The organism is Streptomyces sp. TE5632 (genome assembly GCF_054061295.1).
This window is the reverse complement of sequence record NZ_JBSSEA010000002.1, coordinates 515,157-629,918: the sequence shown is the minus strand read 5'-3', so window position 1 is coordinate 629,918 and position 114,762 is coordinate 515,157. Positions and strand designations below refer to the sequence as shown.

The 114,762-nt window shown below is 70.4% G+C and carries 99 protein-coding genes and 3 pseudogenes (2 of these 102 running past the window's edge); 50 read left to right on the top strand and 52 right to left on the bottom strand.

The annotated features are described in order from the left end of the window. Positions 1–4,667 carry the 5' portion of a helicase-related protein gene (locus ACVW19_RS04915; RefSeq protein WP_457456905.1) on the bottom strand. It extends 40 nt beyond the left edge of the window, so the window shows 4,667 of its 4,707 coding nt (coding positions 1–4,667); the start codon lies at positions 4,665–4,667; the stop codon falls past the left edge of the window. 780 nt (positions 4,668–5,447) lie between these two features. Between ACVW19_RS04915 and ACVW19_RS04910 the strand changes: the two genes are divergently transcribed. After that, entirely contained in the window at positions 5,448–5,663 is a 216-nt protein-coding gene (locus ACVW19_RS04910; protein WP_457456903.1) for a hypothetical protein, read from the top strand. A gap of 874 nt (positions 5,664–6,537) precedes the next feature. Here the strand turns inward: ACVW19_RS04910 and ACVW19_RS04905 are convergent. The 3 genes from ACVW19_RS04905 to ACVW19_RS04895 all read right to left on the bottom strand — a co-directional run bounded on the left by ACVW19_RS04905 (position 6,538) and on the right by ACVW19_RS04895 (position 9,000). Further along, complete coding sequence (locus tag ACVW19_RS04905; protein ID WP_457456901.1) at positions 6,538–7,014, bottom strand: SRPBCC domain-containing protein; 477 nt, start codon at positions 7,012–7,014, stop codon at positions 6,538–6,540. Between the two features lie 63 nt (positions 7,015–7,077). Then, complete coding sequence (locus tag ACVW19_RS04900) at positions 7,078–7,914, bottom strand: universal stress protein (protein ID WP_457456899.1); 837 nt, start codon at positions 7,912–7,914, stop codon at positions 7,078–7,080. A gap of 144 nt (positions 7,915–8,058) precedes the next feature. Next, positions 8,059–9,000 carry a universal stress protein gene (locus ACVW19_RS04895; protein ID WP_457456898.1) on the bottom strand — a complete coding sequence of 314 codons (942 nt, stop codon included), beginning with the start codon at positions 8,998–9,000 and terminating at the stop codon, positions 8,059–8,061. Between the two features lie 296 nt (positions 9,001–9,296). Between ACVW19_RS04895 and ACVW19_RS04890 the strand changes: the two genes are divergently transcribed. Continuing rightward, positions 9,297–9,767 (top strand): cation:proton antiporter regulatory subunit, encoded by a 471-nt coding sequence (locus ACVW19_RS04890; protein ID WP_457456896.1) that lies wholly within the window; start codon positions 9,297–9,299, stop codon positions 9,765–9,767. 132 nt (positions 9,768–9,899) lie between these two features. On the opposite strand, the gene ACVW19_RS04885 is transcribed toward ACVW19_RS04890, so the two are convergent. The 3 genes from ACVW19_RS04885 to ACVW19_RS04875 form a co-directional block, all read right to left on the bottom strand. Then, positions 9,900–11,192: an MFS transporter gene (locus ACVW19_RS04885; RefSeq protein ID WP_457456894.1), complete on the bottom strand. Its 1,293-nt coding sequence runs from the start codon at positions 11,190–11,192 to the stop codon at positions 9,900–9,902. A gap of 147 nt (positions 11,193–11,339) precedes the next feature. Further along, positions 11,340–12,431, bottom strand: coding sequence for a DNA polymerase III subunit beta family protein (locus tag ACVW19_RS04880; protein ID WP_457456892.1), 1,092 nt, complete (start codon positions 12,429–12,431; stop codon positions 11,340–11,342). A 97-nt stretch (positions 12,432–12,528) separates the two neighbouring features. Then, a complete protein-coding gene (locus ACVW19_RS04875) occupies positions 12,529–14,523 on the bottom strand; it encodes an N-6 DNA methylase (RefSeq protein WP_457456890.1) in 1,995 nt (664 codons plus the stop codon). 151 nt (positions 14,524–14,674) lie between these two features. Between ACVW19_RS04875 and ACVW19_RS04870 the strand changes: the two genes are divergently transcribed. The 5 genes from ACVW19_RS04870 (at position 14,675) to ACVW19_RS04850 (ending at position 19,377) form a co-directional block, all read left to right on the top strand. After that, positions 14,675–15,616: a serine/threonine-protein kinase gene (locus ACVW19_RS04870; RefSeq protein ID WP_457456888.1), complete on the top strand. Its 942-nt coding sequence runs from the start codon at positions 14,675–14,677 to the stop codon at positions 15,614–15,616. Positions 15,617–15,714: 98 nt separating this feature from the next. Next, on the top strand, positions 15,715–16,989 hold the full coding sequence (locus ACVW19_RS04865) for a protein kinase domain-containing protein (RefSeq protein ID WP_457456887.1): 1,275 nt from the start codon (positions 15,715–15,717) through the stop codon (positions 16,987–16,989). A 137-nt stretch (positions 16,990–17,126) separates the two neighbouring features. Then, positions 17,127–17,951, top strand: coding sequence for an SNF2-related protein (locus ACVW19_RS04860; RefSeq protein WP_457456885.1), 825 nt, complete (start codon positions 17,127–17,129; stop codon positions 17,949–17,951). A gap of 302 nt (positions 17,952–18,253) precedes the next feature. Then, positions 18,254–18,814, top strand: coding sequence for a hypothetical protein (locus ACVW19_RS04855; RefSeq protein ID WP_457456884.1), 561 nt, complete (start codon positions 18,254–18,256; stop codon positions 18,812–18,814). A gap of 50 nt (positions 18,815–18,864) precedes the next feature. Next, positions 18,865–19,377 carry a hypothetical protein gene (locus ACVW19_RS04850; protein WP_457456882.1) on the top strand — a complete coding sequence of 171 codons (513 nt, stop codon included), beginning with the start codon at positions 18,865–18,867 and terminating at the stop codon, positions 19,375–19,377. Between the two features lie 193 nt (positions 19,378–19,570). Here the strand turns inward: ACVW19_RS04850 and ACVW19_RS04845 are convergent, their stop codons facing one another. Both ACVW19_RS04845 and ACVW19_RS04840 read right to left on the bottom strand, forming a co-directional pair. After that, positions 19,571–19,777, bottom strand: a complete 207-nt coding sequence (locus tag ACVW19_RS04845) for a DUF397 domain-containing protein (protein WP_457456881.1) — start codon at positions 19,775–19,777, stop codon at positions 19,571–19,573. Next, positions 19,774–20,628, bottom strand: a complete 855-nt coding sequence (locus ACVW19_RS04840; protein WP_457456880.1) for a helix-turn-helix domain-containing protein — start codon at positions 20,626–20,628, stop codon at positions 19,774–19,776. The genes ACVW19_RS04845 and ACVW19_RS04840 overlap by 4 nt, the downstream gene beginning before the upstream one ends. Positions 20,629–20,845: 217 nt before the next feature. On the opposite strand from ACVW19_RS04840, the gene ACVW19_RS04835 reads away from it, so the two are divergent. From ACVW19_RS04835 to ACVW19_RS04825, 3 genes and pseudogenes are all read left to right on the top strand, one after another. Beyond that, a complete protein-coding gene (locus ACVW19_RS04835) occupies positions 20,846–21,274 on the top strand; it encodes an ATP-binding protein (RefSeq protein WP_457456979.1) in 429 nt (142 codons plus the stop codon). 86 nt (positions 21,275–21,360) lie between these two features. Then, positions 21,361–22,401, top strand: coding sequence for a hypothetical protein (locus ACVW19_RS04830; RefSeq protein WP_457456878.1), 1,041 nt, complete (start codon positions 21,361–21,363; stop codon positions 22,399–22,401). A 69-nt stretch (positions 22,402–22,470) separates the two neighbouring features. Beyond that, positions 22,471–22,879, top strand: a pseudogene (locus tag ACVW19_RS04825) (transposase); the annotation flags it as partial. A 47-nt stretch (positions 22,880–22,926) separates the two neighbouring features. Here ACVW19_RS04825 and ACVW19_RS04820 read toward each other — a convergent pair. The 6 genes and pseudogenes from ACVW19_RS04820 to ACVW19_RS04795 form a co-directional block, all read right to left on the bottom strand. Further along, the gene (locus tag ACVW19_RS04820; protein WP_457456876.1) at positions 22,927–23,499 is read right to left on the bottom strand and encodes an SUKH-4 family immunity protein; all 573 of its coding nucleotides are present in this window, start codon (positions 23,497–23,499) and stop codon (positions 22,927–22,929) included. A gap of 17 nt (positions 23,500–23,516) precedes the next feature. Next, positions 23,517–25,055: a WXG100-like domain-containing protein gene (locus tag ACVW19_RS04815; protein ID WP_457456875.1), complete on the bottom strand. Its 1,539-nt coding sequence runs from the start codon at positions 25,053–25,055 to the stop codon at positions 23,517–23,519. A 343-nt stretch (positions 25,056–25,398) separates the two neighbouring features. Next, a complete protein-coding gene (locus tag ACVW19_RS04810; RefSeq protein ID WP_457456874.1) occupies positions 25,399–25,686 on the bottom strand; it encodes a hypothetical protein in 288 nt (95 codons plus the stop codon). 13 nt (positions 25,687–25,699) lie between these two features. Further along, positions 25,700–27,382: a hypothetical protein gene (locus ACVW19_RS04805; RefSeq protein ID WP_457456873.1), complete on the bottom strand. Its 1,683-nt coding sequence runs from the start codon at positions 27,380–27,382 to the stop codon at positions 25,700–25,702. Then, complete coding sequence (locus ACVW19_RS04800; RefSeq protein ID WP_457456871.1) at positions 27,379–28,257, bottom strand: SUKH-4 family immunity protein; 879 nt, start codon at positions 28,255–28,257, stop codon at positions 27,379–27,381. Before ACVW19_RS04800 ends, ACVW19_RS04805 begins: the two co-directional genes overlap by 4 nt. Positions 28,258–28,345: 88 nt before the next feature. Next, positions 28,346–28,702: pseudogene (locus tag ACVW19_RS04795) on the bottom strand (hypothetical protein); the annotation flags it as partial. Positions 28,703–29,300: 598 nt separating this feature from the next. Between ACVW19_RS04795 and ACVW19_RS04790 the strand changes: the two are divergent. Beyond that, positions 29,301–29,708, top strand: a complete 408-nt coding sequence (locus tag ACVW19_RS04790; RefSeq protein WP_457456869.1) for a hypothetical protein — start codon at positions 29,301–29,303, stop codon at positions 29,706–29,708. 6 nt (positions 29,709–29,714) lie between these two features. Here the strand turns inward: ACVW19_RS04790 and ACVW19_RS04785 are convergent, their stop codons facing one another. Together ACVW19_RS04785 and ACVW19_RS04780 are read right to left on the bottom strand one after the other, a co-directional pair. Then, positions 29,715–33,020, bottom strand: a complete 3,306-nt coding sequence (locus ACVW19_RS04785) for a type ISP restriction/modification enzyme (RefSeq protein ID WP_457456867.1) — start codon at positions 33,018–33,020, stop codon at positions 29,715–29,717. A 346-nt stretch (positions 33,021–33,366) separates the two neighbouring features. Further along, complete coding sequence (locus ACVW19_RS04780; protein WP_457456865.1) at positions 33,367–34,032, bottom strand: hypothetical protein; 666 nt, start codon at positions 34,030–34,032, stop codon at positions 33,367–33,369. 144 nt (positions 34,033–34,176) lie between these two features. Here ACVW19_RS04780 and ACVW19_RS04775 point away from each other — a divergent pair, with 144 nt between their 5' ends. The 3 genes from ACVW19_RS04775 to ACVW19_RS04765 all read left to right on the top strand — a co-directional run bounded on the left by ACVW19_RS04775 (position 34,177) and on the right by ACVW19_RS04765 (position 36,922). Next, positions 34,177–34,509 (top strand): deoxyxylulose-5-phosphate synthase, encoded by a 333-nt coding sequence (locus tag ACVW19_RS04775; protein WP_457456863.1) that lies wholly within the window; start codon positions 34,177–34,179, stop codon positions 34,507–34,509. 173 nt (positions 34,510–34,682) lie between these two features. Continuing rightward, the gene (locus ACVW19_RS04770) at positions 34,683–35,879 is read left to right on the top strand and encodes an ATP-binding protein (protein ID WP_457456861.1); all 1,197 of its coding nucleotides are present in this window, start codon (positions 34,683–34,685) and stop codon (positions 35,877–35,879) included. Further along, positions 35,876–36,922 carry a ParA family protein gene (locus tag ACVW19_RS04765; RefSeq protein ID WP_457456858.1) on the top strand — a complete coding sequence of 349 codons (1,047 nt, stop codon included), beginning with the start codon at positions 35,876–35,878 and terminating at the stop codon, positions 36,920–36,922. Before ACVW19_RS04770 ends, ACVW19_RS04765 begins: the two co-directional genes overlap by 4 nt. 84 nt (positions 36,923–37,006) lie before the next feature. Here ACVW19_RS04765 and ACVW19_RS04760 read toward each other — a convergent pair whose 3' ends face one another. Both ACVW19_RS04760 and ACVW19_RS04755 read right to left on the bottom strand, forming a co-directional pair. Further along, a complete protein-coding gene (locus tag ACVW19_RS04760) occupies positions 37,007–39,022 on the bottom strand; it encodes a serine/threonine-protein kinase (protein WP_457456856.1) in 2,016 nt (671 codons plus the stop codon). 58 nt (positions 39,023–39,080) lie between these two features. Next, positions 39,081–39,449 (bottom strand): hypothetical protein, encoded by a 369-nt coding sequence (locus ACVW19_RS04755; RefSeq protein ID WP_457456854.1) that lies wholly within the window; start codon positions 39,447–39,449, stop codon positions 39,081–39,083. Between the two features lie 110 nt (positions 39,450–39,559). Here ACVW19_RS04755 and ACVW19_RS04750 point away from each other — a divergent pair, with 110 nt between their 5' ends. Both ACVW19_RS04750 and ACVW19_RS04745 read left to right on the top strand, forming a co-directional pair. Further along, complete coding sequence (locus ACVW19_RS04750; protein WP_457456852.1) at positions 39,560–40,822, top strand: IS701 family transposase; 1,263 nt, start codon at positions 39,560–39,562, stop codon at positions 40,820–40,822. Between the two features lie 340 nt (positions 40,823–41,162). Further along, positions 41,163–41,810, top strand: a complete 648-nt coding sequence (locus tag ACVW19_RS04745; protein WP_457456850.1) for a hypothetical protein — start codon at positions 41,163–41,165, stop codon at positions 41,808–41,810. Positions 41,811–42,055: 245 nt separating this feature from the next. Here ACVW19_RS04745 and ACVW19_RS04740 read toward each other — a convergent pair whose 3' ends face one another. Continuing rightward, positions 42,056–42,397: a hypothetical protein gene (locus tag ACVW19_RS04740; protein ID WP_457456848.1), complete on the bottom strand. Its 342-nt coding sequence runs from the start codon at positions 42,395–42,397 to the stop codon at positions 42,056–42,058. 338 nt (positions 42,398–42,735) lie between these two features. Further along, positions 42,736–43,575: a hypothetical protein gene (locus ACVW19_RS04735; protein WP_457456846.1), complete on the bottom strand. Its 840-nt coding sequence runs from the start codon at positions 43,573–43,575 to the stop codon at positions 42,736–42,738. A gap of 352 nt (positions 43,576–43,927) precedes the next feature. Here ACVW19_RS04735 and ACVW19_RS04730 point away from each other — a divergent pair, with 352 nt between their 5' ends. The 4 genes from ACVW19_RS04730 (at position 43,928) to drmC (ending at position 52,051) form a co-directional block, all read left to right on the top strand. Continuing rightward, entirely contained in the window at positions 43,928–46,252 is a 2,325-nt protein-coding gene (locus ACVW19_RS04730) for an AAA domain-containing protein (protein WP_457456844.1), read from the top strand. Positions 46,253–46,354: 102 nt separating this feature from the next. Continuing rightward, complete coding sequence (locus ACVW19_RS04725) at positions 46,355–49,828, top strand: AAA domain-containing protein (RefSeq protein ID WP_457456842.1); 3,474 nt, start codon at positions 46,355–46,357, stop codon at positions 49,826–49,828. 340 nt (positions 49,829–50,168) lie between these two features. After that, positions 50,169–51,293 (top strand): DrmB family protein, encoded by a 1,125-nt coding sequence (drmB, locus tag ACVW19_RS04720; protein ID WP_457456841.1) that lies wholly within the window; start codon positions 50,169–50,171, stop codon positions 51,291–51,293. Beyond that, complete coding sequence (gene drmC, locus ACVW19_RS04715) at positions 51,290–52,051, top strand: DISARM system phospholipase D-like protein DrmC (RefSeq protein ID WP_457456839.1); 762 nt, start codon at positions 51,290–51,292, stop codon at positions 52,049–52,051. The genes drmB and drmC overlap by 4 nt, the downstream gene beginning before the upstream one ends. 24 nt (positions 52,052–52,075) lie before the next feature. On the opposite strand, the gene ACVW19_RS04710 is transcribed toward drmC, so the two are convergent. Together ACVW19_RS04710 and ACVW19_RS04705 are read right to left on the bottom strand one after the other, a co-directional pair. After that, the gene (locus tag ACVW19_RS04710) at positions 52,076–52,564 is read right to left on the bottom strand and encodes a hypothetical protein (protein ID WP_457456838.1); all 489 of its coding nucleotides are present in this window, start codon (positions 52,562–52,564) and stop codon (positions 52,076–52,078) included. 284 nt (positions 52,565–52,848) lie between these two features. Continuing rightward, positions 52,849–53,241, bottom strand: coding sequence for a DUF5997 family protein (locus ACVW19_RS04705; protein ID WP_457456836.1), 393 nt, complete (start codon positions 53,239–53,241; stop codon positions 52,849–52,851). A 71-nt stretch (positions 53,242–53,312) separates the two neighbouring features. Here ACVW19_RS04705 and ACVW19_RS04700 point away from each other — a divergent pair, with 71 nt between their 5' ends. Further along, positions 53,313–54,104 carry a LysR family transcriptional regulator substrate-binding protein gene (locus tag ACVW19_RS04700; RefSeq protein WP_457456835.1) on the top strand — a complete coding sequence of 264 codons (792 nt, stop codon included), beginning with the start codon at positions 53,313–53,315 and terminating at the stop codon, positions 54,102–54,104. Positions 54,105–54,130: 26 nt separating this feature from the next. Here ACVW19_RS04700 and ACVW19_RS04695 read toward each other — a convergent pair whose 3' ends face one another. Further along, complete coding sequence (locus tag ACVW19_RS04695; RefSeq protein ID WP_457456833.1) at positions 54,131–54,880, bottom strand: DUF4142 domain-containing protein; 750 nt, start codon at positions 54,878–54,880, stop codon at positions 54,131–54,133. Positions 54,881–55,443: 563 nt separating this feature from the next. Between ACVW19_RS04695 and ACVW19_RS04690 the strand changes: the two genes are divergently transcribed. Next, positions 55,444–56,496: a lactonase family protein gene (locus ACVW19_RS04690; RefSeq protein WP_457456831.1), complete on the top strand. Its 1,053-nt coding sequence runs from the start codon at positions 55,444–55,446 to the stop codon at positions 56,494–56,496. 93 nt (positions 56,497–56,589) lie between these two features. On the opposite strand, the gene ACVW19_RS04685 is transcribed toward ACVW19_RS04690, so the two are convergent. After that, complete coding sequence (locus tag ACVW19_RS04685; protein ID WP_457456829.1) at positions 56,590–57,513, bottom strand: sirohydrochlorin chelatase; 924 nt, start codon at positions 57,511–57,513, stop codon at positions 56,590–56,592. 84 nt (positions 57,514–57,597) lie between these two features. Further along, positions 57,598–58,686, bottom strand: a complete 1,089-nt coding sequence (locus ACVW19_RS04680) for an N-acetylglucosamine kinase (RefSeq protein WP_457456827.1) — start codon at positions 58,684–58,686, stop codon at positions 57,598–57,600. 94 nt (positions 58,687–58,780) lie between these two features. Here ACVW19_RS04680 and ACVW19_RS04675 point away from each other — a divergent pair, with 94 nt between their 5' ends. After that, positions 58,781–59,497, top strand: a complete 717-nt coding sequence (locus ACVW19_RS04675) for a uracil-DNA glycosylase (protein ID WP_457456826.1) — start codon at positions 58,781–58,783, stop codon at positions 59,495–59,497. A 161-nt stretch (positions 59,498–59,658) separates the two neighbouring features. Here the strand turns inward: ACVW19_RS04675 and ACVW19_RS04670 are convergent, their stop codons facing one another. Next, positions 59,659–60,819 (bottom strand): WD40/YVTN/BNR-like repeat-containing protein, encoded by a 1,161-nt coding sequence (locus ACVW19_RS04670; protein ID WP_457456824.1) that lies wholly within the window; start codon positions 60,817–60,819, stop codon positions 59,659–59,661. A 52-nt stretch (positions 60,820–60,871) separates the two neighbouring features. Further along, positions 60,872–62,590, bottom strand: a complete 1,719-nt coding sequence (locus tag ACVW19_RS04665) for a DNA alkylation response protein (RefSeq protein WP_457456822.1) — start codon at positions 62,588–62,590, stop codon at positions 60,872–60,874. A 101-nt stretch (positions 62,591–62,691) separates the two neighbouring features. On the opposite strand from ACVW19_RS04665, the gene ACVW19_RS04660 reads away from it, so the two are divergent. Continuing rightward, positions 62,692–63,540 (top strand): PaaX family transcriptional regulator C-terminal domain-containing protein, encoded by an 849-nt coding sequence (locus ACVW19_RS04660; protein WP_457456821.1) that lies wholly within the window; start codon positions 62,692–62,694, stop codon positions 63,538–63,540. Between the two features lie 129 nt (positions 63,541–63,669). Here ACVW19_RS04660 and ACVW19_RS04655 read toward each other — a convergent pair whose 3' ends face one another. Then, complete coding sequence (locus ACVW19_RS04655) at positions 63,670–64,473, bottom strand: pectate lyase (protein WP_457456819.1); 804 nt, start codon at positions 64,471–64,473, stop codon at positions 63,670–63,672. 368 nt (positions 64,474–64,841) lie between these two features. Here ACVW19_RS04655 and ACVW19_RS04650 point away from each other — a divergent pair, with 368 nt between their 5' ends. After that, on the top strand, positions 64,842–65,306 hold the full coding sequence (locus ACVW19_RS04650; RefSeq protein ID WP_457456817.1) for a DUF6214 family protein: 465 nt from the start codon (positions 64,842–64,844) through the stop codon (positions 65,304–65,306). 21 nt (positions 65,307–65,327) lie between these two features. Here the strand turns inward: ACVW19_RS04650 and ACVW19_RS04645 are convergent, their stop codons facing one another. Beyond that, positions 65,328–65,990, bottom strand: a complete 663-nt coding sequence (locus ACVW19_RS04645; RefSeq protein WP_457456816.1) for a DUF305 domain-containing protein — start codon at positions 65,988–65,990, stop codon at positions 65,328–65,330. A gap of 208 nt (positions 65,991–66,198) precedes the next feature. On the opposite strand from ACVW19_RS04645, the gene ACVW19_RS04640 reads away from it, so the two are divergent. Continuing rightward, complete coding sequence (locus ACVW19_RS04640) at positions 66,199–67,710, top strand: LVIVD repeat-containing protein (protein ID WP_457456814.1); 1,512 nt, start codon at positions 66,199–66,201, stop codon at positions 67,708–67,710. Here ACVW19_RS04640 and ACVW19_RS04635 read toward each other — a convergent pair. The 4 genes from ACVW19_RS04635 to ACVW19_RS04620 form a co-directional block, all read right to left on the bottom strand. Further along, on the bottom strand, positions 67,707–68,447 hold the full coding sequence (locus ACVW19_RS04635) for a TetR/AcrR family transcriptional regulator (RefSeq protein ID WP_457456813.1): 741 nt from the start codon (positions 68,445–68,447) through the stop codon (positions 67,707–67,709). The two genes, ACVW19_RS04640 and ACVW19_RS04635, sit on opposite strands and share 4 nt — an antisense overlap. Before the next feature lie 262 nt (positions 68,448–68,709). Then, positions 68,710–69,387: a phosphatase PAP2 family protein gene (locus ACVW19_RS04630; protein ID WP_457456811.1), complete on the bottom strand. Its 678-nt coding sequence runs from the start codon at positions 69,385–69,387 to the stop codon at positions 68,710–68,712. 119 nt (positions 69,388–69,506) lie between these two features. Then, positions 69,507–70,442, bottom strand: coding sequence for a M56 family metallopeptidase (locus ACVW19_RS04625; protein ID WP_457456809.1), 936 nt, complete (start codon positions 70,440–70,442; stop codon positions 69,507–69,509). 101 nt (positions 70,443–70,543) lie between these two features. Continuing rightward, the gene (locus tag ACVW19_RS04620; protein WP_457456807.1) at positions 70,544–71,116 is read right to left on the bottom strand and encodes a DUF5134 domain-containing protein; all 573 of its coding nucleotides are present in this window, start codon (positions 71,114–71,116) and stop codon (positions 70,544–70,546) included. 155 nt (positions 71,117–71,271) lie between these two features. Here ACVW19_RS04620 and ACVW19_RS04615 point away from each other — a divergent pair, with 155 nt between their 5' ends. Together ACVW19_RS04615 and ACVW19_RS04610 are read left to right on the top strand one after the other, a co-directional pair. After that, a complete protein-coding gene (locus ACVW19_RS04615) occupies positions 71,272–73,017 on the top strand; it encodes an FUSC family protein (RefSeq protein WP_457456805.1) in 1,746 nt (581 codons plus the stop codon). Beyond that, positions 73,014–73,664: a MarR family winged helix-turn-helix transcriptional regulator gene (locus tag ACVW19_RS04610; RefSeq protein ID WP_457456803.1), complete on the top strand. Its 651-nt coding sequence runs from the start codon at positions 73,014–73,016 to the stop codon at positions 73,662–73,664. The genes ACVW19_RS04615 and ACVW19_RS04610 overlap by 4 nt, the downstream gene beginning before the upstream one ends. Before the next feature lie 37 nt (positions 73,665–73,701). Here ACVW19_RS04610 and ACVW19_RS04605 read toward each other — a convergent pair whose 3' ends face one another. Then, on the bottom strand, positions 73,702–74,103 hold the full coding sequence (locus ACVW19_RS04605) for a VOC family protein (RefSeq protein ID WP_457456801.1): 402 nt from the start codon (positions 74,101–74,103) through the stop codon (positions 73,702–73,704). Between the two features lie 93 nt (positions 74,104–74,196). Between ACVW19_RS04605 and ACVW19_RS04600 the strand changes: the two genes are divergently transcribed. Further along, a complete protein-coding gene (locus ACVW19_RS04600; RefSeq protein WP_457456799.1) occupies positions 74,197–74,739 on the top strand; it encodes a GNAT family N-acetyltransferase in 543 nt (180 codons plus the stop codon). Between the two features lie 6 nt (positions 74,740–74,745). Here the strand turns inward: ACVW19_RS04600 and ACVW19_RS04595 are convergent, their stop codons facing one another. Then, positions 74,746–75,429: a glycerophosphodiester phosphodiesterase gene (locus ACVW19_RS04595; protein ID WP_457456797.1), complete on the bottom strand. Its 684-nt coding sequence runs from the start codon at positions 75,427–75,429 to the stop codon at positions 74,746–74,748. Between the two features lie 252 nt (positions 75,430–75,681). Here ACVW19_RS04595 and ACVW19_RS04590 point away from each other — a divergent pair, with 252 nt between their 5' ends. The 3 genes from ACVW19_RS04590 to ACVW19_RS04580 are packed head-to-tail and all read left to right on the top strand — an operon-like array spanning position 75,682 to position 78,934. Beyond that, positions 75,682–77,079: a DUF6421 family protein gene (locus ACVW19_RS04590; protein WP_457456796.1), complete on the top strand. Its 1,398-nt coding sequence runs from the start codon at positions 75,682–75,684 to the stop codon at positions 77,077–77,079. A gap of 38 nt (positions 77,080–77,117) precedes the next feature. Next, entirely contained in the window at positions 77,118–77,864 is a 747-nt protein-coding gene (locus tag ACVW19_RS04585) for an SDR family NAD(P)-dependent oxidoreductase (protein WP_457456794.1), read from the top strand. After that, positions 77,861–78,934, top strand: a complete 1,074-nt coding sequence (locus ACVW19_RS04580) for a threonine aldolase family protein (RefSeq protein ID WP_457456792.1) — start codon at positions 77,861–77,863, stop codon at positions 78,932–78,934. The genes ACVW19_RS04585 and ACVW19_RS04580 overlap by 4 nt, the downstream gene beginning before the upstream one ends. Before the next feature lie 96 nt (positions 78,935–79,030). On the opposite strand, the gene ACVW19_RS04575 is transcribed toward ACVW19_RS04580, so the two are convergent. Next, the gene (locus tag ACVW19_RS04575) at positions 79,031–79,759 is read right to left on the bottom strand and encodes a lysophospholipid acyltransferase family protein (RefSeq protein ID WP_457456790.1); all 729 of its coding nucleotides are present in this window, start codon (positions 79,757–79,759) and stop codon (positions 79,031–79,033) included. A gap of 380 nt (positions 79,760–80,139) precedes the next feature. On the opposite strand from ACVW19_RS04575, the gene ACVW19_RS04570 reads away from it, so the two are divergent. The 4 genes from ACVW19_RS04570 (at position 80,140) to ACVW19_RS04555 (ending at position 83,171) form a co-directional block, all read left to right on the top strand. Further along, a complete protein-coding gene (locus ACVW19_RS04570) occupies positions 80,140–80,526 on the top strand; it encodes a thioredoxin family protein (protein ID WP_457456977.1) in 387 nt (128 codons plus the stop codon). A gap of 83 nt (positions 80,527–80,609) precedes the next feature. Beyond that, complete coding sequence (locus ACVW19_RS04565; protein WP_457456788.1) at positions 80,610–81,137, top strand: flavin reductase family protein; 528 nt, start codon at positions 80,610–80,612, stop codon at positions 81,135–81,137. Between the two features lie 220 nt (positions 81,138–81,357). Next, on the top strand, positions 81,358–82,146 hold the full coding sequence (locus tag ACVW19_RS04560) for an electron transfer flavoprotein subunit beta/FixA family protein (protein WP_457456787.1): 789 nt from the start codon (positions 81,358–81,360) through the stop codon (positions 82,144–82,146). Between the two features lie 62 nt (positions 82,147–82,208). Then, positions 82,209–83,171: an electron transfer flavoprotein subunit alpha/FixB family protein gene (locus tag ACVW19_RS04555; RefSeq protein WP_457456785.1), complete on the top strand. Its 963-nt coding sequence runs from the start codon at positions 82,209–82,211 to the stop codon at positions 83,169–83,171. A gap of 105 nt (positions 83,172–83,276) precedes the next feature. Here the strand turns inward: ACVW19_RS04555 and ACVW19_RS04550 are convergent. Beyond that, positions 83,277–84,178 (bottom strand): annotated as a pseudogene (locus ACVW19_RS04550) (endonuclease/exonuclease/phosphatase family protein); the annotation flags it as partial. Positions 84,179–84,395: 217 nt separating this feature from the next. Here ACVW19_RS04550 and ACVW19_RS04545 point away from each other — a divergent pair. Continuing rightward, entirely contained in the window at positions 84,396–85,700 is a 1,305-nt protein-coding gene (locus ACVW19_RS04545) for a DUF6986 family protein (protein WP_457456783.1), read from the top strand. 18 nt (positions 85,701–85,718) lie between these two features. On the opposite strand, the gene ACVW19_RS04540 is transcribed toward ACVW19_RS04545, so the two are convergent. Together ACVW19_RS04540 and ACVW19_RS04535 are read right to left on the bottom strand one after the other, a co-directional pair. Further along, a complete protein-coding gene (locus ACVW19_RS04540) occupies positions 85,719–86,546 on the bottom strand; it encodes a hypothetical protein (protein ID WP_457456781.1) in 828 nt (275 codons plus the stop codon). Positions 86,547–86,553: 7 nt separating this feature from the next. After that, complete coding sequence (locus ACVW19_RS04535; protein ID WP_457456780.1) at positions 86,554–87,630, bottom strand: LacI family DNA-binding transcriptional regulator; 1,077 nt, start codon at positions 87,628–87,630, stop codon at positions 86,554–86,556. 212 nt (positions 87,631–87,842) lie between these two features. On the opposite strand from ACVW19_RS04535, the gene ACVW19_RS04530 reads away from it, so the two are divergent. From ACVW19_RS04530 to ACVW19_RS04520, 3 genes are all read left to right on the top strand, one after another. Continuing rightward, on the top strand, positions 87,843–88,796 hold the full coding sequence (locus ACVW19_RS04530; RefSeq protein WP_457456778.1) for an ROK family protein: 954 nt from the start codon (positions 87,843–87,845) through the stop codon (positions 88,794–88,796). Positions 88,797–88,873: 77 nt separating this feature from the next. Continuing rightward, positions 88,874–89,065 carry a hypothetical protein gene (locus ACVW19_RS04525; protein ID WP_457456776.1) on the top strand — a complete coding sequence of 64 codons (192 nt, stop codon included), beginning with the start codon at positions 88,874–88,876 and terminating at the stop codon, positions 89,063–89,065. Positions 89,066–89,205: 140 nt separating this feature from the next. Further along, positions 89,206–90,246, top strand: coding sequence for an NUDIX hydrolase (locus tag ACVW19_RS04520; protein ID WP_457456774.1), 1,041 nt, complete (start codon positions 89,206–89,208; stop codon positions 90,244–90,246). Between the two features lie 134 nt (positions 90,247–90,380). Here the strand turns inward: ACVW19_RS04520 and ACVW19_RS04515 are convergent, their stop codons facing one another. After that, positions 90,381–91,742 (bottom strand): M20/M25/M40 family metallo-hydrolase, encoded by a 1,362-nt coding sequence (locus ACVW19_RS04515; RefSeq protein WP_457456772.1) that lies wholly within the window; start codon positions 91,740–91,742, stop codon positions 90,381–90,383. A 252-nt stretch (positions 91,743–91,994) separates the two neighbouring features. On the opposite strand from ACVW19_RS04515, the gene ACVW19_RS04510 reads away from it, so the two are divergent. Then, positions 91,995–93,248, top strand: a complete 1,254-nt coding sequence (locus ACVW19_RS04510) for a geranylgeranyl reductase family protein (RefSeq protein WP_457456770.1) — start codon at positions 91,995–91,997, stop codon at positions 93,246–93,248. Here ACVW19_RS04510 and ACVW19_RS04505 read toward each other — a convergent pair. Continuing rightward, positions 93,238–93,693, bottom strand: a complete 456-nt coding sequence (locus ACVW19_RS04505; protein WP_457456768.1) for a nitroreductase/quinone reductase family protein — start codon at positions 93,691–93,693, stop codon at positions 93,238–93,240. The genes ACVW19_RS04510 and ACVW19_RS04505 overlap by 11 nt on opposite strands. Positions 93,694–93,850: 157 nt before the next feature. Here ACVW19_RS04505 and ACVW19_RS04500 point away from each other — a divergent pair, with 157 nt between their 5' ends. The 3 genes from ACVW19_RS04500 to ACVW19_RS04490 all read left to right on the top strand — a co-directional run bounded on the left by ACVW19_RS04500 (position 93,851) and on the right by ACVW19_RS04490 (position 96,568). Further along, positions 93,851–94,549: a TetR/AcrR family transcriptional regulator gene (locus ACVW19_RS04500; protein WP_457456766.1), complete on the top strand. Its 699-nt coding sequence runs from the start codon at positions 93,851–93,853 to the stop codon at positions 94,547–94,549. Between the two features lie 103 nt (positions 94,550–94,652). After that, positions 94,653–95,906, top strand: a complete 1,254-nt coding sequence (locus ACVW19_RS04495) for a sensor histidine kinase (RefSeq protein WP_457456765.1) — start codon at positions 94,653–94,655, stop codon at positions 95,904–95,906. After that, positions 95,903–96,568 (top strand): response regulator, encoded by a 666-nt coding sequence (locus tag ACVW19_RS04490; RefSeq protein WP_457456763.1) that lies wholly within the window; start codon positions 95,903–95,905, stop codon positions 96,566–96,568. The genes ACVW19_RS04495 and ACVW19_RS04490 overlap by 4 nt, the downstream gene beginning before the upstream one ends. On the opposite strand, the gene ACVW19_RS04485 is transcribed toward ACVW19_RS04490, so the two are convergent. Further along, complete coding sequence (locus ACVW19_RS04485; RefSeq protein WP_457456761.1) at positions 96,486–96,701, bottom strand: DUF6332 family protein; 216 nt, start codon at positions 96,699–96,701, stop codon at positions 96,486–96,488. The genes ACVW19_RS04490 and ACVW19_RS04485 overlap by 83 nt on opposite strands. A gap of 215 nt (positions 96,702–96,916) precedes the next feature. On the opposite strand from ACVW19_RS04485, the gene ACVW19_RS04480 reads away from it, so the two are divergent. Both ACVW19_RS04480 and ACVW19_RS04475 read left to right on the top strand, forming a co-directional pair. Continuing rightward, positions 96,917–97,942, top strand: a complete 1,026-nt coding sequence (locus tag ACVW19_RS04480; RefSeq protein WP_457456759.1) for a hypothetical protein — start codon at positions 96,917–96,919, stop codon at positions 97,940–97,942. A 186-nt stretch (positions 97,943–98,128) separates the two neighbouring features. After that, complete coding sequence (locus tag ACVW19_RS04475) at positions 98,129–98,764, top strand: class F sortase (protein ID WP_457456757.1); 636 nt, start codon at positions 98,129–98,131, stop codon at positions 98,762–98,764. An 89-nt stretch (positions 98,765–98,853) separates the two neighbouring features. Here the strand turns inward: ACVW19_RS04475 and ACVW19_RS04470 are convergent, their stop codons facing one another. The 5 genes from ACVW19_RS04470 to ACVW19_RS04450 all read right to left on the bottom strand — a co-directional run bounded on the left by ACVW19_RS04470 (position 98,854) and on the right by ACVW19_RS04450 (position 104,896). Then, positions 98,854–100,512, bottom strand: coding sequence for a cellulase family glycosylhydrolase (locus ACVW19_RS04470; RefSeq protein ID WP_457456755.1), 1,659 nt, complete (start codon positions 100,510–100,512; stop codon positions 98,854–98,856). Between the two features lie 86 nt (positions 100,513–100,598). Then, entirely contained in the window at positions 100,599–101,699 is a 1,101-nt protein-coding gene (locus ACVW19_RS04465; protein WP_457456753.1) for a GDSL-type esterase/lipase family protein, read from the bottom strand. A 182-nt stretch (positions 101,700–101,881) separates the two neighbouring features. Further along, positions 101,882–103,375, bottom strand: coding sequence for a tripartite tricarboxylate transporter permease (locus ACVW19_RS04460; protein ID WP_457456751.1), 1,494 nt, complete (start codon positions 103,373–103,375; stop codon positions 101,882–101,884). A 1-nt stretch (position 103,376) separates the two neighbouring features. Next, positions 103,377–103,916, bottom strand: a complete 540-nt coding sequence (locus ACVW19_RS04455) for a tripartite tricarboxylate transporter TctB family protein (protein WP_457456749.1) — start codon at positions 103,914–103,916, stop codon at positions 103,377–103,379. Beyond that, on the bottom strand, positions 103,913–104,896 hold the full coding sequence (locus ACVW19_RS04450) for a Bug family tripartite tricarboxylate transporter substrate binding protein (RefSeq protein ID WP_457456975.1): 984 nt from the start codon (positions 104,894–104,896) through the stop codon (positions 103,913–103,915). Before ACVW19_RS04450 ends, ACVW19_RS04455 begins: the two co-directional genes overlap by 4 nt. 348 nt (positions 104,897–105,244) lie before the next feature. Here ACVW19_RS04450 and ACVW19_RS04445 point away from each other — a divergent pair, with 348 nt between their 5' ends. Next, positions 105,245–106,957 (top strand): ATP-binding protein, encoded by a 1,713-nt coding sequence (locus ACVW19_RS04445; protein ID WP_457456747.1) that lies wholly within the window; start codon positions 105,245–105,247, stop codon positions 106,955–106,957. Further along, positions 106,954–107,742 carry a response regulator gene (locus ACVW19_RS04440; RefSeq protein ID WP_457456745.1) on the top strand — a complete coding sequence of 263 codons (789 nt, stop codon included), beginning with the start codon at positions 106,954–106,956 and terminating at the stop codon, positions 107,740–107,742. The genes ACVW19_RS04445 and ACVW19_RS04440 overlap by 4 nt, the downstream gene beginning before the upstream one ends. A gap of 60 nt (positions 107,743–107,802) precedes the next feature. Here the strand turns inward: ACVW19_RS04440 and ACVW19_RS04435 are convergent, their stop codons facing one another. Further along, positions 107,803–108,474 (bottom strand): phosphatase PAP2 family protein, encoded by a 672-nt coding sequence (locus tag ACVW19_RS04435; protein ID WP_457456743.1) that lies wholly within the window; start codon positions 108,472–108,474, stop codon positions 107,803–107,805. 175 nt (positions 108,475–108,649) lie between these two features. Beyond that, entirely contained in the window at positions 108,650–110,941 is a 2,292-nt protein-coding gene (locus tag ACVW19_RS04430) for a heavy metal translocating P-type ATPase (RefSeq protein WP_457456742.1), read from the bottom strand. A gap of 216 nt (positions 110,942–111,157) precedes the next feature. Between ACVW19_RS04430 and ACVW19_RS04425 the strand changes: the two genes are divergently transcribed. Further along, a complete protein-coding gene (locus ACVW19_RS04425) occupies positions 111,158–111,340 on the top strand; it encodes a hypothetical protein (RefSeq protein ID WP_457456991.1) in 183 nt (60 codons plus the stop codon). Between the two features lie 3 nt (positions 111,341–111,343). Here the strand turns inward: ACVW19_RS04425 and ACVW19_RS04420 are convergent, their stop codons facing one another. Beyond that, positions 111,344–113,185, bottom strand: a complete 1,842-nt coding sequence (locus tag ACVW19_RS04420) for a glycoside hydrolase family 15 protein (protein ID WP_457456740.1) — start codon at positions 113,183–113,185, stop codon at positions 111,344–111,346. 82 nt (positions 113,186–113,267) lie between these two features. Next, entirely contained in the window at positions 113,268–114,047 is a 780-nt protein-coding gene (locus ACVW19_RS04415) for a DeoR/GlpR family DNA-binding transcription regulator (RefSeq protein WP_457456738.1), read from the bottom strand. A gap of 168 nt (positions 114,048–114,215) precedes the next feature. Between ACVW19_RS04415 and ACVW19_RS04410 the strand changes: the two genes are divergently transcribed. Then, a protein-coding gene (locus ACVW19_RS04410; RefSeq protein ID WP_457456736.1) for an SIS domain-containing protein crosses the window boundary here: on the top strand, positions 114,216–114,762 show its 5' portion. The gene runs 335 nt beyond the window's last position; only the first 547 of its 882 coding nucleotides appear in the window; the start codon lies at positions 114,216–114,218; the stop codon falls past the right edge of the window.

The following is a 114,762-nucleotide window of genomic DNA, read 5'->3' as shown; positions in this document are numbered from 1 at the left end:
TAGGCGAGCCCGCGACCGAAGTTCTCGATGTTGTCGGCCACGTTGAGGATCAGGCAGGACTCCTTGCCACCGTTGAGTTTGCCGCGCAAGCCCCGGCCGATCATCTGGATGTAGGTGTTCGGGCTGAACGTGGGGCGAGCCACCACGACGGCGCGGACAGCAGGAGCGTCGAATCCCTGAGTCAGTACCTTGTAGTTGGTCAGGACCCTGATCCTGTTCTCCTTGAACGCGGCAATGCGGCGTCGCCTGGTGCTCGGCGGTGTCCTTCCGTCGATCGAGGCCGCTGTGATGCCACGGTCCTGCAACAGTGCGGCAAGGACCTGAGCATGCTCCACAGAGGTGGCGAAGACCAGGACAGGCCAGTCGGGGGGCAATTCCTCGATCCTGTCCACGATGCGCCGGGTGCGTGGGACGTCCTGGGCGAGGCGCCTGACGGCGTCCGCAGGCAGGGCCATTGCATGGGTGCTCTGCATCTCGGCCACCTGCTTAGGGTCCAGCGCGTAGGAGCCGCCAAGCAACTCCTCGTGCTCGACCTCGGCCAGGACCCTCATGGACTGCAGGTGCTTGTAGGCGTCGTCGTCCTGGAACACGCCGAAGTCGAGGCGCTTGTGCCCGAAACGGGAGGCCAGAGTCCGCGTCTCGTCGTCGCTGTCGCCGCGGAAGGCTGTTGCTGTCAGACCGACCAGATGACGCGAGGTGCGGTACTGGTCGATACCGAGAGCGTCGAGGATGCGCGTGTAGGTCTTCGGTACGGCGAAGTGGGCCTCATCGACGATGACGAGGGCGCAGTCACGCAGCCAGGCGTAGTCCTCCTTCGGGAGCCTCAGCACCGCGGTGTCGTCGAGGGCGACGACCACCTGCGGCCCGTCGGAGACGGGAACGGCATCCGGCATTCCACCCCACAATCGGGTGATCCGTAGCGGTTTCCCCGACCCCTGCGTCTGCCAGACGTAGGCCCAGGTCTCGATGGCCTGCTCCGCCAGTTCCTGGCTCTGGGCGATCCAGAGGATCGGGCGGTCGAGGAGGCCGTCGCGTATCGCCCGGACCCCTGCCTCGACAGCGATCCGCGTCTTGCCCGATCCCGTGGGGATCTGCAGCATCGCCCGCTTCTCCTCGTCCTGGGCGAGATGGTCGTACATGCGCTGCACCAGTGTTTTCTGGTAGTCATGCAGCTCCAGAGGCTTGCGTGGGCCAGGGACGGTTTCGTAAGGAGAGGGGGAGCCGGAAGTCTGCGGGTCGCCGGCCCAGGACTCCGGAAAACCGAACGCACGGACGAAGCTCCGCGCAGCCGACCCACCCGTCCAGGTCTGCGGCACCTCGAAGCCCGCTTCGGTGAGCGCTGATGCGAGCACACGTAGGATGTCCTCTCCGTGAGCGGCGAGCAGTAGTTGCGCCGCGCGCATGCCGTCGATGCCGGTTCCGCGCAACTCCGCGTCGGCGAGCGCCAGCCCTGGAGGAAGCTCGGAGATCAGTCGACTCTCGCCGAGGGCGAGCAAGAGCTTGGTGGCCGGGTCGGTCTCCTGGCGGACCTTCAGCAACCTTCTGTCGTTCTGGTCCTGTTCCTGCTGGCGGAGGAGCGCTTCGCGCCCATCGACGCCGAGGCGCAACCCCAGGAGCCGATCCACCGCTTCCAGGCTCGACTTCTCGTCGTGCTCCCCACAGAGTAGAACGGTGAGCCCCTGGACAGCTTCGGTCAGTGCCTGCTCCCGTCGACCCTCCGGGCCACGGATGATCCTGACCAGGTCGGAGCAGTACGCCAGCTTCCAGGCCGACCCCCGAGGCAGAACCTGACGCAACCGTGGGAAGACGTCGGTCAGGGACACCGGCTCCGCCAGCGGGACGGAGTGGATCTCCTCGACCAGAAGGTCGGAGGAGATCCGGAAACGGAATCGGTCGACCAGGAAATGTGCGTCGGTGTCGGTGGGTACGAGGAGCGCGGGCACACGCTCACGGAGCAGGACGTCGTACTGGGCCTCGTCGAATGTGACGGCGATGCTCTCGCTCCGCTGCACCTCCCAGACGTCACCCACCCGGCAACGGAAAACATGCTCCTCGTGCTTCAGAGTGCCTGAGGGGGCTGATCGGGCCAGAAATGCGTAGGCCCTTCCGACGAACTCGGTATCCGTCCCCGAGTCCGCTCGTTGGACCAGTTCGGCCCACAAAGCAGCCGGTACGTCCTGGAAGTTGGAAGGCAACTCGAGTGCACGCGCATACGTGACGGAAAGATCGGCAACGGGGAGCAGGGTGCTGTCCACGTCCAGCTCGGGGCTCACCGCGGCAGTCGGCCGCCTCACTCCAAGCGAGGTACCGAGCATGCCCTGCTGACGGAGCAGCCAGACCAGGGGCGACACGACACGGAGGTCCCCACCCTGTCCGGAAGTCCGGATGCATTGCCAGTCGGGCACGATCCCGAGATCAGGGAGCTCCCGCGCGAACGCGGCCCGACCTTCCGGGGAGAGCTCCCGCAGAAGGTGCAGGGGTCCGGGAGGATCTTGGCCGATGAGACTCACGGAGGACGACCGTGGGCGGGAGCTGTTGGGCCCGAGAGTCGCGCAGAACTCGTTGTACATGACATTGCTGTAGTCGCTGAACCAGGAGTCCGGGCGAGGATTCACCCGGGTCACCGGTCGATCAACGGCACCAAGGGCCTTGAGTACCTCCGCGTCGCCTGCATGGAAAACCGGGTCCACGAGAATCGAGGCATCGCGTTGTCCGTCCACGGGCACAACGGGGCCCCCCAGGATGCAGTCGCGAATGACCCGGTACTGGCCAGTGGCGGTGTGCACCTTGAGAACTTTCTCGGGCTCGGGGTAACGCTCCTTTACGATGCTGACCAACTCGTCACGATCGACCGTGCGTGCGAGAGACCAGAAGTCGTCCCAGTCGTTGTTCTTGTACCTGGCGAAGCCCGACGACACGGCGGCCCGCAGCCGTCCGGCGGCATTGGCCTCCTCGACACCCAGGACCTTCAACGCGTGAAGCATCTTGACGTCGCTTGCGATCGATTCGTGCAGGTACACCGTCGTCTCGTACGGGAGACGAACGCCGTCGTGTCGGCGGAAAACCGTGCCTTCGGAGGACGAACGGAAGTCACCCCGCTCGGTCAGTAGGAGCCGTGCAGCCCGCGCCTCGGCCACTTGGAGCTGGTTGCCGGTCTCCACGACGGAGGCTGCAAGGGCCAGTGCGTACTTCGCCCCTTCGACACTGCGATCGGAGACGAGCGCTTCCAGCCAGTCGCGCAGCGAGGACGGAGCGACGCCGGTCTGGTCGAGGATGTCCCTTGCCCGGGACCGCCTTTCACGACTCTCCACACTGTGGTGGCACCAGTTCTTGGGACGGCCTGGGTGGGTTGCCCACTGTTCCAGCCAGGTCGGCGCAAGGTTCTCCGGATGTAGGCGCAGTTCCTTGGGGAGGCGGAGGGTTCCGTCCTGGTCCGGCAATGAGGGCCTGCGGGCAGCCGCCTGCAACACCTTCTGACTCAGCATCTCGTCGCCCCATTGAGAGGCTTCCCGGCCGCGGGCCGTGAGCAGGGTGAGGTAGGACGCCGGATCCTTCTCCTCGTACAGCTGAGGGATCGAGTCGACCACGAGCTCCGCCGCCCTGGTCACCAACTCCTCGTTGAAGTCGCTCTTGGTCAGGTTCTGGCGGTCTTCCGGGGTCTTCCAAGGCGCATTGAGGATGCCGGTCAGGGTCGTGTCGTAGTTGGTCGGGAAATAGGCCCAGAAGTTTCCTCGTTTCTGGCGCAACGGGACGCCCTTGTCGGGAACCGCCCAGGAGATGGTGACGACAGGCCGATCATGCAGCTCTCCCGCTGTCTGCGCCGCAGTTGGGCTCGGCTCGTGGTCGACGCTGAAGACGATCCAGCGCTCACTGCTGTGGCGGGCACCATCGTGCTGCTCCACGACTCGGCGTTGGATGCCTTCCCTCTCCTGCGTGATTTCCCGGCGCAGCCCGTGGCCGGCACGAGTGTCCTCCAGAACGAGGCGGTCCATGTGGGGGGAGAAGAGCATGAAGTGCGCCGGGAAGTTGATGATGTCCCGCCCCAGCCGGTCGTCGGCACCGTCGTGCAGTGGGAGCACCACCGTCGTCGACGCCCACGTCATGAGTTCGTCGAGATGCTTGTCGAGCCGACGGTCCGCGTCCAGGTCCAGCGGTTGCGCCATCCGCAGCACCGGGGTGGGGTCCAGCGCCGAGAGGTCGGGGACCGTGTCCCGGATGACCTGGGCCGACCACTTCTTGTCAAAGCCGAAGGAGCCGGTCGTGCTGTAGAAGCGAGGAGTGTCCGACACGCTCAGTACCGACTTGACGCCCACCCCGAAGCGTCCAATTTTCCCGGTTCGTTTCCGGGACACGGCCATGCGCAGGATCGTGTCGGCGCCGGCAGGGGTTATGGGCGTGCCGGTGTTGGCGCAGTAGAGGTGTCTGGCCGTGAGAATTACGTGGATCGTGCCCGCGACTCCGGGGCTCCGTTCCATGTTCTCGTCCGCGCCGTTCTGGACGAGCTCGTAGATCTGTCGCTCACCGTAACCCCCTTGGGTGATGCGTCGCTCATTGTTCGCGTGCTCCAGGACGTGGCCCGGGTCGGCTCTGTAGACATTCAGGACCCGCTGTGACAGGTCCTCGACCACCTTGACGACGCTGTTCGCTTCCGGCGCAGAAAAGGACACGAAAGAACATCCCCCAGATTGCTTCGAAAAAAAGCAGTCTTCAGCACGGGCAATGAAATCTTCAGCCGAAGACCTGATCGAAAAAATTATTTTCAGTCGTTGATGTGGCGACTTGAAGGCATGGCGTGGCTCAACATGCTTGACGACTCCCCCGGTCTATGGGATCGGCGGCGAATGCACCGGGCCCAGGGTTGCATCCTAACGAAGCCCATCAATTCGGTGCAAGAACTTTCGGCAACGTATTGCATGTATCTGGGAATGAGCTAGCAACGGCTTGAGCCGCCGCGAAGTTGCGAAGTTTCTGGTGACTATTCCCAATAGTCGCGTTTGGGTCTGCTTGCACCCCTTCTGTCCAGGTGGAAGGTATGTGTGTCACGTGGAGATCGTGGTAAATGGTGGAATTCGTCCCGCTTTCTACTTGAATGTTCGCTGCTATATCGCAGATCTCTCGCTGGTTGGTAGTCGACTTGTGTCGACGGATTTTCGGCTACATGCTGGTGCGGTCAATCAGGGCGGGTAGTCCTTTGGTTGTCGTGGGGCGGGATGGGGGGTGATCTTGAGAAGGCTCCATTGCATGTCGTACTTCGGAGATCCGCTGCTCTTACTCGTGGTGCGACAGTCTTTTGTGCTTTCCCGGCTCCCTTAGATACCGGATTTCGGCCCCGCCGAACATGCCGTGCTGTGTGCCAGGTTTCGTATTCTTTTTACGGATGTCACGGTGGACGCTTTATTTGTCGATTCTTAACTGCATTAACTCAACCCGTATGAAGGATGGATGTCATGATCCACGGCAACGGTGCCGTAACGGCCCTGGCTTTTGCCCTGTTTGTCTTGGTGGCGGTACTGGTCGCGGTCGCAGCTGGCTATCTGGCTCGCCGGGGCAGCGCCTCCTACCCCGCTGCACTGAGTCGGTCGGCGAAGGCGTTCGCGGCCACACTTACGTTGATGGCCGTCGTGACTGGGGCTCTGGTTGCGCTGAGAGGTTACACAGGCTGAGGCGCGCATCGTCCGGAGTTCTTGATCGAGCGGGACTCGCGGCGTCCGCGTCCGCTGGCCCGAGGCGGTGTGATGGACGGCGATGTCCTGCCGCGGCTGGCCGTGAGCTGACTGTGGGTGGGGCCAGCGGGGCCGAGACGACACCGGTGCGGGCTCGTAGCCGCTGGTCGGGCTGCTCCGAGGCAGGGAGCTCCCAGGGATTTTCCAGGGACATTCCGCTGAGTGAGCAGGAAAGGGACCGACAGCTTCGAAAGGAGCAAAAGCCCAAGTCAGGGGCGGTTTCCTGTCAGTCGAACCCCCTCGACGGGCCTCGTCCCCTTGTCGTCCGCCACGAGGGCGCGCGGACGAGGGCCTGACGATCACCTCGGAGGCGCTGGCCGCGGTACCCGCACGGCCGCTGTTCGAGAGTGAAATCACCCTGGAACAGCGCCACTTGGTGGCGACTCCGCACTCGTCAGTACATGTAGAACCCCGAGCCCGTCTTCGTCTGATCCCGCGGCGTCACGGCCTCGGCCTGTTCGTGGACGAGAGCTGACCATCCCTGTCGGGCCAGCAGGACTTCCGTCCCAATGGTCTGCAGGAACGGCAGCGGTCGGGGGGCGTGCGGCCTCGTAACGCGTTCCGGCCCCACGGGGTGTACGCGGGGCCGGAACCAAATGACGGAGGCCGTGTGAGCTGCTCAGTAGCGGCGGGCCCCCCGGAAGACCGACAGCGGTGACCAGCCCTTCTTCAGTGAGGTTAGCTATCCTTGGGGTTGTCTTAACGGAGTTTCGTGGACACCAACCGCGACAACCCCGACCGCCGGGTCCGGCTGAGCTTCCTCGGCGGCCGTTAGGCCGATGGTCCGGCAGGCCGGTGACCGACGGAGCGGGCCCTACGCGGAATCGGCACCGCCCGATTCGACGAACCGGGCCGGATGCGCCGACGCCCAGCGGGCGCCCGCTTCGTTGTCGGCGGCGGGCACGACGTCGGGGACGCCCTCGTGGACCCCCAGGACGGCGGTGCCACCGTCGTCGGTGTCGGTGAGCGTGGTGGACGTGGTCATCGTCCCGCGCAGCGCGGGGTCCTCGGTCCCGAACTCGAGCATCTCCACCACCCGCTCACCCGGCACGAGCCTCGCGAAGTGGCCGTGGTAGGTGTCGGTGCGCTCGGCGGACTCGCCCGGCGCGTCCGGTGCGTCGTACGTGAGTGAGACCCGGAACCGACCGCCCTCGCGCGCATCGAACTCGTGCACCTCGCCCCGCATACCCGGCGGCACCCGCCACCGCGCGATCGCCTCCGCGCTCACCAGTGCCCGGTGGACCACCGGGCGGGGCGCGTTCACCAGACGGGAGACCTGCGTCGTGTACACGGTCCCATCGTGCCGTCGAGGTGCCCGGACGTCATCACATCCGACGGCACCGTCCCCGGTCGCTCACTGCTCGCCGCGGACGACGGTGACGGGGCAGTCGGCGTGGTGGAGCAGGGCCTGGCTCACCGAGCCCAGCAGCATCCCGGTGAAGCCGCCGTGCCCCCGGGCCCCGGTCACCAGCAACTGGGCCTCCCTGCTGGCGTCCAGCAGCGCGTGGCGCACCCGGGACCGCTCCACGAGCAGTTCCACGGACACCTCCGGACGAACGGCCCGCCACGGCGCCAGGGCCTCCTCCAGCCGGTGCCGGTGCTTCTCGCGGAGTTGGTCCAGGTCCACCACCACGTTCAGCGGGGCGCCAGGACCCTCGTAGGGTGTCGGCTCGTTCAAGGTGTTCCACACGTGCAGGGCGACCAGCCGGGCCCCGCGCAGTGCCGCTTCGGCGAAGGCGAATCCGGCCGCCGCCGCACCGGCCGCCGAGCCGTCCGCGGCGAGGAGTACGGGCCCCCGTGGATCGGGGCGTCCCCGGACCGCCATGACCGGGCAGTGCCCGTGGGCGGCCAACTGCACGACCGTCGAGCCCAGCAGCAGGCCCCCGAACCCGCTGCGGCCCCGTCCGCCGAGCACCGCCAGGACCGCGTGGCGCGACTCGCTCCGCAGCACCGTCAGGGCGCCCCCGGAGACCACGGTCCTGGCCACCTCCAGACCCGGCGCCAGGTCGGCGGCCCGCTGCTCCGCCTGCGCCAGGACGCCGTGGATCATCGGGGCCAGGTCGGACGGACGACTGAAGGCGTGCACGATGCGCAGCTGTGCGCCGCGCAGCCGGGCTTCCCGGGCCGCGACGTCCACCGCGGCGAGACTGGACGGCGATCCGTCCACTCCCACGATCACCGTGTCATCCACTGCTCACTCCCGTCCGGGCCGGCCCCCCGGCGCGGGTGCGTCCCGGCCACGCCCACGAGTACCCGAGTACCCGCGGGCCTGGCACCGTACCGGCCCGGAGCCCGGCGGCCCGGAAGCCCCGGAAGCCCCGGAAGGGAGAGCGTGCTACGCGTCGCCTTCCGTCTTCTTCTCTCCCTTCTCTGCCTTCTCTGCCTTCTTTGCCTTCTCCCCGCTGTCGCCGCGGACGACGGCCACCGGGCAGTGGGCGTGGTGCAGCATCGCCTGGCTGACCGAGCCGAGCAGCAGCCCGGTGAATCCGCCCCGCCCCCGGGCCCCGACCACCAGCAGCCGAGCCGTACGGCTCGCTTCGATGAGTGCTTCGCGGGTGCCGCCGTGCACGAGTTCGTGCCGGACCTTCACACCGGGGTACCGCTCCTGGTGCCCGGCCAGTGCCTCGGACAGCAGGCGCCCCTCGCCGGCCCTCAGATCACCGGGCTCGCTCGCGTAGGGAGCCTTCTCGTCCTGCGGAGCCGGGGCCGGCGCGTTCCAGGTGGTCCAGGAGTGCAGCGCGACCAGTTCGGCGCCGCGCAGGGACGCCTCGGCGAAGGCGAAGTCGATCGCCTTCGCGCCCGCCGGGGAACCGTCGACTCCGACCACGACCGGTCCGTCCGACGCCCCCGGCTCACGCACGACCAGGACCGGGCACCGCCCGTGAGCCGCCAGGTGCACCGCGGTCGACCCCACCAGAAGCCCGACGAAACCCCCCATCCCGCGGGAGCCGACGACCACGAGTTCCGCGGAGGCGGACTGCGCCTCCAGCACGGTCAGCGGCTCTCCCGTCACCACGGTGTGCGAGACGTCCACGTCCGGTGCCACCGACCTGGCGTGCTCCACCGCCTCGGTCACCAGCCGATCGACCGCGCTCTGCAGACCGCCCCCGGGCGGGCCCAGCGGCGAAGGGCCCAACGGCACATGCATGGCAGGCCAGAGGAACGCATGCACCACCCGCAGCTCGGCCTTGCGCCGCTGGGCCTCCTCGGCCGCAGCACCCACCGCGGCCAGGCTCGAGGCCGATCCATCGACTCCCACAATGACCAGACGACTCATGAGGCCTCCCCAATCGGTATGTCACCACCATGATCCCATTGTGGAACCCCGTAGCAATGGGCCCAACGGGCCACACCTCCGGAGCGACCAGGACCCCCCGGTGGTCCGCCCTCGTGAGGGTCGAGTCCGCCGCGACCGTTTGTCCATCCGTGACACCACCCACCCTCCCGACGACATGGCGGGATGACACCATGTCCCCCACGGGGGCTGACCATCGGTGGGATGGAGGGGCCCCACCCAGAACGACGGATGATCAGAAGAAACCGGGAAGGGGACGGGCTGTGCCTGCTCCACGGATGAGCACCACGCCACTGCCGGGCATCGGCGTGAAGTACGACCTCACCACGCGTGAGCGCCAGCACCTTTCCGTGATCGCGCACCGGGACGGCGTCCGCACGGTCAACATCTACCGATCCGACGACCCGGACGCCTGCGCCCAGTCGCTGCGGCTGAACGTCGCCGAGTCGGCCGCCCTGATCGACGCGCTGATGCCCGCCCACCACAGCCCGAACCTGCTGCACACGACCGACCTGGGCCTGGTCGCGGAGCGCATCGAGCTGTCCGCCGCCTCCCACTGGAACGGCAGGGTGCTGGGCGAGACCAGGATGCGCACCGACACCGGAGCCTCGATCGTGGCCGTGCTGCGGCGGGCGGAGGCGATCCCGTCCCCGACACCGGACTTCCGGCTTGCGGGCGGTGACACACTCATCGTCATCGGCACCCGCGAGGGCATCGAGACCGCCGCCCAGATCCTCGGGCGGGAGTGAGCGCGCGCACTCACTCTTCCACGAGCTTCCGTCACCACGCCGACGAAGGTGGCCACCGGCTGGTGGGCCGTTCGACGGGCAGGGCATCTCCAGGCCGTGCCGCCGGTACGCGGCAAGCGCGGCCGGCCCGGCTCAGCGGGTCCGCAGCCCCGTGCGGTCGTTGCGGAGCGGGCCGGAAGCCAGGCCCGCCAGTCCGACGCCGACGAGCATGACGGCGCAGGCAACGAGTACGACTGTGGCACCTTCGAGATCGACGAATGTGCCGAGCACATTGTTCATGAGCAACAAGGCCAGGCTCTGGACGAGCACGAGAACCGCCTGGACGCGGGACAGGTGGCTTTCCGGTGCTGCTGCCAGGACCAGCGGCGCGATGTGCGCGGAGAAGGCCCCGTTGCCGACACCGATGATCAAACCGGCGGTCACCGCCCCCGCCGTGCCCGGTGCCGACGCCAGGGCGAGTACCCCCGCACCGGCCAGCACGAGCGCGCTCGCCGACAGCAGACCGGGCCGTCCCAGCGGACCGCGCTTCACCACCACCAGGGTGATCGCCACCATGCCCACGCCCTGCGCTCCGATCACGAGCCCCGCGGCTCCCGCGCCCCATTCCCGCTCACGGGCGAGCAGGGGAACCAGGAGCGACAGCACGGGCAACAGGAAGCCGGCCGCGAAACCGGTGAGGCAAAGACCCGGACGCAGCACCGGATGGGCGAAGGCCACGCGCACGCCGTCCATGGCCTCCTTGAGCAGACCGGCCGTTCTGGGGGACCGCACTGCCTCATACCGCGGGCGGATGATCGCCAGGACGATCAGCGTGAAAGCGAAGGTGAAGGCGTTGAACACGGCCGCGCCCGCAAGCCCGGCAAGACCGACCAGGACGCCGCCCAGAGGTCCGCCTCCCGTGTTGATCACCTGGCCACCGACCTGTCGCAGCGACAACGCCCGCGGTAACTGTGCCTCGGCCACCAGCCGGCGAGGCATGGACCCCGAAGCGGGCAGGTAGAAGGCATCGACGACACCGACCGCAATGCCTGTCGCGATGAGCAACCAGGGCGGAGCTCCCAGGTGGTGGGCGAGGGCTGCCAGACCGAGCGAAAAGACCAGCATCGCCGCATCGCCGGCGAGCAGCACGCGACGCGCGCTGACCCGGTCACCCACCGCACCCCCGACGAGAAGGAGCAGAACGCGGGGAAGCGTGACCGCGCTCAGCACCAAGCCCGCGACGCCCCCGCCGTACGCGCCGGCAGCCCAGCCGAGAGCGAAGTAGAAGACCGCGTTGCCCACGAGCGAGACCAGGATCCCGACGAGCCACCACAGGTAGGACCGAGGCAGCCGTTCCCGGACCTGCGAGTGCCGCTCGTCGCCTTGCGCGGACGGGACGCCACAAGCTGCCGCGGGAGACTCCGCAGCCTCACCGCCGACCGACATCAGGACCTCCGATCCATGCCGTACCGACCTCGGGACGGACCATCCCAGCCACGCCTCACCCACCCATGCCGAGCCATCAGTTCATTCCGTCGGGGGTTCTCGGCGCCGTAGCGCCCAAGCGCTACGGCGCGAGCCCGGCCCCGCGGCTCAGGCCTGGCTGTCCAGCCGGACCGGCATCAGCAGCGAGAAGGTGTCCTCGTCGTCGGGCCGGCGGATCGCGAGCGGTGCCGTGGAGGCGCCGAACTCCAGGACCAGCCGGTCACGGGCCCCCGCGTCGAGGGCGTGCAGCAGGAACTCGCGGTTGACGGCGACGCGATCCTGGCCGTCGTCACCGTCCTCGCAGAGGACCACCGTGCCGTCGTCCGCCACCCCGAGCACGCTGACGTCGTAGGGCACCCCGTCCTGCTCACGCACCTCGCCGGTACGGACGGGCCCTGCCTCCACCGCCTCCCGGAAAGCCGCCACGTCGACGAGGGCCCGACGCCCGGCCGGCAGACGGGCCAGGCGCCGGTAGTCCGGGAACTCGTGGTCGAGGCACCGACCGGCCACCTGACGGCCGCTCTCGGTCTCCAGCGTCACCCGGTCACCGTCCACGGCGAGCCGGACGGGTTCGGTGCCGCCGGCCAGCGCCCGCATCGCGTCGACGAGCGGCAGGGGCACGGTCACCTGCACGCGGGGCCCGCTGTGCCCGGTGACCGCGGCCTGTGCGACGGCCAGCCGGTACCGGTCGGTCGCCACGAGGCGCAGGGCGTCACCCTCGACGTCGAACAGGACCCCGCCGAGCATCGGCAGCTCGGGGTCCGTACCGGCGGCGAAACGGACCGCGTCCAACGCGGCGGCCAGCTCGGGCGAGGCAAGGGCCGGCCGGGCCGAGGAGGTACGGAGCGAAGTCATGGGTTTCTCCCTGTCGTCGAGTAGGGCTCGGAGCGTGGAGAACTCACCGCGGGCATCGGACAACCCCTGTTCCAGCCGGCGCAGGTGCGCCTCCAGGAGCTGCCGTACGAGATCGGTGTCCGCGCCGGCCCACCCGGCCAGCACCAGCCGGATGTCGGCCAGCGGCATCCCGGCCCGGCGCAACCGCGCCAGCAGCCTGGCCTCGTCCGACTGCCCGGGGGCGTACCAGCGGTAGCCGCTGACCGGGTCCACCCAGTCGGGGACCAGCACCCCCGCACGGTCGTAGAACCGCAGGGCGCTCACGCTCAGGCCGCTGTCCCGGGCCATCTCACCAATGCTGCGCATCTCGCTCTCCACACCCGGGACCCTGCCGCCTCGACAAGGTCGAGGGTCAACCCGGACAGGAATCCCGCTCGCTCCAGGCTGATGCCGCCCGGCCGAGTCAGAGGGCGAGCCCGCCCGCCGCGAGCCGGTCGGTCACATCACCCACCAGCCCCCTGCCCAGCCGGTCGGCCTCGGCGAGTCGTGCCTCGAAGCTGCTCAGCTGTCCAAAGACCTCGGCGTGCGCCTTCTGCGCCTCCAACGGAAGCTGGAGTACGTGAAGGCGCCGGATGTCGACGCGTGACGAACTGGAGGCGTGGGTGCCCGCCTGGCGCCCGTTGGAGGGGGCCCGCAGGCATCCGGCGAGGAAGCGGGCGTCCAGCTTCGCCGGGTCCACTTGCAAGGCGTACAGCTGGGGTCCGAGAGCTATCGGGGAGCCTTCGTGCACCCACGCCTTGAAGGCGCGCACGACGCCGGCGACGACGACGTCACCCTCCTCGGCGACGGCATGCGCCGACTTGGTGGCGACGAGGCCGCTGGGGGTGCCGTCCGTCAGCAGATCGGGAACGGTCAGGAGAGGCACGGAACCCGCGCGGGGCGTCGTCGTGCCGTCCGGCGGTTGCTGTCCGGCGCGCAGCGAAAGGGCACCGGCCTTGACCAGGTCGCCCACGGTGACCGTGGTCTGCGGCCTGTCGGCGTCGAAGCCCAGTTCCGTCAGATGTCGCGCCTGACCGGTCAGGTCGGCCAATGCGGTGCTCAACTCCTCCCATGCCGACTTCAGTTCGAGACCAGAGGGCTCTGTGCCGACCGACGTGTGGCGCCCGGGAGTGACGTCCACCTCGTCGTCCAGGAGGTCGATGAGCGGAACACGGACGGCGCCGTCGGGCAGTTCGGCGCCCGGGCGGTCCAGTGTGTCCACGGCGGACAGCACGAAGTCGTGCAGGGCATCCCAGTGGGGACCCGATTCCCGCGTACCGGATCTCGCGAAGCGTGTGGCATCGACGAGAAGCGCGTCCTGGCTGGGCGGCGGAGCTGCCTGGCTGTCCGGAGCCGCTCTGAGGATCCACAACTGCAGTGAAACGCTGTGCGGTTGCGCGCTTCCGGGCGGAAGTGCCACCACCGCTCGCAGTGCGCCGGTACGCAGCAGCGAACCGCGGATGCGGCGGCCGGCCTTGCGTGAAGCGACCGCGGGGGGCAGGACGACGACAGCCGCTCCGCCGGGCTTCAAGTGGGAGAGCAGGTGCTGCACCCACGCCAGTTCCGGCTCGGTCCGCGGCGGCAGTCCGTGAGTCCAGCGTTGGTCCGTGGCGAGTTCTTCGTAGCCCCAATCACGTTCGTTGAACGGCGGGTTGCAGAGTGCGATGTCTGCTTGGACCCCCCTGAACGGATCGTCGCGCAGAGCGTCGGCCGTGGCGATCTCCGTACGAACGGCATGGTCGGCATGGTCGTCCGCGAGGAACACCAGCCGGGCCGAGGCCAGCGCGGCGAGTGCCGGGTCCCGCTCGCAGGCCAGCACCACCAGCCCCTGACCGGCACACGCCTGTACAGCCGAAGCCGCCAGATGCCCCGTGCCGCAGGCCGGGTCGAGGACGGTGAGTTCGTCGTCGCGCTCGCCGATCCGGACAGCGAGTGCCGTCCGTGTCATCAACGAGGCGAGCGGCGGGGGAGTGGTGCTGAGTTGCCGCACATGAGTCTCCAGCCACCGCTGGAGCAGGAACTCAAAGGTCTCACGCGGACCCTGGGCGCGTCCGAGTTTCGCCGCCTCCCCTGCCAACTCTCTTGCCTCTGAAGTGAGTTCGATGTGTGGACTGCGTGTTCTGGGGGAGCTCATGCGGCGGGCCGCCTCGGCGATGGCGAGTCCCGACTGCTCCCTGCTGCCCAGAGCTTCGAACCGGGGCCAGAGGGATTCCCGGCCGCCGATGGTGTCGATTTTCCCGTTGTCCATCAGCCATTGCTCGACTTCCCCCAGCGAGAACTGAGGGCTGACGTCGGTGCCGCCGATCCGCGTGGGGAAGGAGTCGTGACGCCGCCGCCAGTTGCTCACCGCGGCCCGCCCCACGCCGGCGATCCGGGCGATCTCGGCCAGGCTGACGGGTACGGGTTCGGTTGTACTCATCGGCAGTCTCCGAGGTGCTGGGGTGTTTACGTGCGGACCGGCGGTGGAGGGGTCTTTGGGGGCCGTACTTGGCAGGCTACTACGATCATTGACTTTGTTCACAGTGCAAATGCTCGGGATCGCTGTGCGGAAAGTGTGGAGGGTGGCGGAAATGCAAAGATTCACGCCGGGAGCGGTGCTCCTTGAGCGTTACCAGCTCACATCGGTCCTCGGTCGTGGCCAGATGGGTCAGGTGTGGCAGGGGCGTGACCTGCGTCTGGAGCGGCCCGTGGCCGTGAAGACCGTCGCGGCGGACCTGCTTGCCGTCCCCCGGAGCCGGGACGGGGCACTGCGGCGCTTCCGGCGGGAGGCGAAGGCCGCCGCGCGCCTCGCCCACCCGAATACGACGACCGTCTTCGACGCGTCGATCACGGACGGCACCTGTTGCCTGGTCATGGAACTGATCGAGGGCACCACCCTCGAATTTCTCTTCGACCAGCAGGACGACGGCCGGTTCGACGTGCCCACGGCCGCCGCCGTCGCGGCTCAGCTGTGCGCCGGCCTGTCGGCCGCCCACGCGGCCGGCCTCGTCCACCGCGACCTCAAGACCCAGAACATCATGGTCCGCAGGGACGGTGTCGTGAAGATCCTGGACTTCGGACTGGTCAAGGTCCTCAGCGACGCCGACCCGCGCCTGACCATGACCGGCGAGAGCGTCGGCAACATCGTGTGCGCCTCGCCCGAACTGCTCTCCGGGCAGGACCGGCTCGACGGACGCAGCGACCTCTACGCGGTGGGCTGCCTGTTGCACCACATGCTCACCGGCGAGACGCTCTTCGCCACGGACCAGCCGGCGCTGCTGGCCACGCACCACCTCAGTTCGCCGCCGCCCGCGATCGCGGATTCGGGCGTCGACGTCCCGCGCGGTCTGCGGGACCTGGTCATCGCCCTGCTCGCCAAGCGTCCGGACGACCGCCCCTCCTCCGCCAGCGAGGTGTACGCGGCCCTTGCCCCCTATCTGCCGACGCCCAGCCCCGAACTGGCCACCCGGCCAGGCATGCCGGAGGACCCCCGCCGTCCCTTCCTCGTCCCGCAAGGGCCGAGCCCCGTGTGAGCGATGAGAGGATGGCCGCGCAGGCCGGGTGCTCGACCTCGCCCCGGCCGTAGGGCAGTGAAGGGGCGCCGCGAGCGCCGGGACTGGGGACGAGCGCGATGCGGCGAAGCCTGGGACGGTACGAGCTCACCCGAGAGCTGGGCCGGGGCGGCATGGGGGTCGTCTGGGCGGCGTACGACCGGGAGGACTGCGGCGAGCACTGCCGCGAGGTCGCCGTGAAGCTCCTCGCCCCCCGCGCGGGCGGCGCGGAGTTCACCTCCCTGGAGCGCCGCTTCCTGCGCGAGGCGAGCCTCACCAGCCGCCTGCGCCACCCGGGCATTCCCGCCGTCCACGACCACGGCAGCCACGAGGGCGAGCTCTACCTCGTCATGGACCTCGTCCCCGGCCGGGCCCTCGACGCCGTCCTCAAGAGCGACGGCCCGCTGCCCGTCGAGCATGCCGCGGACGTCACCCGGCGCACGGCCGAGGTGCTCGTTCACGCGCACGCCCAGTCCGTCGTGCACCGCGACCTCAAACCGTCGAACCTGATGCTCACCCCCGACGGTGAGCTCAAGGTCCTCGACTTCGGTGTCGCCGCCGCCCTCGATCCGCAGCCTGGCGAGACCCGTTTCACCGCGGCGAACGCCACTCCCGGCACGGTGGTGTACATGGCCCCGGAGCAGGCCGTGGGGAAGACGGTGCCCGCCAGTGACCTGTACTCGCTGGGCTGCGTCCTCTACGAACTGCTGACCGGAGCCCCGCCCTTCGCCACCGGAAGCCATTTCATGCTCTACCACCAGCACGCGCACGACCCCGTGCCGCCACTCGGCGAGCGCCGCCCCGGCGTCCCGGCTGGACTGCGGGAACTGGTGGAGGCGCTCCTGGAGAAGAAGCCGGAGAACCGGCCCGCCTCGGCGACGGAAGTGGCCGCACGGGCAGCCGTCTGGGCGTCCGACCCGGTACGCCCCTCGACACCGACGATTCCGCATCCCCGGCTGGCTGAGATCGACGGCCTTCGCCGGTCGGGCCAACCCGCCCGCGCTCTGCGGGAGTACGGCGACCTCATGGCCGGGGCGGGCCTGGGGCGGGCCGACGTCCTCGCCGCCCGCGCCGGACACGCCCTGTGCGTGGGGGGCCTCGGCCGCACCCGTGAGGCACTGGACGAGCTGAAGTCGGTCCTCGCCGAGCAGCGCAGTCTCCTCGGGGCGGACGACCCCGGTGTGCTGGACACGCGGTACGAGATCGCCGTGCTGCTGGCCCGCACGGGCGAGCGCCACGCGGCCAGGGAACTGCTGAAGCGCCTGGCGGACGACGAGGACCGGGTTCTGTCCGAGGCTGATCCCCGGAACGGACGGGCCCGCGCCCTGCTGGACCGGCTCCGTCGTATCGCATAATCCGCCGCGAATCCGATGGTTTTGTAATCTCTGTTCACGGCTAATGTTGCATGTTGCGCTGCGACCGCACCGCCCGGAGGGGAGACAGGACACTGTCTACGGACGGCCGCAGGAGAGACCCGGGGGGAACAGCGCCCATGACGCCAGCAGCTCAGCGCGAGACCGAGCGGACGGGGGCCGAGCAGCTCCCCGAGGAGGGCAACCTCGTCGAGGTGCGCGGCCAGTCCTGGGTGGTCGCCCGCGTCGAGCCGTCCCCGGCCGCGCAGAACGGCCTCGAGAACCGCCGCCCCGCCACCCTGGTCCACCTCCAGTCCGTCGCCGACGGCCGCTTCGGCGACACCCTCTCCGTCATCTGGGAGGTCGAGCCCGGCCGCCGCGTCCTGCCCGCCGGTTCCCTCCCCGACGCCTCCACCGGCTCCTACGACTCCCCGAACCGCCTCGCCGCCTTCCTCGACGCCGCCCGCTGGTCCGCCGTCGCCTCCGCCGACGCCAAGACCCTCCAGGCCCCGTTCCGCTCCGGCGTCGCCGTCGAGCCCTACCAGCTGGAGCCGGTCTCCCGCGCCGTCGGCGCCCCCCGCGTCAACCTTCTCCTCGCCGACGACGTCGGCCTCGGCAAGACCATCGAGGCCGGACTCGTCGTCCAGGAACTGCTGCTGCGCGGCCGGGCCCGCCGCACCATGGTCGTCTGCCCGGCCGGCCTCACCCTCAAGTGGCGCGACGAGATGGCCGAGAAGTTCGGCCTGGAGTTCACCATCGTCGACTCCGAGCACTGCGCCCGCCTGCGCCGCACCCACGGCACAGCGGCGAATCCCTTCCGCTCCTCTTTCCTTTTGTCAATGGTAAGGACGTTAATAATCGACCCGATCACGTTTCGGATCGGTGGGTTATTGATTTTCGTGATTGGCCGCAAGGTCGAGCCAAAGAATATCCGCTGGCGTACGCTAAAGTGCTTCGTGATGTAAAGCCCGAGCGAGACAAGAATAATCGTAAAGTATATCGTGAATATTGGTGGCAGTATGCTGAGAAGCGTCCCGCGATGGTCGGGGCTATCTCTGGCTTGCGGCATTGTATTGTGATGACTATTCACGCGCCCACGGTCATGCCGGTCCTGGTGTCGGCAGGACAGGTTTACTCGCATGCGCTTGCTTTGTTTGCATCTGAGGACCATGCACTTCTAGCTCTTCTGAGTAGTGCTCCACATTACTGGTGGGCTTTGGGTCGTGGTTCAACCATCAAGGGTGATCTCCGCTATACAACTACCGACGTGTTCGAGACTTTGGTCCGCCCCTGCCTGACGGAACGACTCCGCGACGTAGGCGGGCGACTCCACGCACACCGGCAGCGTTTGATGCTTTCCCGGGGGATGGGGCTCACTGACACCTACAACCTGGTTCACGAATCAGAGTGCCAGGATCCAGAAATCGTTGAGCTTCGGCGTATCCATGAGGAAATTGATAGAGCCACCGTCGAGGCGTATGGCTGGCACGATCTCTTGGACGACTCCGGGCAGACCCCGCCCGCTGACCCGACCCACGAGACGTTTCTACTCGACCACGGCTTCCACGAGACCGACCAGGGCTCCCGTTACACCATCGGCTTGCTTGCCCGAACCGAGATCATCGACCGGCTGCGTCAGTTGAACCACCAGGCGTACGCCGACGAGGTTCACCTCGGTCTGCACAAGGGAGTGACGGAGAAGAAGGCGCGGGAGAAGTCCCCCGACCTGCCGCCACCCTCTCCGGAGGCCGTCCGGAAGCGCAAGGAGCAGCTGACTGCGCGAAGTGGGTCGGATTTCGGTGAGGGCGCCGAGGGCGCCCTTTTCTGAGCCGACGAAATGACAGGGAAACAAGACAGGACGGCGGACGGAGTCACGGCATGGGCTGCAAGAACGAAGCTGAGATCATGCAGGCGCTTGGGATCGAGTCCTGGAGGAACCTCTCCAAAGACAAGATGATCAGGTTCGCGGCCATGATGCCTGACATGGACACTGAGGTGGCTCTTAAGATCGTTGAGCAGTTCCCCGTGTTCAAGGATTTCGCCAAGGATGCTGTGGACGCGATGGAGGAAGCGCATGAGTCCACGCTCTCAGCCAATAAGCAAAGCCAGGAGCATGTCCATCGGGCCTTCCAGGAGATCAGGGAAACCCTCAAGGGTGAACTCAGCAAGGACGACCTGAGTTGGGAACAGAAGAAGTTCCTCATCGAGCAAATCCAGGAAACTGGAAGGCTGGAGTTCCAGAAGGATAGCGAGAACAAGAAGTTCTTGGATGGGGTGCTTAAGAAGGTGGTGGTTGGCGCTGGTGCTGCACTCGCCCTAGGCGTAGTTTTTGTCGGCGGCAAGGTAATGGCCGAAAGCAAGGACAGCCCCGAAGGCTCCCTGGAGGCTTGACCTCGATTCTTCAGCGGGGTTGCTGACCGTCTGACACGGTGATTTTGCCCCTTTTGTTCTGTCGGTGGGTGGGTGGGGCCGTCGCGTGTCGCTGCGCCGGATTCCACTATTCCGCTGAAGGGCGGAGGGCAACGGGCTTGCTCGCGTCACTCGAGTGACGCGAGCAAGCCCGTTGTCGTGCTCGGAGTTCGGCCTACTCAACCGTGAGCGCCACGAACGCCGCCCACTCGCCCTGGCCGATCCGTAGCACTGGCCCGTCGCCCGTAGCCTTCGAGTCCCGTACGTACACGGCGTCCAGGCCGGCGGCCACCTCCACGCAGTCGCCGCCGTCCGATCCGCTGTAGCTGCTCTTGAACCAGCGCGGCCCGTCCACGTTCTCGGCCACCTGCTCCACGCTCATGTCTCTCCCACCATCCGCTCGATGAGTCGCGCAGACTCCTCGACGTTCAAGGACTGCGATCGCAGCTTGCCATATCGCAAGGCGAAGGCACTGACCTCTGCGGGCTCTGAGACGACGCACCCGACGCCCTGGGATTCGAAGTACCCAAGGTGCTTGTGTTCGTGCGTCTCCACCACCACGAACGGACCGTTCTTGCCCGGATGGAAGCCCCGCCTGGCGGGCATGACCTGGATCTCCACGTTCCGCAACCCGCCCACCTCCAGGAGCCGTTGCCACTGCTCGCGCATCACCGCTGGGCTCCCCACCGGATCGCGCAACGCCTCCTCGCTGATGATGAACGACAACTCGGCGAGCGGCATCCGCATGAGCAGCTTTTGCCGACTGAGCCGGGCCTCCGTGTGCTGGTCGATGATTCCCTCGCTCAGCGGCGGGCAGTGCCCGGCGAACACCGCCCGCGCGTACCCTTCCGTCTGCAACAGCCCCGGCACCAGCAGCGGATCGTAGGAGAAGCGGCTGACGACCTCCGCCTCGATGAGCGCGAAGTTGCGGAAGAAGCGCGGCAGTTTCGCCCGGTCCACCTCGTCCTGAAGCACTTCCAGAACCCCGCCCGCCTCCAGCACCCGGTCCGCCGCCCTCGTGAACGCGGCCTTCGCCGGGCGCCGGCCCTGTTCGACCGAGGCGACCTGCTCCAGCGAGTAGCCGATGGCGTCCGCGAGGGTCTGCTGGGTGAGGCCGGCGCGTTCGCGGAAGAGGCGGACGAGCTTCCCGTAGGCGCTCCATGCCGCCGGACGTTCCTTGTCCGGTCCACGTCGACCGGTGGTCCCGCATTCCCGCTGGATCGTCCTGCCCATCGCGCCCCCTGTTCCGTGCAGTTTTCCGTTGTGACCGACAACGACTGATCTGTCGTTCCAGCCACGCACGTGGACCCGTACATCTGCCGTACGAACCTGTACAGCAGCCGTACCGCGTGTCCGGGTACGGAAGCCCGACCTCGCCAGGCTATGTGCGTGACGGGACGGTTACTCCGTGAAGTCATCCAATGCCAGGGTCGGACCACCCACCCACGCCATGCAGTTCACCATCCGCCTCAGCAGCAGCGCACGCGGAGCCCGTCTCGCCCGCCGCCTCGCCGGACAGCAGCTCACGGCCTGGGGAATCCCGTACGACTCCGAGACGTCCCAGGCCGTCGCCCTCGTCACGGCCGAGCTGGCGGCCAACGCCGTCACCCACGGCCGTACCCCCGGACGGGACTTCCGGCTGACGCTGCTCCTCCTGTCCGAACACGCCGCCGTCCGCGTCGAGGTCACGGACACCCGCCCCGAACGCCTGCCGGCCGACCCGGCCGCCGACCCGGCCGCACTCGACGCCCCGTCGGGACGCGGGCTGCTGCTCGTGGCGGCGTACGCCGAACGGTGGGGCTGCGAGGTCCGGGACGCTTACACGAAGACCGTCTGGGCGGACCTGACGGTCGTCGGTCCTTCTTTCCTCCGCACGTGAAGGAGTCTGCCGACGGAAGCACGCCCGCGGTGAGCGGATTCGGCCCGCACGATCATGGTCCGAGGTACGGCCGTAGACTCCGCGCCGTGGAAGAGGTTTTCAGGCTGGGTGAGATCCGATGTCCGTCCGGGGCCCTGGTCGTCATCGACGGCGGTCATCTGGGGGCGTGGAGCGGGGAGAGGTCACCGGCGGAGATCGATCCCGCTCTGCTCGGCGTGGACGACGCGGAGACGGCCGCCGATGTCCTCGGCTCGGTCGACTTCGCCGTGGTCGGACCGGACGCCCCGGAGGCGGCCCGCAGCTTCGGCCGGCAGCCCGGCGCGATGCTCCACGACGTCCCGGCTTCCCGGGCGGCGGGGCTCGGGACGATGTTCGAGGACCACTGCCGGGCCTCGGGGCTGGACGCCCGCTTGAAGGCGTTGCCGAGTCGGGAGCCACATGCCCGACGCGCGCATCGGGCCGCTTCCGGAGGCGGCGGTGGTTTCCTGATGTTCGGGATCCCCGTGGTCGCGGTGGGCGGGATGCCCCGTGACCGGGACCTGCCGGTGCTCGCGTCGCGGGTGGATCCCGGCGACGGGAGCGGCCGGCGTTGGTCAGAGATACGCGTGCAGCTGGGCGATGGTCCCGTGGAGTCCTCCGTGGCGCTGGGTGACGTCGGCGTCGACTGGGCCCGGGTCCTCTTCGGTGACGCCGATGCCCTGAGTGCCTGGCAGCACGACGAACCGGCGGACGGACTGGCCGATGTCGCGTTCTGGGGCGCTGCCGCGGAGGAGGCCGCAGTGGTCTTCGGAGCTTCGGAGCTGGGTGAGCCCGGTGAGGACGGTGTCCGGGGATGGGCGGGGCTGGCCGTGGCGGAAGCGGTGGACAAGGCCCGCGCCCTGATGGACTGGAAGGAGGAGACCGGACGCCGCATGATGGTGGACTTCCGGCCGCACTCCCACCACTGGCAGATGATGCGGCAGATCCGTGCCTCCGAACTCGAGGCCGGGACCGTGGACATCGGTGACGCCCGGCTGCTCTGCACGATGACCACCTGGGGCGACGGTCATTTCCCCGTGTCCGCCGACCTGGACGCGGCGGGTTCCGTGGTGGCGGTGCGGGTGAGCTTCTCGGGCACGGTCCAGTAACCGATCGTTTCGGAATGAGCTGAGCTGCGGGTCCTGCACTCGACGATCTTGGTCGGCAGGGTGTCCGAGGTGCGCGTCGACCCTGTTCCTGACGACCTGTGGGAGCGGGTGGCTCCGCTGCTGCCGCCTGCTCCCGAACGGCGTCGTCGCCATCCCGGGCGGCTGCGCGTTCCCGACCGAGCGGCACTCACCGACGTCATGTACGGTCAGCGGACCGGTGTCGCATGGTGTGGTGTCCCCATGGAGACGGTGGGCTGTTCCGGTGCGACGGCCTGGCGCCGGCTGCGGGCCGTTGATCGCCCGGCGCAGCATCGCGCACGGTTCCGGACTGGACAAGGTGCGCTGGGTTGCCGAGCGCGCCTTCGCCCGGCTGCACCAGTTCAAGCGGCTCCGCACCCGCTACGAGCGACGCGCCGACCTCCCTCAGGGCCTGCTCGAACTGGCCTGCAGCCTCATATGCCCGCGCCGCCTGCGAACCAGTCCGAGGCTTGAGAAAGGAGATGCCGATCGTCGCCGGTCTCCGTATCAGCCCCACATTCCGAAGCCGATTTCTTCGAAGAGCCTGCTCCATTCACTGTCTTCATCAGCGAAAGGGGTTTCGTCAACCTCGGAAATCTGCTGCCTGGCACGCTCCACGACGCGAGCGCGTTCACCTCCTTCGTCCACCGGAAGCCCATTGTATTCACTCTTTCCCTGCTCCAGGACGATGAGGGAATGAACGAATGAGGAAAGATCCGCGTTCATGGCGGTGTAATTCTCTTCCCCTTCGGGGAAGGAGTAGATTCGCCCATCGCTCGGGTCGATGGCGATCGTTGCGTAGTTGAAGACTCCCAGGATCTCCCACCCTTCGGATTCGGGCGGGCATTCGGCGCCGTCTGCCTCGAACGCGGTCTTCAGTGTCGGCCTGCCGTCAATCCTCTCCAGGGACTCGTCTTCGAGGTCGAAGCGGCTCGAGAAGAACGAACTTTCCGGCAAGCCGGCATCTGACAGGAAGTGCGCCACCTCGCTTCGCATGTGGCTGTCGGCGGAACGAGGGAAGTACGTGACGCAGGTAAGACCGAAGCTGTCGACTACCTGGCGTGGTGTGATGGTGATCAACAATTCTGTGTCTCCTGCTAAGGGTGTCCTTGTTGCTTGTGTGCGCGTGCCAGGTCCCTCATGTAGTCACGGTGCTCCTTGTCTCTACCGCTGGTTCTGTCTTTCTGGTCGTAGTCATTGGCGTATTCTACCTCCAGCTTTGGATTCTTGGATTTGAAGTACTCGTCCAGCCATTGATCACACTTCGGGGACAGTTGGCACGGTTCTCTCTCGGTGTATACCTTGTTGATGTTCTTCTCTTCGCCGTGCCGGAGGACCGGATAGCCTATAAGGCGCTCCGAGTGTGGACCTTCGCTGTCGCCTACGAGGATGATGGGTTTCTTGCCGTCGGAGGGCAGGTACTCAGCAGCCGCAAAGTTGGTGCCGCCGTAGTCCTTTTTGGCGAAGCGGGCTATTTCCGTGGCACGCGACAGGGGGGTGCTGCCCGGACTGATTTTCGTGGAACTGACCTTGGGGCCTTTGCGCCCCGAGGGGACCGGATAGGGGTTACCCCGCTTCGGGGCGCGCCATATGGTGCCATCCGTCTCAAGTATGTTCCATATTCCCGATTTGTCTGCCTTGGAGACGTTGCCCAAGGTGCCGTCCGGCATCAACTGCTGAACTGATCCGTCGGCGTTGAGCAGGTACATCGGCACAGCGCCGCTGTCGCAGGCGTCGATGTCCCTCTTGGTCTTCTCGTCCCGCTCCTTGTGATGCTTCTTGCCCTTGTCGATCGCCCCGCCGTGCTTCTCCAGCACGTCGACCGTCTCGTCGGCCTTCTTGTCGACGGCGTCCTCGCACTTGTCCATGACGGTGGCGAGCTTGTGGAAGCGGCTGTCCTTCTTGACGGAGGAGCGGCGTTTGGCGCCGCCGGTCTTGTGGCCGCCCTTCTTCTTGTCGAAGTTCTCGCGAGTCGTGCCGTAGCCGCCGGAAGCCCGGTCGAACTCGTCGAACTCGATGACCAGGTCCTGGGCCATGTCCGAGCCGCCGGCCGCGTAGTGAGACAGGTCCTCGTCGCCGGCGTCGAGGCGGTCGGTGAAGACGTCCTCGATCTTGGCGAGGATCTTGCCCTCGATACGGTCCGTGACGATCGCGGTGATCCTCTCGACCGCGTAGTCGATCGCCTCGTTCAGGGCGAGTCGGCAAGCGGCGATCGCCGCCGCACTGAGGAGGCCGCTGAGGCCGGCCGTGAAGAACATCCCGATGATGCCCGCAGTCGCGCCGGCGGCCGTGGCAGTGAGTTCGGCGATGCAGGCCACCTTGCAGCCCTCGATGAACCCGGCGCAGTCGTCGAGGGCGTCGCCCAGGTCGTCCAGGGACTTGGCGAAGGTGGACAGGTCCTTGGTGGTGAGCTTGCCCCAGCGGCGGTCCAGTGCGTCGACCGTCTTGCCCTTGCTTCGGCCGCCGACTATGTGCGAACAGGCCTTGTTTCCCTCAGCTATGACATCCCGGATGCCTTCGGCGAGGTTGCGGTAGTCCTTGGCGGTATCGCGCACCTCATCCTCGTCGATGTTCGGCCACTGCACACCGACCAGGTCAAGGACCTCGACAAGCTCATCGGGCAGCTTCTTGCCCACGCGTCACGTCTCCCCCATGATCACCTCCCTCCACCTTCGCAATCGGGCACACGTACGTCAACCGGAATGGTGTTCAGTCATCCTTCTGTTGACGGCTCGTCACAGATTCCGCATCACTTCCCGCATCACACACCCATGGCGCTCTCGCCGATGCCACGGTCCACTCGCCCTCTGGGTGCGCAACTGCAGCGGGTCGCCCTGCGTGACCTGCCGCTGAATCCGGTCGACGGTGGCCTCCTGCCCGCGCGGCGTCCTTGCGACCGCTGCCTTGGGCGGCATCCTTGGCATCCAGTAGACGGTGTACGCGAGGGACGACACATCCGCATGCAGCACCACCGGGACATCAAATCCCCGGCAGGCAGGTTGCCCAGGTGATCCCGTCCTTCGCCTCCTCGCACGCGCGCCGTTGGCCGCCCTGCACGGCATCAAAGGCACGGTGGTGCGCATCAGCGCCGGGTGCTCCGGTCTCCGCCTTGGGCATGGAGGGAACGCCGACGTCGCACAGGAAGCCGAGCGTCGGTCCCGCTGAGCCCAGCGCTTTCGCGTGGTCGCGTACGCAGCGTTCAACTCGGTCGGAACCGAGCCGGCTCAGCAGTTCCTGATGGGAGAGGCTGAGCATCGATGACTTCACGCACGCGGCCCCGTCAGGCCGGACGCAGGCACGTCAACAACTCGTCCGTGCCGATCAGCAGTTCCTCCGTACGCGTCAACGCCAACGCGTTCACCGGCTGTCCGGGATGGAAGGTGCGCCGCTCAGCGGTGTCCAAGCGCCGGTACTCGACAAGGCCGTCCGTCCAGGCGATCGACAGGGCCACGCCGGATGTCGTCATTCGCGCCGCCAACGCGTGCGCTGAAGAGGCGCGTTCCGCCACCGGCACGTCTGCCGGCCTGTTGCCGGGTCCCCACACGCGCACCCGGCCGTCCGCTCCCCCGCTGTACACCAGGCTGATGTCCGGTCCCGATTCGGCGACCGGTACGTCCGCCAGCGCCAGGGCTGTGACCGGACCCTCGTGCAGGTGCTCGGTCGGCAGAACCCGACCGGGGTCGGTGAGGAAGGCGACGTACACCCTTCCCGTGCGATCCGCCACGGCCACCGCGCGCTCGGAAGCCGCGAGTGCGGTGATCTGCGTGTGCGTCACGGCTTTCGACAGGGTCTCGACCGCCTGCTCTCCGGCGCCAGGGCCGTCGTCGAGGAGTGCGGCCAAACCGGAGGGGCGGGGCGCGGTCAATGCTCGGTGAGTGTGCAAGCGCCCGTCGCTGTCGAGCACCACCACCGTTCCGTCCGGCAGAGAGACCAGGCCGAGGGCGTCGGGTGCGAGGCCGGGCAGGCGGCCGACCGGGATGGCGTCGGAGCACGATATGGACCGGAGGGTGCCCTGGTGGTCCGCCAGCAGCAGCTGCTCCGGGAGCGGCCCCGAGGTGACCGTGAGCGCCATGACCGGTCCCGGCCACGGTGGTGTCACGTCCCCGCGTACTCGGGACCACACCGACCACCATGGGGCCCCGGCCGCGAGTCGCTCAAGTGTGGGGCCCAGGCGTGGATCGGCTCCGTCACCGAGGGCGGCCAGCAGGACCAGGGCCCGGTCGGCCGGTTCCTGATCGCGCAAGAGTGACCGCCCTGCGCGCAGCCACGCTCGCCTCAGTCCGCCTCGGGGTTCCGTGTCCGCTTCATACGCCGACGTCACCTGGTCCGGGTCCGCCGCGCAGACCCCAACGGGATCGTTCAGGTCCAGGGGTGCAGATGTCTCCTCCGGACCCGGTGTCGTCGACTCGCGTCGCGTGGGGTGGACCGCCTGCCATGCCTCTGCGCGGGCCAGGTCCGTCCACTGAGGGCCGTCGAGGTCCATCTCGGCTGGGGCGAGCGCCTTCAGCGCTGGTATGACCTCATGGCCGGTCCGCGCCTCCACTGAGATCCGCACATGCTCCAGGCCGACCAACGCGCCGACCAGGTCGGCCAGGGCGTACGGGTCGGTGGCCGCGTGGAGGTCCGGCAGGACGAGCACCGTGCGCCGCCGGTCGGCCGACAATTCGGCGAGCAGTTCTCCCGGCGCCCTTGCCGCCACCCCGAGTTGATCGGCCAGGGTCCACAAAGCCGTCCGTACGCCCTGCCCGGCCAGTGGGACGAAGCCGTGTACCCGGCGCTCCGGCGCCGTACCGGGACGGGTCCCGTGTGCCACCAGCCACGCCAGCAACTGCGACTTCCCGCAGTTCTCGCCCCCGGTCACCAGGCACAGACGGGGTGCCGCCGGGTCGGCCAGCCAGCCGAGCAGCGCCGCACCGGCCGGTTCGCGGCCCGCAGCGGGGCGGGCCCAGGTGCCGGCGGTCAACGGCGGCCCGCCTGCTGGGCGGTGTAGGCGATCAGTTCCTTCAGGCCCTGCTCCCGGGAGTCGGCGTCCTCGCCGTAGTCAAAGCTGTGCGTGAACTCCGCCTGAGGGCAGGCCTGCTGCAGCCACACCGCGCAGTAATGTCCCGGCATCATGCACGGCTGCAACTCGCAGTACACCCGCCGGACGCGGTCCGCCGGGACTCCCTCCGACTCCAGCCGCCGCCGGATGATCTCCTCGGGGTGGAGGCGTCCCGGTCCGGTGGCCTCCGTGACGATCTGTTTCTCCCCGGCCTCGTCGACGTACTCGAAGGCGGCCGAGAAGGGGAAGTTGAGGGTGTGCCGTACGTCGTCCAGGACACGCGGCCACCAGTTCTCCCGCTCCGCGAAAGCCGAGGGGTCGATGGTGCGCAGCTCCTCGTTCAGCTCTCGGAAGGCCGCCGCGGCCTCCGGCAGGTCCGGCGCGGCGGCGATCACGGGCAGGGTGCGGTCCAGAGCCGCGAGGCAGGCGATCAGCGAGGGGAGATCGGTGGCGACGAACATGTCGGCCGCCTCCGCGGCGAGGAACACCGCCTGTACGGCCCCGTCCGGGCGTACGCAGAGCTGCGCCAGCCGGTCGTGGCCGATGCGCGCCCAGCCCTCCGTCCCGGCCGGCGCCCGCTCCGCGCCGTGGTGTCCCGCGTAGGTCCCCAGCGGCACGGCGTCCGTCTCCTCCGCGGCGCGGAAGTACGGGGTGACGTGGACCGGGATGCCGGTCTCGGTCAGCAGCCCGCGCGCAGCCTCGGGAAGCCGCAGGCCATGGGCGCCGGTGAGGGAGAAGCGGCGCATCCCGGCGGGGCCGAAGTGGGCGACGGCCTGGTCTGGTGAGGGGATGGACATGGATGAACCTCACGGCACAGTTCGAACGAGCGGTCGGCCTCACCTTACTGATCGTTTCAGAATGAGACGTGCGGGCCGGGGGCTGGCAGTCGTCGAGGCGTTGAAGGATCTGTGTGCACTCGCCGTTCTGGATCAGACCGGCGACGACCTGGGTCATGTTGCTGATGCCGGCATCGCGGACGATGAGCCCGTTCGAGCACCAGAAGTAGCGGCCTGCGAGGGCTTCCCCGCTGGCGGCCCATCGCTTCATGAGGATCTCGACCCGGGCGGGGGTGATGACGGTCGCGCTCCACCGGGAGCCGTCCTCGAGGTCCACGAAGACGTCGACGTTGTCCACGGACTCCAAGTCCTCGCCGGCGTCCGGCAGGAACGCGGCCTCGAACTGCTCTGTGTGGACGCGGTACCAGGGTCCGTCCCCGCTGCCCGGCGTTGTGCTGTGGCTCATCGGGCGGATGTGCCGGGCTGATTCGGCCTCTTCAGCCGCTTTGTTCCGGCACGCTTCCGGCGTGAACAACGATCTTGTGCCCGATGACCTGTGGGAGCGGACAGCCCCGCTGATTCCGACCCGGCCGCCGCAGCGGCACCGGGTTTCCGGACAGAAGCCGGTCGACGACCGTACTGCGAGCGCTGGCGGGGGTCGTACATGTCCTGCGCAAGGGCGTGTCCTGGGCAGACGTCTCGTCCGAACGGATCGGCTGCTCCGGGATCACCTGCCGGCGGCGGCAGCGGGATTCGACCGAGGCCGGGACATGGCCCCGCCTGCATGAAGCCCTGCTCGTCGAACTGCGACGACAGCCGTCCCGGGCGTCCGCCCGCTGCCGTGCGGGGGCGCCCCTCCCGGTCGCACCGCGGGACGGACCGAGTACGTTGAACGGTGGCGCCGACAGGACCCGTGATGCGTAGATGGAAACCGTTCGGATGGAGGCGCCGTGCTCCATCGAGCCGCCGTCGTGCAGGTGACCGGGCCGGACCTTCCTGAACGCCGGAGCCGCCCGGGCGTGAAGAGAGCCTGTACCCCGCACGGTGAGGGCCATACTGGGGCCATGCTCGATCCCATCGGACAGCTGTCGCCGCTCCAGCACCACCTGTTGCGGGAACTGGACCTCTGCGACCTCCCGGCTCCCGGAACGGGGCCGGAGTCCTACGCGGTCCGGGACCTCGACACGGACGCGGTCCGGGACGCCCTGCCGACGCTGCTGTGGGCCGGGCTGATCGAGCAGCGGGACGGTGACCGGGGCACGCTTCGCCTCACCACCACCGGAGCGGCGGCTCTGCGTACCGCGGAGTGCGACGAGCTGGCGGCACGGTTGAGCACGGTGGTGTCCTTCGCCGACACCGTGGCGCGCGGTACGGCGCCCCGCACCGCCGGACACGCCCTGAGACGGCTCGCGGAGGGGACGTGGAGCCTGGAGCAGGCCGAGGCCCACGTCGCGACCGGCGATGGTGCGTAGCCGCGGTCACGGTTCGTCTGCTGGCCGGCCGAAGTCCAGCACGACGCGTCGCCGGGCGCGGTCGGCTCTGGGCTGAGGCGGGAGAACACCCGCCGACGTGAGGTCGGTGGTGGTGACGACCGGAGAGTTCACGATCTTCGTGGTGAGGGCCTGCTGCGCCGGAGCGAGGTCGACCAGGCGGCGCAGGACGGACAACAGGTCGATCAGTTCCGTGGACCACTCGCTCGGCCACGTCGTGACGTGGAGGTCATCCAGTGGGCTGGTCCTCCGGCTGGTGGGGGAGGCCTTCCGGTAGCCGAACCACTTCTTCACGATCCGCATGCCGCCGACTTCGTAGTTCCAGACTGCGGGCGGGACCCTCGTGAAGGCGCCCGGCCCCACGTGGAGGGTGCTGCTCTCCTCGTCGTACGTCAGCGTGTCGGGCACGGCGGAGCCGATCGGCGTCGCGTACCGGACCTGGCGCGGGTCCCCCGGAGGGAAGCCGACACCCTCCTGACCGGACGCCGGTGCGTCGGGCGGATCGCCCCGCTCGCCGTAGGTGGCCGCCCACAGGAACGCACGGCCGACGCGGACCGCCTCGCTCCACAGCTCCGGGTCGCGGGTGAGGGGCAACCGGACGCCCGGGGTGAGCAGTTCTTCGGCGAAGTGCTCCGTGAAGGCGCTGTGCCCGGCGACGGCGACGGCGTAGGCGGCGAGGTCGTGCACCGGCACCCCGTCCAGGCCGAGAACGGCGGACAGGTACCGGAGCAGGCCGGTGGGCACGTTGGCACTGCCGTCCGGGTGGAGGACGGGGTGCGCCCTTCCGCCCCGGCCGTTGAAGTGGTGCGTGTCCGGGAGCAGCGCCGTCGCCACCAGCGCGGGGCCGCTGTCGATCTCGTGGCTGTTCTGCTGGTTGAGGAACACCTGCCCGGGCTGGAGCGACTCCCACAGGTCGGGCCGGGGGAAGTCGAGCACCCGGTTGTCGGCGATGAGCCAATGGCGGTCGAAACTGCGCAGGGCGATGCGCAGGAGCGGTGGGCGAGCGTCGGCTTCCTCGTTGACGGTCCGGGCGGGATGCGGGAAGCCCGGCAGGCACGAGGCCCGTGTGTCGAGCCGGCGATCCCGCGTCTCCTTGAAGAGGAGGGCCTTGGCCTCCGGGTCCTGCTCGCCGCCGAGACGAGCCCAGCGGCGCTGGAGGACCGACGGATGAGGGGAAGTGACCCAGGACCGGTTGGTCTTGCAGCCCGGACTGCCCCAGGGGAACAGCGCGTCCAGCGCCGGGTACTCCTCCCAGCCGGACAACGCCGCAGGAGTGAAGGGCCGCACTCCTTGCGTGTGCGCATCCCGCCAGCCGCCGTCGTCCAGGCCCACCGCCCGGAGCTGGGCGAACTTCTCCGCGCGTCTGCCGTGCAGGGCCCGGTAGTGGATGCGTGCGGGGCGGGTGGCGTCGTGGTCCGCGCGCCGTACGAAGAGGCAGACGGACAGCGGCTGGGCTACGTGCGGGAAGATGCGGGTGGCCACGTCCGAACGCTGCCCTTCGGGCGACAGGTTGATGACCCACCCCTCGTCGCACGTCCTGCGCAGGTAGTCGCGCATGCCCCGCCCGGCAGGACCGGTGGCGAACGCGGACGGGGTGATGAAACAGACGACGCCGTGCCGGTCGTCCTCGTGGGCGTCGAAGACCTTCCAGGCGGCCCAGCGCCAGAAGTAGACGTACATGTTCTTCAACGCGTGCTCGTAGCGGCCGTTCCCGGGGTGGCGGAAGTCGTCCAGGGGCGGGCGGCCCTGGCCCTTGACGCGCTTCTCGATCCAGCCTCCGCGGTTCTCGGCCTTGTCGTCGTAGGGCGGGTTGGAGATGACCACGGTGACGGGGACGTTGGCCTTGACGTGGTTGGCGCGGGCACGGGAGACCGACAGGGCCGCGTAGGTGGAGGCGAGCTGCTCCTCCTGGACGTACGGGTCGTCGAGCGTGTCCGTGACGTGGAGGTTGAGCCCGCCCGGCGGGAGCTCGGCGCCGTGCTTCTTGAGCAGGTCGGCGGCGCGGAGTTCGGCGACGGCGAACGGGCCCATCTGCAGTTCGAAACCGTACAGGCGCCCGGCGAGGCGGCCGATCGCGTCGCGCGCCATGGCGTCGCCGGAGCGTTCGGCGGCCTGCCGCGCCACCCGCTCGATGATCGTGTGCAGGTAGGTTCCGGTGCCCATTGCGGGGTCGACGATGTGGACACCGTCGTCGCCGTAGCCGCGGGCCTTGCCCAGGCGGGTGCGCAGTACCTCCTCGGCGAGGCGCACCATCTCCTCGACCACCTGGTGCGGGGTGTAGTAGGAGCCGCTGCGCCGGCGCAGGTCGTCGTCGTAGACGGAGAGGAACGACTCGTAGAGGTGGAGGTAGGCGTCCCGGTTGCCCTGCCGGATGGTCTCCCAGTCGACGCGTTCGACGGTGCGGGCGAGGAGGTCCAGGGTCACCTCGAACCGCTCGTTGACATTGTCGGTGAGGAGTTGGAGGGCCTTGCCCATCAGGGCGTGACCGGCGTGGAGCCGCCGGCCGATCTCGTGGAAGCTCGTGCCGGTGACCGGGATGCCTTCCGTGCGGGCGAGGAGCAGGGCGAAGGTGACGGTCTGGGCGTAGCCGTCGGCGAAGGTCGCGTCGTCGGCGGTGGGGAAGAGCAGACGGCGCCAGTCGCTTCTCAAACCGGTGAAGGGGCGCTCGACGGTGGGGTCGTCGGCGTCCATCCCGCTCTCCGCGCGCAGTTGTTCCCGCACGGCCTCGCGCAGGAGGCGGCACAGCGGGGCGATGTGCTGGACGAGCACCGAGACCCGCCGGACCTCCTGCGGCCTCCAGAAGAGCACCGTTCGTGCGAGCACGTCGAAGGCGGCCGGATCGGAGGCGGTGAGTCTCGCCCCGGCGCTCTTCAGCGCCCCGGACAGGACGACCTCCTCGCCGACCTGCGTGCCGTACTGGAAGACGCGCCAGTGAGTGCCGTTGGTGTAGAGCAGGTTCGGCAGGTCGCGCAGGCGCTGCCACTGTCGTTTGTCGTGACCGGTGAAGGTGTCGGGGTCGATGTTCTTGCCGGGCCGCTTCACCTCGATGTAGCCGGTGATGTGTGCGTCGACGCGTACGGCGTAATCGGGCCGGACGCCGAGGTGCGGTATGCGGGTCTCCGGATGCCAGCCGATCTCGCGCAGGGCGTGGTGCTTCCCCATGGCGCGGAACAACTGCTCCAGCGGGCCCCGGATCGCCGCCTCGCGATCACCCGGCCCCGCCAAACTGCGTTTGCACTCCGCGCCGAACGCAGAAACGGCGTCCTGTAACCACTGCAAGCGTGCGTCAGCCATGGTCCCCCCAGACCTCGGGCCCCGGACGTGACACGGAGCCGACCCCTCCTGATGCGCAGTATGGGGCAGTTTTTTACCAAACGGCAGGGCGCGGACATCGGTTGGTGCGCCGGGCTTACGCGCTTGTACGGCCGCCCACGGCCAGGGTTTCCCGTCCTCGCCGCTGGTGTGCATGCGTCGTGAGTGTGCGGCACCCGCGTCAAGAGGGCAAGGGTGTACGTGTGATATCGCAGTTCTCTTGTGAACTTAGTGCATGAAAAGCATACTGAAGCGGATCGTGTCACCCGCCTTGTCCCGCGGGCTGCGGCGCTGAAGGACGAGGGCGGGCGGTGAGGCGGGGTGTACGTCAGCCCACGGTCCCCGGCGGTCGGGATGATGCGGACGGCGGGTGAGGGGCGGGGAGCAGCAGGGCGCGGGCGAGGGCGGCGGTCACCGAGGCGGCATGGCCGGGAAGATGACGGGTGGCCCAGGCGGCAGCGAGGCGGAGGAACTCGACCAGGTCGCGTTCCGCTCCGGTGAGCAGGCGCCGTAGTTCGACGGTGGCGAGCTCGATCACGGGACTGCCGTCCCGGTCGGCGTCCACGGTCAGGCGGACGGCGTCGCCGTGTCGTTCGGCGAGCGGGAACGGGTCGTGACCGAAGGAGGCCCAGCCGTCCCCGTCGAGGACGTCGAACCAGTCGCGGCGTTCCTCGAGGCCGTTGCAGCAGCCCGGCGACAAGGTGACGCCGGAGGCGGTGTCCGTGACACGCAGACCTCCGGACGCCACGAGATCCTCCACGGTGAGCAGGCCGTGCAGAAAGGCTCCGAGCGGATCCGCGGGCCGCGACGGGTGGTCGTCAGCCGCCGGCGCGAGGTCGTTGTGGGAGGCGATGCTCATGACCGCCGTGCCGACTTCGGCGGGAGCGAGCGCGCCACTGAGCGGCAGGAAGCCGTAAGGCTCGATCCCGGCGACCGGCCAGAGCACGAAGCCGGAGGGAGCGGAGACTTCGAGGACGGGCTGCAACACTCTCACCCGGAGAGTGTGCGGCACACCGTCCCCGTTCCGCACGGTCACAGTACGACGCCCAACGTCCGTGAGGATTTCCGAAGACCTCCAGGGAGCGCCCCGGCTCCAAAATGCGTCGAGCCTCGCACAGGTGCCGCCTACCCATGCCGCATGGGCCACGCGAAGACCTCCTACGTCTGCCTGTCCTGTCAGGCCTCGTACAAGCAGCCCTACGACAGGGACAGGCCGCACCGGACCTGCCCCCGTTGCGCGGAACCGCTGATCCATGTGGGGTCGGCCTTCGTGGCGCCCCCGCGCCGGGACGCCGCCGCCTGGCGAACGCTGTCCGTCCTCCTCAACGCGGGCGTCCGCTTTCACAAGAGCTGCTGCGGCGGGCCCGGATACCGTCCGCGCTCCTTGCGGGAGATCCGCGAGCGCATGACGTACGCCCGCCGCACGGGCGAGTCCTTTGCCAGAGCGCTCGTGCGCTGCGAGGTGCCCTGACGGCTCACGGCGTTGTACGGCGGGCATCAGAGTGGTCCCGCACCTGGTGGGCGCCCGGTGGTCGAAGAAGTGCCGGCGGGCAACCGCCGAGGCGCGGGCCGGGCAGGCGGCAGCCGTAGTGAGGGAGCCGCCACCAGGCTGTCCGGTGCAGAGCAACCGGCACAATACTTAGTGTGAACGCACACGACGCAGACTTGGCCGACCTCCTCGGGACCCGTGAGAGCCCGACCCTCGAGTTCAAGCGGACAGCCAAGAGGGAGGGCAAGCGCGGCGACGCCATCGGCAATGCCGTCTGCGCGATGGCCAACGATCTCATCGGTAAGGGCGGAGGAGACATCCTCATCGGCGTCGCGGACGACGGGACGCCGGTCGATGACGTGGATATCAGCGACCGGGCCCTGCTGGCCCTCACCGACCTCCGGGACGACGGCAGGATCCTGGACCGGCCGTCCTTCACCGTGCGGGCCGCGGTCTACCGGGGCAAGCCCGTGGTGCACATCCATGTCGAGGCATCGGCTGCCCTGCCCGTGCGCTTCGACGGAGTGGTGTGGGTCCGGCCCGGGCCGACCACCCGCAGGGCCACCCGTGAGGACGAGCGAGTCCTCACGGAACGCCGCCGGGCGGGAGACGGCCCCTTCGACAGCCGGCCCGTGCCGTGTACGACGCTCGACGACCTGGACCTGGAACTCTTCCGGAGTGCCTACCTGCCTTCCATGGTCGGACCCGAGGTCATCGAGGAGAACGGGCGACCTGTGCCCCAGCAGCTCTCGTCCCTGCACCTCACCACTCCGGATGGCCGGCCTACCGCACTCGGGCTGCTCACCGTCGGACTCGACCCCGGCAGCCACATCCCCGGTGCGTACGTGCAGTTCGTCCGGTACCAGGGCGTGGACCTCGACGCGCCCGTCGCTGACGACCAGGAGCTGCGCCAGAACCTCGTGGGCGTCGCGGCCCGACTCGAACCCCTGCTGCGCAGCAACCTTCGCACGCGCCTGGTGGAGGAGGGGTTCCGGGAGACACCACAGCCCGATTATCCGCTGGAGGCGTTGCGGGAAGTGACGATGAACGCCATGATGCACCGCAACTACGAGACCTCGTACGCCCCCGTGCGTATCGTCTGGTTCGACGACCGGATCGAGGTGACCAACCCGGGAGGACCTTACGGGCAGGTCAGGGACGACAACTTCCACCGGGTGAACGACTACCGCAACCCTTCCCTCGCGGCAGCGATGAAGGGGCTCGGCTATGTGAACCGGTTCGGACGGGGGATCGGGCGGGTCCAGGCGGCGCTCGCCCGCAACGGGAACCCTCCCGCCGAGTTCCAGGTCGACGACTCGTCGTGGGCCGTCGTTCTTCGGAGGGCCTCGTGAACCGGACGTCGATCGCGCTCTTCAACAACAAGGGCGGGGTGGGAAAGACGACCCTGACCTACCACTTGGCCCACATGTTCCGCAGGCTCGGACGGACGGTTCTGGCCGTCGATCTCGACCCCCAGGCAAACCTCACCTCGATGTGCCTGGACGAGAACGAGATCGAGGAACTCTGGGACAACGAGTCCGAGTTGATCGCTCAGGGGGCGGTGGCCTCCGCTCTGCCCGGCACCGGCCGGGTGCGCAACGGGCAGACGATCGCCGACGCCGTACGTCCCATCCTGGAGGGCACGGGAGACGTCGCCCCCATCATGCCCGCCGAACTTCAGTCGGGTCTCTGGCTGCTGGCCGGAAGCCTCGACCTCAGTCGCTTCGAGGACAAACTCTCCAACGAGTGGTTCAAGACCTTCGCCGGCGACATCGCGGCGATCCGCACCACCACGGCCTTCCACCGCGTCGTGGAACAGGCGGCCGAGGAGGTCGGCGCGGACATCGTCCTGATCGACGTCGGACCCAACCTCGGGGCGATCAACCGGGCGGCGCTGATCGCGGCCGACAACGTGCTCATGCCGCTCGCGGCCGACCTCTTCTCCCTCAAGGGCCTCAGCAACCTCGGCCCCACCCTGCGCCACTGGCGCAGGGACTGGCAGCAGCTCGTCCTGCCGCGTGTTCCCGACGGTTTCTCCGCGCCCCGTGCGGAGATGCGTCCGCTCGGCTACGTGATCATGCAGCCGGAGATGCGGCTCGACAGACCGGTGAAGGCTTACGAGCGGTGGCTGCAGCGCATCCCGTGGGTCTACTCGGCGGCTGTGCTGGGGGAGGGAGTGCCGGTGTCCGGCGACGACCGGCACCGCATCGCGACTCTCCGCAACTACCGCGGCCTCATGCCGCTCGCGCACGACGCCAGAAAGCCCATGTTCGATCTGAAGGCCGCCGACGGCGCGCTCGGCAGCACCCAGAAGTACGTGCAGACCTGCTACCGGGAGTTCCGCGGGCTGGCGGAAGGCGTACTGGCACGCACACAAGAGCTCGGCAGCGGGTGATTGCCTGCCACGAGTGGCGGGGAAACGACTTGTGGCAGGCCTGCTCGGAAGAACCGCCGGACAACCGGGGCGGTCGTTCCGCGCTCAGACAGGGCAGTCCGCCTCCGTTGTGGCCATGCCCCAACGGATCATCAGGTACCCCGAGCCTCCGATCTCCGCCACGGCGTAACGGGTGTACGGCCAGCCGGCGCCCGCGCTCTGCCGTTGGTTCACGAGGGCCCGGCATGCCTCGCCCGCGGCCATGTCCGCCCAGGTCTCGACCTGGTCCTGATTCCACATCAGGTAATCCGACCAGACGTACATGGCCGAATTCGCCGGGTCGAAGCCCACCTTGAGCTCCTCGTTGCCGAGCACCTGATCCGTGCCGAGCGTCCCGCGCATCACGTTGGTCCGCTCGATGATCTCCTTGGCGGCGCGGTCCGCGACCCGGATCTCGGCGCCGTCGGTGCTGGGGATCATCGCCTCCCCGAGACCGTTCTCGTCCGGTTCCCAGTCCTGTCCGGTGCTGTAGGCCGCATCGGTGCCGTCCTCGAGGGCCGATCGACACTGCGTGTCGGCGACGAACTCCTCCCGCCACGTCACCTGCGGGTCACGGCCCTTCTCCTCCCTCACCGTGACGTACGTGCGGTAGGGCAGCTCCGGGTGAAGGCGGAGGACGACGTCCCTCAACGTCAGGCACATGGACCTGGCGATCTCCGTCTCCGCGGACACGATCCCGTGCTCGTTCTCGGAGTCCAGTTGATACGAGAAGTAGACCTCCCCCCGTGACTCGTGGAACCTCACCGCCCCCAAGGAGAGTTCGGTCGGTTCGAGGTCCCGGGAGAGGACGCCCATGTCGTGCAGCATCGCACGCGCCACGTCGTGCTCACCCTCGCCCCGAGCCGTACGCGCCTGCCGCCAGCCTTCCGCATCCGTCGAGTCCTTGCCCGCGGCCTGCTGTTCCTCTTCCGCCGTGTCGTCCTTCGCAGTGTTCGCGGACGGCCGCGCGGACCCGGCCGAGGCGAGGGGCGACGCCGAGGGCGCCGTGGAGGAGGCTCGTTCACCGTTCCCGGCGTCGCCGGGCATCAGGGCGGCCGCTCCTCCGGCCAGGCCGCCGACGAGGGCGGCGACAAGGACCACGGCGCCCACCAGCCGCTGCTTCGGCCGATGCAGCTCCGGAGGCACGTGCCATGACGGATCGGCCTCGGCCGGTACGTCCCAGAGAGCCGTGACCATCTCCACGGCCGTCGCCGACCCCGCGTCGGCAGGCACCACCTGCGTGACCTGGGAGGCCAGCAGTTCCGCGCACGCCTGGGCGGCCTCGGCGGCCGACGGGCGTGCGTCCGGCTCCTTGGCCAGCGCCTTCTCCGCGATCTGACGCAGTGGCGCGGGGACGCCGTCCAGGTCCGGTTTCCCGGACATCACGCGGAACGCGACCACGTCCGGTGCACCGGCGCCGAAGGGCAGCCTTCCGGTGGCCGCGTAGGCCAGGAGCGCTCCCCAGGCGAACATGTCGCTCTCGGGGCCGGTGGTCCCCGTGCGGTAGTGCTCGGGGCTGATCCAGCCGGGGGTGCCGGTCATGACGCCGGTACGGGTCACACTGGTGCCGTCGGCGGCGTGCGCGATACCGAAGTCCAGAACGCGGGGGCCGCCAGGCGTGAGAATGACGTTCTGAGGTTTCACATCGCGGTGCACCACCCCCGCGGCATGGATGACCGCCAGTGCCTGTGCGGTGGCCGCCGCGAGTGCGTACAGGCTGCCTCCGGCAAGCGGTCCGTGGGTGACCAGGTGCTGGTGCAGCGTCAGGCCGGGGACGTACGCGGTGGCCAGCCACGGGGTTTCCGCGTCCGGGTCGGCGGTGATGAGCGGGACCAGGTACGGGCCGGTGACGCGGGAGGACAGCTCGACCTCACGCTTGAATCGGGCCCTGAAATCCGGCTCCTGGGCCTGCTCCGGATGAACCACCTTCACCGCGACGAGTGTTCCGTCGGAGCCGACACCGGCATGGACGGTCCCCATGCCCCCTGCGCCGAGACGGCCGACGATCCGGTACGGGCCTATACGGGAGGGGTCGCCGGGACGAGCCGGCTGGACTCTTCCACCGGAGCCTTTTTCATTCACAGATTGTTCCTTTATGCCGTTCTACGGCGGTACATTCCCGCCCGCCGCGGGCGGGTTCTCAGTGGTCGGCGTAGTGCCTTGCGAGCTGCTTGATCTCCTCGACCCATAGCTCCATGTCGTCGCCCGGCCGCTTGTACGGTGCACGCCGGGCCAGTTTGAAGAAGCCTCCGGACGGTCGGCCGGTCTCTTGCAGGACCACGAGGGCGGAGAGCAGCGGCAGCGATCCGTCCGGGCTCTCCTGGGCGGAGGCGTCCTCGAGCAGATGGGGCATGGGTCCCTCGTGGGCCGGGACGTGATGACCACGCCGGGTCAACTCCGTGCTGAGATCGCCGTACGACAGCGGTGCCGCACCCGCACGTGCCCGGTCCCGCAGGATCTCGACCACGGCGTCCAGTGCCTGCTCGTACTCCAGCGTGTCCTTCTTCATCGTTTTCTCCCCACCCCGGCCGCTCGTTCGCGAGTCGACTCAGAGCCTAGTAGGGCTTTGTTAGGTACCCCAACCGCTGAGCACCGGGTGAGGTGTGGTCTTCTGCCAGGGTGACACCTGAGGAGATGGAGACGGTCCGCCCGCGTCTGGAGGCGTTCGCCGCCCAGATGCTGGATTCGCTGCCGCGCCGGGATCAGCGGGCCAAGGGCGAGTTGTACCTGCGCGGACTGATGCTGGACGGCAAGCGCAAGTCCATGCAGCCGATGGCCGAGCGCCTGGGGGTGGACCACCAGCAGCTCCAGCAGTTCGTGTCCTCCTCCACCTGGGACTGGACCACGGTCCGGGAGCGGCTGGCCCGTTGGGCCGCCGCCCACATCGGCCCGGAGGCGTACGCCATCGACGACGTGGGCTTCCCCAAGGACGGCTACGACTCCCCGGGGGTGGCGCGGATGTACTGCGGCGCCTTGGGCAAGCGTGGCAACTGCCAGATCGGCGTGAGTGTCAACCTGGTGTCCGACCGTGCCTCCTCGGCTGTCGACTGGCGCCTGTTCATGCCCGACAGCTGGGACGATGCCACGGTCGGCGACGACAAGCTGCTGGCCGAGGCGATCCGCCGCCGCAGGCAGCGAGCCGGCATTCCCGAGGCCGAGCGGCACCGGGAGAAGTGGCGCCTGGCCCTGGACATGCTCGACGAGGCCCGCCAGGACTGGGAACTGCCCGATCTGCCGGTGGTCGCCGACGCCGGCTACGGCGACGCCACCGGCTTTCGCGAGGGCCTGACCGAGCGCGGTCTGACCTATGCGGTCGCGGTCAAGGGCACCACCACCGCTTACCCGGGCGACGCGGTCCCCCAGCGCCCGCCCTACGCAGGCCGAGGGCGCCCGCCCGTCCCGGCCTACCCGCAGCCGCACACCACTCTGCGTCAACTCGCCCTGGATGCAGGAAGGTCGGTGGCGCGGACGGTGACCTGGCGCCGGGGCAGCAAGGCCACCAGGGGCAACCCCCGCGCCGCGATGCGCTCGCGCTTTTTGGCGCTGCGGGTCCGCCCGGCCAACCGCACCATCCGCCGAGCCGCCGACGGCTCGCTGCCCGAGTGCTGGCTGCTGGCCGAGTGGCCGCCCGGTGCCGCGGAGCCCACCGACTACTGGCTCTCGACGCTGCCCGCCGACACCCCGCTGCGCGACCTGGTCCGCACCGCCAAGATCCGCTGGAGAGTCGAGCACGACTACCGCGAGCTCAAGGACGGCCTGGGCCTGGATCACTTCGAGGGCCGCAACTATCCCGGCTGGCACCGGCACGTCACCCTTGCCTCCCTCGCCCAGGCCTTCTGCACCCTGCTGCGGCTCGACCCAAAAGTCCCTGCGCCGGCCTGACCCTCTACGCGGTCCTCCGCGCACTCCAGGCCCTCCTGGCCACCTGGACCGGCGCCTGCTCGATATGCGGCCAACCCGCACCGACCCCGGAACCACACCACAGGACCTAACGAAGCCCTACTAGATGCCCTGCACGAAAATCGGCATAGGTGCACATCAGATTTTTGGCATCGGGTTGTGAACTCTGTCCACGAACTGCATACTGATCCGGACAAGTTCCGCCGAGCGAGGTCTGATTCGCCGCCGGTCGAGCATCTTGTCGGGCTCGACCGGGAGGAGCGAGCCACGCCCGTATCCGCACGACGGGCCATCCTCATCTGCAACGTTCTTGGGGTTCACCATGCGCATCACCCGCATCTCGACAGCCGCCGTGCTGTTGCTCGCCACGCTCACCGCCTGCGGCCCGGCCACCGAGACCGGCACGGACGCCAAGCCCACGGACCCCGCCCCCAAGGCGTCGGCCACCAGTGCCGATGAGGTGACCCGGGAGCCCTCGGCCACCGCCGAGACCACCGCGACGCTGCCGGACATGGTCGGCAAGGGGCTGCAGAGCGCCCAGGACGAGTCGCAGGCCGCCGGCTTCTACCACCTCACGTCGCACGACGCGCTCGGCCGGGGCCGCAACCAGATCCTCGACCGGGGCTGGAAGGTCTGCTCCCAGACGCCGGCGCCCGGCACGCACGCGACGGACACGAAGGTCGACTTCGGCACCGTCAAGCTCGAGGAGACCTGCCCCGCGGGCGGCGACCAGAGCGAACCCGAGAAGGCCGACTCCGCCATGCCGAACTTCGTGGGGAAGTCCGTCAAGGTCGCCCGCCAGGCGCTCGACGGTTCCACCAGCATCACGGTCGACGACGCGTCCGGCCAGGACAGGATGGTGCTCATCGAGTCGAACTGGCAGGTCTGCTCGACCGATCCGGCGGCCGGGGCGCAGCTCGACGGGCAGCCGGTGACGATCGGAGCCGTCAAGTTCGGCGAGAGCTGCTGACGCTGGCGAGCTTGCGACCTGGGTGGAGATGAATGCCGAGTGGACACCCGGGAGTGTGGGCCGGACCCCGGCAAGGGCCGGTCCGCACGCGTCTTGAGGGAGCCGCTCGCGCCAGGAGGAGTGTCCCTGGCGCAAGACGCCCCGTTCCTGCCGACGGGACGGTCCAGCCCGTCGGGGTCCGGACGAGGCGGAACTGGCGTCGAAGAACGTCTGTTCCCCGAGCGGGCCTTCGGTCCGAACCGTGCTCAGCGGGCTGAGGTGACAACGCGCCAGTGCCACGATTCGCGTTCGTAGGTGCTACCGAACTCGGCGACCGTCACGAAGTCCTTCATCCACCGCCCACGTCCGTGGTATTTCGCCCGGCACGAACAAGTGCAGTACGGTCCGCGGGCGTTCTTGCAGCGGGCGTTGCACCTCTCGCGCGGGCTGTACTCGCGGCCGAGTGCCAGATGCCGGTAGCGCCCCAGGAGCTTGCCGGCAAGCATCAGGAAGTGCCCCTTCGGTACCGTCCAACACCCGCGATGCGGGTCCCATATCGGACGAGTGGCGGTCGTCATCATGGTGTTGATCGCGGTGATGTGTGCCAAGGAAGTGGTGTAGGGCAACCAGAGGCGAACAGGCCCCGAGGCGGGGAGCGCTACTGAGGCCAAGTGCCTCTGCTCCCAGGGGGGTAGCCAAGCAGGGACGGGAAGGTCTTTGGCTGGCTCGGGTCGTTGCTCCGGAGGCTCGGTGCCGGTGCTTGTCTTCTGCGTGGAGCGTAGAGGTTCTCGGCCTTCTCCTCTGCAACCGAGCGTGCTGTACGCGGTCAGGCGGTGCGGTGCCACTCGGCCCTGACCGGTAAGTGCTACGGGCTGAGCGCAATGGGGGCACAGGTACACGGCGCTCCTCCTTGACTGTAGAGCGGTGAATCCCGAGGGCGGCGATGTCAGACGCCGGCGTCTGACCGGATGCTTGCCGGGTGCCCCGAGATTTTGGGCATCGTCTCGTTGGGGGAGCGGCGCAGGAGCTTCATGCTGCGGCCCTCGTGCCATGCGTTCCAGGACTTGAGGTAGTAGAGAAGATGCTCGCGCGAGTCGTCGCGGCGACGGTGAGTCCGGCCCGCGGCCAGGCTGAGCATGGTGTTGCGCAACGTGAGGCGAGGGTCGCCCGGTTCCAGTCGAGCGCCGGTCACGACCCCTTCCCTCCAGTCGGTCTGATCGATGTCGGGTCGCGCCTCGCTGGTGATGTACCAGCCGATGGTCGCCGCTGTGACGGTGATGCGGCAGGCGCGGTTGAGCGCGATGCCGGGATGAAGCGCGTCACGGATGCCGGGGTGCTTGTCGAGCATGGTCAGCAGCTGATCGTTGCTGGTGACCGATGAGCCGCCGCTCCACGACGAGTTGGGCGCGTTCAGGTAGAGGTGCAGGCCGCGCAGGGCCGCCGCCAGGTGCGTGGCGTTGGCCTCGCCCGCGAGGGTGAGCGTGTCCCGGCCGGTGCGCTTGCGTCCGGTGTCCATCACGGTGAACGCGGTGCGCGGGACGCCGTGGGTGACGGTCAGGGGCACGGTGATTCCCGCCTTGGCGATCGCCGCGAGGCGGTGCTGGCCGTCGATGAGTACGCCGTCCTCGTCGAAGGCGATGCCCTGATGCGTCAACTGCCACTCGCCGCGCTGGATTCGACCGGCCAGCTGCTGTACCGCGGCCTTGCTGAGCGGTCGGTTGCTGGTGTTGTGGGTGAGCCATTCCGCTGCCAGCTCCGGACTGACGTCAAGCACTTCCATCTGCATGGCGCGTGGGCCTCTCTGCTGGGCGGCTGGAGGTGTTCCGAGTGATTCCAAGAGCATCTTGATGGATTCATGTGAACAGAGTCAATAGCTGCAATTGCTTGTTTCGTGGACGTCGGCGCGATTTCATGGGGTGCGGCAGGGCCTGAAGTCGATCTTCTGGGCGGTTCGGTGGCTTATCGGGGCGATGTTCTCGGTGTGGCGGCCCTCGCGGGGGCTGCTGCTACGCTCTGTCCGTGTGCTCAGTTCACACTCAAGTCAAGGCGCTGGGGGCGCCGTGTGCGTACTCGGGTTGACCGGGGCGGGATGACACCAAGGGCCACACGTGTGGTCGTGAACAGCAGTGGGGTGGCGTGTGAGCCAGGGTGAGTTCGGCCTGGGTGACGGTGTGTGGCCGGTCGGATCCGTCTATCAGTACGACGACGGGTTGCATGTGCGGGTGGACGACGTCGTGCCGTACGAGCTGGTCGATCCCGAGGACTCCCACGGGTACCGCCAGGGTGACGACCTCGTCCGGTGCACTCTGTACCTCTCCAACGGCACGGCCCGCCCCGTCGACGTGGAGGGCATCACCCTGCTGGTGCGCGGCGGGCCCTACGGCAAGACGGGGCGCCAGGTGGAGGACTACCGGACCGAGCTGCTCGACGACGGGCTCGAAGGCACCCTGCGCAAGGGGCGCCGCATGTCCGCGACCTGGGCCTACAGCATTCCGGCGGGAACCGCCGCGGAACTGGACATCGAGGTGCGGTTCCCGTACGACCACAAGCGCGAGAGCGTCACCTTCACCACGGTGAGGGCCACGGCGCCCACACCCGCACCGGCGGGACGGCTGCCGGACCAGGCGCCGCTGTCCGGCGAGCAGCAGCCGTCCCTGTTCACCGGCGCCGACGTCGACCCGGACCACGACCCGGCGGACAGAGACGGCGACGGTGGCCCGGTTGCCCGGAAAGGGAGTCGCGAGGCGGCTCGTACCGCGCTCGGGGCCGTACCGCCGCGGCCGAAGGGCGCGGACCCTCGCCTGACCACGCCCCTCGTGACGCCACCGACGGGCGCGGAGGCGCCGACCGGGCCCGCCCCCCGGGCCCAGGACCCCTCCTCCGGCGAACTCGACGCCACCCGAGTCCGTCAGATCTTCCGGTTCCTCGCCGAGGCTGAGGAGTCCAAGGCGCGGCCCGTCCGCACGCTCGACGGCGCCGCCGGCACCGTGTGGTTCGAGGAACTGCCGGACGCCCCCGAGGTCACGGTGATGCTCGACGGGGTCCTCGACCTCGGCGACGAACCGGCCTGGCTGACCCTCGAGCGCCCCGAACGCGAGGACGCCCCGCAGCCCAAGCCCCTGCTCGCGCCCTGGATCGGCGAGACCCGCATCCGCGACTTCAAGCAGACCCGTGCCCCGCACCTGCGCCGCCGGATCGAGCCGGAATTCCCGGACTGGTCCCGGGGCATCCCTCTCGACAAGGCGTACCACGAACTCGACGACCACCCGAAGCGGGAGAAGATCGAGAAGCTGTACGCCGCCTGGGAACAGGAGTGGCTGGCCTGGGCCGAGCGGCGGCGCGCCATCGACCCCGTCGTCAAGCTGTACGACCGCCTGCACAAGATGCACGAGGACGCCGCCAACCTCGGCGAGGCCTACGAACTCGTCCTCGGGCTCGGCCGGCTGACCTGGCAGACGACCAGTGGCCAGCGTGTAGAGCGCCACCTCGTCACCCACCGTGCCACCCTCCGCCTCGACCCGGCCACCGGCACCCTCACGGCCGCCCCCGACCCGAGCGGAGTGGGCCTGGAACTGGAAGAGGGCATGCTGGAAGGCGCCCAGCACGTGCCCGGCGCGGTGCGCGAGCAGATCGTCGGCACACTCGAGGGGGCCTCCGACGTCACCGACCCCGCACACCTCGACGCCGTGCACACCGCACTGCGCAGCTGGGTCAACGCGACGCACAGCGCGGGCAGTTACTCGCCGACCGTGGAACGCGCCCGGCCGCGCACGCTGGACGTGCCCCAGGTGGGACTCACCCCCGCGCTCGTCCTGCGGGAGCGCAACCGCCGGTCGACGATGGACGCCCTCAAGGCCATCGCGCGTCAGATCGACGCCGGCACACCGTCCACCGAGCTGCTCGGCTACATCGCGGGCCGCGACGGGGCGCTGACCGCCGCCGACCTCGCGGCGGCCGAGGACGACGGCGCGGACGCCGGTGCAGGCGAGATGTACTTCGCGCTGCCCGCCAACGAGGAGCAGCGCACCATCGCCGAGCGTCTGCGCGCCAACCGGCTCGTCGTGGTGCAGGGCCCGCCCGGCACCGGCAAGACGCACACCATCGCCAACCTCGTCACGGACCTGCTCGCCCAGGGCAAGCGCGTCCTCATCACCAGCCACACCCCGCGCGCCCTGCGCGTCCTGCGGGACAAGTTGCCCGAGAGCATCCGCGACCTGTGTGTGAGCCGCACCGAGGACGGCGCGGCCGCCCAGCGGGAGCTCGAGGCGTCGGTACAGAGGATCCTCAGCGAGTACGCCGGTTACGACCCCAACGCCTCGCAGAGGGACATCCGCACGCTCCAGGCACGGCTCGCCACCGCCCGGTCGGCCCAGCAGACCATGCTGCGCGATCTCGCCGTACTGCGCGAGCAGGAGACACACCGCTTCGAGGAGGAGATCGGCGACTATGCCGGCAGCCTGTAGGAGATCGCCGAGCGCCTCACCGCCGAGACGGAACGGTACGACTGGCTCGGGCAGGTTCCCCGAGAACAGCCCTCCCTCACCGCCGACGACGCGCTGAGGCTGTTGCACACCACCCGCGCCTTCACCCCGCACCACCGCGCCCTGGCGGCCGAGGTGCCCGGTCCCTCCGAACTGCCCACCCCCGGTGCCTTCGAGGAAGCCGTGACGGTGGTGCACTCCGCCGAGGAGGCACACGAGGCGGTGCGCCAGGACCCGCTGAGCCGGCAGTACGACACGGCAGTGCGCGGACTGAGCGAGGCCGAACAGCAGCGCCTGACGACGGCCCTCGACGCGTTCTCCGCCGCCAGGGCGCGGGCCGCGTCCCTGGCGGCCGCCGCCGACGAGTGGGCCGGGGCCCTCCTCGGGGAGGTGACCGCAGGGCAGGACTGGCAGGCACGCAGCCGGCACGCCGCCGTCACCGACGCCCTCACCGCCCTCGAGGCCTCGCTCGCCACGCTGGGCACCGCGATGGTCAGCGGCCTGGAGCAGTACGATCCGGCCACCGCGCTCGGCCAGGCCACCACCCTGCACGACGGGCTAGTCCAGGGGCAGAAGCTGCGCGGACCGCTCGGCACACGCTCGAAGCTGGCCAAGGCCGTCGGCGCGTTCGTGCAGGCCGTGCGGGTCGACGGGCGGACCCCCGAGGACCCCGCCACGGCGGCGGTCGTCGTGGCGCGTGTCCAGCTCGAGCTGCGCCTGGCCCAGGTGGAGGCCGAGTGGGGCACTCCCGCCGGAGCCTGGCAGGGACACGGTCCGCGACTGGCACGCCTGCGGCAGGACGCCGAGATACTGCAGGCACTGCTCACCGTCGCCGCCGCCCGCACCGACGTGCTCACCGCAGCCGCCACCTCGCCCGAACTCGCCGTCGCCACCTGGCACGACACCTCGGTCGAGAACGCCGTACGCGCCCTGTTGCGCGCGGCGACCACGCTGCGTGCCGCCGAACGGTCGCGCAAGGTGATCGTCGGCGCCGAGGAACTGCTGCGCACCTGGAGCGACCGGCCCGGCGTAGCCCCCGCCGTCACCCGCGCCCTCGACGCCGTGCGGGCCCAGGACCCGCAGGACTACCGGGAGTTCAGCGAAGAGATCGCCGAGGTCCGGGAGGCCGCCCGGATGCGTGCCGAGCAGCACGCCGCACTCACCCGCGTGCGGGAGGCGTTCCCCTCGCTCGCCGAGCGCATCACCGGCTTCCCGGAGGACACCGCGTGGGACGTCCGGCTGCCGCTGCTCGCCGAGGCCTGGGCCTGGTCGGCGTGGCGCGAGCGGATGGAGCGGCTGACCGACCCGGAGGCCGAACGCGCGCTGCGGCGACGGCTGACGGAGGCCGACGACGAGGCACGCATCATGCTCGCCCGGCTCGCCGCAGCCCGCGCCTGGCACCGCTGCCTCGGACTGCTCACCGGCGACCAGTCCCGCGCCCTCAGCGCATACCAGCAGGCCGCCCGCCGCATCAAGGGCAAGTACCAGCACCGCTACCGGCGCGACGCCCAGGCGGCACTGCGCAAGGCGCAGACGGCGGTGCCGGCCTGGATCATGCCGCTGCACCAGGTGGCGGAGACCGTGCCCATGGACAGGCCCGGTATGTTCGACGTCGTCATCGTCGACGAGGCCAGCCAGTCCGGACTCGAGGCCATGCTGCTGAGCTGGCTCGCCGACCGGATGGTGATCGTCGGCGACAGCAAGCAGGTCAGCCCCTCCAACGTCGGCCTCAAACAGGACGAGTACTTCCACCTGAGGGACCGGCTGCTCACCGCGCTCGAGCCGGACGTCCGCAGTCTCTTCGGTCCCGATTCCAGCTTCTTCGACCTCACCGAAGCGCTCTCCGCGGGCCGCGGCACGCTCATGCTGAAGGAGCACTTCCGGTGCATGCCGGAGATCATCTCCTTCTCCAACGACCTCTGTTACAACCGTCGGCTCCTGCCGCTGCGGCAGTACGGCGCCGACCGGCTGTCTCCGGTCCGCACCGTGTACGTCGAGGACGGTGAAGCCGTCGGCGGCAACGACCGGCTGGTCAACACCGCCGAGGCCGAGGCCCTCGTCGACGCGGTCGTGCGCTGCTGCGCCGACCCCGCGTACGAGGGGAAGACCATGGGCGTCATCAGCCTTCGTGGTGCCAAGGGTCACCTGACGGAACTGGAGAACCTGCTCGCCGAACGCCTCGACTACGACCAGCGTGAGGAGAGGCGTATCCGGGTCGGCGACGCCGAGGACTTCCAGGGCGACGAGCGGCACGTCATGTTCGTCTCCTGTGTCAACTCGGCCGCCACCGCCGCCGGGACCGTACCGGGCGGCTTCAACGGCAAGACGTACGAGCAGCGGCTCAACGTGGCGGCCTCCCGTGCCCAGGACCAGGTGTGGGTGTTCCACAGCGCTCGCCCGGAGCAGTTCCACGAGAACGACCTGCGCCGGCGGTGGCTCGACCACCTCACCCGGCCCGCGGAGGAGGACACCGTCGCGGTCGAGGGCGAGGTACGGCCCGACGTGCGCCACGAGGCGTTCGACAGCCTCTTCCAGCAGAAGGTGTACCTGGAGCTGACGGACCGCGGCCACCGCGTGCGGCCCGGCTACCGCGTCGGCCGCCACAGCATCGACCTGGTCGTCGAGGGCGGTACGCGCAGACTGGCGGTCGCCTGCGACGGCGACGCCTTCGCCGACGGCGAGGACGCGTCCACCGCCGCCGCCCGCCAGCGGGACCTGGAACGCGTCGACTGGACCTTCGTCCGGATCCGCGGCAGCCGTTTCCACCTCGACCGCGAGCAGGCTCTCGCCCCGCTCTGGGCGGAGCTGGAACGGCTGGGCATCGAGCCGCTGCCGGCAGAGCCGGAGGGGCCCGGCTCTCCTGCCGACGCGGTGGACGCCCAGGCCGTGCCGGCCGACGGTCCGAACGAGGACGACGGGGTGGGGGAGCAGCGGGAAGACGACGGCCGGCACGGCCCGGGCCCGGCGCTCGATGTGGTGCCGGAGGCAGCGATGGCCTACGCCGCCCTGCCCGAGGCTCCGCGTGTGTCCCGGCCGGCCCCTGCCGGAGAAGCTGCCACGGAGCCCGTGCCTCGTCCGGTGGCCCCCCTCGCACAGGGTTCCCTCCCCGTCCGGGAGATACCCGCTGCCGCCTTCCAGCGGCTGGTGCGCGAGATGCAGGAGCTGCAGGCCGCCATCGACACCCCGGACGAGACGCCTGTCGATGCGGACGCGGCGAACCTCGTCTTCCTCAGGAAGACGCAGGCCGATCAGCGAGAGCGCCGCACGAATCGGCTCGGCTTCCTGCGGACCTTCCTCGACGGCGTGCGCGTCGGCCAGGAGGAGGGGACGCCGAAGGCGGTGCACCCCGGTGCGCTGCTAGTCCTCGAGTTCGACGGACAGGTTGACGACGAGACCCTTTACACCATCGCCGAACTGCCCACCGAGGACGCCGAGACCATTTCCCCGTCGTCACCGCTGGGACACGCGCTGATCTGGCAGCCCGCGGGGCGGAAGATCACGTACGACGCTTCGCAGGGCAGAAGTCACGAGGTCGTCGTTCGGGAGATCCGGGTCTGACGCTCACGGGGCGCCGAACAGGGAAAGGGGCCTCCCGCAGCGGCGGCCTCGGCGTCCATCTCGACGAGTTCCCGTACACCGCGTACGTCCACCACGGGCAGCCCTGCGCCAAGATCCCGAGGCCCAAGCTGCGCATGAAGGACCACGGCGGCAACCAGGCAGCCAACGTCACCATCGAGTGCGTCGCCTGCGGTGCGAAGCGCAACACCCGAGAGGCGATGGGGGAACGCGGGCGACGCCACCTGCCCCACTGCCGCGGCCGCCATCCGCACCTGGGTACCTATGAGACGAACGGCTGCGACCAGGACCCGGTCCTGATGGTCGCCGGCGCCTCCAACCAGTGGTTTTCCCCCTCACCCTCAGCGCGCTCGCGCTGCCCAAGGGACAGGGAGGCGACATCGACAAACCGCTCGACGACCACTGGCCGGAACTGGAGAAGGTCGAGGACCGGAGCGAGCTTGCCTTCATGGCGCGGCTGCCGCAGTTCGGCTTCCTCAAGGAGTTCGACGCGGACGCCGTCCTCGCGGTGGTCATGGCCCGTAAGCAGGGAACCGACGGAGCGGCCCCGTCGGCCCCCGACGTCCAGGCCGGCCTTTTCCGCCCCGAATGGGACGCACTCTCCGGCCCGGTACCCCCGCCCAGCGACGACTTCGCCCTCAGGCCCGTGTCCGTTCCCGCCCCGCTGGCCGAACTCTTCTCGGACATCCGTCAGGTCGAGCGGCTGCGCGAGGCACGTGCCCTGATCGGTTTCACCCGGCTCGACGCCCCTGATCCCGAATCACCGGAGATCGCGACCCGGGTCGACCTGTCCCGGGGCACGCAGAACTGGGTGCCGGCCAGCGAGGTCCGCGGAGAGGGCATCTTCCTGCGGGTGCGGGACGACCTCATGACGGAGTGGGCGGCCCGCATGGAGAAGTCGCCGCAGATGGAGGCGCACAGGGAAGCCTACGGCCGCTTCCGCACCAACCGGAGGTCGGACCGCAAGACCAGCGACTTCGACCCGCTCCACGGCTGGCCCGGTGCTCGCTACATCGCCCTGCACACTCTTTCCCACCTGCTGATCCGCACCATCGCCCTGGAATGCGGTTACAGCTCGGCCTCGCTGGCCGAGCGGATCTACGCCGGCGACGAACAGGACCCGAACACGGGAATTCTGATCTACACAGCCGTCCCCGACTCCGAGGGCACCCTCGGCGGCCTGGTCTCCCTCGCCGAGGAGCGAGAGTTCGGCCGGATCGTCCGCCGGGCCCTGGCCGACGCCGGTCACTGCTCGGCCGATCCGCTCTGCTCCGAACGTCTCCCCCACGACCCGGGTGACTACCTGCACGGAGCGGCCTGCCACGTCTGTCTCTTCGTCTCCGAGACCACATGCGAGCGCGGCAACCGGTTCCTGGACCGGCGTTTCCTCGTCCCGCTGTCGGGTGACAAGGAGCACGTACTGACACCGGTCGGCCTGCTGCCGTGAGCCGAAGTGGATTCGAGGCCGCGGCCGGGGCCGCCGTTGCCGTCCTTGGCCTGCCCCGTGCGAAGGATCTTGCCGGTCTGCTGGCGCAACGACGCAGCAGGGAACGATCACTGATCGAACTGGCGACTCCCGGAGTCGGCGCGGCCGTCACAGAGCTGTACGACGCGATGGAGACGGAGTCGGTCACCTTCGAGGAGGCAGCCGCCTACGTGCGCGGATATGTCGCCGCGATGACGCAGGCCCGGGACAGGGTGCAGGTTCGTACCGTGTGGAGCGGTCCTTCGACTTCTGCTGTACCGGTGAGGGCAACAGCCCAGGTGCTGGTCGAGGTCATCAATGACGCTCGTGCCGAACTGCTGGCCATGACGTATGCGGCCCGTTCGTATCCAGCACTGACCCGGGCTCTCGTGGCGGCCGCGGAGCGGGGGGTGCGGACGCACGTGGTGGTCGAGACGCTGGCCGGTGCCAGGGGATTACTCTCGGGCCGAGAACCTGCCACCGCGTTCGAGTCGGTTCCCGCCCTGCGCCTCTGGCACTGGGCACGTGATCCCGCCCGGACCCACTCACGACAGCACGCCAAACTCGCGGTCGCCGACCGCCGCACGCTCTTGCTGGGCAGTGCGAACCTGACCGAGTCCGCGGCACATCGCAACATGGAAGCGGGAGTTCTGGTCACCGGTGGCGAAGCACCGCAGCGGGCGGCGGAGCACATCGTGGAGCTGCAGCGCCTGGGAGTACTGCGGCCGCTTCGCCCGTAGAGGAAGGTCGCCTCGACGAGGCACTCACCAGCCGCCCGGCTCCGCCGGTTCCGGGCCGGGCGGGGTCAGGACGGCGAGGGTGCCGGTGGCTGTGCGCAGGGCCTGTTCGAGGGTGGTGGGGCAGTGCAGGGTGCCGGTGCCGTCCGGGGGGACGAGCCATTCCAGGCGGCCGGTGGGGCGGTACGGCGGGGGCACCGCCACCCAGGAGCCACGGCTGACGTGCCGCACGCCGAACCCGATCCACTCGCCGGCCGGGTCGGGCGGCAGGAAGAACCCGACTCTGCGTGCCGTGACATCCACCAGGGTGGGTCCGGGCACCTTCAGAGGATCGTTCCACAGGAGGTCCAGGGCGAGCAGGCCGAGCCGGTCGGGAACGCTCAGCACGTCCCAGTACCGCCCTGCGGCGAGCAGTGCCGTCCCCGTGCCGTGGTCCCATTCCCGTTTGCACTGCCGGGGGTCCCTGGCCGCCGCGGCCAGCCATTCGACGGCTTGTTTCCATCTGGCGCTCTGCATGTCCCACCCCGCGCACGGTCGGCTGCGCCGCTGCGGGCGCGTGCTGGTCACGGGCCGACGGCCGCACGGTCGTCCGCGCGCCGACCCGGTGTGCAGCCATGGTCGTAGATATTTCTATGTGCCGGAAGGGGTGGGGCGGGCTCGCGTTCCGTTGTTATCGCGTCACGCGGGGTCGCGTGCGCACGAGAACACCCCCGACGGGAAAGCCCGTGCGGGGGTGTTCGGGGTCGTTCGAGAGAGTTCGGTGGTGAGGAGAAGACGCGGTGGGGGGGGGGATCGGCCGGTCAGCCGTTGCGCTTCGCGCGCTCCTCGTTCCGCTGCTGGATGCGCTCCGCCTCCTTGCGGACCTCCGCCTGTGTGGCCCGTTCCCGCTCCAGCCACTCGGGGCGCTCCTCCCGGAGAGCGCTGATCTGCTCCGTGGTGAGGGGCTCGGTGATTCCGCCGCGGGCGAGACCCGAGATGGAGATGCCCAGCCTGGCCGCGACCACCGGGCGGGGGTGCGGGCCGTTGCGCCGCAGGTCCCGCAGCCACTGGGGCGGGTCCGCCTGGAGCGCGTTCAGCTCGGCGCGTGAGACGACACCCTCCTGGAATTCGGCGGGGGTGGCCTCGAGGTACACACCCAGCTTCTTCGCCGCGGTCGCGGGCTTCATCGTCTGGGTGCTCTGGTGCGACGTCATGGTGTCCAGGGTATCGACCGTGTGCGCGACCGCTGACCACGATCGGTGGACGAGGCCGGTAGCCTGGCCGGGTGACAGGCTCGGATGTGTCCCCATCGTTCCGGCTCGTGTACGCACCCGGGGTGATGCCCGGCAAGTGGGTGCGCGTCTGGAACGAGCGACTGCCCGGTGTCCCGCTGACCCTCACCCAGGTGCCCGCCGCGGAGGCGGGCGACCTGATGCTGAACGGGGACGCCGACGCGGGTCTCGTCCGGCTGCCCGTCGACCGGACGGTCTTCAGCGCGATTCCCCTCTACACCGAGCAGACGGTCGTCGTGGTTCCCAAGGACCACCTCGTGACGGCGGTCGACGAGGTCGCCCCCGAGGACCTGGCCGACGAGATCGTGCTGCACCCCCTCGACGACGTCCTCGTGTGGGACACCCTGCCCGGGAGGCCCGCCCTCGAACGGCCCGCGACCACCGCCGACGCCGTCCAGCTCGTCGCGGCCGGGATCGGCGTGCTCGTCGTACCGCTGTCCCTGGCGCGGCTGCACCACCGCAAGGACCTCACCCACCGGCCGCTCAAGGACGCCCCCGAGTCGAGCGTGGCGCTGGCGTGGCCCGAGGCCGCGACCACCGACTCGGTGGAGGACCTCATCGGGATCGTCCGAGGCCGGACCGTCAACAGCACCCGGGGCCGCACCCGGTCCCAGCCTTCCGCGCAGGAGAAGCGAGAAAAGCAGGAGAAGCCCGGGCGGGCCGCCGAGAAGGGCGGTGCCCGCCGGCAGCAGGCGGCAGGCGGGCCGGCCGGCCGCGGGCGGCGGAAGGGTACCGGCGGCGCACCGAAGAACCCGCGCCGGGGCAAACCCCGCCGCGGGTCCTGACGCCCGTCTCCCGGGCCCCGGGGCGTCTACTTCACCGTCGCGCCGGGGGTCGGCGCCGGGGAGACCGTGTTGAGGTCCTTCAGTTCCTCGGGGATCTCGAGCACCAGCACCGGGGCGCCCGCCTGCGGGGCCGGCGGCGTCACCTGCTCCTGGGGCATCTTGGGCGGGCTGGTCTGCTGGAAGTTGACCTGCTCGTGATTGACCAGTCCGGTCTTCTCCAGGACCGTGATGTGGTCGAGCACGGTGTCGTTGGCCTGGTCCGCCAGCTGCCGCACCAAGGTGTTCCTGGTGTTGGCCCTGACCTTGGCGATCACCGAGAAGATCTGGCCGTGCGTCACCCGCATGATGTTCACGGCCGTGGTGTCGAACTCCTTGTCGTTGGTGGCCTTGATGGTCTCCACGAACTGCTCCTGCTGGGGCGAAGCCTGGTTGGGCAGGGTGATGCCCAGCTCGAGGGAGATCCTGCGGCAGCTCTCGTCGAGCCGTCCGTGCCCCACGACCAGGTGCTCTCCCACCTCCTTCATCTCCGGCGTCGTGCCCCGCTCCATCGCCAGCAGGCCCAGGGGGTGCTCCCACAGTCCGGCGGCACGCACCTTGACCACGAAGTCACGGTCGGCCTCGGTCAGTTGGCCGTACTGCGTGTTGGCGACGACCCGGTCCTGGGTGGTCGATGTGTTCTGCACGCCCAGCATGGTGGGGTAGGCGAGCGCGGAGAGGGTGAGAACCATGGCTCCGCCCACGAACGCGGTTCCTGCCGTGCTGCGCGAGATGCGCATCGTGCCTCCTGGTGTATCAACAGCCCAACGCCAGGGAGTACGGATGGCAGTGGCGAAACAATCACCGTTCCGGAAGGAATCTTCTGCCGCCGGCCCCCGGTGACGACGTCCGGTGCGGCCGTGCGACACGGGGTGTCCCGGCTTGTGGACTCGGGCCGCTTACAAGGTGTTTTGTGCGGTACGGGTCATTCTGTGGCCGTTCATCCAGGGCGGCAGGGCAGTCGACGTCCGGGGGGCCGTGACAGCCCGCCCCCGTGTGACCAGGGCGTTCTTGCTGTCGAAGGGTGTTGCCGTCCGGATCCCGCCCAGCAGGGTGACGCCGTCGCCGCTCCGGGAGGGGTGGGAGACGTCGGAGCCGGAAGTGCCGAAGATCACAAGCGGCTCCGAGTGCCGGAAGCGGGCGTGCGGTACCTGAGCAGACGAACCGAGGGTTTTGGTCTAGACCTGGAGGGGTCGGCTGCTAGCGTCGCTCCGGTCGGGACGAAACCGGTCGGAGACCGGCGGAGATCGGCGGAGATCGGCAGGAGCAGCCGCGGATGGCCAGGAACCGGAGAGGATCAGGCGTGACGGACGGCAGACGGCGGGCGTTCATCGGATCGTTCACGGCGGCGGGAGGCCCGGGCATCGTCACCGCCTCTGTCGCCCCCGACGACGGCGCACTGACCGTCCTGGGCGCCCGGAACGATCTGCCCGATCCCTCCTGTCTGGCGCTCTCACCCGACGCAAGGACGCTCTACGCGGTCAGCGAGACGGCCGAAGGGGCCGTGGCCGCATACCGGGTGTCCGGTGCGGGAGCGGGGGACGTGCTGGAGCCGGTCGGCTCTCCGGTGCCGGTCCATGCGAACGGGCCGACCCACCTCTGCGTCTTCGCCGGACACGTCCTCACCGCCAACTACGGCTCCGGCAGCGTCACCGCCGTCCCCGTCCGCGGCGACGGCGGCCTGGGGCGGTCTGTCTCCGGGGTGTTCCGGCACACCGGCTCGGGCCCCCACCCGCAGTGTCAGCAGGGGCCGCACGCCCACCAGATACTGCCGGACCCGAGCGGCCACTGGGCGGTCGGCGTCGACCTCGGCACGGACTCGGTGCGGGTGTACACCCTGGCCGACGGCGCTCCCGCGCAGCACCGGGAGGTCGCGCTGCGCCCCGGCTCCGGCCCCCGGCACCTGGCCTTCCACCCGGACGGCACGCGTGCGTACGTCCTCAACGAGCTCAGCCCCACCCTGGTCGTCTGCCGCTGGGACGCCGCGGAGGGCGCGCTCCGGTCGCTCACCGAGATCCCGGTCCTGCCCGGCACCCCGGCGGGCGACGCCTATCCGTCGGGCGTCGCCGTCTCGCCCGACGGGCGCTTCGTGTGGACCGCGACCCGAGGCGAGGACGTGCTGTCGGTTCTCGCGGTGGATGGAAACGCAGAGGGGGCGGCCGGGCTGCGGCTGACCGCCACCGTGCCCTGCGGCGGTCACTGGCCCCGCGCGCTCACCGAGTCCCGCGGCTTCCTGTACGTCGCGAACGAGCGCTCCGGGGACGTGACCTGGTTCGCGGTCGACCCGGACACGGGCGTACCCCGGCGCGGCGGTGCGATCCCGGTGGCAGCGGCGTCCTGTGTGGTCGTCGGCTGAGAACCGCCACCTCGGCGGGTACAAGCCGAAAGGCCCGCTCCGATGGTCGGAGCGGGCCGGTTCGGCGTCGTACGAGCGGATGAGCCGCCCCGGTCAGTGCGCCGGAGTGCTCTGCGCCTGCTGCGGGGCGATACCCAGCGCGGACGTGTACTTGGCAAGGGCGAGCTTGCCGATCGCCGGGTAGGGACCCAGCGCCTCGGCGGCGGAGCAGCCGACCTCCTTCGCGGCCTCCTCGACCAGGCTCGCGTCGATCTCGGGACCGATCAGGTACGGCGCGAGAGCCAGCTGCTGCGAACCGGAGTTGCGCAGCTGCTCGGCCACCGACGCGATCGAACCCTCCTCGTCCAGGGCCGCCGCCATCACCGGCACGGCGAGACGCGCGGCGAGCAGCATGCCGGTGATCCCGGCCGCCTGCACGGCCTCGTCACCGCCCACGGAGGCGAGGACGATGCCGTCCGCGGCGGTCGCCACGGTGAACAGCCGGGCCCGGTCGGCGCGGGCCAGACCGGCCTCGGACAGTCGCACGTGCAGAGCCTCCGCGAGCAGCGGGTGCGGACCGAGCACATCGGTCAGCTCGGCGGCGACGCGGCTGTCCATCAGCGCCTGACGGACCTGGCGCAGCAGCGCGCTGTCCGGACCGGCGAGCAGCGGCACGACGACGGCGACGGGGCCATCCGGTTCCTTGACGTCCATGCCGGCGGCACGAGCCTGCTCGAAGCGGGCGGTGCGCTCCTCGGCGGCATGCGCGAGTACCGCCTGCAGCGTGGGAAACTCCTCGTCGTCTCCGTCGAGGTAACCGATCCGAGCGTCCAGGCCGGGGAGCTCGGAGCGGGCGATGCTCACGACCTCGTCCGCGAGGGAACGGGTGGCGCTGCTCGGAGTACCCGGCACGGCGAGGACGAGCGCGGGCGCGCCCTCGGGAGCCACCAGAGGCTCGGGACGGCGGTGCCGTCCGGGCTGGCGGGGGCGCGGCATTCGTACTGGCAGGCCGGACGCGGGCCCAGTGGGGGTGCTCATGGAGCGGAATGTTAGTGGTTTCCTGGGCTCCTCTGTTCGGGGAGGGTACGTCTGCGAGACATCCATCCGGATATGTCTGTTGTGTTATGTGTCGGCGTCGGGTGCGTCGAGGCCCCCTCCACCTGCCGGACTCGTCACGCACAGCATCTTCTCGTCACCCGGAAGGGTGAACGAACCGGTCGCGAGGTCGGTGGCGATGCACACCGCCCCGTGCAGCGGATTGCCCTTGGCCGCCACCCGTCGAGCCCTCGGCAGCCGTTTCGCCAACTCCTCGTCCAGGGGTACGAGAAGCGGGTCGCCCATGTTGAACAGGCCACCGGTGAGCGCCACCAGAGGCTCGACCGAACCCGAACCCGAACCCGAACCCGAACCGGCACCCACGCCCGGACCCGTCTCCGGGCAGACGGCCGCCGCCGAGTCGGCCATGTGCCGGGCGGCCGCCCGCAGGATGTCCGCGGCGACGGCGTCATCGTCGGCGCACTCCGCCACCCGGGGTGCGAAGGAGGCGAGGACGGCCGCCCGGTCGGTACGCGGATACAGGTGGCCGGGCAGCGCGGCCGCCGGACCGAACATCTCCTCGGCGCACTCCAGCAGCCGGTTGGAGCCGCCCTCCCGTCCGTCATGGGCGCGCAGCGCCGCCTCCAGGCCTGCCCGCCCGATCCACGCGCCACCGCCGCAGTCGCCGAGCAGATGCCCCCAGCCGTCCGCCCGGCGCCACCCGGCCAGATCGGTGCCGACGGCGATCAGGCCCGTACCGGCGGCGACCACAGCACCCGGCCGGGACCCCAGAGCGCCGACATAGGCGGTGACGGCGTCGGCGGCCAGTGCCACACGCCGTACCCCAAGTTCTCGGGTCAGCGCCCCCGGCAGCTCGGCGCGCAGCGCGTCCCCGAGGCTGGCCAGCCCGGCCGCACCGACGGCCGCCGTGTCCAGCCGCCCGATCCCGGCCTCGGCGGCCAGCCCCCGTGCCATGGGCACGAGTTGCTCCATGAGATGCCCCGGATCGATTCCCCGGGAACCGGTCCGCACCGGTTCACCGGAAGCGCCCCGGGCGAGCGGACCGCGCCCGGCGGCACCGACGACGACACGAAGTCCGGAGCCCCCGGAATCCACGGCGACGAATCCGGGCCCGGCGGACGGAGACACCGCGTTCCCCATCTCCTCGACGACCATGACGGGGAGGAACACTAGCGCCCGGACGCCTTCCGGCGCAGGGGCCGGACCGCTTGGTACGGGGTGTCGGTGCGAGCCACTAGAGTTGTCAGGCGTGGCACCAAGACCCTTGCGTGAACTTGTTGAGCCCGGCTGGGCGAAGGCCCTGGAACCGGTGGCCGGACGCGTCGCGGCCATGGGGGACTTCCTGCGCGCCGAGGTGGCGGCCGGCCGGACGTACCTCCCGGCGGGAGCGAACGTGCTGCGGGCGTTCCAGCAACCCTTCGACGACGTACGCGTCCTGATCGTCGGTCAGGACCCGTACCCCACACCGGGAATGGCGATCGGCCTGAGTTTCGCGGTCTCGCCGGACGTCCGGTCGCTGCCGGGCAGCCTGGAGAACATCTACCGGGAACTGAACGCGGACCTGGGCCTGCCCAGGCCCGCCAACGGCGATCTGACCCCATGGACCGAGCAGGGGGTCCTGCTGCTCAACAGGGCGCTCACCACCGCCCCGCGCAAGCCGGCCGCTCACCGGGGCAAGGGCTGGGAGGAAGTCACGGAGCAGGCGATCCGCGCCCTCGCCGCGCGGGGAGGCCCGTTGGTGTCGATCCTGTGGGGCCGGGACGCGCGCAATCTGCGTCCGCTGCTCGGGGACTATCCCGCCATCGAGTCGGCTCATCCCTCGCCGATGTCGGCGGACCGGGGCTTCTTCGGCTCGCGCCCGTTCAGCCGGGCCAACGACTTCCTGGTCCGGCAGGGTGCCGCCCCCGTCGACTGGCGGCTGCCGTCGGCCCACGAGACGGACACGGCGGTTCAGCAGGACCGTTGAGGCGGATTCCCGGGCCCGCAAGGAGGACGACCCGACGACCCGAGCCCCGCGGTGCGCATCTGACCGGTCCGCACCGCGGGGCCTCGGAATCTCTCTGGCCCTCAACCCCTCAACCGCCTCAACCCCTCAACCCCTCAACCGCCTCAACCGCCTCAGCCCCCTCAGACGACCGAGGCCCGCACGCACAACACGTCCGGCAGATGCGCCGCGAGCTGTTGCCAGCTGTCGCCGTCGTCGGCCGACGCGTACACCTCACCGTTACGGTTGCCGAAGTACACGCCCGCGGGGTCGGCGCCGTCGTGGCACATCGCGTCGCGCAGCACCGTGCCGTAGTGGTCGCCCTGCGGCAGGCCCGCGGCGAGCGGCTCCCAGCTCCTGCCCGCGTCCGTGGTGCGGAAGACGCGGCAGCGCCGGTCGGCCGGGACCCGGTCGGAGTCGGCGTTGATCGGGAACACGTACGCCGTGTCACCTCGATGCGGATGCGCCACCACCGCGAAGCCGAACGTCGACGGCAGACCCTCGCCGATGTCCGTCCACCGCGCACCCGCGTCGTCGCTGCGGTACACGCCCCAGTGGTTCTGCAGATACAGCCGGTCCGGTGTCACCGCGTCCCGGGCGACCTTGTGCACGCACTGCCCGAACTCCGGATTCGGATCCGGCAGGAACACCGCGGAGACCCCGGAGTTGGAGGGGGCCCAGGTGACGCCGCCGTCACGGGTGCGGAACACTCCCGCCGTGGACACGGCCACCGTCACCGCACGCGGATCCCGCTCGTCGGTCAGCACGGTGTGCAGACCCTCGCCGCCACCGCCCGGCACCCACTGGGAACGGGTCGGATGCTCCCACAGCGGACGGACCAGATCGAAGGTCTCCCCGCGGTCCTCCGAGCGGTAGAGCGCGGCCGGTTCCGTGCCCGCGTACACCACGTCCGGCTCCGCCGCGGCCGGATGAAGCTGCCAGACCCGCTCCAGCGACGCCCCCGTGTCCTTGGGGAACCTGACGGCGGGCCGCGCCGGTTCGGTCCAGGTGCGGCCCAGGTCGTCGGAGTGGAACACGGACGGACCCCAGTGCGTGCTGTCCCCGCCGACCAGCAGCCGGGGGACCGCGCCCCGGGTGTCGACGGCGATCGAGTACACCGCCTGGGCGTTGAAGTAGGGGCGGTCGTCGAACTCCCAGACGCCACCCCGTCGGCGCCCGATGAACAGGCCTTTGCGGGTGCCCACGGCGAGCAGTACCTCGGTCATGCCGATCACCTCCGCGACGTCGCCGACGCCCTCGTCGACGCATCCGTTCCAGACACCGGCCAGTCTGCACCCCACCACTGACAGTCACTTTTGGATCAGGTGTCGTCGCAGGTCGGACCGGTGCGGCGGCCTACGGGGCCGGAAGTGCGCGGTCCACGATCGAGCCCAGACCGGCCCCGTCGGGCAGCGTGCCGAACGAGTGCCCCCAGTCACCGCCGAGCCGCGTCGCACAGAAGGCGTCGGCGACCGCGGACGGGGCGTGCCGGACGAGGAGGGAACCCTGGAGGACCAGGGCCAACTGCTCCACCAGCCGCCGGGCCCCCGCCTGCGAGCCCTCCGCCAGCCGGCCCTCGAGCCGGCTCACGGCCGCGTCCAGCCGGGCGTCCGCCCCGCGGCTGAGCGCGAGTTCGGCGAAGAACGCCTGCGCCGTGGCCGTGTCCCGGCCCAGCGCCCGCAGCACATCGAGGGCGTTGACGTTGCCCGAGCCCTCCCAGATCGACAGCAGTGGGGCCTCCCGGTAGTGCCGGGGCATGCCCGACTCCTCGACGTAGCCGTTGCCGCCCAGGCACTCCAGGGCCTCGGCGGTGAAGGCCGGGCCCCGTTTGGTGACCCAGTACTTGCCGACGGCGGTCGCGATCCGGCGGAACGCGGCCTCCTGCGCGTCCCCGCGCACCGCGCGGTCGGCCGCCCCGGCGAGCCGCAGGGTCAGCGCTGTCGCGGCCTCCGACTCCAGGGCGAGATCGGCCAGCACGTTGCGCATCAGCGGCTGGTCGATCAGCCGGGCCCCGAAGGCACTGCGGTGGCGCACATGGTGCCCCGCCTCGACGAGCGTCTTGCGCATCAGCGCCGCCGACATCATCACGCAGTCCAGCCGGGTGCAGTTGACCATCTCGATGATGGTCTTCACGCCCTGCCCCTCCGGGCCGACCAGCCAGGCGACGGTCCCGTCGAACTCCGGCTCGGAGGACGCGTTGGACCGGTTGCCCAGCTTGTCCTTCAGCCGTTGGATACGGAACGTGTTGCGCGTACCGTCGGGCAGCACGCGCGGCAGCAGGAAGCACGACAGGCCCCCCGGAGCCTGCGCCAGCACCAGGAACACGTCGCACATCGGCGCCGACGTGAACCACTTGTGCCCGTGCAGCGTGTACACACCGGGCTCCGCGGTCGGCGTCGCCCTCGTGGTGTTGGTCCGGACGTCGGAGCCGCCCTGCTTCTCCGTCATCCCCATGCCGGCCAGCAGCCCGCGCTTCTCGGTCGGCACCCGCAGGCCCGGCTCGTACTCCCGGCTGGTCAGCAAGGGCTCGTACACCCGAGCCAGTTCCGGCTGCCGGCGCAGGGCGGGTACCGCCGCGTACGTCATGGAGGTCGGGCAGCCGTGCCCCGCGTCCGTGTGCCCCCACACGAGTCCGCCCGCGGTGCGCGCGACATGGGCGCCGGGCCGGTCGTCCGCCCAGGGCGCGCCGGCCAGCCCTTCGGTGACGGCCGTGCGCATCAGGTGGTGCCAGCTCGGATGGAACTCGACCTCGTCGATCCGGTTTCCGTACCGGTCGTGCGTGCGCAGTTCGGGCTCGTGGCGGTTGGCCTGTTCGCTCCACTCCTGCACCTGGGCACTGCCGGCCAGCCGGCCGAGCCGCCGCAGATCCTCCTCCGCCCAACCGGCGCCCTCACGCCGCACCCCCTCCAGGAGGGCGGTGTCGTCGGACGCGTCGTAGGGGGCCAGGGAAGCGGGCTGGTTCAGGACGTCGTGCGTGGCGTACCCGCGGGGCGCCGCGAGTGCCTCCGGTGCCGCGTGTCCCTCGGGGGAGGCGGCGAGTCCGCCGTGCTGCTCGTGCGCGATTGTCGTGGCCATACGCTGAGTGTTGCATCATCCCTACGGCTGCAGCAATGATGCAACACGTGTCGTCCGGCAGTGCGCCGCAGGGTGAGAAGCGCGCCGTACAGTACCCATTCATGCGGAGGAACGACCCGGAGCGAACCGGTGACCTGCGACTGCGTCCCCTGGCCGCGCGGTCGGTCGTGCTGAGCCTGCTGCTCGGCACGCACCCGCCGCAGCTTCCGGCGCGGGAACTGGGGCGGCTCGTGGAGCGCTTCGGCGTCGGCGGCTCCACGCTGCGGGCCGCCCTCAGCCGGATGGTGGCCGCCGGTGATCTGGTGCGCACCGAAACCGGTGCCGGCTACCGCCTCAGTGACCGGTTGCTCGACCGCCAGACCCGCCAGGACGAGGCCGTACAACCGAGCACACGCGCGTGGGACGGTGACTGGGAGATGGTGGTGATCACCGCGACGGGACGTGGTCCCGCCGAGCGCGCGGATCTGCGCACTCGGCTGGCCGCCCTTCGGCTCGCCGAACTCCGCGAGGGCGTGTGGCTCCGGCCGGCCAACCTGGACCGCCCGCTGTCCGTGCCTCCCGACCGGGTGGCCCAGCACTACACGGCCCGCCCCGACGGGCCCGCCGCCGACCTGGCCGCGAGTCTGTGGCCGCTGGACACCTGGGCGGGCACGGCCCGCGCGCTCCTCGCGCACATCGACGGCGCCGACCGCCCCGCCGATCGGCTCACCGTCTTCGCGGCCGTCGTACGCCACCTGCTCACCGACCCCGTCCTGCCTCCGGCCCTCCTCCCCGCCGGCTGGCCGGGCGACGCGCTGCGGGCCGCCTACACCGACTACCGGCGTGAACTCATCGGCGAGATCCGCGCGAGCGTGGGTGGGCCCGGTGGGCCCGGTGGGCCCGGTGGGCCCGGCGGAACCAGTGGGGCCAACGGGCTCACCGGGAACAGCGGACCGGGCGGGCGGAGATAGCGCGGACGAGACGGGCGGTGGGCGGGGCAAGCGGCGGGCGCGGCACGATGCGGCGGCCGTACGGAGCACCGCGCGGGGCGCTCCGTACGGCCGCCGCCTCACCGTGGGGGGCCGTTGTGCGGGGAAGGGCTACTTGTAGGTGATGTCGGACGACCCGTACTTGCAGTACGTGCCGTCGGCGTCGGAGCCGTTGGTGCTGGGCTCCTTGCCGGTGTTGTTGCCGATGTACTTCTGGCAGGGGATGATCTTCTTGCTGCTGTCCCCGATGACCGTGATGTTGCGCAGGGTCACGCTGTCGCCGTAGTTGGTGTTGATCCCGGCGATCCTGCTGCCCTTCCAGTTCACCTCGATCGTGTTGAGGTTGATCGTGCGCTTGTACTGCGTGGAGCAGTTGCCGCAGGAGCGCACGAAGGTGCCGAAGTTCTTGACCGCGAAGTTCGACACGTTCAGCGTTCCGGCGCCGTTGAACTGGAACACCTTGTCGCTGGCTTCCTTCGCCCCGCCGCCGCTGACGGTGTAGACCGCTGACGACGACTTGCCCTTGAAGGTCGCCGCGTCCTCGCCGACGTCCTCCCACCACACGTTCTGCAGCGTGCAGGATCCCTTGCAGTGGACGCCGTCGGCGGCCGGGGCGCCGAGGATGACGTTCTTCAGGACCGCGCCGTCCGCCAGCTCCAGGATCGGGCCCTGGTCCTCGTCCTGGCTGCCGGAGCCCAGGGCGCCGGTGCCGTAGAGGCGCTTCATCCCGTAGTCCTTGGTGCCGGACACCGAGATGGTGGAGGAGACGCCCTCGCTGCCGTTGGGGGTCGGCCAGGTGGCGGCGCCGGCCGGGGCGGCGCCTGCTGTCATAAGCATGCCAACCGAGAGCCCGAGGGTGGCCAGTGCGCCGGTCAGCGCCCGCCCACGGGCGCGCGGTGTTGTCACCGAAGTCATGTTCCGGTTCCTTCTGTCGTGGTGTGGGGGTGTCGGCGACGCGGGGGGTGCGGAGGTGCCGTGGGTGCGTGAGGTTCACGTCGCTGAACGGAACGTAGAGGGAAAGCGCTTTCTGGTCAACGCCTTGTACGGCAGCTATTCAGCCATCTGTAGCGGCAGGGAGCGCGTTCTTCGGTGGAGGGGAGAGGAGGCCGTCTCCCCGCCTCCTCGGCCGCGCGGTCGAAGGGGCACCCGCTCCGCTGACAGGGTGCCGTCCACCGGTCGGGGTGCGTGTTCGTTCGTATGGAAAGTGCTCACGTGGTTACGTTGCGGGCGTGCTTGAGGAGCCTTTTCTTCATCTTTCCGATCGTTCTCCGGCGGACGGTGCCGTGTCCGTGCGGCCTGCCTGGGAGGTGCGCGAAGGGGAGCACACGACGCGCTGGTTCGATGTGCGGCTTACCTTCGGGGACGGAGCCGGGGTTGAGGCGCTCGCGATGGTGTCCGGGCACAGCGTCTGCGTCGAGGACGTACGGGCCCGGCCCGCGCTGTCGCTGGAGGACCTGGCGCTGTTCGCCGACTGGATCGAGGGGCCGCTCGCGCGGGCCTGCGGCGTCGAGGACGAACCGGCCGCCGGTGTCCCGTCCGGTACGGGGGAGCGGCGGACCCGCGTGGTCGGGCCGCAAGGGCCCGTGGGAAGGCGTTTCGTGGCGCGGGAGTACCGCGCGGCCCAGGAGGAAGGTGCCGACCCGGTGCTCGCCGTGATGTGCGCGACCGGATACAGCCGGCGCGGGGCGCTGCGGGTCATCGGCCGGGCACGTGACGCGGGTCTGCTGACCCCGCGTCACACCCGGTGATGAACGGCCCCGGCGCGGGTGTCAAAAGAGGTCGCGCATCCGGGTGATCTCGCTTGTCTGCTGGGCGACCACGTCGTCGGCCATCTCCTCGATCTGGATGTTGTTGCCCTGCGCCTTCACGTCCGTGGCCATGGTGATCGCTCCCTCGTGATGGGTGATCATCAGGGTGAGGAAGAGCTGGTCGAAGGCCTCTCCCTCGGCCGCGCGCAGGTTCTTGAGCTGGGCCGGGGTCGCCATCCCGGGCATCGCCGCGTGGTCGTGGCCGTGCTCGTCGGCCTTCTTGGTCTTCTTGTGCGTCGTCAGCCAGCCCTCCATCGCCTTGATCTCCGGCTGCTGCGCGGCCGTGATCCGCTCGGCCAGCTTGACGATCTTCGGCGACTCGGCGCGGTCCGGGACGAGTTCGGTCATCTCCAGGGCCTGGGAGTGGTGCTCGATCATCATGCGGGTGTAGGAGACGTCGGCGGAGTTGGGGGAGTCGTCCTCGGCGCGCTGCTCCGCGGCCTCCGCGGCCGACAACGTCCGGTTCGGCTGCCCGGGCTCGCCCGGTGCGATCACCGAAGGCCCGCCGGCCGCAGCCGACCTGGCGTCGTCCGTAGTGGAGTCGCAGCCCGCGAGCCCGAGTACGGCCAGGGCGGTCAGCCCGGTCGCGACGACGGACACGCGTGACGCACGGCGGAAGAGCACGGGACCTCCTGTGGCTGGGGGTAACCCCTCTGGGGGAGGGCTGCGGGACACCTCGTGAGTGCCGACGACTGTCCTAGCACGCTTCCGCGCGACAGTGATCAGAAAACTTCGTTACGAGTGTGTTGCCCACTGTTGTTATGTGCATGGCCAGGACGATACTGCCGGTGCACCACCCGTTCCGAGCCGAACGGTACAAGGGAGGAAAACAGTGATCCTGTTGAAAGATCCCCGAACCCGGCGCAGACGGCTGGGAGTTGCCGCAGCGGCCGGGGGGCTGCTGGCCGCGCTGCTCACCGCCGCACCGGCCACGGCGATCCCCGACCCCGGGGACGAGCCGACCGCCCCGAAGGAGATGTCCCGAAGCGCGCAGGCCGAGGTGCGTGCGGCCATCGAGAGCGGTGAGATACCCGCCCAGGACGAGGTCGTCCACTCCGGCAACATCCGGCACGTGGCCAACATCCCCAAGGACGCGCTGACCGGATTCAACTCGGACCTGGCGTTCCAGGGCCGGTACGCCTTCGCGGGCAACTACGACGGCTTCCGCATCTTCGACATCAGCAACCCGAAGTCACCGAGGACGGTGGCCCAGGTGCTGTGCCCCGGCTCCCAGAACGACATTTCCGTCTCCGGTGACCTGCTGTTCCTCTCCACCGACTCCTCGCGCAGCGACAGCAGTTGCAACAGCACCACGCAACCGGCGACCGAGAAGTCCTCGTGGGAGGGCATGAAGGTCTTCGACATCAGCGACAAGCGGAACCCGCGCTACGTCGCGGCCGTCGAGACCGCCTGCGGCTCGCACACCCACACGCTGGTGCCCGAGCGCAAGAACGTCTACGTCTACGTCTCCTCCTACTCGCCGAACGCCGCCTACCCCGACTGCCGGCCGCCGCACGACGGCATCTCCGTCATCAAGGTGCCGCGCAAGGCCCCGCACAAGGCGGCGGTGGTCGGATTCCCGGTGCTGTTCCCCGGTGAGGGGCCGGACGGCGGCGGAAACCCGGGCGCGCCCACCAACCCGGGCGTCTCCAAGACCACGGGCTGCCACGACATCACCGTGCTGCCGTCCGAGGACCTCGCCGCCGGTGCCTGCATGGGCGACGGCATCCTGTTCTCCATCAAGAACCCCGAGCGCCCCAAGGTGATCGACCGGGTGCAGGACAACGTCAACTTCGCCTTCTGGCACTCGGCGACCTTCAACCAGCGGGCCGACAAGGTCGTTTTCACCGATGAGTTGGGCGGTGGTGGCGCCGCCACCTGCAACGCGGCCGTCGGACCGGACCGGGGCGCGGACGGCATCTACGACATCGTCGGCAAGGGCGACAAACGCCAACTCGTCTTCCGCAGCTACTTCAAGATCCCCCGTCACCAGGCGGACACCGAGAACTGCGTGGCCCACAACGGCTCGTTGATTCCGGTCAAGGGCAAGGACCTCATGGTCCAGGCCTGGTACCAGGGCGGCGTCTCCGTCTGGGACTTCACCAACTCCTCGAAGCCGGAGGAGATCGCCTACTTCGAGCGGGGTCCGCTGGCCACCGACCAGACGGTCACCGGTGGCTCCTGGTCGGCGTACTACTACAACGGCTACATCTACTCGAACGACATCGCCAAGGGCCTCGACGTCCTGAGGATCGACGACCGGCGCACGGACCCGGCCAAGAGGATCCAGCTGCGCGAGCTCAACGCGCAGACGCAGCCCGACTACTTCGACGACAGGGACTAGGGCCTGTCCGGGGCCGGTTCGGTCGCGAAGAACCGCGACACATCCGTCCGGTTCGGCGCGCCCGTTGTGCCTGCTGCGTCCGTCCGGCCCGTTCCGTCCCTCTGACCGGTCCGGTCCGGCGCACCCGTCCCGCCCGGCACCTCGGTGCCGGGCGGGACACCCAGCTCCCAGTCGAGCCGGTAGCGCTTGAACAATTCCGAGCGCAGTGCCTCCACGGGCATCGGCGCTCCCGGCAGCAGGGCCGAGAACACGGCGCCCATCAGCAGGGCGCGCAGCATCGGGTAGTCGCTGTCGACCTTGCTGGAGCCGTGCCGGGCGACGGTGTCGCTGAGCAGTTCGGCCAGGCGCCGCTGCTCGGGGCAGGGCAGGAAGCCCTCGGCCTGCAGCAGCCCGGCCATGTGCTGGCGCATCAGTACGGGGCGGTCGCGGGCCAGGCCCAGGATCGCGTCGATGGCCCGCGCCATCCGCTCCTGCCCGTCGTCGGTGCGCGGTTCGCGCTCCAGCGCTTCCTCCAGTGTCCGGTGCATCAGCCGGTGCACCGCGGACTGCACCAGGTGGCGCTTCCCCGGAAAGTAGTACGAGACCAGACCCCGCGCGGACCCCGCGCGGTCGGCGATGTCGCCGAGCGTCGTCGCCTCGTACCCGCGCTCGCTCACCACCTCGACGGCGGCTTGCAGAAGCCGTTCCTTCGAACGCCTCCGCAATTCTTCATTGACCGAGGGGCTGCGCGGGGACATGCTGGACTCCTGCATTGACTGGCTGGCAGCCAACTATACTCAACGCGTCCGGTCAGACCCCCTGGTGGGTCCGCTCCGGGCTGCCGTTCTCCTCGGGCGACGCGGGGGATCGCCCGAGGAGAACGGCACTGACGAGGCGCCGTCCCCCGGCCTGCGGGCCGGGGGACGGGTCGTCCGGCCCTCGTGCGTCCCGCCGGGCCGGCACCGGGAAGTGGTCACGGAGGTCCCGCGGGAGAATCCGGAAGACGCGGATCGTGCGGTCTCACGGGTGCCGCCGCCGGTGGACGCGCACCGCCACGGCCACGACCAGGGCGCCGAAGAGCCAACCCCCGAGCACGTCCGTCGCCCAGTGGACGCCGAGCCAGACACGGGTGAGACCGACGCCGGCCACCGAGAGCGCCGCCACGGTCGCGGCCCACACCCACACGGCCCGTCTCACGCCGTGCCGGTGCAGGAGCCACAGCAGGAGACCGCAGACGATGGTGGCGGTCATGGCGTGGCCCGACGGGAAAGCCGCGTAGTGGGCCGAGTCGACCGGGTCCGCCCACACCGGGCGGGCGCGGCCCACCGCCGCCTTCAGGGCCTGCTGCAGCACCGTCCCCACGGCGCAGGTCACCACCAGCCACACCGCGGTCCAGCGGGCCGCGTACCGGAACACCAGCAGCAGTGCGACCGCCCCGGCCAGCAGGCGCATGGTCCACGGATCCCAGACCCAGTTCGTCAGGACGCGGGCCGTCTGCGTCAGCCCCGGTTCGTCCACCGCCCAGCGGTGCGTGGTACGGGCGATGTCGCCGTCCACACCGGTCAGCGGGCGCCACTCGGCGCCGACCAGGATCAGCAGCAGTACCGAGCACAGGGCCGGTACACCGATGGACAGGGCGACCGGGCGGTGCCGGTGCTCCGGTGGACGGGGCGGCGGTTCGAGGTCGGGGGGAGACATGTGGGGGGAGTGCATGAAGCGATCCTCGCCGACCACCGGGGCCCGGGGCCAACACCGACGCCCTGATCGCCCGGAAGACCCGAAACGAAGAGGGCCTCAGCGCATGCCTCCGGGCGGTTCTACCCCAGCGCCCGCAGCCCGGGGACGAACGCCACCAGGACCGGGATCACCGGAACCAGTGACGCCACGGCCGTCAGCCGCAGCCGGCGCCCCGCCGTGAGCCGGTCCGGGGGAGTCAGCAGCCGGTGCACCCGGGCCCGGACCTGGCCCTGGGAGGCCGGGCAGGGGCCGAACACCCCGCGGTGCTCGTTGAGCTCGACCAGGGCGAGGGCGGTGGTCAGCCGGCCGAAGCGGCGGGAGGCCGTGTCGTCGGCGGCGAGCTCGACCAGCCGGTGCATCTCGTCGCGGAACGCGGCGAACACGGGTACCCGTGGGAACCCGTCCGCCAGCGCGGCGGAGCAGTGCAGCAACCAGTCGTGCCGGGCCCGCGCGTGCCCCCGCTCGTGTGCGAGGACGGCGTCCAGCCGGCGGCCCCTCAGCCGGCGCAACGCCGCCGTGGTGACGACCAGCCGGGGCGGGGAGCCGGGAAGCCACCACGCGTCGGGGTGTTCGCCCTCCAGGACCACCAGCCGCTCCGAGCCGGGATCCTCGCCGGGCAGCAGCGGTGCCCGCACCAGGAGTTCGCCCCGCCGGGCCCGCCGCCGGGCACGGGCCCGTACGACCTCGCGGACCAGCATCGCCACGCTCCACAGACCACCGCACGCCAGCGTGACCGCGGTGGTCGCGGCCAGCGGGCCGGCCGTGCCGAGGGCGTACGCCTCCACGACCTTGCTCGGTGCCGTCGCGAACACCGGACCGCCGACCGCCCGCGAGGCGGCCGCCGCGCTGAACGTCATCGACAGGGCACAGCACAGCAGCACGGTCCCGATCACGCACTGCCACACCCACAGCGCCACCACCGGTTCACGGTCCGGCCAGTCGGCCCGCGCGAGCAGCCTGGGTCCGACGACGGCGGTCAGGACGCCGAGCAGCAACAGCGCCGCGGGGAGCATCATGCGGCCAGCCTATGAGCGCGGACCACTCCCGGGTACGGCCCACCGGGCAAAGTGACGCAGGCAACGGCCCCGCTCGTCGGGCCGCGGCCGGCCGCCCCGTCTCACATCGTCAGCAGCATCGCCACCATCGCGATCCCCATGGACAGCCGGCACGCCCGCGCCAGCTCGGGCCGGTCCCCCCAGCCCGAGGCTCCGGGGGGTCCCGCGCCGGTGGCCGCCAAGCGCTCCGGAGCGGCGGCCACCGGTACCAGCCGTACGCCCGTCACCAGCACGTATCCGGCGAAGTACAGCAGCAGGAGCCCGGTCAGCGCAGGTATGCCCACGCCGCCGTGTGCGTGCTCCGGGCCGGGGGAGGCGGCCATCGCCACCGCCATGTAGGCCATGGCTCCGGCGCCCACCGAATGGTGCAGATGGCGCGGGCTCCCGCGCCCTGCCCACAGGGCCTGCACCGCGGCCGCGCCGAACACCACCGCACAGGCGGGCCACGCCCACGGGGGCGGGGTGAACACCGCCGCCGGTACGGCCATCGCGGCCATGCCGAAACCCATCAGCGCCTCACCGCCCGCGGCGCGGCGCTGCTCCTCGACACTGCTGCGCATCCGCAGCAGGCAGTAGACGCCGGTCGCCGCGCAGAGCGCGACCAGCAGCCAGCCGGACGACGCCGGTCCGTGCACGCGTACCTCCCCCGGACCCGCTCCACGGTCGGTCAAGGCATGCCCCGCCCGGCGGCGTGCACGCGGGCGCACAGGCGTACACGGGGAGCGTTTGGGGGAGCAGCGCAGGTCACCGTGATGTTTTACGAGTAAAAGACATGTTAGTGTGGGACGTCATGAGCAGTGCGACCCCCACGCCCACCCCCGACCCCAAGTCCCGGCGCTTTTCCATGGCCGGTGTGCTGCGCCTCGGGCGGCCCTCCAACATCTGGTTCAAGCCCGCCCTCAGCGTGGTCGCCGCGGTCGCGCCGCCCAGCCTGATCCTGGTCGCCCTCGGCCGGCTCGACCTGGCCGTCTACACCATGGCCGGTTCCCTGTGCGCCCTCTACGCCCACAACCGCCCCTACGCCGCCCGGGCCAAGGCCCTCACGGGAGTAGTGCTCGGCATGCTCGGCGGCCTCGCCGTGGCCCTGGTCTCGGCCTCGCTCACCTCGAACGCCGTCATCCTGGTCACCGTCGGCGCCGTACTGGCCGCCGTGCAGAAGGTGCTGTGCGACGTCACCCGTATCGGCCCGCCCGGCAACGTGATCCTCACCTTCGTCAGCTCCGCCTCGCTGTTCGTCCCCCAGACCCTCGGGCAGGTCCCCGGCCATCTCGCACTGGCAGCGGTGGCCGGGGTCTGGGCCTGGCTGGTCGGCATGGCGCCCGTACTGGTCCGGCCGCACGGCCCCGAGCGCCGCGCCACCGCCGACGCACTGAACGCCACCGCCGCGTACGTCGAGACCGGCGGCACCGGTGACGGCCACACGCGGGCCCGCGCCGCCGCCTACGCCGCCGTGCAGGCCGCCTGGCAGTGCCTGCTCCTCACTGGAACCCGCTCCGCCGCCACCCGCCGAGCCCTCGAACGGCTCGTGGTCCGCGCCGAGATCGCGCTCGCCGCGCCGGCCGACGCCGACCCCGCACTGCTGCGCGCCTGGGCCGGAGCGCTGCGCGGCACGGGCCGCATCCCGGGCGCCGGCGCCCCCCTCACGGACGCCGACGAACTCCTCGGGGTGGCAGCCGAGCGTGCCATCCCCCCGCGCTCCCTGTGGCACCGCCTGGGGCCGCTCACCCCCATCGCCGTACGCACCGCCCTGGGCTGTGCCCTCGCCGGCTACGCCTCCCTCGCCGTCGGTATCGGACGGCCCTACTGGGCGCTCGTCACCGCCGCCGCGCTCTACCAGGCCAACCTCAGCCTCACCTGGAGCCGGACCGTGCAGCGGGTCGTCGGCAACCTCGTCGGCGTGCTGATCTTCGCGGCCGTCGCCCCGGTCGCCAACCTGGGGCCGCTCGCCCTCGTCCTGTGCTGTCTCGTCTTCAACTTCGGCGCCGAGGCCCTGATCAGCCGCAACTACTGGCTCGGCAGCGTCTGCGTGACCCCGCTCGCCCTGCTCGTCACCGAGTTCCCCGGTTACCAGGACACCGGCTCCCTGGTCACCGACCGTGTGGTGGACACCCTGGTCGGTGCGATGGTCGGCTTCGTCGCCGCCCTGGCCGTCACCAACCGGCGGGTGGGCAACCGGGTCGAGGGGGCGCTCGCCACCGTGGACCGCGAGCGCGAACACGCCACCCGCCTCCTGACCACCCCGCACACCGCCCCCGCCGCCCTGGAAGCCGCCCGCCGCGGCCTCGCCGCCGCGCTCGTCGACCTGCGGGCCACCGCCGACGCGGCCGCGGGCGAATGGTGGCTGCGCTCACTGCCGCAGGAACGGGTCGTGCTCGCCGAACAGGCGGGACACCGTACGCTCGCGGCAACGGTACGACGCCAGGGGCTGCTGACAGGCCCCGGCGCGGAGACCGACCCCGGCACGGAGACGGAACCGGACACGCACCCGGGCAGCGAGGCGAACCCGGGCACGAACACGAAGGACGGACAGCCATGACGACGACCGAGCGGCTCCCGGCCGACGGCGGACTCGGAGGACTCGCGGCCGAGGGCGGGCGTACCGCCGACGGGCCGCTCCCGGCCGACCCCGGGCTCCCCGCCGGGGTGGGGACCTCATCCGGCGCGGGACGCCCGACGACCGGCGGTGACACCGTGGCCGCGGTGGTCCGGCAGTGGCGGGCCGTGTACCCCGGCCTCGACACCGGGCCCATGGAGGTCATCGGGCGCATCAACCGCTGTGCCGCCCTGCTCCAGCAGGCCGAGGACGCCCCGCTGAGCCGGGCGGGACTGACCCGCCCCGAGTTCGACCTGCTCGGCGCGCTGCGTCGCACCGGACGCGAACTGACCCCGGGCGAACTGGCACGCGAGACCTTCTCCTCGGGCGCCGCCGTCACCAAACGCCTCAAACAGCTCACCGGGCGCGGCCTGGTGGAACGCCGCGGCGACCCGCGCGACCGCCGCATGGCCCGGGTCCGCCTCACCGACGCCGGACGTGACGCCGTCGACGGCATCATGCCCACGCAACTCGCCTACGAGAACGCCGTGCTCTCCGGTCTGGGCGGGCCGGATCTCGGCGAGCTGGCCGCGCTGCTCGGCGGGCTGCTGGGGCAGCTGGAAGGACGCCTGAGCGCCGTACGGGCGTGACGCGGCCCTCGCGCCCCCGGGTACCGGATCGCCGGCCTCAGGTTCCCGGCCGGTACCGCAGCGGATGGTCGGCCGGGGTCTCCACCAGGACGATGGGTGTGCCGTCCGGGTCGGCGGTCCACATCTCGATGAGGCCCCACGGCTCCCGCACCGGCGGCCGGACGATCTCGACGCCCTTGTCCCGCAGTTCTTCGTGGGCCGCCGCCACGTCCGCGACCTGGAGCCACAACCGCGCCGCCGTGGCTGCCGGGGCCGCCGGGGTGTCGGAACGGCCGGACAGCTCCAGGAAGCCGCCGCCGAGGAAGTAGACGGTGCCGCGCTCCGGGCCGGTGCCGAACTCGCGGTACACGGCGAGGCCGAGTTGCTCGCCGTAGAAGGCGCGGGAGCGCTCGGGATCGGTGGGGCGCAGCAGAACGCGACTGCCGAGTACATGCACCATGCGGCCGAGCGTAGCGGCCGGGTTAGTCTCTTCCGTGCCCTGGCCACGCCGGGAAGTGATGAAGAGGCGAGCGAGGAACCGGAGAAGCGACCCATGGACACCGTCACCGAGAGCGCACTGACCTTCCGTGACGCCGCCGACGCCGACGTGGACGCTCTCGTCGCGCTGATCGAGTCGGCGTACCGGGGTGACTCCAGCCGGGCCGGGTGGACCACCGAGGCGGACATCCTCGAAGGGCAGCGGACCGACGCCGAGGGGGTGCGGGAGGTCGTCGAGTCGCCGGACAGCCGGCTGCTGACGGTGGAGCGCGAGGGCCGGATCGTCGCCTGCTGCCAGCTCGAACACCGCGGCGACCACGCCTACTTCGGCATGTTCGCGGTCAGCCCCGAGCTCCAGGGCGCCGGGCTCGGCAAGGCGATCATCGCGTACGCGGAGCGCCTGGTGCGCGAGACCTGGGGCGCGAAGGAGATGCACATGACCGTGATCTCGGTGCGCGAGGACCTGATCGCCTGGTACGAGCGGCGTGGCTACCGTCGTACGGGAAGGACGACGCCCTTCCCGTACGGTGACGAGCGGTTCGGCGTTCCGCAACGTGCAGACCTGCGGTTCGAGCTGCTGGTCAAGGAACTGGCCTGACGGCCCTCACGCGGTGAAGCGGCCGGTGCGCTTGATCTCCGGGTAGTCGGTGGTCGCGCCGTCGAGTCCGAGGGCCCGGACCAGTCTGAGGTGGTCCTGCGTGTTCACCACCCAGCCGATGATCCTCAGGTCCGCCTTGCGGGCCAGCTCGACGACCTCCAGGGTGAGGCGGCGGATGTTCAGGCAGACGGTCGCCGCGCCGGCGCCGACCGCCCGCTCCACGATCTCCGTGTTGTAGCGGCTCGCGACGAGCGCGGTGCGCACCCCCGGCACCAGGCGCGCGATCTCGGCGATCGCGTCGTCGTGGAACGAGGACACCTCGATCCGGTCCGTCAGGCCCCGCCGGTTCATCACCTCGGCCAGGGCCCTGGCTGCCTGTACGTCCTTGATCTCGGCCTGCAGCGGTGCGTGGACGGCGTCCAGCACCTCCTCGAAGACGGGGACGTGCTCGCCGCGGCCGGCGTCCAGGGCGCGTAGTTCGGCGACGGTCCGGTCGGCGATCGGGCCCGTGCCGTCCGTCGTGCGGTCCAGTTCCGCGTCGTGCATGACGACGAGCTCGCCGTCCTTGCTCAGATGCAGATCGAGTTCGATGACGTCGAGGCCGGCCTCCTGGGCGGCGACGAAGGACCGAAGGGTGTTCTCGGGCTCGACACCCATGACTCCGCGGTGACCGATGGTGAGGAAGTTCAAGATCCGACTCGCTTCCGTCGACGGCGGCGCAGGGCCGCGTCCCTACGGCCCTCCTGGACCGTATCGCCTGTGCCCGTTCCGTCCAGACGCTGAACATCATTTTTGAGGAGTGTCACCCACTCGTGTGATGGGCAGGAAAAAATGCGGTGACGACCGGGGTGGCGCAGGATGATTTACGGAGGCTCCCCTTGCTGGGAGAAACCCCGTACGTATACGGTCGGCGCACGAAGTTTCTTTGGCGGAGGATGGGACATGACGGAAGTTCTTGCGCGGGTGGGCACGGAGAGAAACGTTTCTCCGACGGCGAGGGTGGTCGAGCACCCGGCATGGCCCGTGCTCAAGGATGCCGTGCAACGGATCCGGCCCTGGCAGGCGAAGGACGGCTCGATCGACTTCGACGCCGAGGACGCCCCGGCCCGCGCCGAGGCCGAGGCCGCGGTGCGCCGGGTGACCGACGCGCTCGACGAGCTGTCCCCGCTGCTCCCGCACGACCGCGCCTACCACGAGGCCCTGGTGAAGGATCTGCGCCGCTGGGCCGAGGGCGGCTTCGAGGTGCCCGACTTCCTCGACTCGCTGCTGGCCTTCCACCCGGCGGCACACCGCGAGGACGGCCTCCAGCACCTGGTCGTCTTCCCGATGTACACGCAGAACGGCAACCCGGACCGCAACCTCGAGGCGGTCGTGCTGCGCATGGTCTGGCCCGACTGGTTGGCCGAGCTGGAGCGCACCCGCTACGACAACCCGCTGTTCTGCGGCATCTCGTTCGAGGACTTCACCGCGGGCTACGACACCAACTCCGCGGTGCTCTTCCCCGAGACCATCGCCGTGCGCGAGGCCCCCGAGCGGTTCACCTGGGGCGGCATCTTCTGCGACCGCGAGGCCGCCCGCTTCCGCCGGGTGACCGCCGCCGCCGTCGACATCCTGGGCCTCGAGCTGCCCGCGGACGTCGCCGCGATGGTGCACGACCAGAAGCGGTGCGAAGAGGCGTTCGTGCTCTGGGACATGGTGCACGACCGCACGCACAGCCATGGCGACCTGCCCTTCGACCCGTTCATGATCAAGCAGCGCCAGCCGTTCTGGATGTACGGCTTGGAGGAGCTGCGCTGCGACCTCACCGCCTTCAAGGAGGCCGTCAAGCTGGCCGGCGACGGCGTCCCGCAGGCACGTGACGTGCAGGTCGCGGTGCTGTTCGACCGGATGTTCCGCTTCCCGGTCACCGGCGAGCGGGTCCGCAACTACGACGGCCTCGGCGGCCAGCTGCTCTTCGCCTACCTGCACAAGCACGATGTCGTCCGCTGGACCGACAACAAGCTCAGCATCGACTGGGACCGCGCTCCACAGGTCACCAACCAGCTGTGCGCCGAGATCGAGACGCTGTACCGCGACGGCATCGACCGCCCGAAACTCGTCCACTGGTTCGCCGGCTACGAACTGGTCTCCACCTACCTCTCCCCGCACCCGGGATCCAAGTGGGCCAAGGGCCCCGAGGCACTGGACCTGACGCAGCCGCCGCGGAAACTCGTCGATGACGTGCTTCCGGACGAGTTTCCGCTGAGCATGTTCTATGAGGCACTGTCCAAGAAGCTGAAGAACGTGATCGCCTCCACTCGGGGCATCACGGCGGACAGCGCCGAGCGGGTCGCCGCGTGAGCGATCTCGTTCACAACACTGTTCAGGAGGCGAGGACCATGGGGAACGGGGCGCTCGACGGTGCGGTGATCGCGGTGGCCGGCGCGGGGGGACCCGCGGGGCGTGCGGCACTGCTCAGGCTGGCCGAGGCGGGGGCGACGGTGATCGGCTCCGACAACGACCCGGAGCGACTGGCGGAGGCCGTGGACGCGGCGCGCTACGCGCACGGCGGGGCCACCGTCACCGGTGACACGGTCGACCTGCTCGACCTGGAAGCCACCCGCGAGTGGGCCGGCCGCACCGAGAAGGAGTTCGGCCGGGTCGACGGCCTGGTCCACATGGTCGGCGGCTGGCGCGGCAGCGAAACCTTCACCAAGACCAAACTGGACGACTGGGACCTGCTGGAGCTGCTGTTGGTGCGCACCGTGCTGCACACCTCCCTCGCCTTCCACGAGGCGCTCCAGCGCAGCGACCGCGGCCGGTACGTCCTGATCAGCGCGGCCGGCGCCAGCAAGCCCACCGCGGGCAACGCCGCCTACGCCGCCGCCAAGGCCGCCGCCGAGGCGTGGACGCTGGCCATGGCCGACTACTTCCGCAAGGCCGGGGGCGAGCACGGGGCCACCTCGGCGGCTGCGATCCTGGTGGTGAAGGCGTTGGTGCACGACGCGATGCGTGCCGACCGCCCCAACGCGAAGTTCGCGGGCTTCACGGACGTCAAGGACCTCGCCGAGGCCGTCGTCGGCGTCTGGGACAAGCCCGCCGCGGAAGTGAACGGAACCCGTCTGTGGCTCACCGAGAAGCCGTGAACCCACCCAGGACCGACGCGCGTCGCCATCACGACCCGGACGTCCGTGGTTTCGCCAGCGACAACTACGCCGGGGCCCACCCGGAGGTGCTCGCCGCCCTGGCCCTGGCCAACGGCGGACACCAGGTCGCGTACGGCGAGGACGCGTACACGGAGAACCTCCAGCAGGTGATCCGCAGCCACTTCGGCCCCACCGCCGAGGCCTTCCCGGTCTTCAACGGCACCGGCGCCAACGTCGTCGCGCTCCAGGCGGTCACCGACCGCTGGGGCGCGGTGATCTGCGCCGAGAGCGCCCACATCAACGTGGACGAGGGCGGGGCACCGGAGCGGGTCGGCGGCATCAAACTGCTCACCGTGCCCACCCCGGACGGCAAGCTCACCCCTGAGCTGATCGACCGGCAGGCGTACGGCTGGGACGACGAGCACCGTGCCATGCCGCAGGTGGTGTCCATAACCCAGGCCACCGAGCTGGGCACGGTGTACACCCCGGACGAGATCCGTGCCCTCTGCGAGCACGCGCACGCCCGCGGCATGAAAGTGCACGTCGACGGCTCCCGGCTGGCCAACGCCGCCGCCACCCTGGACGTGCCGATGCGCACCTTCACCAACGCGGCCGGCGTCGACCTGCTCTCCCTGGGCGGCACCAAGAACGGCGCCCTGTTCGGAGAGGCCGTCGTCGTACTGAACCCGGACGGCATCCGGCACATGAAGCACCTGCGCAAGCTGTCCATGCAGCTCGCCTCGAAGATGCGCTTCGTCTCGGTGCAGCTGGAGGCCCTGCTGGCCCGGGACCTGTGGCTGCGCAACGCCCGGCACGCCAACGAGATGGCCCAGCGCCTCGCCGAGGGGGTACGCGCCGTGCACGGCGTGGAGATCCTCCACCCGGTACAGGCCAACGCGGTCTTCGCCCGCCTGCCGCACGACGTGAGCGAGCGGCTGCAGAAGCGCTTCCGCTTCTACTTCTGGGACGAGGCCGCCGGCGACGTCCGCTGGATGTGCGCCTTCGACACGACCGAGGACGACGTGGACACGTTCGTGGCGGCGCTCAAGGAGGAGATGGCACACGCGTAGCGACTGCGTGGATGTGCGGCCGATCGAGAACGTGTTGACGCTCGATCGGCCGCGCTCTTGCGGGTGCCCCCCGTCCCCGGAGGGGTTCGTTCGGGCTCAGCGTGCCTCGGCCTCGCGGACCTGTTCCGGCGTCGGGGCCGTCCCGCCGAGGTGCGCCGGCATCCACCAGGTGTCGTCCTGGCCCCTGGGACGCACCGGGTAGGCACGCTGCGCGGCCTCCAGCAGCTCCTGGACGCGTTCCCGCAGCTGCCGGGTGATCGCGCCCGCGTACTTGTCCCTGGACGCCTCGAGCGCCTCACCGACACGGATGGTGATCGGGGTGTGGCTGCGCTTGAAGTTGCGGGGGTGGCCCTTGGTCCACAGCCGCTGGGTGCCCCACACCGCCATCGGGATCAGCGGTACGCCGGCCTCCTGCGCCAGGCGCGCGGCACCCGACTTGAAGCTCTTCAACGTGAACGACTGCGAGATGGTCGCCTCCGGGAAGACCCCCACGATCTCGCCGGACCGCAGCGAGTCGAGCGCGTGCGCGTACGCCGTCTCGCCCTGCTTGCGGTCCACGGGGATGTGCTTCATCCCGCGCATCAGCGGACCGGAGACCCGGTGCCGGAACACGGACTCCTTCGCCATGAAGCGCACGAGGCGCTTCTGCGGAAGGGCGGCGAGCCCGTTGAAGACGAAGTCCAGGTAGCTGATGTGGTTGCTCACCAGCACGGCGCCGCCCGATCGCGGGATGTTCTCCGAACCCCGGCAGTCGATCTTGAGGTCCCACACCTTGAACAGAGTCTGGGCGAAACCGATCACGGGGCGGTAGACGAGTTCTGCCATGGGCGGGGTGGAACCCTTCCTGCTCTGCCTGGGAAGGGGGACTCCCAGTCGAAGTTACGCAGCCGTAGGTTTACGGCTTGTCGCTGATGGTGCCCCAAGAACGACTGGCGGACCAGCCCTGACGGCCACCTTCGGCGAGATTCTTGTCACGTCCACCCCCTTGATCCACCTCGGGCTTTTGCGTCGCCATTACCCCGTGTGCGCCGTCATCCGCCGCGGGAGCAGGTACATCTCGCGGCCCTCCCGCGTCGATGTCCATGGATCACGTGTTCCCGTACGGAAACCCGGAGGAGGCACCGGGGAATCTTTGCGGTCTCGTGAACGCTACGAAGAGTCGGTGACCGGACTGACCGGACTGACGGTACTGACGGTGTGTGCCGGTGCTTGCGGCGGCGAGTGCCCACGGAGTGCCGCAGCGGCGGCGGAGCAGGAGAGTGCGAGTGCGCGGGCGGGACGACGGCAAGCGGCTCCGAGCGCCGGAGCTCGGCTCGGAACTGGGTGAACGCGCCACGCTGGTGCAGTTCTCCAGTGCCTTCTGCGCGCCCTGCCGGGCGACCCGGCGGGTGCTCGGAGAGGTGGCCGGCCTGGTCCCGGGCGTGGCCCATGTGGAGATCGACGCCGAGGCCCACCTGGACCTCGTGCGCCGGCTCGAGATCCTCAGGACGCCGACGGTGCTGGTCCTCGACGCCGACGGCCGTGTCGTGCGGCGGGCCACCGGGCAGCCGCGCAAGGCCGATGTGATCGCCGCGCTGGGGGAGGCGGTGTGACGGAGGGACGCCCCACCGTGAGTCATCTCCCACATCCCGGGACCGACTTGACGGTACGTGGCGCCTGTCGTCAGCCTGACGCCATGTTCTCGGCGTACTCGAAGTGCTCGGAACTCCTTCACCCACGGTGGGCGCCCGCCTCGCCGGAGCTGTTGCGCTCCGTCTTCCGGCAGCACGCGGCGGGCGTGGCGGTGATCACCGCGCGCGGGGAGTCCGGCCCGGTCGGCTTCACCGCCACCTCCCTCGCCTCGGTCTCGGCCGATCCCCCCTTGCTCTCCTTCGGCGTCGGCACCGGGGGTGCCAGCTGGCCCGTCATCGCCGAGAGCGATCACGTCGGGGTCCATGTGTTGGGCGAGCACCAGCGGGAGCTGGCGGCCACCTTCGCCCGCCCCGGCGCCGACCGCTTCGGCGCGGCCACCGCCTGGCACGAGGGCCCCGAGGGCGTCCCCGTGCTGGACGACGTCCTCGCCTGGACGGTGTGCGCGGTGCTGACCCGCGTGCCCGCCGGTGACCACCGGATCGTGCTGGCCGAGGTCCTGCTCGGCGACCACACCGGCCCCGGTCGGCCCCTTGTGCACCATCAGGGCCGTTTCCGCGCACTGCGTGACTGACCGGGCCAGGGGGCCCTGCTGCGGGCCCGTCGGGTTCCGGTTACGCTGCGTTGCGAAGGTCACAGTTCAAAGCGCTTGCTCAGCGGGAAAGAACTGGGTGTACTGGCGAGTAATATTTCGTTGGGAAGAGTGCTTCGCCCCGATCGGGAACGGCCGTTTGAGGCGCTTATGCTGCCTGAAGGCAGGCAGCCAGAAATGACGATGCAGTAGGAGAGCCGGCGTGAGCTTGAGGATCGTTGTCACCGTGAAGTATGTGCCCGACGCCACGGGCGACCGGCACTTCGCCGAGGACCTGACCGTCGACCGGGACGACGTGGACGGTCTGCTCTCCGAGCTGGACGAGTACGCGGTCGAGCAGGCGCTGCAGATCGCGGAGAACTCCGACGACGACGTGGAGATCACCGTGCTGACGGTGGGCCCGGAGGATGCCAAGGACGCGCTGCGCAAGGCGCTGTCCATGGGCGCGGACAAGGCGATCCACGTCGAGGACGACGACCTGCACGGCACCGACGCGATCGGCACCTCGCTGGTGCTGGCCAGGGCGATCGAGAAGGCCGGCTACGACCTGGTGATCTCCGGCATGGCCTCCACCGACGGCGTCATGGGGGTGGTGCCGGCGCTGCTCGCCGAGCGCCTGGGCGTGCCGCAGGTCACGCTGCTGTCGGAGGTGGCCCTCGAGGACGGCACCGTCAGGGGCCGCCGGGACGGCGACGCCGCGACCGAGCAGCTTCAGGCGTCCCTGCCGGCCATCGTGTCGGTCACCGACCAGTCGGGCGAGGCGCGCTACCCGTCGTTCAAGGGCATCATGGCGGCGAAGAAGAAGCCGGTGACCTCCTGGGACCTGTCCGACCTCGACCTCGAGGCCGACGAGGTCGGCCTGGCCGGCGCCTACACCGTGGTCGAGTCGGCGACCGAGCGCCCGGCCCGCAGCGCGGGCACGATCGTCAAGGACGAGGGCGAGGGCGGCAAGCAGCTCGCCGAGTTCCTCGCGAGCCAGAAGTTCGTCTGAGCCACGCGGCTCGAGCTCGCTTTTCGCCCCTCATCTTTCGCAAGCAGGAGAGAAGAAGTCCCATGGCTGAAGTTCTCGTCTACGTCGACCACGCCGGCGGCGCGGTCCGCAAGCCGACCCTGGAGCTGCTGACGCTGGCCCGCCGGATCGGTGAGCCGGTCGCCGTCGTGCTGGGCGCCGGCGCCGCCGGCACCGCCGCCGTGCTGGCCGAGCACGGCGCGGCGCGGGTCCTCACCCACGAGGCCGCCGAGTACGCCGACTACCTGGTGGTGCCGAGGGTGGACGCGCTGCAGGCCGCGGCCGCGCAGATCTCCCCGGCCGCCGTGCTGGTCTCCTCGTCCGCCGAGGGCAAGGAGATCGCGGCCCGCCTGGCGCTGCGCCTGGGCTCGGGCGTGATCACCGACGCCGTCGACCTGGAGGCCGGCGAGGCGGGTCCGGTGGCCGTGCAGTCGGTGTTCGCCGCCGCGTTCACCACCCGCTCCCGGGTCTCCCGGGGCACCCCGGTCATCACGGTCAAGCCGAACAGCGCGGCCGTGGAGCCGGCCCCGGCCGCCGGTGCGGTCGAGGCGCTGAACGTCACGTTCTCCGCGCAGGCCACCGGCACCAAGGTCGTCGCGCGGACGCCGCGGGAGTCGACGGGCCGTCCGGAGCTGACCGAGGCGGCGATCGTGGTCTCCGGTGGCCGCGGGGTGGGCGGCGCGGAGAACTTCGCGGTGATCGAGGCGCTGGCCGACTCGCTCGGCGCGGCGGTGGGTGCCTCGCGGGCCGCGGTGGACGCGGGCTGGTACCCGCACACCAGCCAGGTCGGCCAGACCGGCAAGAGTGTCTCGCCGCAGCTGTACGTGGCCGCCGGGATCTCCGGTGCGATCCAGCACCGGGCGGGCATGCAGACCTCGAAGACGATCGTGGCGGTCAACAAGGACGCCGAGGCCCCGATCTTCGACCTGGTCGACTACGGCGTGGTCGGCGACCTGTTCGACGTCGTCCCGCAGCTCACCGAGGAGATCAAGGCCCGCAAGGGCTGACCGTCCCCGTACCGTACGAGGCCCCCGCGACCGCACCTCGAGTTTCCGTGGTCGTGGGGGCCTCGGCCTGTCCCGGCACATCCTGTTCCGGTACGGCGCCGTCCATCCCAAGATGAGCGACGCCTGTACCGGCAGATGGTCGCTCGGGAACCGGCCGTCCAGGGCGAAGGTGTTGACCGAGGCGTGGTGCACCGTGGCGCCGGGTGTGGTCAGGATCCAGTCGATGCGGGCGCCACCCGGCACAAGCGGCCCGTACCCGTGGAACGTCCCGTAGGACTCGCTCCGGTCGGCCGCCGCGTCCCAGGTGTCGACGAGGCCGGCGCCCAGCAGCGTGTCGTACACCGGGTTCCCGTGGGCGGCGACGTTGAAGTCCCCCGTCACGACCACCGGCAGGGAGCGCGCGAGCCCGGCGACGCGCTCGGCGATCAGGGCGGCGGCCCGCTCGCGTGCGTACTGGCTGGCGTTGTCCAGATGGGTGTTGAGGACGTAGAACTCCCGGTCACCGGCGCGCAGATCGCGGAAGCGGACCCAGGTGACCATGCGGAGGTGGGCGCTGCCCCAGGTGTTCGAGGCGATCGTGTACGGCGTGTCGGACAGCCAGAAGTGGTCGTACTCCAGCGGGACGAGCCGGCGGGTGTCGTAGAGGACCGCCATGAGCTCGTCGCGGCTGCCGCCCGCCCGGCCGACGCCGATCCAGTCGTAGGACGGCCCCAGGTCGGCCTCGATGTCGCGCAACTGCTGGTGGAGGCCCTCCTGGGTGCCGATGAAGTGCGGCTGCTCGCGGCGCAGCAGCCGGCGCGTCACGGGCCTGCGGGCGGCCCAGCTGTGGGGCTCCGCCGTACTCGCGAAGCGCAGGTTGAACGACATGGCCTCCAGCGGCCGACCCGGACGTTCCCGGGCCGAGGCGGGCTCGGGGGCAGTGCTGTACTGGAGAGCGGGAGCGCGACGGAGGCGGCGAGCGCGGTTCTCAGTCCCAGGCGGCGCGTGACTCGGCTGTGGTTCGGCACAGAAGCTCCTTCGCTGGTGCTGTGCGGCGGTTTCCGGGCGAGTCGGGCGGAGGAAGCGAGTACAGACAGTGCCAGATGAACGGGGACATGCCGAGACGGTGAAGCGGATCGGAGCGTGAGCGAGGCGTAAGACGGTGTTGACCGGTGGGGAGATCGCCCGATAGCTTCGTTCAACGGATTGTTGATTCCGTATCGCGGAAGATTAGGCGGGTGTGCGATGCCCCAGGGCCGGCAGGAGCAGGTCGCGACGAGTCTCACGGACGCCGTCGGCGCGGAGATCGGCGCCTCCCTGGCGCCCGTCGACGCCGAACTGGCGCGGCGCTACCCCGGAGACCCCGGCACCCGTCAGCCCGTCCACACCGTCTACGTCCCCGGTGACACCTTCACCGCCGGGACCCTCCGCTCCTGGGGCGACCAGGCCCTGGCCGCGCTCGACGAACACGCCCCGGACGCCGCCTCGTTCGCCGACGCCATCGGGCTGGACCACGCACTCGCCGAGGACGTGTACGGTCGCGTCCGCTCGAAGCTGGAGCGCGAGCCCGTCGAGGATCTGCGCGTCGACTTCGAGGACGGCTACGGCAACCGCCCCGACGCCGAGGAGGACGAGGCCGCCGCCCGCGCGGCCCGGCTGATCGCCCAGGCGTACCGGGACGGCACGGCCGCCCCCTGCATGGGTATCCGGATGAAGTGCCTCGAGGCCGCCGTGCGCGACCGGGGCATCCGCACCCTCGACATCTTCCTCACCGGCCTGGCCGAGGCCGGCCCGCTGCCCGCCGGACTGGTGCTGACACTGCCCAAGGTCACCTACCCCGAGCAGGTCACCGCCATGGTGCGGCTCCTCGAGGCATTCGAGAAGGCGCGCGGCCTCGAGCCCGGCCGGCTCGGCTTCGAGATCCAGATCGAGACCAGCCAGGCTATCCTCGCCGCCGACGGCACCACCACCGTCGCCCGGATGATCCAGGCCGCCAAGGGCCGTGCCACCGGACTGCACTACGGCACCTTCGACTACAGCGCCTGCCTCGGTGTCTCCGCGGCCCACCAGGCCAGTGACCATCCGGCCGCCGACCACGCCAAGGCCGTCATGCAGGTCGCCGCCGCGGGCACCGGCGTACGCCTCTCGGACGGCTCCACCAACGTCCTGCCCGTCGGCCCGACCGCACAGGTCCACGCGGCCTGGCGGCTGCACCACCGCCTCACCCGCCGCGCCCTCGCCCGCGCCTACTACCAGGGCTGGGACATGCACCCCGGTCACCTCCCCACCCGTTACGCGGCCGTCTTCGCCTTCTACCGCGAGGGCTTCGAGCAGGCCGCCGCCCGGCTCGCCCGGTACGTCGCCCGGACCGCCGGTGACGTCATGGACGAGCCCGCCACCGCGAAGGCCCTCGCCGGACACCTGCTGCGCGGCCTGGACTGCGGCGCCCTGGACATCGCCGAGGTCGCGCGGGCGACCGGCCTCACCCGCGCCGACCTGGAGGGCTTCGCGTCCCCGCGCCACGGCGGCCTGACGGCCTCCGCCCAGTAGTCCCGTCGCCGGTGTCGGCTACGTGCGGGGCGGCGACAGCGACGCACCGGTGCCCGGGCTCCCCGCCCGCTGGGACCGTACGTACCGCTCCAGACCCGACGCCGTCACCAGGTGCTCCTCGGCGAACACCCGCGTGCCCCGCGCGCACAGCAGACGGTCGGCACGGGCCCGCGCACTGAACTGTTCGGCGGAGACGCCGAACAGTTCCCGCAACCTCCTTGATCCCATGAGGAGTTCGGTGAGCAGGGGGCGCTGCCCGCAGTGGGTGCGCGGGGCTCCGGTGCCGTCGTGGAGGACGCCGTGCCGGTTGACGTAGGCGTGGGCGCCGGGGAGCGGGGTGCCGTCGGGGAGTTCCACGCGGACGTCGGGTGCGGGCAGCCAGGCGCGGTCGTAGTTGCCGTCCGGCAGCGGCACGCCCTCGCTCGCGTCGATCACCGAGAGCTGCTCGGCGTCGAGCCAGATCACGAACAACTCCCGCTCGACACCAGGAGCCTTGACCGGAGAAGCGGACACATAGCCCATCCGGCTCACATGTGCCGAGACGCCCACGTCGACACCGGTCACCCGGGCCCGCACCATGGGGACGGGCGAGGAGATTCCGAACCGGGCCATCTTGTATCGCAATTGGCCGGGGCTGGCGTTGGAACCGAAGGCGAGGACGGGCACCCGGTCCTCGTGGACCAGGCGGTCCAGCGGCAGCAGCCGGTCCCCGTCGAGCAGCCCCGACTCCCGGGGCCACGGCCCCGGATACAGCAACGGATGCTCGCGTGGCGCCTCGGCCAGGCCCAGTGCCCGCAGCGTGCGTCCTGCGGGACCCGGGTCGCCGGTGCGGTCCTCGGTGGACACCGCGGGCTCAGTCCGCCGGGGGCAGCTCACCGGAGCCGCGTGTGATCAGCCGGGTCGGCAGCTCGATGCGCTCGGGAGCGAGCAGGGTGCCGTCCAGCTGGCGGAAGAGGCGCTCGGCCGCGGTCCGGCCGAGGGCCGCCGCGTCCTGGGCGACGACCGTGACGCCCGGCTGGAGCAGATCGGCGAGTTCGATGTCGTCGAAGCCGACGAGCGCGACCTGACGGGACTGCTCGGCCAGGACCCGGATCACGGTGACGGTGACCCGGTTGTTGCCCGCGAAGACCGCGGTGACCGGGTCCGGGTGGGAGAGCATCTCCTCGGTGGCCCGGCGCACCCGCTCGGGGTCGGTGACGCCGAGGGAGATCCAGGCGTCCTCCACCTGTATACCCGCGTCCTCCATGGCGGCGCGGTAACCGCGCAGCCGCTCGGACGCGGTGTGGATGCCGGGCATGTCACCGATGAAACCGATTCTCCGGTGCCCGTGGGTGATCAGATGCGCCACGCCGTCACGGGCACCGCCGAAGTTGTCCGAGAGGACGACGTCGGCGTCGATACGGCCGGCCGGCCGGTCCACGAAGACCGTGGCGACGCCCGCCTTGAGTTCCGGTTCGAGATACCGGTGGTCGTCACCGGCCGGAATCACCACCAGCCCGTCCACCCGGCGGGCGCACAGCGCCAGCACCAGCTCCTGTTCACGGTCGGCGTCCTCCGCGCTGGAGCCGTTGATCAGCAGTGCGCCGTGCGCGCGGGCGACCTCCTCGACCGCCCGGCTCAGCGGACCGTAGAAGGGGTCCGCGAGATCCTCTAGGACCAGGCCGACACTGGCGGTGCTGCCTTTGCGGAGCACCCGGGCGCTGTCGTTGCGGCGGAAACCGAGGGCGTCGATGGACTCCTGCACCCGGCGCTCCGTCTCCGGCGTTACCCCGGGCTCGCCGTTGACCACTCGCGAGACCGTCTTCAGGCCGACCCCGGCGCGGGCCGCCACGTCCTTCATGGTCGGACGGTTGCCGTAACGGGACCCTGAGAGGCGGTTGGTGCGGCGGGGCGTCTCCGGCACGGTGCGGTGTCCTGTCCTGTCGACCACGGGATGCGTGGATCCATGGGCTTGTATGAGGATGTGGCGTCGAGCATAGAGCCTGGACAACGTTGTCAGGCTCGGGGGACACTGTCCACCGCGCACTCCGGCCCGCAGATCACCGCGAGATCGAGGTGTGGCTCGCCCCTGTGTGTCGGTTCCTGGCCGGGCATGGGTCATTTCGGCGCGTTTCTCATGGTTGACGGGGAGATCCGACACTGATGCACACAGACCTCGTGGCGGCGCTCGACATCGGCGGTACCAAGATCGCCGGTGCACTGGTGGACGGCCATGGCCGGATCCTGGTCCGTGCCCAGCGGCCGACACCCGCCGAGGAGGACGGCGACACCGTGATGAGGCAGGTCGGGGCGGTGCTGGCAGAGCTCACCGCGTCCCCGCTGTGGGGGAACGCGGGCGCGGTCGGCATCGGCAGCGCGGGCCCCGTGGACGCCTCGGCGGGCACCGTGAGCCCGGTGAACGTGCCCGGCTGGCGCGACTACCCGCTGGTCGCCGGGGTCAGGGCGGCGACCGGCGGGCTGCCCGTGGAACTGATCGGCGACGGTGTGGCGATCACCGCGGCCGAACACTGGCAGGGCGCCGCCCGCGGCCATGACAACGCGTTGTGCATGGTCGTCTCGACCGGGGTCGGCGGCGGACTGGTGCTGGGCGGCCGGCTGCACCCCGGGCCGACCGGCAACGCGGGGCACATCGGCCACATCAGTGTGGATCTCGACGGCGATCCGTGCCCGTGCGGCTCACGCGGCTGCGTGGAACGCATCGCGAGCGGCCCCAACATCGCCCGACGGGCCCTGGAGAACGGCTGGCGTCCCGGACCGGACGGCGACACCTCCGCCGCCGCGGTGGCCGCCGCCGCCCGGGCCGGGGATCCGGTGGCCGTGGCGTCGTTCGCCCGGGCCGCGCGGGCACTGGCAGCCGGGATCGCGGCCACCGCGACCCTCGTCGAGATCGACATCGCCGTGGTCGGCGGGGGAGTGGGCAAGGCGGGCGAGGTCCTCTTCGCGCCTCTGCGACAGGCCCTGACCGAGTACGCGACCCTGTCCTTCGTCCAGCGGCTCGTGGTGACACCGGCGCAGATGGGCACCGACGCCGGCCTGGTGGGCGCGGCGGCCGCGGCGCTGGCGAAGCGGAAGGACCCGGCCGCCGCGGGCGTCTGAGGGCGGCCGGCCACACGCGCCACGCCGCATTGCCCGCGCCGCGTGACCCCGAGGCGGTTTCGGCAGTTGAGCCCGGTATGAAGAAGCGCAGCATGCTCGCCATCGCCTCCCTCGCCACCGGCTTCGTCGTCGCGGCGGTCACCCCCTCGCACGCGCTCGGTGAGAGCCTCGACGGCCTCCCCGCCGGCGACGCCCTCAGCACCCTCGACCGGACCGTCGCCGACGAGAGCCCGGTCCTCGCCGACGACGACCGGGAGGCCAGGGGCTGACGGGCCCCACCACGAACCCCACGGCGCCGACGCCTCGGAAGGGGGCGTCGGCGCCGTCGTTGTGCGTTCTCAACTGGGGCTGGTTTCCGTGGCAGGGTGGAGCGGGCAAGCCACAGGGGGCCGACAGAAGAGGGGGAACCGTGATCGTCTGGATCAACGGTGCGTTCGGTGCGGGGAAGACCACGACCGCACGGGAACTGATCGAACTGATCCCGAACAGCGCGCTCTTCGACCCCGAGGTCGTCGGCGGGGCGCTGGGCCATCTGCTTCCGCCCAAACACCTCGCCGAGGTCGGCGACTACCAGGACCTTCCCATCTGGCGTCGGCTGGTGATAGACACGGCGGCGGCGATGCTCGCCGAACTCGGCGGGACCCTCGTCGTTCCGATGACCCTGCTGAGACAGGAGTACCGGGACGAGATCTTCGGCGGCCTCGCGGCCCGCCGCATTCCGGTCCGGCATGTTCTCCTCGCTCCGGCGGAAACGATCCTGCGCGAGCGAATAGCGGGCCGGGAGGTCCCACCGGACCTCCCGGACGGCGAGATGCGGGTACGGCAGTGGTCCTACGACCACATCGAGCCGTACCGGGCGGCCCTGGCCTCCTGGCTCACCGCCGACGCCTACCCGGTCGACACCGGCCCGCTGACTCCGTACGCCACCGCCGTCCGCATCGCCGAGGCGGTCGGTAACGGAGAGGTGCCCGCCTGCGACATCGTGCAGACGCCCGAGCCGACCGCCGAGACCGTGGCCGCCGGTGTCCTCCTCTTCGACGAGCGGGACAGAGTGCTTCTCGTCGACCCGACCTACAAGCCGGGCTGGGAGTTCCCGGGCGGAGTCGTCGAACCCGGTGAGGCACCCGCGCGGGCGGGCATGCGCGAGGTCGCCGAGGAGACCGGGATCCGCCTCGACGACGTGCCGGCGTTGCTCGTCGTCGACTGGGAACCACCCGCGCCGCCCGCTTACGGCGGTCTGCGTCTGCTCTTCGACGGCGGTCGTCTCGACGCCGCCGACGCCGCGCGGCTGCTGCTGCCCGGCCCCGAACTGCGCGACTGGCGTTTCGTCTCCGAGACGGAGGCCGCCGACATGCTGCCCCCGGTGCGCTACGAGCGCCTCCGCCGCGCCCTGCGGGCACGGGAACGCGGGAAGGCCGCGTACCTGGAAGCGGGGGTGCCGGTCGGCTGAGGAGGGGGCGCGGCACGGCGGCGAACCGGCCGTCCTCCGTGGGCCCGGCGGGACGTCCCGGCCGCGTCCGCCGCCCGCGCGGAGCGTGCGACACCCGCACGGGCGCGGGGCCGCGGGGCGGCGGACCCGCGGGATCAGCTCGCGGAGGCCGCGTAGTTGCGCAGGAACAGCGCCTCCGCGACCGACAGCCGCTCCAGCTCGTCGGGGGAGACGCTCTCATTCACCGCGTGGATCTGGGCCTGCGGCTCGCTCAGCCCGATGAGGAGGATCTCCGCCTGCGGGTAGAGCGCCGCGAGGGTGTTGCACAGCGGGATGGAGCCGCCCTGACCGGCGTAGCTCATCTCCTGGCCCGGGTACGCGACCGCCATCGCGTCGGCCATGGCCCGGTAGGCCGGGCTGGTGGTGTCGGCGCGGAACGCCTGGCCCTGACCGATCTGCTCGGTGCTCACCCGCGCACCCCACGGCGTGTGCGCTTCCAGGTGCGCCTGGAGCAGCTTGGTCGCCTCGACCGCGTCCACACCCGGCGGCACGCGCAGGCTGATCAGCGCGCGGGCGCTCGCCTGCACGGACGGCGTGGCGCCGACGACCGGCGGGCAGTCGATGCCGAGGACGGTGACGGCGGGGCGGGCCCAGATACGGTCGGCGACCGTGCCGGAGCCGATCAGGTCCACACCGTCGAGCACCTTGGCGTCCTTGCGGAACTGCTCGTCGTCGTACTGCAGTCCGTCCCATGTGCTGTCGCCGGTCAGCCCGTCGACGGTCGTGCTGCCGTCCTCGGCGCGCAGCGAGTCCAGGACGCGGACCAGGGCGGCCAGGGCGTCGGGGGCGGCGCCGCCGAACTGGCCCGAGTGCAGGTTGCCCTCGAGGGTGTCGATCTGCAGCCGCACGAGCGTCATGCCGCGCAGGGTGGCGGTCACCGTCGGCAGACCGGCGCGGAAGTTGCCGCTGTCACCGATGACGACGGCGTCGGCCGCCAGGAGCTCGGGGTGCTGCTCGGCGTACCGCTCCAGGCCGCCGGTGCCCTGCTCCTCCGACCCCTCGGCGATCACCTTGACGTGGACGGGCACACCGCCGTTGGCCTTGAGCGCGCGCAGGGCCAGCAGATGCATCAGCACGCCGCCCTTGCAGTCGGCGGCCCCGCGTCCGTACCAGCGGCCGTCCCGCTCGGTCAGTTCGAACGGCGGGCTGTCCCAGCCCGCCTCGTCCAGCGGCGGCTGCACGTCGTAGTGGGCGTACAGGAGCACTGTCTTCGCCCCCTCGGGGCCGGGGAGGTAGCCGTACACCGACTGGGTCCCGTCCGGGGTGTCGAGGAGGGCCACGTCCTGGAACCCCTCGGCGGTGAGCGCGTCCGCGACCCAGCGCGCGGCGCCCTCGCTCTCACTGCGCGGGAACTGGTCGAAGTCCGCCACCGACTTGAAGGCCACCAGTTCGGCGAGCTCCTCCTTCGCCCGGGGCATCAGTGAGGCGACGGTCGCGGCGACCGGATTCGACGACATGGGCACGCTCCTTGTGGGTGCGACGTTGTACGGGTGCGTACTGACGTTGTACGAGTGCGTACTTTCGTGTGCGGGACGATCATTCGGCACGGGTGAGGCCCTTGTACGGGGCATCCATGCCGTCCGATCCTCCCACAGCGGCCTCGGGTGATCGTCGCCGTAGTATGCGGGAGACAGACGGGGTGCCCCCTGCTCGAGCGGAGCCGAGAGCTTGGGGGAGGCAGGCGGCTGGATCGGGAGCAGCAGACCATCGTGAGCAGCGAGAACTCTTCGGCGGACGACGCACGGCAGGTATGGGACGTCGTCGTGGTGGGCGCGGGACCCGCGGGGGCCTCGGCCGCCTATGCGGCAGCGGTCGCGGGGCGGCGCGTGCTGTTGCTGGAGAAGGCGGACCTGCCGCGCTACAAGACCTGCGGCGGCGGCATCATCGGCCCCTCGCGCGACTCGCTGCCCCCCGGCTTCGAACTTCCGCTGAAGGACCGCGTGCACGCGGTGACGTTCTCCCACAACGGCCGTTTCACCCGCACCCGCCGGTCGAGGCAGATGCTGTTCGGACTGATCAACCGGCCCGAGTTCGACCAGCAGCTGGTCGAGCACGCTCAGAAGGCGGGCGCCGAGGTGCGGACCGGCACCGCCGTGCAGCGGGTCGAGCAGCACGGCTCGGCCGTGCCGGACCGCCGTACGGTCGCCCTCGTCCTGCAGGGCGGTGAGACCGTGCTCGCGCGGGCCGTGGTCGGCGCGGACGGCAGCGCCGGCCGCATAGGAGCGCACGTCGGGGTCAAGGTCGACCAGGTCGACCTGGGGCTGGAGGCGGAGATCCCGGTGCCGGAGACCGTCGCCGAGGACTGGAAGGAACGGGTGCTCATCGACTGGGGCCCGATGCCCGGCAGTTACGGGTGGGTCTTCCCCAAGGGGGACACGCTGACCGTCGGTGTGATCTCGCGGCGGGGTGAAGGCGCCGCGACCAAGCGGTACTTGGAGGACTTCATCGGACGGCTCGGCCTCGCCGGCTTCGAACCGAGCATCTCCTCCGGCCACTTGACCCGTTGCCGCACCGAGGACTCGCCGCTCTCACGCGGCCGGGTGCTCGTGTGCGGGGACGCCGCCGGACTGCTGGAACCCTGGACCCGTGAGGGCATCTCCTTCGCGCTGCGCTCGGGCCGGTTGGCGGGGGAGTGGGCGGTGCGTATCGCCGAGGCGCACGATGCCGTGGACACGCGCCGGCAGGCGCTGAACTACGCCTTCGCGGTCAAGGCGGGACTCGGGGTCGAGATGAGCGTCGGCAAGCGGATGCTGGCCGCGTTCGAACGGCGTCCCGGGGTGTTCCACGCCGTCCTCACCGGCTTCCGCCCCGCCTGGAGGGCGTTCCGGGACATCACGCGCGGGGCGACGACACTGGGCGAGCTGGTCCGCACCCATCCGATGGCCCACCGCGCCATGACCGCGCTGGACCGGCGTCCCGCGGGCGGCGGGTCCGACTCCGAGGGCGCGTCCGTCAGCTCGTGACCGTGATCCGGAAGACCGGGTGGTCGGGGGCGGACGCGACGATCTCCTCGTCGGAGGACTCGGCGGTGACCCCCTGGAAGTACTGGTTCACCTCCCAGCCCCACTTCTTCAGGTAGGTCCGCAGGATCGGGAGCTTCTCCTCGTCGGGAAGCTCCACTGCGGTGAAGGAGCGGACCTTGCGTCCGACGCGCAGTTCCCCGCCCCCGGCGGCGCGCATGTTGCGTACCCACTGGGAGTGACCGCGCGCCGAGACCAGGTACTGCGCGCCGTCCCAGGTGTGCGGGTTGACCGGGATGCGCTGCATCCGTCCGCTCGTGCGGCCGCGGACGGACAACTCGGCGGCGCCGGCGAGGCTGACCCCATGCCGGGCCAGCCAGCCGATGACGCTGTTGAGCCGGACGGCCGTGGGACTTCCCTTGCGGTAGTACGGCGTTGACGACGACATCGGTGACCTCCGGTCGGAATGCCGTAGGGAGCTCTGCTCTCTTTTGTGAGCACTGCTCTCGCTGTATGTCCTCAGTCTGCACGACGTCGACGTGGCAAAGCAAGAGCGCTGCTCTTGTTTGTGTGCGCTGCTCTGGATTCGTGGGACACTGATCCGCATGAGCAGCACTGCACACGGCGCCCGCGCCCGGGCGAGGCTCGAAGTCACCGCGGCCATCAAGGAAGCGGCCCGCAGACAGCTCGCGGCGGAAGGCGCCGCCAAGCTCTCACTGCGGGCCGTGGCCCGCGAACTCGGCATGGCCTCCTCCGCGATGTACCGGTACTTCCCGAGCCGTGACGACCTGCTGACCGCGCTCATCATCGACGCCTACGACTCCCTCGGCGACGCTGTGGAAGCAGCCCACGGCGCGGTCGCCGGCACCGCACCGGTCCGGCGCTGGACCGCGGTCTGCGAGGGCGCGCGCGACTGGGCGCTCGGGCACCCGCACGAGTACGCGCTGATCTACGGGTCGCCGGTGCCCGGATACAGCGCGCCGGAGACCACCGTCCCGGCCGCCGCTCGCCTGGGTTTCCTGATCATGGACGTTCTGCGGGACGCGCACCGCGACTCCGCACTGGTGAAACCCCCGCTTCCGGCCGAGCTGCGGCCGGAGGCCGAGCGGATGGCCGCCGACCTCGCGCCGGACCTCCCCCCGGAGGTGGTGGTGGCGATGGTGGCGGCCTGGGCCGAGCTGTACGGACTGATCGGGTTCGAACTGTTCGGGCAGTTCCACCGGGTCGTGGAGGACCGCGAGACGTTCTTCCGGCACGCGGTGGGCCGGCTCGCCCACTCCGTGGGCCTGCCGGCGCTGACGTAGCGGCGCTCCCAGGTGCCCTTGCCGGCGTACTTCGCCGGGAGTACACGTGATCACGACGCCGGGGTGATGCCGCTCTCCGCACCCGGCGTCTAGCGTGACGGGCATGGACGAGCAGCACGGGCGCCGAGGCGGGCCGCCGGGGATGTGGCGGCCCGGCCCACCCGGCCGGGGCCGCTGGGCCGGCGAGGGCGAGGGAAGCGACGAGGGCGTAGAGAGCCGTCGTCCCCGGTGGCCCTGGCGCTCCACCGTGCTTCTCACGGCCTTCGTGCTGATCGGCTCCCACTTCGCCGAGCACGCCCAGGCGGGCGGGCGGGTGGCGCTGGACCCCCTCGCGCGACTGCTGCTGTTCGTGTCCGGCGCGGCACTGCTGTGGCGGCAGCGGTATCCGGTGCCGGTGGTGTTCGCCGAGGTGGCCGCCGTACTGCTCTATCTGGGTGCCGGATACCCGTACGGGCCGGTGTTCCTGACCGTCGCCCTGGCCTGCTTCAGCGCCGTGGTCACCGGGCACCGCCATGCGGCCTGGACGGCGATGGGAACGCTCTGGGCCGGGCACCTGCTGCTCGCCCATCTGCTCTACCGATGGCTGCCGCCGTCCGGCGACGCGGCCGCCTCCTGGAACGAGGAGATCGTGATCGCCACCTGGGTGGTGGCCGTCGTGGCGGTGTCGGAGCTGGTCAGGACCCGCCGCGAGCAGTGGGCCCGGGAACGTGCCGAACGGGCCCAGGCGGCGCGGCGGCGCGCGGACGAGGAACGGCTGCGCATCGCCCGCGAACTGCACGACGTGCTCGCGCACAGCATCTCCGTCATCAATGTGCAGGCGGGCGTCGGTCTCGCACTCCTCGACAGCGACCCGGAGCAGGCCCGCACCGCGCTCACCACCATCAAGGACCAGAGCAAGGAGGCGCTCGGGGAGGTACGTCAGGTGCTCGACACACTGCGTGCCCCCGGTGCCGCACCGCGCGCCCCCGCCCCCGGTCTGGACCGGCTGGCCGAACTGGTCGAACAGGCTGCGAGCGCGGGCCTCACCGTCACGGTCGAGGGGGCGCCGCCGAAGCTTCCGCCCGGCGCGGACCTGGCCGCCTTCCGCATCCTCCAGGAAGCTCTCACCAACGTCGTACGGCACTCCGGATCGCGGCGCGCGCGTGTGCGCATCGAACAGGACGCGGGGTGGCTGCGGCTGCGTATCGACGACGACGGACCCGCCACCGGGGCCGACGCGGGCGGCAGCGGCAAGGGGCTCGCCGGGATGCGGGAGCGGGCCGCTGCCCTGGACGGCACCATCGAGGCGGGCCCGCGCCCCGACGGAGGTTTCCGGGTGCTCGCCGTACTGCCGCTCGACGTCAGGGAGGACCGGTGATCCGCGTACTGCTCGCCGACGACCAGTCACTGGTCCGGGCAGGCTTCCGCGCGCTGCTGGACGCGCAGCGGGACATCGAGGTGGCGGGAGAGGCGGCCGACGGAGCCGAGGCGGTGCGGCTGATCCGTGAACTGCGGCCCGACGTCGTCCTCATGGACATCCGCATGCCCGCACTCGACGGGCTGGCCGCCACCCGCAGGGTCACCGGGGACACGGACCTGAAGGACGTGAAGGTGGTCATGCTCACCACCTTCGAGCTGGACGAGTACGTCTTCGAGGCGATCCGGTCGGGTGCCTCGGGTTTCCTGGTGAAGGACACCGAGCCGGAGGAACTCCTGCGCGCGGTGCGGGCCGTGGTCGCGGGGGACGCGCTGCTCTCACCGGGGGTGACCCGGCGTCTGATCGCCGAGTTCGCGGCCCGTTCCAAGGAGCCGGCCGCGACCGGCGCCCTGTCCGAACTCACCGAACGGGAAAGGGAGGTGATGGCCCTGGTCGGCATCGGCCTGTCCAACGAGGAGATCGCCCGCCGCCTGGTCGTCAGCCCGCTCACCGCCAAGACCCACGTCAGCCGCACCATGGTCAAACTGGGCGCCCGCGACCGGGCGCAACTGGTCGTCCTGGCCTACGAGTCAGGTCTGGTGCGGCCGGGCTGGCTGGGCTGATCAGCCGCCAAAACCGCGGCAGCACACTGACCACACGGACGAGGGAGAGAACCGGCGCGAGCACCCGCCCGGCACGGAGCAGGAGCCCTTCGACGGTGCCCGGCAGGCTGAAGAGGAGCGCGGAGCCCGCCACCGCCCCGAGAACATCTCCCCTCTCTGGCTTTACCAAGCCAGACGGCCCGGCGCCGTGAGCACCCGCCGGTACGCCGTCGGGGTGAAGCCGTAACCCGTGTGAACGCCTCGAATGGTGGGAGCGGCTCTTATGACTGACGGTTAATCACGTCGGGGCCCGGTTAACCGTGCTGGCCAGGTGTCAGCAGCCGGGTGCGCCGACGGAAGGACAGTCAGATGCGCTCTGCCCGCACGCTGCTCGCCACCGCGACGGCCACCGCGGCCCTCGTGGTCGGGGCGCCCGCAGCCTTTGCCGCCCACATGGGCGACTCGGACCACGACAAGTCTTCCTACAGCAAGGAGCACAAGGAGGACAGCAGCCACGACGAGGACGACTACGAGAAGAAGCCGCATGGCGGAGTGCACACCGGCGGCGGCGCTCTCACCGCTGTGGGTGAGGACGACGGCGAGTACAAGCACAAGAAGGACGACAGCGAGTACAAGAAGGACGAGAAGGACGACGAGTACAAGAACGAGAAGGACGAGGGCGACTACAAGAAGGGCGACAAGGACGACGACTACAAGAAGGGCGACAAGGACGACGAGTACAAGAACGACAAGGACGACGAGTACAAGAACGACAAGGACGAGGACGACTACGAGAAGAAGCCGCATGGCGGAGTGCACACCGGCGGTGGGGCTCTCGCGGCCGTGAACGAGGGCGACTGGAGCGGCAAGCACGACGACGGCGACTACAAGGACGAGAAGGACGACAGCGAGTACAAGAACGACAAGGACGACGACTACAAGAAGGGCGACAAGGACGACGACTACAAGAAGGGCGACAAGGACGACGAGTACAAGAACGACAAGGACGACGAGTACAAGAACGACAAGGACGACGAGTACAAGAACGACAAGGACGAAGACGACTACAAGAAGAAGCCGCATGGCGGAGTGCACACCGGCGGTGGGGCTCTCGCGGCCGTGAACGAGGGCGACTGGAGCGGCAAGCACGACGACAGCGACTACAAGGACAAGAAGGACGACAGCGAGTACAAGAAGGACGAGGGCGGCTACAAGGACGAGGGCGGCTACAAGGACGAAGGCGACTACAAGGAGAAGCCGCACGGCGGAGTGCACGCCGGCGGTGGCGGCCTCGCGGACCCGGGTGTCTCCGGCGGCGGCCTGGCCGCCCTGGCGGTCCTCGGCGCCGGTGCCTACGCGCTGAAGCGCAAGAAGGCTTCCGGAAGCGTGGCCTGAGCCATGCCTGACGTCATAGGAGTCGGGGCCGCCGTATGCGCGTCGCGTGTACGGCGGCCCCGACTCGCCCTTTCGTATGCCGTGTTCGCTGCCGTGTCCGAATGAGGTGGTCCCCCGATGGCAGCCCGCCCCCTTTCCCCTGACCACACCGATCCGACTCCGGCGAGGCGGAGACTGCGCGCCCTCATGACGGCGATCTTCTGGGGTACGGCGGCCCTGGTGCTTGCGGTGAGCCTGCTCGGTGGAGGGAAGGAGCCCTCCGCCGACGCCCGCGGCCCGCACTCTCCCCCCGCGGCCTCCGCCGTGATGTCCCCCTCGGCGTCCCCTTCGGCCTCCGATCCCGCCACGACCGCGCCGACGAGCAAGCAACTGCCGCGGTCCGCCCCGACCCGGATCCGCATCCCCGACATCGACGTCGACGCGCCCTTCACCGATCTCGCCATCGGAGCCTCGGGCCAGCTCGACGCACCGCCGGCGGACGACACCAACCTGGTCGGCTGGTTCGCCGACGGCGTGTCGCCGGGGGAGCGCGGAACGGCGATCATCGCCGGGCACGTGGACACGAAGACCTCGCCGGCCGTGTTCGCCCGGCTCTCCGAACTCGAGAAGGGCGACCGGTTCAAGGTGGAGCGGGCCGACGGGCGGGACGCGACGTTCGTGATCGACCACGCGGAGTCGTTCGCCAAGGACGACTTCCCCAACGATCGGGTCTACGCCGATGCGGACGACGCCCAGGTCCGGCTCATCACCTGCTCCGGAGCCTACGACCGCGTGGCCAAGGACTACACCGAGAACCTGGTGGTCTTCGCCCATCTGGTCTGACCCGGACGGACCGCCCGCCATGAACGGCCGCCGGCATGGGTTCGCTGCCCGGAAGGGGGAGGAAGGCACCCTTCCGGGCAGCGCGTTCGTCAGGCCACGGAGCAGGCGGACCCGTTGAGAGTGAACGCCGAGGGACTCGGATTGCGGTCCGTCGTGGTGGCCGTGAAGCCGAGGGTGACGGAGCCGGCCGCGGGGATCGCCGCGGTGTAGGGGGCCGAGGCGACACTGACCTCGGAACCGGACTGGACCGGGGTGCCGCCCCACATGTTGGTGATGCGCTGGGCGCCCGGGAAGGTCCAGTTCAGCGTCCAGCCGTCGACCGCCGTGCTGCCGGTGTTGCGGACCGTGACCTCGCCCTGGAAGCCGCCGGGCCATTCGTTCGTCACCCGGTACCCGACCTCGCAGGTTCCCTGGCTCCCGCCGGAGGACGTGGTGACCGTCACCGTGGCGGAACGCTGCGAGCGGTTGCCGGCCGCGTCGCGGGCGTACACGGCGAAGGTGTAGGAGGTGGCGGGGGAGAGGCCGGTGAGGGTCGCGGAGGTGCCGGCGGTGGTGGTGACGACCGTCTCGTCACCGTCGTCGATCCGGACGACGTCGTAGCCCGTCACTCCGTTCGCGTCGGTGGCCGCCGTCCAGGAGAGAGCGGCGGACGACGAGGTCACCGAGGAGACGGCCGGTGTGCCGGGGGTGGTCGGGGCCGTGGTGTCACCGCCCGGGCCGGAGGAGTAGATCGCGGCCTCCTCGGAGGTGGCCGCGATTCCGTTGGCGCCGTTGAAGAGACGTTCACCCCAGCTGGTCAGCCGGTCCGGGTCGAAGTTCGCGGCCATGTCCAGGTACTCGACTCCGCCGCCGTTGCCACTCCAGGACCAGCCGAGGTAGCCGATCCCGAGCTGCCGGGTGACGGCCAGGATGGTGTCCTCGTCGGGGTCGCCGTCGGAGTGGTCGTGTCCGAACTCGCCCACGACGAGGGGCAGCCGCGCGGTGACGAAACGGCCCAGGTAGTCGCTGATCTCGGCCGCGGTGTCGAAGACGCCGTACATGTGGATGGAGAACACCGTGTTGGCGTCCGGGTCGGCGGCGAACACCGAGGCGGCGTTGTCACGCATGGTGAACGCCCAGTCCTGGCCCCAGTTGGGGGCGTCGACCATCAGCGTGTGGTCGAACCCGGCGTCGCGCAGCTTCCGGATCGCGGCCTTGGTGTCGGCCGTCCAGTTCGTGTAGCCGGTGTTGCCGTAGGGCTCGTTGCCGATGTTGACGATGACATGGTCCTCCTGACCGGTCAGCGCGCTCTGAACGCCGATCCAGTAGTCGGCGGCGCGGGAGAGCGTCACCGCTCCGCTCTGCTCGCCGTAACCCGTGGTGTCGTGCACCTCGAGGACGCAGATCAGCCGGTTCCGCTTGCACTGCGCGACGACGCCGGCCACGTCGGCGGTGTCGTCGGCGGTCCACCGGTCGCCGCTGGAGAGAACCACGCGCACGGTGTTGGCGCCCTTGGCCTTGATGTGCGCGAGAGAGCTGATCCGGTCCGTGTACCAGGTGTGGGCGTGGTTGACGCCGCGCATCACGAAGTCGTTCCCGGAGGCCTCCAACAGCCGGCCGTTCTCGACGCGGAAGCCGGTGGGGGCCGCGTGAACCGGGGTGCCGAAGGCGAGCAGTGGGAGGAGGAGCCCCAGGAGAGCGGCGACCAGACCGGCCACGCGGGGGGCGGTGGATGCGGGGGAGGGCGTGCGGGAAGTGCGGGTTCTCATGGCGGCTCCAGAGGTGCGGTTCGGGGGTCGGTTCGGTCCTGGTCCGTGCCGTGCGTCATGGAGTGCGTGCCTGGTGTGCGCCGTGCTCAGGAGGCTGCCGTGGCCGTGCAGCCGACAGTCGCGGCCGGGGCGCCGGACGTTGCCGGGGCGTGGGCGAGGAAGCCGAAGGCGGTGCTCGCGCCGGGTGCCAGGGCGCCGTTCCAGCTCGCGTTGGTGACGGTTGCCGTGCCGTCGGCGGCGGTGCCGAGCGTGCCGTTCCACACCTGCGTCAGTTGGGCGCCGTCGGCCGGTGCGACCGTCGTGGTCCAGCCGGAGAGGGGGACGGTGGAGGTGTTCCGGACCGTCACCTCGGCCTGGTAGCCGCCCTGCCAGGACGAGACGGCCCGGAACGACGCGATACAGGCAGGTTCGCCGTCACCGGGGTCGCCAGGATCACCGGGATCGCCCGGGACACCCTGGTCGAGGAGTTCGGACAGGGCCGGGTACCAGCGGGCGGCGATCTTCTCGTTGCCGGAGTCGTTCGGGTGCACGCCGTCGTAGGTGTCGGTGGCGGTGTCGAAGCCCTTCCACTGGTCGACCACGGTCACGGGGGAGCGGCTGGTGCTCGTCGTCTCGGCCCACCCGGGGATCAGGGCGTTGAAGTCGACGACGCGCTGGGCGCAGCCGGCGCAGCTCGCGGGGTTCATCGGGATGATCCGGGCCACCAGGAGCCGCGTGTCGGGATTGGCCGCGCGCATCTGCGTCACCAGCTTGGTGTAGGCGGCGAGGATGCGCTCGGGGGAAATGCTGCTCCAGACGTCGTTCGTGCCGAAGTGCATGACAACGATGTCCGGCCGGGTCGCCGCCAGCCGTCCGGGCAGCAGGTCCTGGTCCGCGACGTTGGTCACCAGTTCGCCGCCGTGGCCCTCGTTGTCGCCGTCGTACGCCAGGCCGCAGCCCTGGCCGGGCAGGGTGCCGACGAAGTCGATGTCCGTGTGGCCGGCGTTCTGCAACTGGTTCCACAACATGGCCCGCCAGCAGCCGGGTGAGCCGGTGATCGAGTCGCCCAGCGGCATGATGCGAACGGGGTCCGCGTTCGGCGCGGCCGCCGCGCGTGGTGCGAGAGGGCCGAGGGCGAGGCCGAACGGGAGGAGCAGGGTGGTCAGTGCGAGCAGAGCCCGTAGTGGTAAGCGGTCGGTGACGCGCATGCTGTTCCCTTCCCTGAATGAGGTGGGAGCGCTCCCATGAAGACATCAAGCCACCCATGTCAGTGACGCGTCAAGATGGGTGGCGGGGGAAGTGCGCGAGGCGGTGTCGCGATGTCACAACGCCCCATGGGTGTGGCGCACCTGTGCGCCACACCCATGGGGCGGAGAACGCCACGAGCGGATCAGGACTCGACGCGCCTGCGGAGCACCGCCTTCCTCAGCAACGGCCAGGCCAGCAGCAGCACGATGACCGCGTACACGATCACCGAGAAGGGCGTATTGACCAGGCCCAGGACGCTGCCGTCACTGATCTGCAGCGCGCGGCGGAGCTGCTGCTCGGCGGCCGGGCCGAGGATGACGGCGATGATGGCGGGCAGTACCGGCAGGCCGTACCGCCGCATCCCGAAGCCGATCAGACCGATGATCAGCAGAATCACCAGGTCGATCACCTCGCCGCCGACCGCGTACGCGCCGATCGCCGCGAAGAACAGGATGCCGGCGTACAGGTACGGCCGAGGGATGCGCAGCAGCTTCGCCCACACCGGTGCCAGCGGGAGGTTCAGGGCGAGCAGCAGCACCATGCCGACGAACAGGGAGGCGATCAGGCCCCACACCAGCTCGGGCTCACGTTCGAAGAGCAGGGGGCCCGGCTGGATGCCGTACTGCTGGAAGGCGGCCAGCATCACCGCCGCGACGGCCGTGGTCGGCAGGCCGAGCGTCAGCATGGACACCAGCGTGCCCGCCGCCGAGGCCGACGCCGCCGACTCCGGTCCCGCCACGCCCTCGATGGCACCCTTGCCCCACTCGTCCTGGTGCTTGGACAGCCGCTTCTCCGTGACGTACGACAGGAACGTCGGGATCTCCGCGCCGCCCGCCGGGATCGCCCCGAAGGGGAAGCCGATGAACGGGCCGCGAGCCCAGGACTTCCACGTGCGCCGCACGTCGTCGCGGCCCAGCCACGGCCGGCCCACCGGAATCGGCTCGGGCGGCCTGCGCCGCAGATGCGCGGCGACCCACAGCGCCTCGCCGATGGCGAACAGGCCCACCGCGACGATCACCACATCGACGCCGTCGGCCAGTTGGAGGGAACCGAAGGTCAGCCGCTGCTGGCCGGTCATCTGGTCCAGTCCCACCAGACCGATCGTCAGGCCGATCAGCAGCGAGGCCAGACCCCGGATCCGCGACGAACCCAGCACCGACGTCACGGCGATGAACGCCAGCACCATGATGGCGAAGTAGTCCGGCGCGCCGATGTCCACGGCGAGTTCGGCGACCGCCGGTGCCAGCGCGACCAGCAGGACCGTGCCGACCATGCCACCCGTGAAGTGGCCGATCGCGGCGGCGGCCAGCGCCTGCGCACCACGACCCGACTTGGCCATGGGGTTGCCCTCCATGGCCGCGACCACGGCGGCGCTCTCCCCCGGTGTGTTCAGCAGGATCGAGGTCGTCGAACCGCCGAACATCGCGCCGTAGTAGATCCCCGCGAACATGATGAACGCGGCGATCGGGTCGAGCCCGTACGTCACCGGCAGCAGCAGCGCCACCGCCATCGCCGGGCCGATACCGGGCAGTACGCCGATCGCGGTGCCCAGCAGCACACCGGTCGCGGCCCACAGCAGGTTGATCGGGGTCAGGGCCGTACCGAAGCCGTCCAGAAGGGAGTTGAGGGCGTTCACGTCACAGCACTCCCATCAGCGGACCACCGGGCAGCGGTACTCCGAGCAGGTTGTTGAACACGGTGTAGGCGACGAGGGAGACGACCGCCGCGATCAGCGGATCGCGGTCGAATCTGCGGCTGCCGAGGGCGAAGGCCGCGCCCCAGAAGAGCAGTGCGCCGGCGACCGGGAAGCCGAGCGGTTCGATGAGGACGGCCGAGCCGAGGAACACCCCGGCGAGCAGCAGCACCGTGCGCCAGTCGGCGGGTTCGGACAGGTCGACGTCCTCACCGGTCTCGGCCCGCCCCCGGCCGCCGCGCAGTACGTCGACCGCGAGCAGGGCGGCGATGAGCAGCAGTCCGACGCCGACCACGACCGGTACCGTCCTCGGTCCGACGGGGCCGCGCTGGGTGATGTCGACGTCCATGGTGAGGGCGTCGGCGAGGACGAGGACGCCGAGCGCCAACAGCAGTGCACAGACGCCGAGTTCCGAGTGGTCGCGCAGCCAGGAGCGCCGTTCGGTGGCGGGCTCGGGGGGCAGGTCGGTGGTCGGTGTGGTCACAGTCCGAGCTCCTTCAGGACGGACACCACGCGCTTGTCCTCGGCCTCCAGGAAGGCACCGAACTTCTCTCCCGTCAGGAAGGCGTCGTCCCAGCCGTTCTGCTTCATGGACGTGCGCCATTCGTCCGAGTCGTGCAACTCCTCGACCAGTGCCACGAGTTTGTCGCGTTCGGCATCGGTCAGTCCGGGCGGGGCGACGAGGCCGCGCCAGTTGGTGAAGTTCACGTCGTAGCCCGCCTCCCGCAGTGTGGGCGCGTCGAGTCCGGGGACCCGCTCCGGTCCGGTGACCGCGAGCAGGCGCAGCTCACCCGCCTTGATCTGGTCGAGGTACTCACCGACGCCGGACACGCCGAACCCGACCTTGTTGCCGAGGATCGAGGCGAGCAGTTCACCGCCGCCGTCGAAGGGGATGTAGTTGACCTGCTTCGGGGCGATCCCGGCGGCCCGCGCCATCAGCATCGGCGCGAGATGGTCAGGTCCGCCGGGGGAGGAGCCGCCGCCCACCGGGAGCTTGCCGGGGTTGTCCCTCCAGGCGCCGATCAGGTCGTCGATCGTCTCGTACGGGGAGTCCTTGGCGACCACGACGACGTCCTGCTCCTCGGTGAGCCGGGCGATCGGGGTGGTGTCGCCCAGGGTCTTCGGCGCGTCGTTGGACCGGACGGCGCCGACGACACCGAGGCCCATCGACATGGCGAGCTTGCCGTTGCCGTGTTCGCTCACCAGCCTGCTGAGGCCGACGGTGCCGCCGGCACCGGGCAGGTTGAACACCTCGATGTTGTGGGTGAGCCCGGCGTCCTCGGCGTTCTTCGCGGCCGTACGGGCCGTGATGTCGTAGCCGCCGCCGGGCGTGTTGGGAACCATGAGGCGCAGGCCCGGGATCTGCGTGCCGGTCTCGGTGCCGCTGCCGCTCGTGAGCAGCGGCGGACCCACGAGTACCAGCACGGCGGCCCCGAGCAGGGCGAGGGGGGTGCGCAGGCGCACGAATGCCACCACCTGTCGGTCGGTCGTCTGGGGTCACGCGAAGCCCTGTGGGGGAGGGCGGCGTGCGCCACATGGTGCACGTGTGCCGGCGGGCTGTCCCGCTTGCGGAACCAACGGAGGTTTTGGTCATTGCGTCAGCGGCCCGCCGCGCGTCCGGGGCGGGCCCCGGACGACCGCGTCGCGGCATTCTCGGGGCACCGCGGGCAAGTTCTGATGGGGCAGGTGTCTTTCGCCCGGCGCAGGTGGGCGCCATGATGGGGCAGCCCGCCACCCGCGTCGCACCGCGTCGTGCCCGCCGGAGGGCATCGCCGGCCGGAGAGCCCGTCGGCAGGAGAGATTGAGTACGTCGTGGCCGTCACCTTCCGCCGTCAGACCCTCGCGGGCGAGATGCTGGTGCTCCAGCTCGCCATCGTCGTGATGGTCCTGCTGGCGGTCGCCGCGGTCTCCCTGGCGCAGTCGGAGGCGACGTTCAACCGGGTCGAGGGCCGCCGGGTCGGCGCTCTCGCCGAACAGCTGGCCGCCAACCCGCTGGTGCGCAGCCGGCTGACGCGGCCGGTTCCCGGCGAGGCTCTCGCCGCGCTGGTGAACTCCACCCAGACGCAGTCCGGGGTCACTTCGGTGACCGTGGCCGGCCCGGACGGCCGGATCGTCGCCTCCACGAACCCCACGGTGATCGGTGAGCGGCTGCCACCGGGCGACGGCGCGGCACGCGGGCGCGGCTGGTCGGGACCCGTGACGCTCGACGGCAGCCGTGAACGGGTCGCGCAGGTGCCGGTCCTCGGGGCGGACCGGCACAACCTCGGACGCCACCTCGGCACGGTGATGATCGGCGTGGCCGATCCGACGGTCTGGCAGCGGCTCAGCGGCGCCTCCTCCTATCTGCTCGCCTATCTGGGCATCGCCAGCGGGCTGGGAGTGGCCGGCTCCTGGCTGCTCGCGCGGCGGGTGAAGCGGCAGAGTCTCGGCCTCGAGCCGCGCGAGATCGCGGGGCTCGCCGAACACCGCGAAGCCATGCTGTACGGCATCGCCGAGGGCGTGGTCGCGCTGGATCCGCAGCACCGGCTCACCCTCGTCAACGAGATGGGTCGACGTCTGCTCGCCCTGCCCGAGGACTGCGTCGGCCAGAGCCTGGACTCCCTCGGCGTCGACGGGCGGCTGCGGGACGTCCTCGCCGGAACGCAGGACCGGGCCAAAGACCCGTCGCGGCACGAGCCCGGTCGCCGGCGTGACGAGGTCGTCGTGCGGCACGGCCGGGTGCTGGTGATGAACCGGATGACCGTCACCAAGGACGGGCGTCTCCTCGGTTCGGTCACCACCCTGCGCGACCGCACCGAACTCGCCCGTCTGGAAAGGGAGATCGGGTCCTTTCGCAGTTCCTCCGAGTTGCTGCGCGCCCAGGCGCACGAGTTCGCCAACCAACTGCACACGATCTCCGGACTCATCCAGATCGGCGAGCGGGAGGAGGTCGTGCGCTACATCCGTGCTCTGAGCCGGCGCCGCCAGTCCCTCGACGTCACGCTCAGCCGGCGGGTGCGGGACACCGCCGTCGCCGCCCTGCTGACGGCGAAGGCCTCCCTGGCCGCCGAACGCAGGGTGACCCTGCGGATCTCCGACAACAGCGCCCTCGACCGGCTGGCCCCCGAGGACGCCGCCGACGTGGCGACGGTCGTGGGCAACCTCGTGGACAACGCCGTGGACGCGGCGGCCACCGTGGGCGATCCCGGTGCCGAGCCGAGGGCCGAGGGCCCTGGCGGCGAGGGAGGGCACGACGCCTGGGTCGAGGTCGAACTGCGCCAGGACGCCGCCAGTGTGGAGATCGTCGTCCGCGACTCCGGCCCCGGAGTCGCCCCCGGACTGGCCCGCGAGGTCTTCTCGCACGGCTTCACCACCAAGGCCGCCCAGGAGGGCGAGCGCGGTATCGGCCTGGCGCTCACCCGTCTCGTCTGCGAACGCCACGGCGGTGAGATCTCGATGACCAACACCCCGGACGGAGCGATGTTCACCGCCCGCATGACCGTGAGCCACCTCGCCGACGCGGTGGCGGAAGGAGCCGGCCGATGACCAGCACGCACGGTGAGCACGCCGGGCCCGCACGCGCCGACGCGATCGACGTGCTCGTGGTCGACGACGACTTCATGGTGGCCCGTGTGCACCGCGCCTTCGTCGACCGCGTCGAGGCGTTCCGGGTGGTCGGCGTCGCCAGCACCGGTGAGCAGGCCGTCGCCGCGGTGGACGAACTCCGTCCCGATCTGGTGCTGCTCGACCTGTATCTGCCGGACCTGTTCGGCCTCGAGGTGATTCCCCGGCTGCGCAGCGCGGGGCACGACTGCGACGTGATGGTCATCAGCGCCGCACGGGAGGCGGAGACGGTGCGCGGGGCGGTCCGGCACGGGGTCGTCGACTATCTGCTCAAACCGTTCGAGTTCGAGGACCTGCGGGCCAGGCTGGAGCGGTACGCCGTCCAGCGCGGTCGGCTGCTGGGCACGGTCGTGCGTGGCCAGGCCGACGTGGACCGGGTGCTGGCCGGAGCGGCGCCGGTCGTGACGTACGCGGCTCCGGTGCTGCCCAAGGGCATGAGTGTGGAGACCGCCGAACTGGTCGAGCGCACCCTGCGGGAGGCCGACGGCACGCTGTCGGCCACCGAGTGCGCCGCCCTCACCGGAGTCTCCCGGGTCAGCGCCCGCCGCTACCTGGAGCACTTCCACACCGTCGGCGCGGCCGAGGTCTCGCTGCGGTACGGGGCCGCGGGACGGCCGGAACGCCGCTACCGGTTCGTCGGACGGCCCCTGCGGCAGGCCGACGGGCGGGCCGGTGAGGTCCGCCCGCGGGGCGGGGCACGGCTCTAGGCGTGCTGTCCCGGGACCGGCGGGGGACGGTGTTCATCCTCCCCGGTCGGCGGTCGGCGGTCACCGGGTCCGGGGCGGGCGTGGCCTTCCGCGCCCGTACGAGGCGGGGAGGCGGGCCGATGCCAGGGCGAGGGCGGTGGCCGCGCTCGCGATGCCGAGAACCGCACCGGCGGCGACGTCTCCCGGGTAGTGCACGCCCGTATGGATGCGTGAGTAGCCCACCGCGCCGGCCAGTGCGCCGAGCGGGCCGGAGGCCGCGGGCAGGACCGTACCGACGGCGGTGGCGAAGGCGACCGCCGACGCGGTGTGCCCGGAGGGGAAGGAAGCCGAGGTGGGCATCGGGACATGCCGGTCCACGGTCACCCGGGCCGCCTCCCGGTCCGGCCGGTCCCTGCGGACCAGACGCTTGCCGAGCAGATTGGCCGACGCCGACGCCACGGCTATGGCCCCCACGCCGACGAGCGCGGCCCGGCGCTGCTGCGACCCGCCCAGGGCGAGGGCGCCGGCGATGGCGAACGAGATCTTCGAATGGTCGGCCGCGTGCGAGAGGTGGCGCAGGGCCCGGTCGAGGGTGGGGGTGGGAGTGGCCGCCACCGCCGCGTACAGGGCGCCGTCCACGGCCCTGAGGTCGCCGAGGACGGCGGACGCCACCCGGCGGAGCCCGTCCGCGGGCCGGGCGGGCGCGGTGAGCGGACGGGCACCGCCCTGGTCGGTGGGGGTCGGCTCGCGCATTCGTCTCTCCCGCGGTGGCGTTGTGGAGGGGGTCCGAGTGTCCGGGGCTCGCTGGGCACACCCGCACCGTGGACCGGGAATCACCAGGTGTCCACGGTACGCGTGGTCCACCCGGTGCGTCCCCGCGCCCCCGCCGCAGCCCGGCCGTCACACCCGTCCGGGTGACCGCCGTCGGTCAGGCCGCCCGGAAGGTGCGCAGGCGGAGGGAGTTGCCGACGACGAAGACCGAGGAGAAGGCCATCGCCGCCCCCGCGATCATCGGGTTGAGCAGGCCGGCCGCGGCGAGCGGCAGCGCGGCGACGTTGTAGGCGAAGGCCCAGAACAGGTTGGACCGGATCGTGCCGAGAGTGCGGCGGGCCAGCCGGATCGCGTCCGCCGCGGCCCGCAGGTCGCCCCGGACGAGGGTCAGGTCGCCGGCCTCGATGGCCGCGTCCGTGCCGGTGCCCATGGCCAGCCCGAGGTCGGCCTGGGCCAGCGCGGCCGCGTCGTTGACACCGTCGCCGACCATCGCGACCGAGCGGCCTTCCGCCTGGAGGCGCTTGACGACATCCACCTTGTCCTGCGGCAGCACCTCGGCGATGACGTCCTCCGGCGCGATCCCGACCTCACGGGCGACGGTCCGGGCCACCGCCTCGTTGTCGCCGGTCAGCAGGACGGGCCTGAGGCCGAGCGCGCGCAGCCGGCGCACCGCCTCGGGGCTGGTCTCCTTCACGGCGTCGGCGATCTCCAGCACCGCGCGCGCCTCACCGTCCCAGGCCACCGTGACGGTGGTGCGCCCGGCCGCCTGGGCCGTCTCCAGGACCCGCGCCAGCTCGGCCGGCAGCTTCAGTTCCCACTGCGCCAGCAGCTGTTCCCGGCCGACGAGCACCGCATGGCCCTCCACGACACCCTGGACGCCGAGTCCGGGCACGTTGCCGAAGTCCTCGGGAGAGGGCAGCGTGCCCAGCTTCTCCAGGGCGCCGTCGGCGACGGCACGGGCGATCGGGTGCTCGGAGGAGTGCTCCAGGGCGCCTGCCAGCCTCAGCACGTCGGCCTCGTCGGTACCTTCGGCCGGGTGCACGGCGAGCAGGGTCATCCGGCCGGTGGTGACCGTACCGGTCTTGTCGAGCACCACGGTGTCGACGCGGCGGGTGGTCTCCAGGACCTCCGGGCCCTTGATGAGGATGCCGAGCTGCGCGCCGCGCCCGGTGCCGACCATCAGCGCGGTCGGCGTGGCGAGGCCGAGGGCGCACGGGCAGGCGATGATCAGTACGGCCACGGCGGCGGTGAACGCGGCGGTCAGCCCGGCGCCGTTGCCCAGCCAGAAGCCCAGCGTGCCCAGGGCCAGTGCGATCACGATCGGCACGAAGACCGCGGAGATCCGGTCCGCGAGCCGCTGCGCGGCGGCCTTCCCGTTCTGCGCGTCCTCCACCATTTTCGCCATCCGGGCGAGCTGGGTGTCGGAGCCGACCCGGGTGGCCTCCACGACGAGACGCCCGCCCGCGTTGAGCGTGGCCCCGGTGACCGCGTCCCCGGCGGCCACTTCCACCGGCACGGACTCTCCGGTGAGCATGGAGACGTCCACCGCCGAAGTGCCCTCGACGACTGTCCCGTCGGTCGCGATCTTCTCGCCGGGGCGTACCAGGAAACGGTCGCCGACCGCCAACTCCTCGACGGGCACCGTCTCTTCGCGCCCGCCGGGCCGGAGCACGGTGACGTCCTTCGCACCCAGTTCCATCAGCGCCCGCAGCGCCGCGCCCGCCTTCCGCTTGGCGCGCGCCTCGAAGTACCGCCCGGCCAGGATGAACGCGGTGACACCCGCGGCGGCCTCCAGGTAGATGTTCCCGGCGCCGTCCGAACGGGCGATGGTCAGTTCGAAGGGGTGGGTCATGCCCGGGGTGCCGGCGGTGCCGAAGAAGAGCGCCCACAACGACCACAGGAACGCCGCCGAGGTGCCGACCGAGATCAACGTGTCCATGGTGGCCGCACCGTGCCGCGCGTTGGTGAACGCCGCCCGGTGGAAGGGCCACGCCGCATACGTCACGACCGGTGCCGCCAGCGTCAGGGACAGCCACTGCCAGTACTCGAACTGCAGGGCCGGGATCATCGCCATCGCGATGACGGGCACCGACAGCACCACGGCCGTGATCAACCGCTCCCGCAGCGACCGGAGCTCGTCGGGGGATCCGATGGAGTCGGAGGAGCCGGTGCCGGCGGGCTCGTTCCCGCGCACGGGCGGTGCGGGCTCCCGTGCCGTGTACCCGGTGGCCTCGACGGTGGCGATCAGGTCCTGGACGGTGACCGCGCCGTCGTGCGACACCCGGGCCTTCTCGGTGGCGTAGTTGACCGTGGCGGTGACCCCGTCCATCCGGTTGAGTTTCTTCTCGACCCGCGCGGCGCAGGAGGCACAGGTCATCCCGCCGATGACCAGCTCCACCTCTCCCTGGGCCGCGGCCTCGGTCTCGGTGCCGGCTGTACGGACGGTCATGGGCGCTCCTGGTGACGAGGGCCGGCCGGAACCTGCCCGGCAGCCGATTGCAGTATACGGGTCGGGGGTATCTCTCTCACTCCTCAGGTATACCCCCGGGAGGTATCTGACTTCAAGGGTCGCCGACTTTGACTGGATACCCCCAAGGGGTATCGTGAGGTGTGTGGACACCAACCCGGACCCGGGCCGGACGTGCCGTTCCGAGGGGAGACTGTCATGCGTACCGGACTGAAGATCACCGCATTCGCCGCAGCCCTGGCCGCGACCTTCGGCACGGCCTACGGCGTCGGCCGGGTGCTGGACCCGGTCGTCGCGGACAGCGCTCCCGCACCGGCGCACGACGAGAACGACACCCCCGCGTCGCCCGCGCCCCGCGAGGGCGCGGGCCGCGGCCACTGAGACTCAGCCCAGGGCGCGGTCCAGATTGAACGCGGCACTGATCAGCGAGAGATGCGTGAACGCCTGCGGGAAGTTGCCCTGCTGCCCCCCGGTGTGGCTGATCTCCTCGGCGTACAGGCCCAGGTGGTTGGCGTAGGTCAGCATCTTCTCGAAGGCGAGGGACGCCTCGTCGAGCCGTCCGGCCCGGGTCAGCGCCTCGACGTACCAGAACGAGCAGATGGAGAACGTGCCCTCGTCGCCGCGCAGGCCGTCCGGGCTCGCTTCCGGGTCGTACCGGTAGACCAGCGAGTCCGACACCAGGTCCTCGGTGAGGGAGTCGAGCGTGGACAGCCACTTCGGGTCGGTCGGCGCGATGAACTTCGTCAGCGGCATCATCAGCACCGCCGCGTCGAGCACGTCCCCGTCCTCGTGCTGCACGAAGGCCCGGCGTGCCTCGGACCAGCCGTGGCTCATGATCCGCCGGTAGATGGTGTCGCGGCTCGTCCGCCAGTGGGGGAGATCGGCGGGCAGACCGCGCCGGGTGGCCATGCGGACGGCCCGCTCGATCGCCACCCAGCACATCAGCCGCGAGTACAGGTAGTTCCTGCGTCCGCCGCGCGTCTCCCAGATGCCCTCGTCGGGCTGGTCCCAGTGCGCGCACACCCAGTCCACCAGCTCGCACACATGGTCCCACTGCTCGCTGGAGATCGGCTCGGCCCACTTGTCGTACAGGTAGATGGAGTCGATCAGCGCCCCGTAGATGTCGAGCTGCAACTGGTCGGCCGCCGCGTTGCCGACCCGTACCGGTGCCGAACCCCGGTACCCCTCCAGATGGCCGAGTTCGCGCTCGGACAGGTCGGTACGGCCGTCGATGCCGTACATGATCTGCAGCGGGCCGGAGGGGCGCCCGGCGCCGGGGCTGACATGCCGCGACACGAACCCCATGAACGCCTTGGCCTCCTTGGAGAAGCCCAGCCGCAGCAGCGCGTACACGCAGAAGGCCGCGTCCCGCATCCACACGTACCGGTAGTCCCAGTTGCGCTCCCCACCGAGCTTCTCCGGCAGGCTCGTCGTGGGCGCCGCCACGATCGCCCCGGTCGGCGCGTAGGTGAGCAGCTTCAGGGTGAGGGCGGAGCGGTGCACCATCTCCCGCCACCGGCCGCGGTAGCGGGAGGAGGACAGCCAGTGCCGCCAGTACCGCACCGTCGTGCCGAACTGCTCCTCCGCCTCCCGGTGCGCGCAGTGACGGGGGGCCACCTCGCCGCCGACCTGGTCCAGGGCGAACACCGCGGTCTCGCCCTCCGCCAGTTTGAAGTCGGCCCGCACATCCGGGCCGTCGGCCTCCAGCGGGACGGTCGAGGTGAGCGCGAGGGACAGCGCCTCGGACTCGAACACCGCGAGGTCGCCGGCCAGCCGCAGGGTGTGCGGCCGGGTGCCGTACTCGAACCGCGGAGCCGCCCGCATCCGGAACGGGAGGGACCCGCGCACGCACAGCACCCGCCGGATCAGCCGGTGCCGGCCCTCCTCGGCCTGCTCCGGCTCCCCGGTGACCGGCATGAAGTCCTGCACCTCACCCAAGCCGTCCTCGGTGAAGAACCTGGTGATCAGGACATTGGTGTCGGGGAAGTAGAACTGCTTGGTGTGCGCCGGCACGGCCGCCGCCAGCTCGAAGGAGCCCCCACGCTCGGCGTCCAGGATCGCGGCGAAGACACTGGGCGCGTCGAAGTCAGGGCAGCAGTACCAGTCGATGGTGCCGTCGGTCGCCACCAGCGCCACGCTGCGCAGATCGCCGATCAGACCGTGATCGGCGATCGGCGCGTACCGCTGCCCGCCGGACGTTCCCCGCTCCCTCGCCGTCCCGTCCATCGCAGCCTCCCTGGCCCGCCGGTACGTGCCGCCCTGGCTGCCAGCTTAGGCAGGCCCGGCCGGACGGCCCGCGGCGCGCGGTTCACGCCACGACGACGCGCAGTCCCGCCTCCTCGAACCGGCGCACCGTCTCCGGGGCCGCCGCCGCGTCCGTGACCAGGGTGTCCACCGACTCGGCCGAACAGATCCGGGCGAACGCACGTCGGCCCAGCTTGCTGGAATCGGCCGCCACGATCACCCGCTCGGCCCGCTCGCACAGCAGCCGGTTGATCGCCGCCTCCGCCTCGTCGTGCGCCGCCGCACCGTGTGCGACGTCGAAGGCGACGACACCGAGCACCGCCACGTCGAGCGTGATCTGCCCCAGCACCCCGTCCGCGAGCGGCCCGACCAGCTCGTACGACTGGGCCCGCGCCACACCGCCGGTCACCACGATCTTGAACTGCGGGCGCACGGCGAGTTCATTGGCGATGTTGAGCGCGTTGGTCACCACCGTCAGCGCGGGCGACCCGGACGCGAGATCACCGCGTACCGCCAGCGCACGCGCCACCTCCGTGGTGGTGGTGCCGCCGGTCAGCCCGACCGCCTCGCCCGGTGCGAGGAGACCCGCCACCGCCTCGGCGATCCGCTGTTTCTCGGAGGCGCGGCGAGCGGTCTTGTAGCGCAGCGGCAGTTCGTACGACACCCCGTGCGCCACCGCACCGCCCCGGGTGCGCACCAGCATCTGCTGTCCGGCGAGGGTGTCGAAGTCCCGGCGGATCGTCGCGGCCGACACCTCCAGCTCGGCGGCGGCCTCGTCCACGTCCAGCCGGCCCCGCTCGACGAGCAGTTCCAGCAGCGCCTGCCAGCGGGCGTCCCGCGACATCCGCCCTCCCGTCGTGCGGCTACCTGCCGTCTCCCGGCCTCCGGCGACCCTAGCGCCTGTCCGGCGGGAGGGCTCGGGAGCACCGACGATCTCTGCTCGAATGCTTGATTGTGCTTGAAACTCCACTCTATCTTGCAACAACAATCACCGAGAAGGGTGGGGGCGGACATGACGCATGTCGAGGACGAACTGACGAGTCAGCCCGAGTGCTGGACGCGGGCCGCGACGCAGGCGGTCGAGCACACCCGGGCCCTCCCGGCACCGGGGGAGCGGGTCGCGGTCGTCGGCTGCGGCACCTCGTACTTCATGGCGCAGGCGGTGGCGGCCCTGCGCGAGGGAGCGGGCCAGGGCGAGACGGACGCCTTCGCCGCCTCGGAGTTCCCGCACGGACGTGCCTACGACCATGTCGTCGCCCTCACCCGCTCCGGCACCACCACCGAAGTCCTGGACCTGCTCGACCGGTTGAAGGGCGGCACCCGCACCACCGCGCTCACCGCCGACCCGGACACCGCGGTGGCGACATCGGCGGACGAGACCGTCGTGCTCGACTACGCGGACGAACGCTCCGTCGTGCAGAAGCGGTTCGCGACCACGGCCCTCACCCTGCTCCGCGCCCACCTCGGCCTGCACACCGAAACGGTCGTCGAGGACGCGCGAACCGCCCTCGCCCGGCCGCTGCCCGAAGGGCTCGTGCACTGCACCCAGTTCACCTTCC

Excerpts from the sequence above, each read along its gene's own strand:
- ACVW19_RS04530 (WP_457456778.1), top strand. The coding sequence starts at position 87,843 with ATGCACACAGACCTCGTGGCGGCGCTCGACATCGGCGGTACCAAGATC.
- ACVW19_RS04850 (WP_457456882.1), top strand. The coding sequence starts at position 18,865 with ATGGGCTGCAAGAACGAAGCTGAGATCATGCAGGCGCTTGGGATCGAG.
- ACVW19_RS04420 (WP_457456740.1), bottom strand. The coding sequence starts at position 113,185 with ATGGACGGGACGGCGAGGGAGCGGGGAACGTCCGGCGGGCAGCGGTAC.
- ACVW19_RS04615 (WP_457456805.1), top strand. The coding sequence starts at position 71,272 with ATGAGCAGTGCGACCCCCACGCCCACCCCCGACCCCAAGTCCCGGCGC.
- ACVW19_RS04425 (WP_457456991.1), top strand. The coding sequence starts at position 111,158 with ATGCGTACCGGACTGAAGATCACCGCATTCGCCGCAGCCCTGGCCGCG.
- ACVW19_RS04605 (WP_457456801.1), bottom strand. The coding sequence starts at position 74,103 with ATGGTGCATGTACTCGGCAGTCGCGTTCTGCTGCGCCCCACCGATCCC.
- ACVW19_RS04865 (WP_457456887.1), top strand. The coding sequence starts at position 15,715 with ATGCGGCGAAGCCTGGGACGGTACGAGCTCACCCGAGAGCTGGGCCGG.
- ACVW19_RS04435 (WP_457456743.1), bottom strand. The coding sequence starts at position 108,474 with ATGCGCGAGCCGACCCCCACCGACCAGGGCGGTGCCCGTCCGCTCACC.
- ACVW19_RS04860 (WP_457456885.1), top strand. The coding sequence starts at position 17,127 with ATGACGCCAGCAGCTCAGCGCGAGACCGAGCGGACGGGGGCCGAGCAG.
- ACVW19_RS04655 (WP_457456819.1), bottom strand. The coding sequence starts at position 64,473 with ATGACTTCGGTGACAACACCGCGCGCCCGTGGGCGGGCGCTGACCGGC.
- ACVW19_RS04870 (WP_457456888.1), top strand. The coding sequence starts at position 14,675 with ATGCAAAGATTCACGCCGGGAGCGGTGCTCCTTGAGCGTTACCAGCTC.
- ACVW19_RS04665 (WP_457456822.1), bottom strand. The coding sequence starts at position 62,590 with ATGGCCACGACAATCGCGCACGAGCAGCACGGCGGACTCGCCGCCTCC.
- ACVW19_RS04840 (WP_457456880.1), bottom strand. The coding sequence starts at position 20,628 with ATGGGCAGGACGATCCAGCGGGAATGCGGGACCACCGGTCGACGTGGA.
- ACVW19_RS04635 (WP_457456813.1), bottom strand. The coding sequence starts at position 68,447 with ATGTCCCCGCGCAGCCCCTCGGTCAATGAAGAATTGCGGAGGCGTTCG.
- ACVW19_RS04495 (WP_457456765.1), top strand. The coding sequence starts at position 94,653 with ATGGACGAGCAGCACGGGCGCCGAGGCGGGCCGCCGGGGATGTGGCGG.
- ACVW19_RS04500 (WP_457456766.1), top strand. The coding sequence starts at position 93,851 with ATGAGCAGCACTGCACACGGCGCCCGCGCCCGGGCGAGGCTCGAAGTC.
- ACVW19_RS04600 (WP_457456799.1), top strand. The coding sequence starts at position 74,197 with ATGGACACCGTCACCGAGAGCGCACTGACCTTCCGTGACGCCGCCGAC.
- ACVW19_RS04515 (WP_457456772.1), bottom strand. The coding sequence starts at position 91,742 with ATGTCGTCGAATCCGGTCGCCGCGACCGTCGCCTCACTGATGCCCCGG.
- ACVW19_RS04630 (WP_457456811.1), bottom strand. The coding sequence starts at position 69,387 with ATGTCTCCCCCCGACCTCGAACCGCCGCCCCGTCCACCGGAGCACCGG.
- ACVW19_RS04440 (WP_457456745.1), top strand. The coding sequence starts at position 106,954 with ATGACCAGCACGCACGGTGAGCACGCCGGGCCCGCACGCGCCGACGCG.
- ACVW19_RS04585 (WP_457456794.1), top strand. The coding sequence starts at position 77,118 with ATGGGGAACGGGGCGCTCGACGGTGCGGTGATCGCGGTGGCCGGCGCG.
- ACVW19_RS04775 (WP_457456863.1), top strand. The coding sequence starts at position 34,177 with ATGGGCCACGCGAAGACCTCCTACGTCTGCCTGTCCTGTCAGGCCTCG.
- ACVW19_RS04680 (WP_457456827.1), bottom strand. The coding sequence starts at position 58,686 with ATGGTCGTCGAGGAGATGGGGAACGCGGTGTCTCCGTCCGCCGGGCCC.
- ACVW19_RS04695 (WP_457456833.1), bottom strand. The coding sequence starts at position 54,880 with ATGCGCATCTCGCGCAGCACGGCAGGAACCGCGTTCGTGGGCGGAGCC.
- ACVW19_RS04735 (WP_457456846.1), bottom strand. The coding sequence starts at position 43,575 with ATGCAGATGGAAGTGCTTGACGTCAGTCCGGAGCTGGCAGCGGAATGG.
- ACVW19_RS04835 (WP_457456979.1), top strand. The coding sequence starts at position 20,846 with ATGCAGTTCACCATCCGCCTCAGCAGCAGCGCACGCGGAGCCCGTCTC.
- ACVW19_RS04610 (WP_457456803.1), top strand. The coding sequence starts at position 73,014 with ATGACGACGACCGAGCGGCTCCCGGCCGACGGCGGACTCGGAGGACTC.
- ACVW19_RS04470 (WP_457456755.1), bottom strand. The coding sequence starts at position 100,512 with ATGAGAACCCGCACTTCCCGCACGCCCTCCCCCGCATCCACCGCCCCC.
- ACVW19_RS04800 (WP_457456871.1), bottom strand. The coding sequence starts at position 28,257 with ATGTCCATCCCCTCACCAGACCAGGCCGTCGCCCACTTCGGCCCCGCC.
- ACVW19_RS04525 (WP_457456776.1), top strand. The coding sequence starts at position 88,874 with ATGAAGAAGCGCAGCATGCTCGCCATCGCCTCCCTCGCCACCGGCTTC.
- ACVW19_RS04590 (WP_457456796.1), top strand. The coding sequence starts at position 75,682 with ATGACGGAAGTTCTTGCGCGGGTGGGCACGGAGAGAAACGTTTCTCCG.
- ACVW19_RS04475 (WP_457456757.1), top strand. The coding sequence starts at position 98,129 with ATGACGGCGATCTTCTGGGGTACGGCGGCCCTGGTGCTTGCGGTGAGC.
- ACVW19_RS04895 (WP_457456898.1), bottom strand. The coding sequence starts at position 9,000 with ATGAGTCGTCTGGTCATTGTGGGAGTCGATGGATCGGCCTCGAGCCTG.
- ACVW19_RS04910 (WP_457456903.1), top strand. The coding sequence starts at position 5,448 with ATGATCCACGGCAACGGTGCCGTAACGGCCCTGGCTTTTGCCCTGTTT.
- ACVW19_RS04555 (WP_457456785.1), top strand. The coding sequence starts at position 82,209 with ATGGCTGAAGTTCTCGTCTACGTCGACCACGCCGGCGGCGCGGTCCGC.
- ACVW19_RS04755 (WP_457456854.1), bottom strand. The coding sequence starts at position 39,449 with ATGAAGAAGGACACGCTGGAGTACGAGCAGGCACTGGACGCCGTGGTC.
- ACVW19_RS04430 (WP_457456742.1), bottom strand. The coding sequence starts at position 110,941 with ATGACCGTCCGTACAGCCGGCACCGAGACCGAGGCCGCGGCCCAGGGA.
- ACVW19_RS04660 (WP_457456821.1), top strand. The coding sequence starts at position 62,692 with ATGCGGAGGAACGACCCGGAGCGAACCGGTGACCTGCGACTGCGTCCC.
- ACVW19_RS04415 (WP_457456738.1), bottom strand. The coding sequence starts at position 114,047 with ATGTCGCGGGACGCCCGCTGGCAGGCGCTGCTGGAACTGCTCGTCGAG.
- ACVW19_RS04845 (WP_457456881.1), bottom strand. The coding sequence starts at position 19,777 with ATGAGCGTGGAGCAGGTGGCCGAGAACGTGGACGGGCCGCGCTGGTTC.
- ACVW19_RS04625 (WP_457456809.1), bottom strand. The coding sequence starts at position 70,442 with ATGATGCTCCCCGCGGCGCTGTTGCTGCTCGGCGTCCTGACCGCCGTC.
- ACVW19_RS04545 (WP_457456783.1), top strand. The coding sequence starts at position 84,396 with ATGCCCCAGGGCCGGCAGGAGCAGGTCGCGACGAGTCTCACGGACGCC.
- ACVW19_RS04880 (WP_457456892.1), bottom strand. The coding sequence starts at position 12,431 with ATGCGCAGCATTGGTGAGATGGCCCGGGACAGCGGCCTGAGCGTGAGC.
- ACVW19_RS04705 (WP_457456836.1), bottom strand. The coding sequence starts at position 53,241 with ATGACGTCGCACCAGAGCACCCAGACGATGAAGCCCGCGACCGCGGCG.
- ACVW19_RS04710 (WP_457456838.1), bottom strand. The coding sequence starts at position 52,564 with ATGCAGAGCGCCAGATGGAAACAAGCCGTCGAATGGCTGGCCGCGGCG.
- ACVW19_RS04480 (WP_457456759.1), top strand. The coding sequence starts at position 96,917 with ATGCGCTCTGCCCGCACGCTGCTCGCCACCGCGACGGCCACCGCGGCC.
- ACVW19_RS04790 (WP_457456869.1), top strand. The coding sequence starts at position 29,301 with ATGCTCGATCCCATCGGACAGCTGTCGCCGCTCCAGCACCACCTGTTG.
- ACVW19_RS04875 (WP_457456890.1), bottom strand. The coding sequence starts at position 14,523 with ATGAGTACAACCGAACCCGTACCCGTCAGCCTGGCCGAGATCGCCCGG.
- ACVW19_RS04465 (WP_457456753.1), bottom strand. The coding sequence starts at position 101,699 with ATGCGCGTCACCGACCGCTTACCACTACGGGCTCTGCTCGCACTGACC.
- ACVW19_RS04565 (WP_457456788.1), top strand. The coding sequence starts at position 80,610 with ATGTTCTCGGCGTACTCGAAGTGCTCGGAACTCCTTCACCCACGGTGG.
- ACVW19_RS04785 (WP_457456867.1), bottom strand. The coding sequence starts at position 33,020 with ATGGCTGACGCACGCTTGCAGTGGTTACAGGACGCCGTTTCTGCGTTC.
- ACVW19_RS04505 (WP_457456768.1), bottom strand. The coding sequence starts at position 93,693 with ATGTCGTCGTCAACGCCGTACTACCGCAAGGGAAGTCCCACGGCCGTC.
- ACVW19_RS04885 (WP_457456894.1), bottom strand. The coding sequence starts at position 11,192 with ATGTCGGTCGGCGGTGAGGCTGCGGAGTCTCCCGCGGCAGCTTGTGGC.
- ACVW19_RS04685 (WP_457456829.1), bottom strand. The coding sequence starts at position 57,513 with ATGAGCACCCCCACTGGGCCCGCGTCCGGCCTGCCAGTACGAATGCCG.
- ACVW19_RS04745 (WP_457456850.1), top strand. The coding sequence starts at position 41,163 with ATGCGCATCACCCGCATCTCGACAGCCGCCGTGCTGTTGCTCGCCACG.
- ACVW19_RS04575 (WP_457456790.1), bottom strand. The coding sequence starts at position 79,759 with ATGGCAGAACTCGTCTACCGCCCCGTGATCGGTTTCGCCCAGACTCTG.
- ACVW19_RS04890 (WP_457456896.1), top strand. The coding sequence starts at position 9,297 with ATGAGCACCACGCCACTGCCGGGCATCGGCGTGAAGTACGACCTCACC.